Source organism: Aeoliella sp., from assembly GCF_965227375.1.
GTDB lineage: Bacteria > Planctomycetota > Planctomycetia > Pirellulales > Lacipirellulaceae > Aeoliella.
Genome location: NZ_CBDDFX010000002.1, coordinates 803,824 through 919,166 on the forward strand (window position 1 = coordinate 803,824; position 115,343 = coordinate 919,166).

Below are 115,343 nucleotides of genomic sequence, written 5' to 3' on the forward strand. Positions count from 1 at the left end.
TGTGGCCGTTCGCTCCGCCGAACGAGCGCCCGTAGCTACGCTCGCCAGAGCGTGGATTGCCTGCAGCCACTTGTGAAACCTCAAGCTGATTCGAAATGGCGTCCACCGTCTGGCGACGGTAGCTACAGCTAAGCGCGTACACACAGAGCCGCACACCCATTAGATCCCACCAGTGTGCGATTACAACCGCGTTTTTCTTACACGCGGGATTTGCCGCTTCACCGCCAAGGCGGGTCTACTTGCTTCGCGCAAGCGAGTGAGGTATCCAAGGGATAGGCGGCGGCTGGTGCCAGGTGTTCACACGTCTCAAACCAAGGGAGACTTCATGGGCTTTTCCACCATCTACCTACGGCCATTTCAATTCGACCGGCCGCTCGATGTCGAGCACGCCGAAGAGTTGGTCGAGTTCAACGAGACCGATCACGAGGGCGAGAATGGCGAGCCCGGCGGCGATGGGATGCCTCCCAACTACTATTGCCAATGGGTGCCCACGGAAGATCGCCAGGGTCTCGAATGGGACCGTGCAGAGAAGTTCTACCACGGCAAGGAATGGCTGGAGTACTTAATTGCCGAGTTCATCCAACCGTGGGGCTACACGCTCAACGGCGAGAGCCCTTGGTACATCGACGATTTTCAAGAAGCGGGGATTCTAAAGGTCACCGACAACGTCGTGTCGGAGGAACCCGCCGACATCAACGAGATCAATCGCAAATACGGCGAGTTCGATTTGTACTCGATTAAGTGCCAAGACTGCAATGAACTTCGCCTTGCATTGCTGTTAGCCGACGACAAATCGATAGGTCAACCATGCTATCTAGTTAGCGATGCGAAGAGTGCTGTATGAATCAGAATGACGAGCCGCTATCTGACGCGCAAGAGTCTCCCGATGTGTGGTACAAACGGGCAAGAGGAGTCGAGTATCGTGGAGACTATCCAGCAGCGAGAAGCATCTGTTTGCAAGCAATCAAGGAGCTTGAACAGGCTGGTGAGATTGGGAAGTTAGCTGCTGCGCATCACTTCTTTGGAAATATTGCCTATAGGCACTCTCAGCTTGACGAGGCGGAGCGATCGTTTCGTAAGTCCCTGTCAATCGATGAGCAAACAGGCAACCGACTTGGTACTGCTAGAACGCTTAATAACCTGAGTGCCGTAGCTTCTTCTAGAGGCGACTACTCAGCGGCCATTGATTACCTGCACACCTCGATCCGCATCAAAGAAGAGTTCGCGGACAAGCGAGGTTTGGCCGCTAGTTATCACCAACTTGGTGTCACCTATGCCAATCAAGGGGATTACGTATCAGCGAAAAGGTATTACGAAGATTCCCTAGCCATCGACACTGCACTTGGAGATCATGTATCCGCGGCACGGACCTGCCTAGCTTTGTGGATAGACACAAAAGAATTAAGCAATGATGAGGAGGCACAATTGTGGTTGGACAAAGCGATGCAGTCCGTAGATGAGACGAGCAGCGCAAAAGTGGCGTTCGGCATGGCACAAGACGCGAAACGCCGCAACTCCCTCGAAGAAGCCAAGCTGCTTTTCCAGAAAGCGATCACATTTGCCGAACACGACGAAGACAGAAACGCACTTTCCAGTTGTTACTTTTGCCATGGAGCCATGGCGGCGCAGACGAGAGACTTCGACACCGCTACTAGGAGTCTCAAGAAGAGTATGGAGTTGGATACAGAACTAGGTGTTCAAGATCGTATTGCACAGGCGCACCGATGGCTAGATTGAATTGCAGCTGAGCGAGAGGACGATTAAGAGAGATGTTTTGGTCGTTGTGCCGGGTGCCACTGCTGGTTAATCGCCATTTGCCACTTGAAGCGGAATGGCGGTGGGCATCAACTTGGCAACCTCCCGCCACGTTGCCGAGAGCCAGCAGTGTTTTCACCTTTTGCTGGCCACTCCCCCGGTTTCGATATCCGCACTGCTGGCTTGGTTCAAGCGGGCAACAAGTAGTTGCATCCGCTTGCCTTCAACCGCCGACCCATGCGCAAGGCTCGATGAACCAGCAGTGGCACGCTCGAACTTACTCCCTTCGCACAACCTTGGAATTCCCCGCGCAACTCCCTTATGATGGGGACTCTGCGAACTGTCCGGCACACACCAAGGTTCCATCATGCCGATTGTCAATCGTTGCTTCCGCATCATTATCTCTGTGACCGTCTGTTGCTTTTTAGCTGCGAGTCCAGCCCGCGCAGAAGACTTCCCCAACGTCCCCGGCACGGTGATCCATCACTCGCCGGCCAGTAGCGGGCTGTTCATCGGTTCGCCGAGCATCGCCCGGCTGGCGGATGGGACGTTGGTCGCCTCGCATGATGAATTCGGGCCGAAGTCGAACGAGCACGTGTCGGCGACCACGCGGGTGTATGCCTCGAGTGACAACGGGGAGCACTGGGAGCCGATCGCGAAGATTCAGGGGCAGTTCTGGTCGACGCTGTTCGTGCACCGTGGTGTGCTCTACCTGATTGGCACCGACCGGCACCACGGGCATGCGATCATTCGCCGTTCCGACGACGGCGGTGCAACCTGGACCACGCCCAACGACGCGTCAACCGGACTGCTGGCCGAAGGCCAGTACCACTGCGCTCCGCAGCCGGTGATGGTGCACCAGGGGCGCATCTGGCGGGCGTTCGAAGATGCCGCCGGCGGGATGAAGTGGGGCGAGCGTTATCGGCCGCTGATGATCAGCGCGGCGGTGGATGCCGACCTGTTGGATCGCGACAGTTGGACGTTCACCAACTACGTGACGCTCGACAAGTCGCACCTGAATGGCAAAATGCGAGGTTGGCTGGAAGGCAACGCGGTGGTCGATCCAAACGGCAACATCAACAACATCTTGCGCGTCGAAGCCGGCGACATGCCGGGCAAGGCGGCCTTGATGCAGGTCGCGAGCGACGGCAAAACGATCAAATTCGATCCCGAGCAAGGCTATATCGATTTGCCGGGCGGGTCGAAGAAGTTCACCATCCGCCGCGACCCACAGACTGGTCGTTACTGGACGCTGGTGAACTGGGTGATGCCAGAGTACGCCGATGGCCGGCGGGCGAGCCAGGTTCGCAACACGCTGGCGCTCGCCAGTTCCACCGACTTGCGCGATTGGCAGGTGCATCGTGTGCTGATCCACGACCCCGACCTGGGCCATGGTTTTCAGTACGCCGATTGGCTATTCGACGGCGCCGACATGATCGCCGTGGTTCGCACCGCCACGGACGATGGACTCGGCGGCCCACACAATTATCACGACGCCAACTTCCTCACGTTCCATCGGATCGAGGACTACGCTCAAGCCGTGGACGAAATAGCTAAGCCGCAGTAGCTCACGCTACCGCGTGATGACCACCGTGCTCGACGGGTACGGATACCACGCGAACGGGCGACCACCGGGCATCTGGTAGCGGGGGCTCGGCACGCCGGAGAACGGCACCGCGTTGGCCAGCGGGCGCGAGGCACTCATGCCGTACCACTTCATCGACTCCATGCGAGCCATCCGCTGATAAGCCCGCATCTGAGCCTTCTGCTGAATGATCATCCGCGGCGTAATCGCCTGCGGCGACGTTTCGCCGTACCAGCTCGACGACTCTTCGGTCACTTCGGTTTCGGCGGCGACTTCGTTGCCAAACTGCTGGGCGGCGGCGGGGACCGCGGCCAGGCTGACGATCAACAGGGCGAAGGAGCGGGCGAGGATATTCATACTGGTCGGTCTCGCAGTTTAGGGGACTCGGAGGTCATGTTGCCGGACAAATCGGGCAACTACAGCCAGATTCGGCCAAACAGCGGCCCGTTCCTGAGTTTCGTCCACCAGCCGTTACGATCCGCATTCCATCGGGCCGGGCCTTGCCGGTTAGGCAAGATAAGTAGGCAAAAAGCACGCCCTGAGGGCGTTTCCCCCCGGCTTTGCGGCTGCTACTATAGTAGCTGTGTCGAACTGGACTTGAACGTTGTTTCGCCCGATCTGGCCCAGGCGGTCCAAGATTGGATGCACGACGAGCGAACACGATAGTAGGTCAAGCCAGCACTCGACGAAGCTGCCGGATCGGTCGGTGCTTGGCGCTGACCGAACTTGACCATTAGACCCCGATCCCGGGGGCCCCGTATCGGGGATCGATCCTTCTGATAGGAGAACTGAACGATGAAGAAGTTTGGCATGTTTCTGATGATGCTGACATTGGTCGGCTACACCGTCGGCTGCAGCAAGGAAGAGAAGAAGCCTGAAACACCGGCCGATCCTCCGGCCGCCGATACTGGCGAAGGCGATGCCGCCCCTGCTGAGTAATCAACTCAGCAGAATGAGTAATAACGAAAAAGCCCAGGCGGAGTATGCTTCGCCTGGGCTTTTTTTGTAGGTAGATTGCGCAGCGCGTGGCGGTGCGGTGCTACGCGGCTCGACGCATGGTTGCGGGGGCGGTTTGCGTCATTAACTCTCTTGTCAGTCGCAGCGTCACTTGTTCGATGGCACGTCGCACGACGAACTCCATCGCCCGCGATGCATGCAACTCGGTGGCAAACGCCGAGTGCCGCGCCTGCACCGTGACCGCCCGCCGGGCACGCGCCCTGACGTAGCCGCGGGCCTCGCTGAGCTGCATGGCCACCATCTGTTCGCCGACCCGCGCCCGGACCGTGGGCAAACTGGCCTCCGCCAGCCAGCGGACGCGCTGCTCGAGCTCCACGGCCGATAGCGTCGGCCGCAATCCCATTCGCCGTACGAGTTCCCTCATTCCAATCATCGCAAACGCCTCAGGTAGTTTGGCAGGAATCGAAGACCGTAAGCCAAGATCGTGAAGCAGCTCGCTCCAGCTTGACCCACGGCCCCGCGGGGTGTCCTAAATTGCCAAACTGCAAAACGGCCCGCAGCCCGCCCGTCACCCGCAATCGCCCCCTGTGGAAGCGAACCTGTGGGGCTAAGTCGTTGTCCTGCAAGGTGTTTGAGCGAAATTGCGCCTTCGTGCAGGGGTTGACCTGGGCGACTGGATTGCGTAATTTTTGTCAAAGGTGACGGTTACTCCGTCCGATACAATCAAAGTCGCCCTCCGGTTGTAGCCATGGGTGACCGCGAGCGACAGACGTGGCGTCGTAGCCAAGTGGCTAAGGCATCGGATTGCAAATCCGACATCCCCGGTTCGAATCCGGGCGACGCCTCTCCCCAAAACCCCGAGAAACACTGGTTTTCTCGGGGTTTTTTCGTGATTCTTCGCAGTCTTCGCCAATTACCCAATTATCACTGTTTGCCACCGATTTGCACCTTTTGTCAGGCTTGACAGTAAGGTCTGCGGTAAGAGCTGAGTGCGAAGGGGCCTGATCGATGTCAGATTGGGAGGTCTGGGAAGACTCTTCTGCTGGCGGTGCGTCCAATGGCAGCTCGGGCAGCGAGTCCAGAGCAGCAGCCACGTCGAGCGCCCTTGGATCGGTGTAGACGTTCATCGTCAGGTCGATCGTACTGTGCCTCATCGCCGCCTGGGCGGTCCGTGGAGCGACCCCGCCAGCCGACAACAACGTTCCGTACGTATGTCGCAAAGCGTGTACATCGAGTGTCCGCCCCCGGTCGTCGCACTTGTCGATCCCAGCGACGGCCAGGTCGCGGTCGAATAGCTTCGCCTGAAGCGTCGCGGCCTGGGGGAACAGAGCATTGGCAACCCGCTCGCCCGTAGCCGCTTCACCAGCACTTGCTAGTTGCTCTCTGCGTTCAGCAACCCACGCGGTGAGCTCAGAGGCCAGGTCCGATCGCAGTGGCAGCTCAGCCCGCCGCTGATTCTTCGCGTTGCCCGCCTCCAACACGAGGTGAGGCATCTGCGTGTCGAGCACCACCGAGCCAACCGTCAGCGAAGCAAGTTCTCCCCGGCGTAACCCAGTGAGCACTAGCGTCTTGTAGATCAACGCCCGCTCGCGACCCAGCCGGTCTAGATCGGCGATGAACTCGGGATTGTCGCCAAGCTTGACTCGGGCCCTTTCAACCGCCGCGGGAAGATCGTCGACCTCAAGCGGCTTGAGCTTCCAAGTCTTGCGGCCCTTAGGATTGGGCACCTTCGTTGGTTCCCGCCCACGCTCAGCCAGCGGACGCCACCGGGTGACGTACAACAAACGGCCGAGTTCGTCGGCGGTGAGCGAGCGACGCTGCTTCCGTCGATCGGCCGCTTCGTTCAGTTTGCCGATCCGTTTGGTAGGGTCGCTGGTCAGTCGCCCTGAAGCAACACACCAACGGCAGAAGCCACCAACGGCCTGAAGGTAACTGTTGCGCGTGCGCGGCGATAGGTTTTGGTCCGTGAGTTTGGTCAGCCAACGTTCCAGCGCCTCGCCGGCAATGTCTCGGAGTTCGACAAACTTGCACTCCTCAAATGCACGTTTTGTTAGTCGCTGGCAATCGCTAATGTGCTGCGCCGAACGCCCTTTGGCGCGCAAGTGCTCCAGGTAGCTCTGCATCACTTCGGTCAGCTCCGAATGCTGATGCTCCATCGCCATCGCATCGTCGGCGCTAATCAAGTTGCTTTTGACTCGCTCAGCCTGCTTGAGCAAGTCGCTCAGCACCGCATTGGCAGCCACCTTGTCCCGGCATCCGGTCGCCACCTGGCGCTTAATCCCCTGCCCGTCCCGGTACTCGGCCATGTACTTGCTAGATTCGAGCCGAATGCGAGGTTGGCCTTTGGCATCCCGCGTAACGGGTACGGTCTTAGCTCGACCGTTCCTGGGCTTCCACATCACAAACTCTTGTCCGTCGCGAGTGAAGACTTCGGCGTCTTTGGGGAGGGGTTTGGTGTAGGATTGTTTGTAAACTCTTGGCATAGTACCACCTGCTTTATTAAGAACGGTGTTCTGAGATTTTGGTTGGTCCGTCGTTGCTTGCAGGTACCATATCAAGCAAACTCACGGTAGCAAGGAACTGCTGGGGACGGGGACAAAGGTTGAGGCCGTTTGTAGTTCGATTGTGGACGTTCGATAGGCTTCCTTCTGGCTCATACGTTACCCCCTGCGCAAGGTCGGTGCTCCAGCGTCTAGCCAGTCAAGTATGCCGGAGCTTGGATCGCCAGTTCTCAGCTTCCAACGGACGAGCGCCCCAATCCTGATGGGACTCGGCATTCTGCCGGCATCAGCTAGACGGCGAATGGTGGAAGGACTGCAGCTACAGAGTTCGGCTACCCGTTGGACATCTGCCAAAATCGCTGAGGCAGCGGAGGAAACATTGGATTCAGACATAAGTATTTACCAGTTGTTCGTAGACGTTCTGGTCCCATTTCAGCTTCTGGCGACGCAGATTGCAAACACGCTGCGCAGCTTCGAGGCAAGCGGTAATTGGTAGTCCTTCCCCAATAATCCCTGACAGCCAATGCTAGATTGGCTGGATTAGAAGCTTCCACTCCTCTCAATTCCCTGTTCAAGCAGCAGTCGCAAGTCTTATCATGAGTCGACCATCATTGGTCGACGGTGTGGGATCGTTGCCAAAGGTAGGCAACAAGAGTCCACATAGTATTATACCGTTCCCCGCAGCACTTCCCACAAAAGTAACTATGGAACACTGATCTGAGGCGGTTAAGTTAACTGCTCTGCGTTGCTGCTGAGACCGTTAGCTCAGAATACACTGGCCAACATGGCCAAGGCTTATCCCTGGCTCAGCAAGTTGAGCATCACGTGGGTGAGACTCAAACTCAATGTTTGATAAAGCTCCGCTGCGCGCTGTTGGCGCCAAAGTGATTACCTGCGACTTTGTTTAGGTCACTCAGCTTTATCTTCGACATCATCTCACCCAAAGGAGGCCCGGCCGACCGCCGCTCCCAAAAGCGGCAGGTCGGGCCGACAGTCGTTTCGCAATTGTTACGTAGATGTAGATTAGGAATTGACAATTCTACCTTGATTCTGAATCAACAGGCATTAGAATCCCTTGATTTTGTAGGAGTTTTCGCTTCTCGCGATCGAGACATACCTTCCAGCTTACCTCAAACAAAACAGATTCGAGGTTTAACTATATACAGCTGAAGAACTACTGCTACGTAACAGTGCAGCAGCCGCTTCGGTCGTCGATTTCTTCGAACTCCGACACTTGCGGCTGCACAGTTAATCAGTACATAGATAAACGAAGATATATCTATTACCAACTTCTTTCTGTCAGCGCGTACGTGCCCCTAGGACGAGGAAATCCGCAAAAAAAAAGAGAGTATCTCTAGATTGCAAAAATTTCTCATCCTAGAGGACGTACGGCTGCGAAAAGCAGCGATCTTTTGGTGAGTTCTGATTCCTGTGGCTCACCACACCTGCCAGCTCCCGGCATTCCTTATTTTGGGTCTCGTTAACCCTCGGCTGAGTCTCTCCTACTCAGCATGTACTCTTTCGCACGTGTAAAGATGTTGGATATTTGCTTGCTGATTCTCTACTAGACCCCTCAGCAAGGTTCCCCAGCCAGACCAGCAGAGCCGTTTGTGTACAGCGTTGCTCGCTTGCAGAACCAGATCGCTGATGTGTCTCAACCAAGCTTCATGCTCGTAGACATCGCCGCTATCGTCCAATATCTTCCTACGGTACTGCAGAACTCGAAGGGACTGCCAGTCTCGCGTAGTCTCCCAAAGGCCTATTCACGATATCTCAATTTGAGATGCATCTCACTGATTCTCGATGTGACAGTGTGAACGTCGCCGATCACATCTATCTGGTTAGGTGTGCAGCTTCGCCTCGCTCATGCTGCGTTGCCATTCTGAGGCTTTCGAAGGAGCGAGGTAGTGGGAGCATCGCGGCAAACCATGCAGCTGGCTCCAATGTATTGTACGCGCCACGAGTAGCCGTTCCACATTCCAAAACCTTAACCCCCTGCGCCACCTTGAGTTACGAAGCATTAAGTTCCCAGAGCTCAAATCCGCGTCATCGGGCGACAAGTATGCAAGGCGGGCACCGTCCGACTCAGATGCTCCCGGACGTAAGCCAAGGACATCTTGCCGTTCCAGGGCAACCATCAGCGGTGCGTACATCCGGTGGCTCGCAGTGCCCCAAGGAATGGCTTGGTCTTTCAATGGCTCTGGAGGTCGCGGTCACGACTCGATCACCGCGGGTAGCCCTCCTACAAGTGGGGGTCGCGCAAGCTAACACCAAACATCTAGACTTTCTGTAATGATGATCCTTGCGGATACCAGAGTTCCAAAAATACCCGCAGTGTAATTGCGCGCCTGGCAGAGCGCGTGAATCCGAATTTCCCCGGATTCACTTTGGTGGGCCAGGCCTTGCAGATCGATCCACCTAGGTGTGCCAAATAGGATAGGATGTTGATTCGGTCGCAAAAACCTGTCAAAAACTTCCAAAATCGGGTCTGAAAATCCATGCCATAAAGTGTATACTCTTAGTGGCACCGCCATTTCACTCATTGGACGACCTGATGAAGTCGAAGAAACAAGCTAAGGCAGCCTCCAAAATTGCCGTCTACGTACGCGTTTCTACCACCTCGCAGAAGGCTGCGAGTCAGCGGGCTGAGATCGAGCGCTGGATGGCCTCTCACAGGCTCTCAGACGCCGTGTGGTACGTCGACAAGAAGACTGGTGAGAGTCTTAGGCGCCCAGAGTTCGAGCGACTACAGACGGCCGTATTCGCTGGAGATGTGAAGACGGTGATCGTCTACAAGCTCGATCGAATCTCACGTTCGCTGGTCGACGGAATCAACACACTTGTGGATTGGTGTCAGCGAGGAATTCGCGTTGTCAGTGTGACCCAGCAGTTGGATTTCAATGGCGCAGCTGGGCAGCTTATTGCATCTGTGCTCTTTGCTGTTGCGGAGATGGAGCAAGAGATGCGCAGAGAACGGCAATCTGCCGGTATCGCCGCGGCCAAGGCGAGAGGGGTCTACAAAGGTCGTCAAGCAGGCACGACCAAAGCCAAGCCCGTTCGGGCCTTGGAATTGCGGAAAAAAGGCTTGAAAGACGAGGAGGTCGCCACTGCGCTAGGAGTGTCACGACGAACAGTCCAGCGGTACCTGCGCGCTGCAGAAGTAGTGCCATAGGATTAAGCCACGTGACTCGCAGTTGTGTTTCGTAAGATTCTGGATGCTGCTACATAGCTTCAAGCAGGTGGGTAGGCAACAGGTCCTGTGAGCTCACCGTTCGGGGGCGAAACTCTAGCTCAAGGATTTACGGCCCACGATGCAATAGTAGCTGTTTGCCGAATCAGCCATGCGGGAGGCGTTGGCTCGTTAAATCTCTCCGCAAGGTTCCGCGCGAGGTATTCTATAGCGTCTGAAGTCTGCTTCCAGATTCTCAAGGGCATGGGATCAAACTAACCCAGGGTAGTGTCTACCTCCTATCGGTTGCTTGGCTCTACGGGGTACTAGGAAGCAGATACGCTTGCAGAGATCACTGGATGGTGAAGCTTTGTAGGCGTAAGAAGAGAGGAAAAGCGGGTTCTGTCCATATATTTGACCTTGATGACATCACTGATAGTAGATAGCCGGGCTCGCCGAGTAGGAGTGGACCTTATGCCCGATTTCTGGAAAGGGAGACTTACTGCCAATCATCGAATACGGAGTCGAGCAGTGATTTGAGATGTGCGTTGGCGACCTGTGAAGAGGACTCATAGCCCTCACGACTTTGGATCAGTGACGGTGAATCGTCCTTGTTCTTGTCGTGCTCGCTTAGTGATAGAAGTAGCGTTTGTTTGTCATCAAAATCGCCCGTTTCCGTGATTGGCACCACGCTCTCAGAAGGTGGAACTGCCAGGCGAGTTTCCGGTGAGGGATAAGTTCCGAGAGCTGCCTCGATCGCACGAATGGCCGTGCTGCTATTGATGTTGTTACTTGCTTCCGGTTCCGAAGCCACTGCTGCTATTGCTGAAACAGCTGGAGGGATAGCCACTGCGACAGGGAGGGAGTACGTATTGCCAAAATTGTCTTTCCATACCTGATAGTCTCCCGCATCGACACCGTCTACACCGTTTCCGTGATTCGAGATGGGATCTTCCGTGGGGGCGCCTAGGTTGTTCCGCCAGATGGTATAGTCTGCCAAGTTGACAACGCCGTCCGAATTGAAGTCACCACGTGGAGGCGGCATGACAATCGGTGCACCAGGATCGAGGATCTGTCCATTGGCGAGGAGGTCTCCGTCCCCCCTTTGGCCATCGACAAAGTGAAGGACAATTCGGTCGGATAGAATCTCTGCTCCCGTTGTGCCATCGTATATGAACTCGTACCAGTGAGGATTAGTATTCGAAGGCGTTGGTCCATACTTGTAATACGACGAGAAGGATTCTTCACCATGAATCAGTATCTCAACGCTACTGCTTTCCCCAAAGGCGAGGTCCTGAAGTTCAAAATTCAAGAAGCCGATTGGAAAATCAACGGGAGGTGCATCGCCTGGGGAAGGATTATTCGCAGCGGTAACGCTCGTGAGCAGCGTGGTCGGATCGGCAATAAGTGTGATATAGCTGCCATCCACAGAATTGGGAAGTGAAGTAACATGTGCCTGCAAGCTATCGGCTATGCCATCGAAGTTGCCATCACCGTTGTTGGGTGCCTGATCTTCAACTAGGTCGGCGATTCCATCTGTGTCGTCGTCGATTGCGACCAGCGAGTATGCCGTTGCCGAAAGAACGCCAGCGAAGGCCGGTCCGCTGCCTGTTTGAACCCCAGTGATACTGCTGAAATCGCCGTCATAGGTAGCAAAAGTCACTATTAATAATGCTTCGCCTGTCTGTGGCATGTAATCGACTGGCAGCGTCACTGCTAGTTCGCCGCCGAGCTTAATTTGGCCTCCTACAGAGATCTTCTGGAGTTGCTGAGCAGTCGGGTCAGCGATCTCTATCAACACTTTGGAATTTGTGTCGAGCGCTAGGCTACCAGTAAATTGAATGTTCCCATCGATACCTGAGGGCGCGATAACACCTAGTACTTCTACGGGCGCTTGGTTGTCGATCGTCCCTGCCCCCTCTATGCGACCAGTAATGACCGTCGGCGAATCGGCACTGAGGCGAACGGTGGCGCCCGGTTGAAGTGTAATCTCAGAGAACTCAACAGCCGCTTGCCCCGCTGATGAAAGATACGAACCAGCTTCTAGTATTACCGGACCGGCCAGCAACGAGTTGGAGCCGCTTAGCAGGAGACGCCCATAGCTCGTGAGCCCGGTAAGGAATTCGAAGCTTCCATAGCCCGCTATCGTCCCCCCCGCCTCGTTGACAAGCTCATTTGCGATCAGCGAACCACCAACGACATTGATGCGACCGCGATTGAAACTCGAGTCGGCCGTAATCTCGACCTCGGCCGCCGCGGTTACGATCAATTCGCCAGTCTCTTGGTTCTCGAGCCGTGCTGCGATGACCCCATCGGCGATCACAACCCCTGAGTTTATAAGAGCCGCCGCTGTCACAACGGCACCCGACCCGAGCATGAACTCGCCATTGTTTGTGAATGAGTTCGAGTCGAAGGCACCAGCAACTTCAAAGACGTCTCCGTCGAACATCGCGTCCCCGACTATGGATAGACTTTGAGAGTTCGCGATCTGGTAGGTGGCCGACGGTGAATTGCCACCGACAACCACTTGGCTCAATGCTTGAATCTCGATTTCGTCAATGGGAGACAGCCACTCCACAGACCAGCCGATTCCAGCCAGCGAGTTGTCTTGAAGTTGGGCCGTGTCACTCGATTCGATTCCGCCGATAGCAAGCGAGTCGATGCCGTTAACTTGATTTTCGATGAGTAGTGTGAAACCGGGCTGAGGTGAGTGCGCGACGATGGTGTCTGTTCCGCCACCACCTGCTATGCGGGCCTCGTGCGCCCAACCGATGACTTCAAACTGATTGTCGAAATCGCCTCCAGTTAGGTCAGCGCGTTCCACATTATCAAGTGTCACTCTCGGGCCGCCGTCAACGACAACAGAGTCGTCGTGCAGTTGAATCAGACCTCCGCCGCTTACGCTAATGGCATCTTGCCCTCCGCCACCATCAACGAGTGACGGTCCCGTTATTTCACCCAGTAGAATTGTGTCGTTGCCCTCGCCGCCAACAATAGCGACTTGACCAACAAATTGAGTTGTATCGAAGTTGTTGCTGCGATAATTGCCTTCCAGAACAACCGCTTCGATGCTCGCAATGTAGTGTGTTTCGGCGGCTTCGATTTGGGCGGGGGTGACAACTGCATCGAACTCGACTTCGACGATAACACCGTCGGTTCCCGCGCCACCATCGATGGTGTCACCAGTCCCGCGCGAATCGAAGAAATCACTGCCATCTCCCCCCAAAAGCACATTAGTTCCGCCTCCCGATTCGATGGTGTCGTCTCCGGCAAGACCATCGATGTGATCGTCGCCTTCACCACCCACCAGCAGGTCGTTCACCTGTCCACCAAGAATCACATCGTTGCCATCGCCACCAATAATGGTAATGACCGATTCCAGCAAACTAGCATCGATCTGGTCATTTCCATCGCCGCCATCCACGTACATGGATGCAACAATGTTGTCATCGAGCGCTTCGATCGTAATTTCGTTGTCAAATCGTTCACCTCGAATTATAAGCTCCAGTAAAGGTGCGACAAACGAGTAGTCATTAAACTCCGGTCGGGACGCGAGCTGGGAGGAACTGAATGTGAGCCAGCCGTCTGTTGTCGACGCACCCGCGGAGAGTGTTGCTCCGAGACCCGCGTCGAAGTAATCGTCGGAGCCGTCCTGTAGCAGCAGTGTGCGGCGATCAGCATCTAGGCCATCAATTAGGGTGGCTCCGTCGTCGCCGGTCTCAACCTGAATCGGTACCCCGTCCACCACTATCGCAGTCCTGCGCGTGCCGAGCGCGACATCTGGCAGTAGTGCAAACTTTTCGGTCGAGTGTCCAGCGAACACGACCTCGCCGACGGAAGTTGGCGCCAGCGTTACCGTATCGTTGCCATCTTCGCTCGAGTCGATGATCAACCCTCCAGGTGGAAGGGCATCGTAGGCGTCGGGCATGATGGTGATGGTATTGTTGCCGCCGCGCGGAGAGAGCCGCACGCTGCCTGTCGGCTGTTGGTTAACTACTTCAACGCCGTTCAGTTGCACTGCGATACCACCACTGGCGTTCGCGCGGACAATGTAGTTGTCGTTGCCGCTCGTCGCTCCGACGAATAGTTGCGTTCGTCCTCCGTTTTCGCGGTCCGGTTGGAGGCCAGAAGCTGCAATAGATAGCTGTATATCGTCCACATCCGGCTCGAGGTCTTCATTGCGAACGGTCGCTTCCAAATCAAAACTACCTGGAGCCTCATAGGCATGCACGCGCGGTGGTACTCCAGCAAACCAAGGCTGATTGATATAGGACGCCGTGAGATAGTCAATTCTCCCATCGTCAAAATCTACCTTGACCGTGTAGTTGGTTGGCGTTCCGTCATTAAGCCCGGAACCACCTCCGCCATCGTACAGCAGGGTACCACCAGTATCAAAAGTAAATGACAACGGTTGTCCTACCAGTCCGCTGGTCGGTCCAGTGACTGTAATCTCCGGTGGAAATGTTGCAAACGTGATTTGCTCGATGGCTGAATCGATGCTGCGTCCATCGCTCACGGTAACTCGAAACGAATAATTACCAAAACTACCAGCAGTATCTGGAACGCTTATGAGAAAACGCTCTCCACTTTGTACGATTGATGCTTGTCTAGGCGCTCCGGGCAATTGCTCGATTGAGTGGAATAGCTCATCCCCGTCGAGATCGCTACTTCTTGAGAAGTCGATCGCAACAGTTTGTCCGATCAGAGGATTACTCCCTACAGTCCGAGCCCCAAGCGTATCGACGTACGTCTGAATAACTGGCCCTGCAAAATTCACCTCCACATCGATGATGTCCCGCAGACGATTGCGCAGAAACTCATCGTTCGGCAGATTGCCATGCAATGTGCGACGGTTGATCTTTAGGAGCTGCGATAAAGTGCCGCCTTCACGCACCTTGCTGCCGTCGGCACGTTTTGAAAAGTTAGCGGATGATTGATCGTTTACACCTATGTTGGAGCCAACTACATTGGCGGTGAGAAAAAAATTATTGGGAAAGGGTGCATTTTGCTGATATCGATGGTATAGATAATCAATTTCTGCGTCGCCAACCGTGTAGGGGATTCGAACCCCCCCCGCTGCTACCGGATCAAACACTGCTAGAACATCAATTCTTCTGTTTATAGCTCCACCGGCACGGAGTGCATTCAAGATCGTGTCCGCGCCAAAGCTATGGCCAATCAACACCACATCAGAATTCTCCGGCACGCTGTTGATCACGTCTCTGAGTTCTCTGACGGCGGTAGTGTCGGTGCCAAAAAATGGATTGCTGTCCCGGTTTAAATCATTCCAATCCGCAAAATGATAAAGTGCATTCCTCTCCCGAACGAGATCATAGATCTCTGGCACATCAGACGAATTTACTGATCCACCACCAAAGCCGTTCACAAATAGAACGACGGCTTGGCCCTCATCTAAATCATACGGGGCATCACCTGCGTTTGGGTTCTCCAAATGGGGGAGAACGGTAAGCATCTCCCGCGGCTCCAGCAACTCCATACTAAGCCAACGCGAGCGGTCGTTTGTTTGCTTCGTTCGGAAGAACTTCACCGTTGACTCTTGTAGATAAAAGTGCGACGACGGGCTGCGATGCGAAGGAGTTCCTTAGCATTAAATTCGTCGACGTTGGAGAGCAAAACATCCAAGTCCGCCGGATATAAGTACCAAGCACAGAGTGCCAGGCTCCGGCACCGACATCACCGTCAGTGACAAGCCTTGACCGGACCAACTTTGGCGAACCGTGTAGTCGTCCGCGAAACGGACTTCGCGGAATTGACCCTGGCTGGTGCCCAGTCGCAGCACGTCGAATTGGTCACCGACACTTGGGCGGAAGCCATCGAGAAAATCGATAGTCAGCACTCCATCGAGCGTGGCCGTCCCCAAAACCTCCAGGATGTCGAATTCGCCGGCCGCGTTGCCAGTAATCTCAATTACAAGCTCGCTTCCATAGCCGAAAGCGAGGTCTCCTTCAAATGTCATCTTGCCGGGGCTATTACCAGGGGCGACGGTGCCTTCGAAATAAGTTGTGCCAGTGCCACTGAAGGTACCGCTCCCGGTGACATCGCCGAAGAAAACAGCACTTGATCCGCTGCTAACGCGGAACAGGCTGCCGTTGTGAATGACGTCGTCGTAGAACGTTGCAGTAGCACCGCCGGTGACGATGACGCTCCCACTAGCAGCATTATCAACATCGCCAAACACATCGGTGTACTCGCCCGAAATTTGCAGTTGGCCCGAGTTGGTGAGTCCGTCTTGAGTGCGCAACACGCCCCGGCCGCGGATCACTCCGACCGCTTCATTGGTGAGGGTGCCGCGAACGTCGATGGTTCCCCCGAGTAGTTCCACCAACCCTTGGTTGTTGGTCGATGCCCCGGTAAAGACGATCCGTTCGAGCGACTCGGCGTAAATCTCGCCCGATGCTTCATTGGTTACATCGCCACCAATGCGGCCCGAACCTACGATGGTGCCTTGGTTGCTGAACGTGTTAACTTGAAACAGTCCCGTTGATGATGCTAGCTGGATCTCCCCAAAATTGGTGGCCGTGTCGCTAGTAAGCCGCGACGCATTGCCCTCGACTCGCAGTAATCCATCGACGACTAGGTCATTTGATGCGGTAGCCCCACCGAAGAGTGTGAGTTGACCGTCGCTCGCGACAGTCATCTGCCCCAGGGCGACAAGTGTCTGGCCAGCGACGAGATCGACGATTCCCATGGTGTGATCACTCGATGAGCCGACCTCCAGATCTCCGGTCGAGCCATAACGTCCTCCCTGCAGGCTGACCAGATGATTACCGATGACACGATCGGCAAGGAATGAGCCACCGTTGATAACGAGTGAAGTTGTGAGCGTTGCCGTTCCATCGAGGGCAATCGAACGACCGCGTCCCAGAGTGTAGACTTCACCATTCGCAAGTGGGCTGACGGAATCGAAGACGGCATCGGTCGCAATGTAAATATTGCCCGAAATGAAGTTGAGCGATCCTGGCTCACCGGAGAGTGAATTCATGTTGAGCGTTGCTGCTTCCAGTCGTAATCCACTGCCGTCTTCAATCCGCAGGTCGCCGGCGACATCGAGCGTTGCTCCGTTGATAACATCGACCTGGGAAACACCACCAACACCGGCCGACGTTCCTCCAATGGTCATGGCTCCGGCTGCCGTGAGTGAGCTGCCAATACCGTCGATTACCATTAGCGAATTCGTGGCCGCGGCATTGCGGCCGACCTCAACATCGCCGCTGACGTCTACAGCGCCCGCGGACCGGACCGTCAGCTCACCGATGCCATCGTCGCCGAGGTGGAGGTTCCCGTTCACCAATAGTTGTCCACTCGTTTCTACGAAGACAACGCCGTTGTTCCCATTACTAGCTACCCGCATCCCAGCGGCGTCGACCAGTCCGTCTGAGATGACGTCGAGTCTACCGAACCCGTTCTCGCCAACTCGCAGCGCCATCGGTTGGCCGGCAACCGAAAGACTTTTGGTGCTGTCGACAACAAGCGTTTCACCAATCGCCTGGGCACCTACGTAGACGCCACCGGTGGTGTTTGGCGGAACATTGAAGGCATTGATCTCGAGATACCCATTCGTGACTTGCAGCGATCCGGAGTTCCAGCTCAGATCGCCCGGGTTGAACAAAGATAGACGGCCAACTCGGAGAGTGCCACCATTGAGGTGGGCACGCGTCGAATCCGTCGGCAGGACCGTCAGCGTACCGCTGATGTCGACCTCGCCGTCGGTACCGTCGATGATCCCATTGTTAAACCTGCCGATCTGCAAGGAGGATTGCTGGCCAAGTTGGGAAGCTGTACCTCCGAGGTATACGTTGCCCGAGTGAGTCCAACGTGATCCAGCTCCTTCAACTTCGATTGTTTGTGTCGGGTTGGGTTCAAATTGCCCAAGCGAAACAGCTTGTTCCCCAACGATCACCGATCCCGTTGTGTTCAGTAGTCCCTGATTCCGGACAATTGCTTCTCCCAGCCCGTTCTTGCCTACAGTGAGTTGCTCCGAAATCGTTACGATTGCATCGGGTCCTTCGACGATCAGAGTGCCGTCTCCGCGGACCGAGCCGCTTACTCCCAACGCGACACCTCCGGTAGTCAGTCTTCCTCCTGTGGAGACCGTTGTGGTTACCAGCTCCCGAAATCCAATCGTGATGTCATCCAGAGCAATGCCGGTCACCTCGAGAGTCTTGCCACCGGCAAGCGTCAAGTCGGAGGGAAGCACGCCATTTGATGAGCCAACTCGAATGTCCGAGCCGGCAACACGAAGCGTCCCGCTATTCCAAGTGATCTGTGATGGATCGGCAACCGTTAATGCTCCAGTTTCGACAACCGAATTCACACCATCGATTGTGAGTTGTGCATTGTTCGTAGCTTGTAGTTGCAGTGTTCCGGCAATTGAGAGAGTCGCACCGTCTCCGATGGAAACGAGTCCAGAAACATTCGCCGATCCCGCGCTGACGTTTGTGCTGGTCCCAGAGACTGCGAGTGAGCCGTCGGAGTCGGCAATCAAAATCCCTCCGTCAAACCTCGCACGCGCACCACTTTCGATACGCACGCTGCTTCCGGAGTCGAGCGATGCGACGTGAGCAACGACCTCGGCACCATCGGATACCAGGAGTTCAGAATCGCCGTAGCCGATAAAGAGAACCTGCGAAACATACAAACCTGTCGATGGGCCGCTGACCGTGACCTCGGAGGTTTCGAGATCCCAACCAAATATGTGGAAATACTCACCCGAAAAGCTCGTTTGAAAATCGGTGAACGGCGAGAATCCGGGTTCTTCGAATGCGGCAGGCGATGACCCAAAGGCGGCGACGGCGCCGTCGGAAAGATGAAACTTGCCTCCGCCCGTGACTTGAAATTGTCCGCCGCTTCCGGATCTGACGAAAAGGCGTTGATCCGTAGAAAGACTTGTCGTACCAGGTAGTATGCCCGCTTCCAAGCCGTTGATGCGATAAACCTGATTTCCAGTGAGTTCAAGATCGCCAGATTGCCAGTTGAGTCCATTTTGATTGCCGTTTTGGTACTGAATATTGCCGGCTGCTAGTTGGCCTCCGTCGAGCAGCATCTCAGCGTTGGGATGATCACCGAAACTCAATACGTTGGTTTCCACTTTGGAGTCCGATTCGACAATCAACCGAGCTGACGTCGCTGGGGAGGCCCCCGCATCACCAATCGTGATAACGCCCGCATTCAACGAAGCACCTGAGGTGGTGCGAAGAATGCCGGATTGGCTCGTTCCAAGTGCAACGCTGGTCAGATTCGAGTGTCCCGCTTGTAGCACTAGTGTAGGTCCGACGTCATCTGCATCGGAGCCGTCTAGGCCGTCTATCGAAAGAATGCCCGTGGATGTTAGAAACCCACCGCTTCCCACACGGACGACACCATCGTTGAACGAAAACTGTCCTTCATCGATATTGAGTGCTTCGGCGTTCACCTCGCCACCATTGACTTGCAGCGTGCCACCGCTTTCAACGCGAATGCCGATATCGAAATCAAGGACGCCGGTTGGCTCGACGCGAACGGTGCCGCCGGTGCCATCGTCGGAGATCATCATGACGCGTCCCGAGAGCGTGCCATCGGTGACGGTGACGTTGGCAGCCGATTTGACATCGACACTACTGATGCCACGGGCGAGATGATAGTTGTGGCCATCGAGGTCGAGCGTGACGATGCCGTTCCTGAAAGTTGCTCGCTGGTTTGTCGCGTTCTGGTCGAAACTAACGGTGTAGTTGCCCGCACTGTAGAACACGGCGAATTCATCGCTGGTAGGAACGATTGCCGAGCCCCAATTGGGGGTGTCGGCGAAGAGTCCGCCCGTTGGCGAGGTGAAGGAGCGGTCGGTGCCACCGAGGTCGGCGAGCCAACCTTGATCGGTGCCCGATAGAGCTCCTCGTCCGGTAATAATTGAGCCATCAAAGGAAGATGCGGTGACGTATCGCATAGTCCAGTTAGCCGGTACTCCGGCACCCAGCATCGATGCGACGGTTGCGGGGCTGTTTACATCTGTCCAAATTGTCGCAATCGAGTTGCTTTCGCCGAGGAGGATCGCTCCATTGCCAGAAACGCCCCGTACCACCGCCGAGGCATTGGCTGAAATCGGGGTGAGCACCTCCATTCCATTGGCTTCGCTCCAGCGAAACCCTTCAACATCGTAGGTAAATGGGTTGAGGTAATAACCACCTACCACTTCTCCGTCATCCGATACTGCATTTGCTGTAAACTCGACTAGTGGTGGCGAACCGGCGGGAAGTATTGTAACGCCAGTTGTATCATCCCAAACGAATGCTGCATTTTCCCCATTTCCGGCCGTGCTCCCGACAATTGTGGATCCATCGCCCGAAATTGCATTTGCGTAGTTTCCAAGTAGGGAACTGCTAACTTCAGTAACCCCTGTCGCAGCAGTCCACACAACGGGCGCTGTTCCTCCGGATGGGTGTTGCGAATACCCAACGACTTTTGTGCCATCGTTGGAAACGCCGTAGGCCACTGATTGGAACGCGTTACTCCCAGGCAAGGCTCCCAAGAGTTCGTATCCACCAGTGGTGGTCCAGCGGAACATAGTCGTTACTCCGCCTGAGGGTGTCACTTCACCAACGACGACAGATCCATCGCTCGACACCCCGTATGCCCGCCCATAGAGCGAGGTTGTGCTGGCATCGCCTAACGCTCGCATTCCAAGCACTTGATTCCATTGCGTGGGGGTCTGACCACTCACATCATCGATACCCCAGCCGACGACGATCGATCCATCGGCAGAGATGTCGTTGCCTCGAGATTGCGTAATCCCCCCCGGGGCATCGCCTAGTGGTATGAATAGCGTTTGCCCCTGACACAAGCCAGAAGCAAGCGGAGCAATACTAAACGCCGACACGACGCAATAGCGCCGTAACAGAGCTACGGCTCTGTTGCGAAGAAACCAGCCAATCATTGTCAGTGGTGGTAGCTGCAGGTCGACCCAAATGGACGCGGCATACCAAGCCGAGAAGAAGGACCCGTGCAGGTTGCCCAAAGGCAGAGAGTTCTTCAAATGGTAACGCGATCCAACACAAGTCACCCCTTGGATTTCGAATTATGAGGCGACTCGCCCCCCATTAGAACTAGTCGGTAACCTACATAGATGGACTCGCTATGTCAAGAAATTTTGCTCCGATGTTCTCACGTTGCGCCTTGCATTTGGGGCTACGACTCTTGTGGCTCACAGAATTGACGTGAGTATAGCGACTTCGGTTGAGTTGAACCGGCGATCACCATGGTCGACAAGCACGGGTTCGCGAACCGCGCACACCATCTCGATACTAGTGGCAAATTTGTCAGGATTCCCGTGAGTGCGGCCCAGGGCACAGTCAGTATCGGAGCTACCGCAGTCACCGTAAGGCATGTCTAGCCAACAGTGGTGCTACCTGCCCGAACTGCTTCGGGTAGTGTGTCAGATTGGCGTCAGCGGTAGCCGAATCGATGTGCGAGGATCCGGCAAAACAGTCGACAAATGGAGCCATTCTGAGTACCATGGAGGCTTGATCCAGGAACATCCGGGCACCCCCCTCCCCTGCCCTTGAGACGCTGGCCCCGCGGCACGCCGACCACGATTGGCATTCGATGAAATACTACCTCTGTGTCGCCGTTTTGCTCATGTGGGCGCCGCCTGCGACTGCTGCCTATCTGTTGGGGGTTGCTGCGCCCCATGACTCGATGTCGGGCGAGTATCTACCAACCGAACTGTTCCGGTTGGCGGTGGACGGATCGTCCTACCAATCTTTGGGCCAACTTCAGGACGGCGGAGTCGGTGGCGACTACGATGCGATCGCAGCGTCGCCCACCTACGGGATACGGGCTTTCTCTGGAGGGACAGGGGGTGGCTCGCGGCTTGTCCGAGTGGACGAGCAGAGTGCGACTGCTACGGTCCTGTCGCCTCCGCTGTTTGGTCGAGAGATTCGAGGGGCAGCGTTCGACGACAACGAACGTCTTTGGGCGGTGGATGTACTATCAGACGAACTTGTGGAGTTCTCGCCACAAACAGGGATTGAACTTCAATCGGTCGGTCTGTCGCTCGACGGCAGCAACTTCGACATGGTCCGAGCAGTCGACCTCGCGGTGGACTTCTCCGGCCAAGTGCTGTTGGTGCATGGCACGGCAGTGTTCGACGTAGATATCTCCACAGGTGCACTAACCGAGCGATTCAGCGACACGCAGAACGAGGCATCGACGGGCTCACCGCCGCTGCTGGCGGGAGCGGTCATTGGATTCAATGGTGCAGAGTCATTGATCGGGCTCGACGTGGCCGGCGGCGCGGAGGACGACTTCTATGCCTACGACCTCGAGAACAGCTTTCAGCGCACCCTGCTGCTGGGCAGCCAGTCGGCGATCGACTTTGAGGTGGGCGACCTGACGCTCGTGGAAGAGCCGGTCAGCACTGGCGACTACAACTCCGACGGAGTCGTGAACCTGGCCGACTACACCGTTTGGCGGAACTCGCTCGGCTCCACGACGAACCTGGCCGCCAATGGCGACGACTCGGGAACCAGCATGAACGTCATCGACGAGGCTGATTACCTTGTCTGGAAGAACAACTTCGGCGCTGTAGCCGCCATCAAGGCGACATCACTGGCCGTTCCCGAGCCAAACGCGTACTCGCTAGTCCTGCTCGGTTTCGCAGTAATCACGCTTCGACGCATTTGGTGAAGCGTGCTCGTTCGACGCGACCGAGTTTAAGCAGCCGACTTTCCACGTACCTGCTGCCGGTAGACGATCAGGCCGATTCCTCCGAGTACCATCGTCCAAGCAAAAATGCTGGAAGCTTCGGGCACCGGAGACAAGTTGAGGTTCAGGTCCCAGTGCCTTGAATTCGGAAAGGGTGTTCCGTTGCTATACTCCGGGATAATCCATGCCGACGCACCGAAGTCACCATTCTTATCGTTCGCTCCAAGGCCCATCTGGAAGAACGTACCCGGGATCACCGATTGGATGGTCACGGTTCCCTTTCCGTCGTCGAAGGTGATGGTGCCAGAGAGCGTGGAGTAGAAATCTTGGTTGGTAGGGTCGTAGGGCCCACCACCGGCCTTATACTGGCTGGGATTTGCTAATGCAGTTTGGAAACCACCCAGAGTCAAGTCGAGGGTGGCAGTAACTGGTGTATCGGCTAGGTTCTTAGCGGTGCCACTTAGCTTGGCCGTCCCATCCATGTATTGCGTTAGGGTCGTCCCCGGCTGGATATCGAAGTAGTTCAAGTAGCCCGTGCCGCCCATGAAGTCATTGGTCCACAGTCCATGCGGCGCGGGGGTGGGGCCAGGTCCATACGCATTAACCGCAGTACTGGTGACGCTCCAAACCTTTATCGAGGCTTCAGAGGTTTGAACTAGGCAACAGCCGACGACAATCACAGAAAGTAGATAGCGGCAATTCATCAGAATCCCCCCGGACAGACAATAATGCGAACTCAGAGATGGCGATGGGTTACGCGCGCTGATTGAGGGGAGTATAAAATAGGGAAAGCCGCATATCAAGGAAAATTCCTGTATTTCTGAGCGTTTGCGCTCGACGCCCGCAACCAAAGGCTGCGGGGACCACCTTAGGGGATTGAGGGCACGAATCGTGCGCCTACGACCACCGCGACAGCCAGTCGTCTAGGGGGCTAGGACCCAGCAATCCCTCACATTTGCCGCTCCTGAGACGTGCCAAAGCACGCATCGGTACAGCTTTCTCCTCGGGCAACACATATGCATAGAGATCCGTCGCGTGGATCATACCCCGATAGGCGACGGCTTTCGCTGAGCGGGACAACGTACTAAGCCATGACGGTGACGGGTGGCCCTGTAGGCGGTCCATCCCACGATCGATCCACGCGCCCACAAAACCTCGATCATGAGCCCGCTTCAAGAATCTGTGTACATCGACCAAACCCGACTGAATGCGATGTCCACAGTTCACTTCGGGAACAAATACTCCGCGGTGCCCAAGTGTCCGGGCCGCCGAGACAAAACAGGCATCCACGGCCCAGATGTTTGGAAACACAGGCACGCTCTGCAGGACCCGCCGCCGAAACCAATAGTGGTTTCCACTTGGGAACCGCAGGACACCCTGGCCCATCTCCCGGTCGCGTTGGTCCCCCGGATCGAAAACCGAAAAAGCCATACCGGTAGCGTATGGATGATACGTCCAAGCTGGTCTTTCCAGTCCATCCGGCCAGATTAGGTAGGATCGCCCTGAGAAAATATCGAAATTAGGACGCTGATCGACCGCGTCAATCACCGCATCGATCCATCCAGGTGCAGGAGACATATCGTCGTCGAGTACCGCAATCACATCGCCCTGACTGTTTGCCACGGCAAGGTTAAGGGCGTGCCCCTTACCAGGAGTCGGGGCATGCAGCACGCGAATGACCTTCCGTCCATAAGGTGCGATGTCCTCCTCGCGAATCTCAGGCTGCGGCGCATTGTCGATGACAACTATCTCGACATTTCCCTCCGCGGAGCCTGCAGCGAGAAGCTCCAATGTTGTGAGGAGAGATTCTCGACGGTGCAAGGTTGGAATCAGAATGGAGAGCGATGAAGGCAAAACCCACGATCCTCTACTGCGTTGCACGAGCACCCATCCAGGCTTCTCGTGTTAGGGGCCAATCCCACAGGGAAATTGGTTCAAGTTGAGCCTTGCCCATTATAGTTGGATATCTGCCTCCCGAAATCTACACCGGCGCATTGACCACCGGTGAAGAGGGGCAGCCAGCCTATGTCGCACCTTTAGGATAAGAAGTTCGGTGCTTAAGAACCACTGTGATACGGAAAATCGGCTAGGCCGGCGAGCCCAGCAGAATTTAGGCGGAGGTGCGGACTGCTGGAGATAGACCTCACGCGAATTATGCCGATCAGGCCATTGATTTACGCCACACCAGAGCCATGCAGGTGCCAGCCACGGTAAGCCATACAAGAAGGCTGCCAGCTTCGGGCACGGGCAACATGGGATGCCGGATCAACTGATCTTGGGCATTTCTGCCGTTATCGCTTCTCTGGAGGTTCAAGATGTAGACGTCCCCCGTGCCACTCCACAGGCTGTTGTTCACATCGCTCAAGTACGCTGACTCCCAGCCGGCGACTTTTCCATCGTACATGTCGTACCACCCTCCGACCTCGCCGCCGATCTCCGACGGGGTATAGCCCATCGCTACCCAGATTGCGAGTTGCAGTTCATTTGCTTGGAAGTTGGCAGCGCTGTTGCTGGTTTGGCCATACGCATTAGAGAAATCAAAACTCGGAAGCGCCGGTCCCGAACCTTCAACGCCATTCAGATAGCGATCGTACAACCAGGCTGCAAACGAGGTGAGCGGCTTGCTGCCCTTACCCAGCGTGCTCGTGGCGTAAGCATCAACAACCGTGTACTGGCTGTTGAAGTTGATAAACTCTTCCAACTGAACACAGAAAGTGTCAGTGACTTTGGTACCCGAACTATCCTTCAGGTAGAAGATACCACCGGGTGAACCCGGCCCATTCCCAATGCTGACGAGATCGCCAGTTTGAATGGATGCGCTTGCGCTTGTACATACACTCGCAATGAGCAAACAACATGCCCACGATGCACGGCACACCATTGCCGAACTCCAGACTCTTTGGAAGGCCATTTAAATTCCCCGATACTCTGCCTTCCCCCCAACAGCAGCTACATTATGGTCAGAACTTACAAGCTTGCATAGTGGCAAATGTGCCAGGAGGGCTGGATTTTCATGCGGGGGAGCTCTCTGGAATGCGGCGTGCTCACTCGGTTTTCCGCACGCGAGGCCCGAGAACGAGTGCAAAGACCCCAAGAGCCCAGCAGAACCGAGGTTCGGGGACAGTGGCCGGGGCGAAACCTCCCTGGTTTCCGCTCCCCAGGTTGTTTCTCCAAACGGTGTAGTCGGCCAAATTGACCACAAGATCGCCATTGCCGTCAGCGGCTAGATCGGTCACCGAACCGACCGTTTGCTTCCACAGCTGGTAGTCGCTCTCGTCGACTAGCCCATCGCGATCGTAGTCCCCTGGCAGGACGGGGATGATGTAATCGACCTTGAAGCTCCTGCTTGCAATGATCTCTACGGGGGCAGTGTAGGAGTCAAACCCAGCTCCGGTGAATTCCACCGAGTAGAAGCCGTCCTCGCTCATGGGGATGGAGTAAGCGCCAGACTCCGTGCTGATCGCGAAGTAAGGAGATTCAGCAACATCGACTCTCACGCCCGAGCGGCCCTCTCCCAAATCATAGAAGTTGTTCCCATTGATGTCTTCGTAGACAACACCCGTCACGAATGCCACATTGCCAGGGTTTCCAAAATCTTGAGTGACTATTTGAGGACCAACCTCTGCTTCGCCATCAACCATATCTAATACACCAATGCCAATCTCTTTGAATGTATCATTGTGGATGTTGGCTCGATGACCGGCGCCGTTCTGCATGCCTTGCCCAATAAACTCGGGGTTGTAGTAACCCACGTCGGGGTTCACTGCGTCGCCCCAATCAACATCGAATGCTGCATGCCCGTGGGCCACGGATTCGGCATAAGCAAAAACGTTCTCCGCGGCACCGCCCACATACCCAACTGTCGCCAAACGGGTGGAAAGCGTCCCATTAGGCACTAATGGCGCCGGAGGATTCGCTGAGTTCTCGTGCCCTTGAAACTCGTTGAGGTACATGTCCTCGGTGTGCAAGTTGGCAGCTTGTTGCAGCTTCTGATTGAAGGAGAGAGGTTGCGCTATCCGCTGCAGATATCCGTCATTCACTGAAGTTTCAAACTGATCGATGATGTGCTGTGTGTTGATGCCGCCTTGTGCATACGCAGCAACAATGTCATCATCGGCCTCGCTGGCGAGTCGCAGAGCTTCGGCCAGCGCATCCGCACGCGAGCGATTGATGTACTCCAGATAGAGTTGTTCCTCGGCTGAGGGATTGCCGACGGTATACTGCACCTTCTGGAACTGTGATCCAACCTGAATCTCATCGACTCGCCATCCGACCGCCGTCTCCGTGTTCGTGTAAGCACTTCCTCCCGTGTACTCATAGAGGAATCGCAGCTTCACGTCTTGGCCGGAATAGCTACCCAAATCGACTTGTCGCAATCCGAATGAACCCTCGCCTTCTGTCCAATCACCAGCTTGAGAGTAGACGGTCGTCGGCCAAGACGCTCCCCCGTTTGTGGAGACTTGAACTTGCGCAACTTGGCTGTCGGTCGCCCAGCTCAATCTGCTTAAGAAGTACAGTTTAGTATCGGACTGTACGTTCAATTCCTGATCAATCTCGAACCAGTTGGATTCGAACGCCGGATTGGTGAGGTGAAGAGCTTTGAGCCCACTTGCTACGACGTCTGACTGAATCAAGTCGTACGCCGGACTGGTGCCGTCGCGCAAATAATCGGTCCCATTTTCCGCTCCTTCCATCCATAGTGTTTGCGCATGAAGCAATTGGGTGGGCAGCACGAGAATGGCTGCGCATAGAACGAGACATCGCATAGTTGCAGAAAAGTCCAAGGTGATTTGCCTCTTCCAGGGGGTCGAAGGCCCCGCCCGTCGCGCCACATAAAATGCAAGATTTTTGCATTTTTGGCAACCACCCAAGAAAGGGGTTGGGGTTTCCGCAAATCGCTGCAAGAGGACGGTCAGGCTGCTACCGTCTGGAAATAGCAGTGGCGAAGGCGTGAAACTCGCGCACTGGATGCGATTTGTAAGACTCTATCCACGGTTAACCGCGGCCTGCCACCCTACTATTGGGAGTTGAAATCTCGAAACGCCGTCACAAACTCACGCAGCAGGCCCTTCAATTCCTCATCCGGGTCGACACCCCCAAAATCAGTGTTGCTCACTAAGACTTGGAGCTTATACAGGGCTGGTTCGCCGCCGAACGCAATTCTGGGAGACTTGGGAACACTCCACTGCCCATCACTCGACCAGGCGTAGGCAACTAGAAACGGCGACTCCAATGGGCTCTTAGGCGAGTAGCTCAAAACACGAAAAATACTATCATGTTGGTCGTCACCCACCGTGATCGAAACGAGTGATTCATCCTTCAAGCGATTCTCTCTATTACCATAACAAATCTCAGGTGGATGGCGGACGAGTGGACCTGCGTCTCCGACCATCAAGAGTACCGATGCAACTCGGTTCGTACGTTTGTTTTGATACACGCGGCTAATATGGCCCTTCACTCCTAGTTCCTTCTGAACACGCTCATCCAGCGGACTCCCATCTTCAAGGCTTACCCATTCGCCCAGATCTACTGGATATGACTCAAGAGCCACCGCTGCGGCTCGCTTCTCACTTGGCATACCCCAGCGGTCTGAGTACCTGCCGTGCAGAATTGCCGGGCTAACGGTTAATGCCACTATCGACAACACGGCCAACGAGTTGTTGAATGAGTTACGACTCATCGCTACACCCAGTCTTTCTTTCTTGTATTCCTACCCGCAGCGGACTCCCTTCATGGAAGTTGCTGCGATTCTTACAGCGATAGTTGTTGCCGTATCTCACTTAGCCATTTCTGGTCGGCTGGAAGTTTTGGCTGACCTTCGATACCCAGTATCAACGACGTTGCCAAGGCTTCCTTGGCTTCCTGCGTACGATCGAGTTCTCGAAGCGCTAGTGCTTTGTGGAGAAAAGCAGTAGCACTGGCCGGGTCCAGGCGAATAGCTTCATTGAATTCTTCAAGGGCAGACTCAGCCTTACCCTGCAGTAACAAGATTTGACCTCGCGTGTCGCGCAGTAAACCGGCTTCTGGGTAATCGGCTAGAGATCGGTCGACTTGTGCCAGAGCTGCGTCATGCTTGTCATCTAATTCTATCCAAAGGCTCGCCAAGTTGTTGCTGGCGTCCAGATTCGACGGCTGTAGATCTAGTATGACGAGGTAAAGTTGCTCCGCACGTTGATTGTCGCCAACCACGGCTGCAAGGTCCCCAGCGTCGCGCAACAGATCGAGGTTCTTCGGGTCGGCCGAAATCTCGTCTTCCAACAGCGTCTGTGCGAGCGCGACCGCAGCGGAAGATCTATCAGGACTTCGAATTAGCACATTTGCAAGGAGTCGCGTAGCGTAGGCACGCGACAAGAAATCGGTTGGCGGTTCTGTGATGAGGGCACGGATCGCAGGCAATTGCCCTTCGTCAAGTAATACGCCGAATACACCCGCCATTAGGTTCGCTGCAGTCGATGGCTCTTTCAGAGCATCTCGCGCAGGGCGGCTAGAAAGGAACCTCGATACTTCACTCTGGATCTGCTGTGTGGTTACTCCGCTCTGCGATTCATCAGCTCCTGCCGCTTCTGCTTCCGTCAATTCTCCTTGAGGTTTGGCTTGGAGCAACTTCAATCTCCATCTAAGCTGCTCCAGTAGCCCCAGTGGATGGCGCCCAAGCATATCGAGCACTTGGTCTTTTCTGCCAGCGAATCTGTCGTCGGCTTGGAAGTGCTTACTCCAGAAATCCAGGTATCGGATCAGGTCCTTAACGTGACTAGGCCGCATATTGACCAACTGGTTGAAAAGCTCATCGGCAGCTCCAATGCGGCCATCCATCTCGTAGAGTTCGGCGAGTGCTCGTAAGTCATTCGCAGTGGGGTCTGTTATGCTTTCAGCGAGCCGAAGCGCTTGGTTGATGTCGTCTTTGGTACCCCGCTCCCCGAGCAATAGAATGGTTATGCGAGTCTTCTCAATACCTATTGCCACTGGCTTTTCGGGCAGTTTCTCGACCACTTCTAGCGCCGCTGCAGTATCCTGGGTCGACCCTGGAGCCCCTAGAAGTTTGGCAACAAGTATCCGAGTGTCTATTAAGTCCGGATTAGTAGCCAATGCACCTTCCCCGAGTTGTATCGCAAGTGGTCTAGCACGCTCAGCAAAAAACTGAGCAGCCTGCCCTTGGACATTACTCTTCACACTGTCTTCAGCTTTTTCCGCAAGCTGTATCGCGGTCCACCAGTAGTGCACCGCCTGAGAAGCGTCGCCGGCTAGCGAATTCAATCGGGCGAGCAGCATTTGCTTCATCGCCGCATCAAGTTCGACCTCTTGCTCGATTCTTTCCAGCAGATTCTTCGCTTGGCCCACCTTACTGGTCTGCAGGTAATGTGCGTAGAGAATTAGCCAGCTGTCGAGACTTGTGGGATCTAATTCAACAGCCTTCTTGAATGCCGACTCTGCCTCTTCCTGGCGTCGAGAACGCGCATCGGAATCGTTCGTCTGAGCACCGCTCAGTGCTAGCACCTGCCCCAAACGAATAAGTGCCTTGGGATCATCCGGATTCTCGGCGACCCACTTTCGAGCCTGATTTTCAGCCGCCTCGGCTTGCCCCGACTTTATCAACGAGGGCATTACTTGATCGAAGATACCTGGATTAGATAGCGGCAGATCTCCCAAGTCGGCGACGAAGCGATCAAATTCTTCGGTTCGTCCCTCTGCTGCGAGAAGTGAAAGCAACTGCTCGGCAGTGCTGGAGCTTTGCATCCCGAGCTGCCATGACTTTTCGAGCTGATCAGTTGCCGCTTGGATGTGCCCCTGCCGGACAGCGGCCTGGGCCTCCAGGAAAGGACCAAGTGCCCAGCGAGGATGAGCCTTCGAAACATCGCGCGCTAGTTGTTTGACTTCAGCGATGCTGCGATCTGTTAATGGCTGCCCGGACATTAGTATCCACATTCCGCGGTACGCCTTCCATCGTGTACCGTCTTCACCTTCCACGTTTTTCAACGTCAGAATCCAATTGGAGAGTTCATCCCATTCACGGCGAATGACAGACAACTGGGCAAGGTTCTCGAGCAACCTTATGTCGAGTGGATTCTTTTTTTGTACGTCTTCGAGTATCGCGGCTGCTCGATCCATCTCCCCAACCTGACGGTGCAATGCCGCCGAAAGGACCGCCAATTCGATTTGCTCGATTCCCTGAGCGCTCATGCGGCTAGCTTCAAGTTGCTCAAGGGCGCCCTTGGGATCTCCGGCCGCTACGGACACGTTAGCTCGAAGTGCCGCGACCGTAACCGGGGAACCAGAGTTTGCAGCCAACCGTTCTACGGCTTCCTTTGCCGCGTCAACGTTATTTGTCTCGAGATAAAGTAATGTCAGAAGCCGCCATACGGTCGGAGAACTGGAGTCCTCTGACAGCTCCTTCTCTAGCAATGTAACTGCTTCGCTACGCCGGTCTTGGGCCCTTCTTAAGTCGACCAAGGTCGATAAGAATTGGTCGCGTGGCGCCTTGGTCTTCGAAGCTTCGAGAAGCGCAGCTTCGACAATTGCAAAGTTGCGGCGATTAGCTGGGAGAAGCAGTTGCATCCCCAACTGAATCTGAGCAAGTTGAACCCAGGCATCGCCGGAATCTGGCGCTAACTGGACACGTTGCTCACACGTCTTCAGCGCCAAGTCATAGTCGCCGGCTTCCAGCGCCGCGGCAGCTAGACCTCTGCAAACCTCCGAGTTACTCGGAGCGATTCTTTGAACACGCTTCCAAGCACTAACGGCTTCGTCGTGTCTATCGAGCTCCGAAAGCCACAAGCCCAGCCGCTGCCAACCAGCAGCAAAATCATCCGGGAACCTCTCTGCCGCATTTGCCGATTCTTGAGTTGAGAGTGAGTTACCTAGTATAGCGACCGCTCGACTAGGACTCCCCTTGACTCTTGTAATCATCGACTCGGCCCTCGCTATACCAAGCTGAGCGTAGCCTAGATACCACGAATCCGATATGTTTGGTAAGGAATCTCGTACCGGCTGAAGTAATTCATCCATCCCTGCACGATCGCCTTGCCGGGCGAGCAACTCGGCAAGGGCAACAACGAGGGGCAACGGTCTAGTTTCATTCTCCGCAAGGCCCTTACGCAAGACTGCCGACGCTGACTGCAAACCATCACCAGAATCATCGGCGAGCATTTGGAGCAATTCCGACTGCAGCAAATATGCTCGAATTGACGTTGGATCTGCGGCAATTGCTTGATCCAAGTAGGCGACGGCCTTTTCAGGTTCAGTTTGCCTTAGGTCCCCAGCGGCCGTGAGAAGCACTTCGGCTTTTGCCTTGGGAGAAGCGGAACTGAGGTTGCTGAGTGCTGCCGTTAAGTCCGCATCGGGATCAAAACTGTTTTCGGTGGTGCCATATACAGTGCTATATCGATAGCGAGCTAACAACGCTTCCGCACTCTGTTGATGGTGTGACACCATGTCATTCATGATGGCGTCTGCATCTGCTTCTCGCTCCTCTTCACTTGGGGTCGAAGAATGCTCGCGAGTAACTACAGCCAATGCCAAAGCGTGCGAAGGTGGGTAGTTCGGCGACTCGAGTGATTGGCCCAACGATCTTGCAACATCCTCCCACGTGTACTTTGCCTGTCGCAAGCCGGCTGGTGACCTCATGTAAGACAGCAACGCATCGGCGCGTTTTCTCACCAACTCGATTGCTTTGATGTTATCCGTTTCCTTGAACGTGCCGTCGGATTGTTGCAACTGGCCCAACAAATCCAAGGCCCCTTCAAAGTCTTGCAATTGCAGTGCGATATCGATCGCCTGTACCGCAAGGTCTTGCCGGGTGGGGTCTGCCTCGTAGGCGTCACGCAACAACTCAACGGCTCGAATTCTGTCAAACTCCGTATCCGCAGCTTCTGCAAACAACTCTGCCAGTTGAACTCGACTCGCAGCGTCGTCCGGTCGCGCACGGATATAACGATCAAGATATCCCAACGCCTGAGTCAGTTTGCCTTCGTCTTTCAGTCGCTGCGCCGTCTTCCAAAGAGTTGTGGTTGATTCCTGAAACTGCGCACGATATCGCCATGTACCCAGGAGCAGGAACATACAACACACGGCCACGCCGCCAATAAGCCATGGTGCCGTTCGTCGGGCGTCCTGTTTCCAGGCTGTGACTATGCGATTCATCAGAGCAATTAGCCCGAGAAAGACTAACATCGCAACTGGCAGTACCAAAACTCCTGCCCAGTCATGGATAGCGGCTTCCACCTTTGCGTCTGGAAACATCTCAGTAAGAACACCGGTAGCTGTGATTCGCAGGACGTTCATCAAGACCGCAACTGGCGCGATTGCAAGTCCAATGACAATTGCTTTCCAGATCCCAGGACGCATGATCACAATGCTGGCGAATGCAAGCGCTGTGATCCCATAAAACATTCGAAGACCGCTGCAGGCGCGTTCGACCTCGAGGGTGTTCTCCCCTAGCAATATTGTGGTGCCTTCCACGATTGCGGGCTGTCCGCAAATCTGAAGCGCGATACCGCTCAGCACGGCCGCTAGTCTCTGAAGATCGGAGCTTATAGCACTAGCGATCGTACCCGGGAGCGGTGTGGCAAACCAAAGAAACACTAGAGATGGCCATGCCCAGCGAAGGGCTGCCCAACCCCATAGGCAACCTACAACTCCCGCGAGCCAAATCGGCATGCTCCAAGCGTCGACTTCCGGGAGATAAAATCGCCCTGCGATGAACCTGAAGGCGGCGGCGACCACCAACAGTGCTAACCATCGCGGATAGAATCCAAGCTTCAGCGATGGTTTCATCTCGCGACGAGACCATAGAAAGAGTATTGCGAGCGGAACGACTAGATAGCCATGTGAGTAGTCAGGATCAGAATTCCAACTTCCCGCAACGCGCACAATTGTTGGCCAGTACGCCCACACCCCTGCCAAGAGGGAGAGAACTACTACGAGCTGCGCCCCACCCAATGATCCACTCTTAGAAGGCTCAAGCCCCGCCTTTGATCCCTTCGACACGTCAACTTCCCCAAAATGTGTCACGCTCTTCAACAACTAGCCCCGAGGTCCCTCCCCAGATCACACTTCAGTTTGGGCAATGTATCGAATTCATGCAAGTTGGCGGCAGTAGGAATTTCAGAATAGCGCAAAAAAAGGATCCCCGCCACCGTTGCGACGGGGATCCATAGTTTTTTCACGTGACTGCTACAATTACAGCCCCATCGATTATTTGCGGCGACGGTACATGACCAAACCGATCGCACCAGCAACCGAGGCGAACGCCAACAGCGACGAAGCCTCTGGGACTGAAACGACGATGAGCTGCTCCTGGTGATTGTTGTGAGTCAAAGCAACAGTCATCTTCCCCGCAACATCCGAAACGTCGTCACCGTTAAGGCCGTCGACTTTTGAAAGCAACCAATCGGCTCCAGCTTTTATTGCTGTGTTACCGAGGTGACCATTCGCATTTGCGCCAACGACAGGATTCCAGGCAGTGGTGGAAAGCGAGATATCGGAATCACCCCCAACGGAGCGGTCCAAAGCGAGTTCCCAAACAGCCAACTGAAACGCGGCGGCTGCTGTGGCAGCACTGTAGCCTTTTCCAGTTGCCACATTCAGAATCCCAGCCAAGCTGCCGTCCTTAGCACTCTCGAAGAAATTGACAGCCATCAGGTTGAGAGCCGCCGCTGAGTTGGCGCTGATCGTGCCACTAGTGGGTGGTACCTGGGCACTTGTCAGTGGGTCAATCATGTATGTCCTGCTCGCACTAGTGATGGTCTGAGCAAGTTCCAAGCAGAACGTGTAGAGCTGCCCATTCTTAATTGAGGGCGACAAAACCCATCCCTGAGTCTCTGCGACTCCATCAAAATCCAAATTCGAGTAGTCGAAATCAAATCCGCCACCGTTGCCAAACCTTGCGGACTGTTGGTTCCAGGCAATATCAATTGTCCCAAACTGCCCAGCAAAGCTCGTTGATGCAGCAAGGGTTGCCACTACAGCGATTGTGTACTTAATCGATCTCATAGTTCAGTAAACTCCACAAATGACTCTTAAAAACAAACATGAGTAACTCAAAGGATGCACACTGACTGAGGCGGCCTCAATAGTTCATTGCATGGTGGAGCTGGTAGACTGAGTAAATAGTGGCTGTGAACCCAACTGACGAGATTGTCATCAGCAAGGAAGCCAACCAAACCATAGGCACAGAAAGCTAACGTTCCACCCTGGCCACCGCCCGCAGAAGTCGAAGTGCTGCTGCTGGAGGAATTGGTGTCAGGATGGATAAGACCCAGCAATGACTCGTGCTTTTCGGGAACATTATCCCTCTCAACTCTGCTGGGGGTAGTTCCTTTGCCGTCCGTTTGAGTTTGCCCACCCATGGAGCAGTCAGGGGAAGGGAATGCAGACACAACGATGCTTGCTCTGGCACCAACGGCAGACCACAACGCAATAACCGCAGCAATTGCTACTGTACGCGCAGTGCTAAGCCAACTCATGTTGGAGCTACCGATCCCCAAGCTAAAATCCCCCTAGATTACAATCCCCCAGAAAACTCGCAACTCGTCAGTCAGAATAGCGGCGGCGTGAACCCCAGTCAAGCAATAAGCGTCAAACTAGGCCTATTCAGACAAGATCACACGGATTTATCAATGTGATAAACACCGCGGTGCGATGGGCGTTTCAACAACTCCAGTATTATCTAGCGTTGAACCCACCTGGGCGTACCGAGCCAATAATCCTCAAAGTGGATAGGTCGCACTCGATTGCAGCGACCTTTCCTTAGTATCAGAGCACCTTCTTGCGACACTGATTTTAGTTCCATTGCACCATTCATTTTCCCCGATTACTGTGTACATCTTCTAGTAGACACGCCGGGGACCAAGCTTCGCCAACGATGATTCACTACATCACCGATATTGGAGTTGGCAACGCTTGGGTAGCCAATGAATTGCGTGAGGTCCATGATGCGCAGATTCCATTTGCCCTGCACTCAATGCGCCGTCCACAGGCAACACATCATAAGTCCCAATGGGTAAAGGACTTCGAATCTAACACACATGTCATCTACCCAATGCCGCTTGCCGCTTCGCTGTGGGCATTTGTCTTAGCCCCCGTCCTATTTGGCAAACGTTTTTTTGGCGCAGCCTGGAACTCACTTACCGGTGATCGCGAGAATTGGCGGGCCCGCCTTGCAGGGATTGCCCACTTCTACACTGCGTGCTACTGGGCGCGCGGCTTACGCAACATGGAAGTAGATCACGTCCATGCGCAGTGGGCCCACTCTGCCGCCACGATAGGGATGTACGGATCTTGGTTACTAAACAAACCATTTAGTTTCACCGGACACGCATGCGATCTATTCCGCGACCGAGTCGCCTTGCGAGACAAGATTGAACGCGCAGAGTTCATTGTTTGCATATCGACGTTCCACAGAGAACTGTATCTGGAAAATGGAGCGCGACCAGAGCAACTCATCATTGTCTATTGTGGTATTGACCCGACACATTTCCAGTCGAGCACCGAAGTGCTATCCACTAGACCAGGTTTTGAGATCCGCGTTGTTTGTCGCTTGGTTGAAAAGAAGGGAATTCCCTACTTGATCGACGCATGCCGAATGCTGATCGACAGGGGGATAAACGACATGCACTGCACCGTGGGCGGATCTGGGCCGCTTGAAAACTCACTCCGCGAGGAGGTCAAGAATGCCGGGCTGGAGCACCATTTCACGCTTACAGGGACAGGTGTCAGCCAAGAAGAGCTGCCTAGTTTCATGAGTGCTGGTGATGTCTTCTGTCTACCATGTGTTTGGTCCTCGGATCAGGATGTAGATGGTCTGCCACAGACCCTCATGGAAGCGATGGCTTGCGGAGTACCAGTAGTATCGACAAGGTTGGTTGGCATTCCCGACCTTGTGGTCCATGAGGAAACAGGTCTTCTTGTGGAGCCCAACAACTCCTGTCAGCTTGCAGATGCGTTGCAACGTCTGCACGACGATATAGAGCTCCGCGACAAACTGGCTGAAGCTGGTCGCCAATGCGTGGTTGAACACTTCGATATTCACAACTGCCTGGCCCCCCTGTTAAGCCGTTTTCGTGAGAAATGTCACTCTACCGCCGCTGAGAGTCGAGAGCTTACCACCGTTTAGCGGTCCTCCGTCCGTCCAATATTCCCCAGCAGAAGTTTCGTGATTATCTCGCAAACCCCATACCGTGTGAGCTTCGCTGGAGGTGGTACTGATCTGCCTGCTTTCTACGAACATGAAGAAGGCGCTGTGCTTTCAATGGCCCTTGATAAGCACATGTATGTTACAGTCAGCCCTCGATTCGATGCTTCTACCCGAGTGGCATATACTCGTACCGAGATCGTGGAAAACGCCTCCACCTTGTCGCACACCATAGTTCGTGAGGCACTGAAACTAGTTGGGCTTGGTCCGCACCTGGAGATTACTACCGTAGGAGACGTACCTGCAGGTACTGGTCTCGGTTCTAGTAGCAGCCTAACCGTGGGCTTACTAAATGCGCTTTACGCATACGTCGGTCGAATCACGAGTCACGACAAGCTGGCAGAGGAGGCGTGCCACATCGAGATGGACCTACTGAGCAAGCCCATTGGTCGACAGGATCAGTATGCTGCAGCCTTCGGGGGTGTGAATTATATCCGTTTTCACCCTGGAGGCATCGTCGATGTCGAGCCCGTACCGTGCACGGGAGACACACTGGGAGAGCTGACAAGATGGACCCTGCTGGCTTACACCGGCAAGCAACGTGAGGCGGACGACATACTGGTTCAGCAGAGCTCGGGAACTAGCGAAAAGATGGCCACGCTTCGCGCCATGCGAGACCTAGCACACGAACTCCGAGCCACACTTACAGGCACTCCAGACTTGGAGCAATTTGGACAGTTGTTGCATACAGGCTGGGAGCTAAAACGATCGCTCGGCTTCGGAATCACGACCAGCCAGGTAGACGAAATGTATGCCGCTGCGCGAAGTGCCGGTGCAATTGGCGGAAAACTCCTTGGAGCCGGGGGTGGCGGTTTCATATTATTGTTGGCACCGCCCGAAAAACACTCAGCGATACGAGAGGCTTTGGGACATCCGGTCGAGTTGGACTTTGGGGTCGACCGGCGTGGCAGTCGTCTCGTATTTGTCAGCGACCACCAGCGACTTGTGCGATCAGAATAGGGGGAAATTAAGTGACCAGCTCCAGCTGCAGCACGGCTTCGGCCTACTTGACTGAAATGTCGCAGACTCTTGGCGACTTGGACCACCAGGCAATCGATTCCTTGGCCGGCGTAGTATACGCTGCTTGGCGGAAGGACCAGCTTGTATCGACTCTTGGCAATGGTGGCAGCGCATCGACCGCCAGCCATTTCGTTGCAGACTTAGTCAAGACTGCTGCGGTGGACGGCCAGAAGCGACTGCGCGCTATTTGTCTTAGTGACAATATCGGCCTGCTCACAGCTATTGGAAACGACATTCACTACGGTGACACGTTTCAATATCCGCTAGAAGCATTTGCCCGGCCCGGAGACACTCTCATCGCCATTAGTGCATCGGGAAACTCGCCTAATGTTGTACGAGCTTGCGAGTTCGCTCTGACTAATGGTGTTCAAACCGTTGCTCTAACCGGCTTCACTGGTGGGGCGATCGGTGACATGGCAGATTTGCATGTCAACGTACCGTCCTGCAATTACGGTATCATTGAGGACTTGCATCTGGCCATCGGACACATGATCACACAATCACTGAAGGCGCGCATTCTCAGCGATTGCGATTCCTCAAACCCAGCGACATGAGTAGTTGACATGCGAGCATTGATCACAGGAGGTGCAGGTTTCATCGGCTCCCACACTGCTGATGCGTTACTGGCACGCGGATACGATGTCAGGATCCTGGATAGCCTGGAAGAGCCTGTGCACCCCCAGCATAAGCCGCCCCAGTATCTGGATTCGCGAGTAGAACTGATCCGTGGAGATGTTCGTGACGAAGATATGCTCCTGGCCTCGATGCAGGGCTGCGAGGTGATCTATCACCTTGCCGCCTTTCAAGACTACCTACCGATTTTCAGTCGCTTCTTCGACGTCAACGTGACCTCGACTGCACGGATTTTTGAGTTGATAGTTCGCGAAAAACTACCTGTAAACAAGGTGATTGTCGCCAGCAGCCAAGCAACACTGGGTGAAGGGCTATACCGCGACGAAAAAGGTCGCGACTGCCTTCCAGATATTCGGCCGACGGAGCAACTGGAGAAGGGCCTGTGGGATATTGAGTCTCCAGATGGCTATGTTGGCAAGCTGAGTTGGCAGCCAACCACGGAAGAATTCGCAAACGCACAGAACCAATATGGGTTGAGTAAGATTGCAGAAGAAAGTGTTGCGCTTCACTTGGGGAAGCGATACCAGATTCCTACTGTGGCGATGCGATACTCAATCGTCCAAGGGCCAAGGCAGAGTTTCTACAACGCATACAGCGGCGCATGTCGCGTGTTCTGCCTTAGTTTCCACCAAGGGTTGGAGCCGGACATCTTCGAAGACGGAGAGCAGATTCGCGATTTCGTCAACATCCACGACGTGGTTGACGCGAACATGCTGGTGCTGGAGGATTCGCGTGCAGATTATCGGAAATTCCATGTTGGTGGAGATCGCGCTTACACCGTATCGGAGTTTGCGAAAGTCGTTGCTTCCGTTTACGAAGTGTCGGACTACGAGCCGCGACCTAGTGGAAAGTATCGGTACGGTGACACTAGGCACATCTATTCCGACGTCAGCAACTTAAAGAGTCTCGGATGGACCCCACAGCGATCTGTGGAGCAAAGCGTCTTGGCCTACAAAGAGTGGCTAGATCAAGCTGATAGCGCTGCGAGCATTCTTGAATACTGCAATCAGCAGATGCAGAAGCTCGGAGTTGTCCGTGAGGTCCAAAAATGAAGCAGAGCTCTGGCGTAGCCACGAAGGCATTGATACTTGCTGCTGGAAAGGGAACTCGCTTACGGCCGATCACCGATCGCACGCCCAAGTGCCTTGTACCCGTTCACGATCGCCCTTTGCTTGAGTATTGGATAGAGAAACTAGAGGCAGCGGGTATTCAAGATGCCTTGATCAACACCCACCATTTACGGGATCAAGTGGTCGAATTTATACATTCGATGAACGCCCGTGGAAGTGTCCAAATTCGAGAGCTATATGAACCAGAGTTGCTTGGTTCGGCAGGGACTGTTAGCGCTACCCGGTCCTGGTTCGAAGGTGCACAGCACTGCCTAATTATCTATGCGGACAATCTGTCGAGTATAGATTTGGGTGAGTTTCTTCAATTCCACCAATCGCATTCAGATCCTTTCTCAATGGCCCTGTTTCATTCTGCGTCGCCACGGTCATGTGGTATTGCTGAATGCGATGAGGTTGGGCGGATCATTGCCTTTGAAGAGAAACCGGAGCACCCGACTAGTGATCTAGCGAACGCCGGGGTGTACGTTCTCAATGCGGACGCATTTCAGGAGATTGCTGAAAGCAACGCTTTTGATCTGGGACATGACGTCTTGCCAAAGTTCGTCGGTCGAATGCGAGGTTGGACCATCGACGGCTACCATCGCGACATTGGTACTCTCGACTCGCTAGCCGCAGCACATGCGGAAAGTACCAGGCAGAACATTTTGGCAGCCAACCCTGGCGCAAAGGCGCCCAGTGCAGCTGTCTTCCTCGACCGCGATGGCACGCTAATCCGCCATGTCCATCACTTAACAAGCCCGGACGATGTCGAGCTGCTTCCAGGCGCCGCCGAAGCTATTGCGGCGTTTCAACAAGCAGGATTCAAATGCATCGTTGTAACTAACCAGTCAGTAATTGGTCGCGGACTCATCGATGCGTCCGGGCTCACGAAGGTCCACGATGAAATCAACCGCCAGTTAGCAATGCATGAGCTTAAAATCGACGGTTGGTATCATTGCCCGTTTGCACCGCAAGTAACGGACCCCAGAGTGATTGAGCATTTTGACCGCAAGCCCGGCCCCGGAATGCTGTTTCGGGCTGCACGACAACTCAATCTGGAAATATCGTCATCTTGGATGATTGGAGATACCGTCAGTGACGTTCTGGCGGGCCAGAACGCTGGATGCTACGGCTCGATTCTCCTCGGCGGACCCGAACTGGACACTGAAGAACTTCTAGCAGATGGCACCTTTGAAGTCTCGGCTGACTTGCGTGCAGCTGCCCAACTGATACTCGACTCAATGCATAAAGAACCTGCCGCAAAGTCGAACCAACAAGAGCAACAATCATGAACATTCTCGTTACCGGAGGCGCTGGCTACGTTGGAAGCGCATGTCTTCGTCATTTGCTGCAGTTAGGTCACAAAGCAATCGCTTACGACAACTTGGCGCAAGGGCACCCCGAAGCAGTCCCCGCGGGCAGTTTTATTGAGGGTGACATTGCGGACACGACGCGCCTTACCCAGGTTCTGCAGGAGATGGACGCCGATGCCGTTATGCACTTTGCGGCTGCTACGTGTGTAGGCGAATCCGTTGAGCATCCGGAGTATCATTACGCGAATAATGTCGCGGGCACACTCAGCCTCCTCAATGCAATGCGTGCAGCCAATGTAGAGCGAATGCTGTTCTCTAGTACCTGCGCAACTTATGGAGACAATCCTAAGCCACCAATGAACGAAAAAACGCGGCAAGTTCCCTGCAGCCCTTACGCCCGCACGAAACTCGCCGTGGAGTGGATGATCTCGGATTTTGCGAGCGCATACGGACTGGGCTATACACTTCTCCGCTACTTCAACGCCGCCGGTGCATCCCCAGATGGAATGTATGGTGAAGACCACAACCCAGAAAATCATCTCATTCCTTTGGTGCTCCAGGTGCCCCTGGGACAACGCCCATTGATCAAAATATTCGGCGACGACTATCCAACACCGGATGGAACCTGCATTCGCGATTACGTGCACGTTGACGACTTGGCAAGAGCACATTCACTAGCTATCGAAGCCACCACACCGAGGACTCACGAGGTGTTCAATGTTGGAACTGGCAACGGCCAATCCGTTAAGCAGATTCTCAGGGCTTGTGAAGAAGTTGTAGGATCCGAAATTGCCTACGAAGTCACTGCAAGGCGTCCGGGAGATCCACCGGCATTGGTGGCTGATCCGTCCAAGCTCAAGAAGGAACTCGGTTGGAAGCCGAGATATGAACAAATAGAAGACACCATCGAGACGGCTTGGAAATGGCACAAGTCCCATCCCGCAGGTTATGGTACCACTTGAACTGCTAAGTCCCGCAACTGATTGGACACCAAGGAACGTCAGACGGACTATTGACTCGCTTCTCCATTGCGCCCTCGTAGTGGAAAGTCTCGCTCGATCCGACGATTATGCCCTGCAAGCGTCCGGGCCTTGCCATAGATAAGGCTTTGTCGCTCAAAACGCCTGAGCGCGGCTCGAACATCTTCTTGCTCAAATCGGCGATGACGACGCCACACTGCCTCTGCATAACCAAGTAGTATGCCTACTCCACTTACGACGTAAGGCTTTTCGAACATGCGGTAGGCACTTGCAGCCAGCACATAATACCAGGCGGATCCAATGAAATACTTGCCGCGCCCCCATCGAAGCCGGCCCTCCCAGAAGCTATTCTGGCTCGAACCAATCCGTCGCAAATGGTGAATTCTCACATCGATGTCGCGGATCGACCTTGCTTTCCAGCCGCTGAGCCTGCACATGTGGCCATCGATCGCATCCCAGCCGACGTAGGGCACAAATCCTCCAATCTCCTCGAAGCATTCACGGCGATACAGTTTGGCCGCGCCAACTGAATTCTCGTCGCCAATATGTTCTTCTCGCTCGCCATGCTCGTCCTTCAAATAGGTCTTTCCGGAGATTGTCCCAAGCCAAGGGTCACTCGCAAACTCGTGTAGCAGTCGCTCAAAATAGACTGGCGAGAACTCCAAGTCCGCGTCAAGCTTGCAGAGAAAGTCGTATTCAGCGAGTTCGACCTGCTCGAGGCCAGCCCTAAAAGTCTCAATGACTCCCGGTCCTACGTTTCGCTTACGGCTTGGGTCACATCGCATCACCTCAATGAAACTATACTGGGCAGCAGCTTCTTGCAGGATCTCAGGTGTGCTGTCCGTTGATCCGTCGTCGACGATTATCCACTTCTTAGGCTGGATAGTTTGCGCTGCCACAGAAGCGATAGTACGCGGCAAAAACTCCGCTTCGTCACGGCACGGAGTGACAATTAGATATCGAGGTTGCATTGTCAAACTGTTCGCTCCTCAGCGAGGTAACCTACGAATGAAAACCTAAACTTAGCCAGGGGTTGAATTTCACCCGCTGGACAGCTTCATTTCCTGGACAATTAGCTCAAAACTAGATCATAGACCAAACTTGGGAGGCCACAATAACAATGGCCTCCTAGGGATCCTTGCACTCGGACAAGACGGGTGATGCTTATTAGGCTTGGGCCGATTATTCCTAAAGTGATAAACTCAGTTGGCGAGCAACGCCCCCAGCCGCAACGGTGTCGATTCAGGGCTGCAAATTGCCAAGCCTGCAAGTTGGCGGTAGATACTGGATCAACTAAATTAGTAAGCTGAATGTTGATTGTAGAGTCCCGCCGGACACCTGTGGGATTGATGAAATCAAAGTTGGTGCTTGAGGCTTCTCATGCCCTTAAGTGTTTCTGAGTCACATAATAATTGAAGATGCAATGAAATCACTCGAAGACAAGATACGCAATCGATCAGCTTTGGTATCCGTAATTGGCTTAGGGTACGTAGGCTTACCACTGGTGAGAGAGTTCGTGCGAGGGGGATTCTCCGTACTCGGTTTCGACTGCGATCAAGAGAAGGTCGATCAATTGCAGTCTGGCCGAAGCTACATCGGTCACATTCCCTCCGAGTGGATTCGAGAGTGCATGGAGAATCAGTCCTTCCAGGCCACCGCCGATATGGATCGATTGAGCGAACCCGATGCAATCATCGTCTGCGTCCCGACTCCGTTAACTGAAAGTCGCGAACCTGACCTGAGTTATGTAACGAACACGGCAGCGCACATTGCATCGCGACTGCGAGAGAACCAGCTAATCGTCTTAGAAAGCACAACTTACCCTGGCACAACTAGAGACGTACTTCGGCCGATTCTGCAGGAGTCAGGAAAGCTGGCCGGCGAAGACTTCTTCTTGGCATACAGCCCCGAACGTGAAGATCCGGGCAATTCAGAGTTCACTTCCAGGAGCATTCCGAAGCTCGTTGCTGGATGCGACGAGTCAAGCCTTGAGCTCGCTTGCCAACTCTACGCAAACGCGTTTAGCACCATTGTTCCTGTTTCTTCGTGTGAGATAGCCGAGGCAAGCAAGATACTCGAGAATACATATCGTGCAGTGAACATCGCTCTGGTGAATGAGTTAAAAAAAGTCTTCCTGAAACTGGACATTAGTATCTGGGAGGTAATTGAAGCAGCCAAAACAAAGCCCTTCGGATACCAGGCGTTCTACCCAGGTCCTGGACTTGGCGGGCACTGCATTCCCATCGACCCATTTTATCTCGGCTGGTTGGCCCGGCGACACGATGCATCCACGCATTTCATCGAACTGGCGGGGGAAATCAACACAAGCATGCCTGAATTCGTAGTACAGCGTGTATCGGAGGCACTAAACTCGGTGGCGAAGCCAATTAAAGGTAGTTCGATATGCGTGCTGGGGGTCGCATACAAGCGGGACGTCGATGATACGCGTGAAAGCCCCGCATTCAAAGTCATCGAGTTGCTTGCGCACCACGGTGCACAGGTTACATTCAGCGACCCTTACGTCGACCAGATACCAAAGACACGACATCGCCAAATCGGAGACCTCCGTCATTCACCATTGACGCCTGAATACCTGCGGAAGCAAGATTGTGTCGTGGTCGTCACCGATCACTCCAATGTAGACTATGATCTGGTTGCAGCGCACAGTTCTATTATCGTTGACACCCGCAACGTGTACAAAACGCGTGCTGCGAAGTCAGCAACGATCGTACCCGCTTAAGCAACCACAGCTTGGTTGTCCTCGAACTGGGGTGATGCGACGTCGAAACAGTCCTTCTATTTATCGGCAATGAACTTCCGAATTGCATTGATAAGTTGAGCGGACGCTGACCCGCCGCGGTTGTTTTTGGCGTTGTCCAGAAATGCCGCCACTTCGGGATTGTGTTCGAGATCCGAGAGTGCTTTGTTGATTTGAGTTGCGAGGGAGTTTTCGTTGTGGGCTACATAGATGCCCGGATAGTTTTGAAACCGGGCCGCCATTGCTATCTGATGGTCGTTGCGTGTCTCACGGAGAATCGAATGCCTGGGCATCATCACCAGCGGTTTAGCATTCTGCAATGATGTCAGCAAAGTGCCCGTTCCAGCATGCCCCACAACCAGTGATGCAGAACGGAGTTGGAAACCGTACTCTTCCGGAGACAAGAATTGCTGATATCGAATGAACCGTGGATGCGTCTGAGTATCGCCAATTTGCGCAAATACATCACTCCGGTTCTCGAGACTTGCCCACTCATCCACTGCCCGGATAAGCCGGTCGAATGGCGTATGGGTTCCGACTGTGACAAAAATCATAGATGTCTCTTCAGTCAACGTTCCAGATCTAGGACATAGAAACGGTACAACCCCCGTAGTTGGTACATCCAGCTCTGTCGAAGGAAAGTCCTACAGGAGCTGAAGCTTAAGCATACGGCCAGAACAAGCAACATGAGCCGAAGCAGTCTGGTATTATAGTCCATTCAATAGAATGTAAGCTTCCCCTGCATTCCTGTAGTTTTTCTAGTTTCGAGAAACGACTTCGATCCCAAGAGTGCTGCAGTGCCCTTACGAACGCGCTTTCCTTGTTTCATAAAGCCTTGCTGATTACGATAAAGCACTGCACTGCCTGCCCCTCGCGTAGCCTCCATTAGATATCAGGAACAACTCGTGGCAAATGTCCTTGTAACAGGCCATCTCGGCTATATTGGAGTTCATCTCGTAGATGTCCTGATGTCAGCAGGGCATCGGGTTGTAGGGTGCGATCTTGGCTTGTTTCAAGGGTGCAACTGGCAGCCCATTCCAAAACCCGACCGCGAGATTGTAGGCGACGTTGCCAAGCTGAGTGAGACGGACCTAGATGGCATCGATGCGATTTGTCACCTGGCAGCTATAAGCAACGATCCCATGGGAGATCTCGATCCCCAGCTAACCTTACAAGTCAATCGTGACTCTTCGGTCGAGTTAGCACGCTTGGCCAAATCGGTTGGCGTAGAACGCTTTTTGTTCTCTGGCTCATGTTCAGTGTATGGTGCAGGTGAAAAACTGGATCTTGACGAAAAGGATCCGCTGAATCCTTTGACAGCCTATGCCCAAAGCAAGATTGAAAGTGAAGCGCGGATTTCAGAGTTAGCCGGTGATGGGTTCAGTCCAGCCTTTTTGCGCAATGCTACGGCGTATGGGGACTCACCGATGCTGCGTATCGACCTAGTCGTTAATAACTTGCTTGCGTCTGCATTGTCTTACGGTGAGATACGCATCAAGTCTGATGGATCACCTTGGCGCCCACTCATACACTGCCGTGACATCGCTAGAGCATTCTTGGCTTTTGTCGAAGCGCCCGTCGAGGTCATACACAATCAAGCTGTCAACATTGGTGGGAACCGCGAGAATTATCAGGTTCGAGATGTTGGAGATCTGGTGAAAGAACTGATTCCTTCTGCTGGCATCGCCTATACCGGAGAAGTGGGTGAAGATCCTCGGAACTACAGGGTTTGCTTTGACAAACTCAATAGACTGTTGCCTGACTTCGAACTGGAGTACGATCTTCCGCGTGGTATGAGAGCTTTGCATCGACAAATGGTCGACTTTGACTTCTCCAAAGATGACTTCGAAGGAGATCGATTCGTTCGTTTGCGGACGCTAAAGCACCGGTTGGATAAGCTGAACCGTGTCGCCTAGCCCGCCTGCTTTCTAATCTCGAGCATCATTGGCCTCTGCCACATTGCCATCCCTTTCCTGGAACTTCAGCATATGCTATTTCACCCGACTGGTCTTGAAGGAGCCCACCTTATCGAGCCCGAAAAACGGGGAGACGACAGAGGTTTTTTTGCGCGAATATTCTGCAAAGACGAGTTTGGCAAACACGGCTTGAAGACCGACTACGTACAAGCCAATAACTCGTTGACGGGCAAATGCGGAACCCTACGGGGCATGCACTATCAGCTTGGGCAGCACTCAGAGACCAAGCTGGTGCGGTGCATCCGTGGTGCATTGTGGGACTGCATTCTCGATCTTCGCCCCGAGTCAGCGAACTTTGGACAGTGGTTCGGTGCAGAGTTGTCGGCTGAGAATCGTATGATGATGTATGTTCCAAAGGGATTTGCTCATGGATTTCTTACGCTCACAGATAATGTTGAAGCCATCTATTTGGTCGATGCTTTTTACGAACCAAACGCGGAACGTATTGTCCGCTGGAGCGACTCAAGATTCCATATAGAATGGCCATCACAGCCAATTTCGCTTTCCGAGAAAGATGCAAATGCACCCGATTTCGACCCGAGGCATCATCTAGAGAATCCATCCAGTTAGGGACATTCCGCATCCAGGGACCATCAATTGCCGCGACCAGGGCCAACAATTGCGAAATATGCGGCGATGTGGAGATTGTCTTCTGATCTCCCCATATTAAAATGGATACCGGCGGCGAGTCGGCAACCTCTTGTACCGCGATTTGCTTGAGGACGCCCCCTAGTGGTTATCCGTACACATACCCCTGTCTGAACCATGCGTGTCTTGCTGACTGGCGCCAGCTCGTTCACTGGCTATTGGTTCGTTCGCGAGCTCACTGAAGCTGGGCACACTGTGTTCGCTACGTACACGCGAGCCTCGGTCGACGAATACGAAGGCGTCCGTGGGAAGCGTGTGAGCAGGCTTTCCGGGGTATGCCAGCAAGAATTCGCCTGCCGATTCGGAGACGATCGATTTCTGGATCTAGTCGGCGAAGTCAACCCTGACGTGTTGTGTCATCACGCTGCGGAGGTGACAGAATATAAGAGTCCTGATTTTGACTACGCGGCGGCACTGCAGGCCAATACGCTTCGTTTGCCTGAGGTGCTGAGACAGCTGAATGCCGTGGATTGCAGGCGGGTGGTATTAACAGGGACTGTCTTTGAAGAGTACGAAGGAGCAGGCAACGAGCCGTCTGTTAGCTTTTCACCTTATGGACTTTCGAAGGCCCTAACCGATAGGGTCTATCGGCACTTTGTGTGTGCAGCCGAGATGTCTCTCGGCAAGTTTGTAATTCCCAATCCATTCGGACCGTTGGAGGAGCCTCGTTTTACGGCCTACCTGGCACGCTGTTGGAATGCAGGGGACGTTGCCCAAGTACGCACTCCTGCATATGTGAGGGATAATATTCACGCTTCGCTATTGGCTAAAGCCTACCGGTTGTTTGTAGAGTCTCTGCCAGAAACAGGTTTCACAAAGATCAATCCAAGCGGATACGTTGAGACGCAAGGGGCCTTTGCCACGCGTTTCGCCAACGAGTTGCGGAAACGCCTACCGTGGGCTTGTGAGCTAGAGTTTGGTGACCAGTTTCAATTCGACGAGCCACCAGTCCGGATCAATACAACTCCAATTGACGTTGTGGGGTTGAATTGGGATGAGTCGCGTGCCTGGGACGCCATTGCAGAATACTACGAAACAGAACTTGCTTCGGGGGGAGCGAGGAGCGATGCCTGAGACTGAGATTCTGATCGTAATTGTATGCTACCGATCCGCTGATTTGGCGATTGATTGCTTGCGCTCGCTCGCGCCGCAAATCTCGGATGTGCCCCGCACGCGAGTCGAGATTTGCGAGAATGGAACAGGCGCGGACTCGCTGGCCGAACTCAACGCCGCGATTGAAGCCAACAACTGGGGTGATTGGGCGAGTGTGGTGCCTGTTTCACCAAATCGCGGATTTGCTGGTGGGAACAACGTAGTATTGCGGGCTGCACTTGAATCATCGCGTCCTCCTCGGTACTTTCTGCTGCTGAATGCAGATACCATTGTCCGCCCAGGCGCAATTCGCTCGCTTTACGATGCAATCGAGTGCCACTCGGATATTGGTATTATCGGCCCCCGTCTTGAGTGGCCTGATGGGACGGCCCAAGGCAGTGCTTTCCTGGACTTCACACCACTCTATGAGTTCATTAAGGCTGCGGCAACTGGCCCAGTCACCCGGTTCTTTCGTCGAGGACATTGTGGCCTCCCGCCCGGCGATCAGCCATATACAGCCGAGTGGATAAGCTTCGCGTGCGCCCTCGTGCGGCGGGAAGTATTCCAGAAATGCGGGCTACTCGATGAAGGGTACTACCTCTACTACGATGATGCGGACTTCTGCCTTCATGCTCGGCGCGAGGGCTGGAACGTGCTTTACTTCCCCCTTGCCCGTGTAGTGCATTTGCGCGGCCGGAGCAATCCACTGAAGACGCTGGCCTCGGAGCGGAAACGCCGCCCCAGATACTGGTATATATCCCGCTCGCGTTACTACGCCAAGCACTATGGTCGCAGCCGATTGTGGCTCGCTAATTTTCTGTGGTGCGGAGGGCGGGCTATTTCACTCGCTCGCGAACTTGTCGGGAATCGCACGAAAAGCGTCTGCGACAGTGAGTGGCGCGATATCTGGACAAACGCCTGGACACCTCTAAAGCACCACGAACCTGCGGACCGTCAGAGTTGAAAGTGCCATGAATCCTGCAAATTCATCGAGTCGAGGCCCGGACTTTATAGTAATCGGTGCTATGAAATGCATGACGTCTACATTGCATGAGCAGTTGGCGGCGCAGCCGGGTGTTTTTATGACCACACCTAAGGAACCGAACTACTTCTCCAATGACGATGTTTACGCTCGTGGCGAAGGATGGTACCGCAGCCTTTTTTCCGAATCCCAGGAACACGACCTGTGCGGTGAGTCCAGCACTCACTACAGCAAACTACCCACCTATCCAGAGACGGTCGAACGAATGCGGACTGCGTTTCCGCAAGTCAAACTCGTCTATGTCATGCGACACCCAGTGGATCGCCTTGTGTCGCAATATGTGCACGAGTGGACAGAACGCCGAGTGTCATGTTCGATTAACGAAGCAGTAGATGATCTACCAGAAATGGTTGACTACAGTAGGTATGCTTATCAACTAGCTCCCTACCTGCGCACGTTCGGCCCAGAAAATGTATTACCAGTGTTCTTTGAACGTCTGCGCGCAACACCACAGTCGGAGATGGAAAGAATAGCCGATTTCCTGGGCTGCGGACTCAAATTCGTTTGGAATTCAGACTGTGAGGTGCAGAACCAATCAGATCAACGATTGCGCACCAGCTGGCTTCGAGATGCTATTGTCTATGCGCCGGGCGTTTCCTGGTTGCGTAGAACCTTAGTCCCCAAGAACATCCGCAATCGCGTCAAGTCGTTTTGGAAGCTTCCCACCGAGCCAACATTGAGCAAGCAGGTAGAAGCTCAGCTTGTCGACGTCTTTAACCGCGATCTCCAAGTGCTTGGCGATTGGCTTGATGTAGATCTCACATGTGATCGATTCCGGGAAGTAACGAGCCAGTTCCTCCCACGATGGCGATGCGATCTAAGCGAAAAACTCGCCGAGGAAGTGACACGACAGGAGGCATTGGCTTGATCACCGAGTGCACGAGTCGATCTGCGGTTGGCGCGGTGGCCATCGGTCGCAACGAAGGGCAGCGTCTGCGCGCATGCCTGGAGTCACTCGTGCGGGACCTGGACCAAGTTGTCTACGTGGACTCTGGCTCGGATGATGATAGTCTCTCGATTGCTCAGGCGCTGGGCGTCGAAATAGTACAGCTTGATACACGCAATGGATTTACGGCCGCACGTGCCCGAAACGCTGGCATACAACGTTTGCTGGAAGTCGCTCCGGGGCTTGAATTCGTCCAGTTCGTCGATGGCGACTGCGAAGTGGTTGAGAACTGGATCGACAGCGGTCTATCGCTGTTGCGTGAGAACCCTCAAGTCGCCATTGCCTGCGGTAGACGACGTGAGATCGAACCAACTCGCAATATCTATCATCAACTCGCCGATATGGAGTGGAATGCCACGCCAGGCGAGACGCATTCATGCGGCGGCGATGCCCTTGTTCGACTTGAGGCGTTTCAGCAAGTCGGTGGGTATCGGGAGTCCCTGATCGCTGGTGAAGAGCCAGAGCTTTGTACACGGTTGCGAAAGAACGGCTGGAAAGTGTGGCGGTTGGACCGAGAGATGACGCTGCACGACATTCGCATGACACGATTTCGTCAATGGTGGCGGCGCACTGTCCGCGCTGGCCATGCTTACGCTGAAGTTGCGGCTCTACACGGCTCGCTTCGCGAGCGCTACCGCTGGCGAATGCTGGTCGGTATGTGGTTCTGGGTCCTGCTACCAGTAGCTGCAATCGCGCTGCTGCCAACGTTGGGAGTCACCACATTACTGGCAGTTGCAATCGCTTACGCGTTGCTGATTTTGAAGGGCACTATACAACGCCAACGTCACCATAGCGAATCCATGTCCAATTCCATTCTGTACGCATTTTCGTGCGCTCTAGCTAAATGGCCGCAGGCGCTGGGCACCCTCAAATACCTACGGAATCGCATCTCTGGCTCCCGCTCGCAGTTGATGGAATACAGTCAACATGCCATGCAAACATGCGATCACCAGCAATCGCAGCAAGTTTAGATCAAAGTCACCACCATTATTTGATTGAATAGGCTCTGAAAATGGTCTCTTTGAATGAGTGTCCGGTCTGTAGAAGCTCGCAACTGCTACCAAGCTTTGATACATCAATAGACGCACTAGGCAACGTGTGGCACTTGGATACCTGTGGCAACTGTACGCTGACTTTCGTCAATCCTCGACCCGATTGGAGTGAGTTGGCCCCCTACTACTCCGACGCCTATGCACCGTACTCGAAAACTCACAGTGCAAGTAGCATCGACAGTGAATCCACAGTCTTGGCCGAGGCCCGCCAGTCTGGTGCATTGCGGCATGCTCCCGTGACACAGGGAACCCGCTTGTTGGATATTGGCTGCGGCGGAGGATATTTCATGAGACTGGCTACCAAACTAGGGGCATTAGTAGAAGGAATTGAGCCGAATGAATTCGCCGCGCAGCAAGCCCGATCCGATGGCACTGCTGTGTTTACCGGTACACTTCAAGACTATGTTAAACAGAGCAACGGCAAGCGATTCGACGTCGTGACAATGAACCACGTATTAGAACACACTCCCGACCCGGTAGAAGAGCTGCGCGCAGTATCCGACCTGCTGGAAAAAAATGGCGCATGCGTCATCGCTGTCCCGAACTCCGAGCATTGGGCAAGCAAGTATCTCAAAGACCGCTGGCACAGCGCCGACATTCCGAGACACTTGGTGCACTTCACACGGCGTAGCCTAGAGACCACTGTAAAGAACGCTGGTTTGCAAATCCAGGAGGTCAAATCGGCCAGTTTGCTTAGAGGTGCTGTTAACTCACATATTGCGTGGTTTCGACACAGCTACAAAGTACCTCGGACTGTTTCGAAGAAAATCATTCCGCTGTTCTACAATCTCATCAACAATCAGATGCAGCGTGTGGACCGTGAAGGTTTGGGGGAGGCACTGATTGTGAAGATAGGCCACCGATAGACGCGGATCGATGAGTGTCCACAGCCTAACCCCAAATTCGGAAAGTGTTACTGCAGATCTTCCAAAATGAGAGTGGCGTTTGTACAACACGGCGACTACAGGGAAACTCACCTGCGCCTCACGGCTGGCGGTGAAGAGACCTACTACGCCCAGCGCTACAGTGACAACGCCATTCAGCAACTAACTGACCGAGCAGATGAAGTCTCAGTTATTTGCGTGAAGTCCGCTGAGTACGATGAGGTTCTTAGTAACGCTGTTCGAGCGATAGGTGTACCGCTGAAGTCTAAAGGGAGACGTGCTTTAGCTCCGCTAGTCAAGAAACTCGCGTCGCTCTCACCGACGCACGTAGTGCTCCGAACTCCAATTGTTCCAATTCTACGCTGGGCCATCGCAGCAAACGTGCAGTTGCTTCCCCTTTTCGCGGACAGCTTTCCACGACGATGGCAACGGCTTCCGGCCTACTGGCAACTGGCGCACTGTTTGAACAACAAGGGCATACAATGGGTAGGTAATCACAACTTGCCCGCCAGTCGTGACCTTCAGAGAATTGGCGTGCACGCGGAGAAGATTATCCCCTGGGACTGGCCCCCAGTATGCCGGCCCGAAGATTCGCCTGTAAGAAGTCTTCGATGTGGTGGGACGGGACATACTGTACTGTTCGTCGGAGTGCAAAGCGAAGACAAAGGGCTGGGCGACCTTATGCTGGCCGTTGCGGAAGTGCGCAAGAACGGACACGAATTGAGGTGTCTGAGCATTGGTGGAGGAGATAGTAGACCATTTCGAGAGATGGCAGACAATGCAGGCATTGGAGAGTACGTGCGGTTTGCCGGACGACTACCTCACCGCGAGGTGCTTCAGCAGATGAGAGAGCACGATGTGGTCGTCGTTCCAAGCCGACATGGTTATCCAGAGGGCTTGCCTTTTACCATCTACGACGCATTGAGTGTCAGGACTCCGATTATCGCTTCGGATCACCCGATGTTTGTCGAGGCTCTTAAGGATAGGTCGGCGGCCTTGCTCTACCAAGCTGGAAACGTCTCGGAACTTACCCAACGTATTTGTGAACTCGTAAACGACGCGGAGCTTTATCAGAGCTTATCCACTCATAGCATAGAGGCATTCAACCGCATTGAATGCCCAGCAAAATGGGACAGGATTGTCGATCACTGGCTAAGCGATACCAAGGAGGACCACTCTTGGCTCGCACAACACTCACTGGCATTTTCTGATCGGTATGGCACTTCCTGATGCACTGCGGCGCATCAGTTTGCACTAGGATTTTTTCAACCATGGTCGCCATCCCTACTTTCATGGTGATTGGAGCAAGCAAGTGTGGTACGTCTACCGTATGCGGCCATCTCCGGCGTCACCCCGATATCTTTATGGTAACGCCCAAAGAGCCCCACTTTTTTTCGATGGACGAGCGATTCGCAAAGGGCATCGAATGGTATGAGGCACTTTATGATGGTGCGACGGATGAGAAACAACTTGGTGAGGGAAGCAACACTTATACGATTAAGGAAGTGTACCCACAGGCCGCAAATCGCATATTCAAATACAAGAAAGACCTCCGCCTGGTCTATTGCGTACGCAATCCGCTCCCACGCATCGAATCGTGCTGGCTGGAGTATCGTGCTCACCTAGGAGAAACGGTGCATTATGATTTCAACCAAGCGTTAAAAGTGAATAAGGATCGATTGATCGATTCGACCAATTACTGGAGACAGCTAGAAGTCTACCGTGAGCTTTTCGGCGAAGAGAATATACACGTCATTTTCTTCGAAGACCTCCTTCAGAATCCAGACGCCGTCATGCAGTCATGCTTTGCATTTTTGGGCGTCGACACATCTGTTCCCCTCAACAATCCAGACTTGCATGTTGGTACTACCAAAGGGCGATTTGCGGCCTCGAACACACTTTCAAGGCTACGAGAAAATGCGATGTTTCGCTTTGCAGTTCGACTGGCACCTGCCCAAATGCGGTATGCGATCCGGAACAGATTGTTCCTGAAAAGAATAGATACCCGCCCAACGTGGAGCGCAAGTCGGCGAGAGTGGGTTGCCTCACAACTTAGGGAGGATACCCTTCGGTTCTTGGAGTTTTACGGAAAGCCCGTTGACTACTGGGAGCTCGATTGATCGTTCAAGGGTTGGGCAAAGCCACAGAATGGGTCTTTGCACCCAGAGAAGTGGCCGACGGTGAGGAGCAACCCGCCGTGACCCACGAGCATAGGCGCGCAAGTGTTATTCAAGGAGTGTGTGCTGGTCCTGTTGACAACGTTTAACCGGCATCATTGCAATCCCCGCATAAGCGTACGATATCGAGGCAACCGGTGGAAATCAGAAAACTCAACACTTTGCGAGGCATTGCAGCGCTAATTGTAGTTTTTAGCCACTACAGCAACGACACGGGATTTCTAAGAGGAGTTCTTGGTTCCGGAGCAGGCCAACTGGGGGTAATGCTCTTCTTTATTCTTAGTGGATTCCTCATGTCGTATCTGTACCTGAATCGCCCTTTTGGTCGGCATCATGTCTATCAGTATGCTGTTGCCCGCGCAGCGAGAGTGATGCCACTGTTTTTGATCGTGGTGCTAAGTTCCTACTTCTTGCACATCTCCGGGAACGATGGCATCCTCTATGAAATCGACAACAAGGAAGATCTTATCTCCCACATTGCGTTGCTATCGGGAACATCTGTGTTGTGGACAATCCCCGCTGAAGTACATTTCTACTTGGTGTTCGTTTTCTTGTGGTGGTTTTGGAGTAAATGGAAGTCACAGTTGTTCATTCTACTCTCGTTCCTCACAGTCATACTTCTGTATTTTGACTTTCCCGTCTTTCAGGGGAGAATACTCGGCGTCAGATACGACACAGCTGTGATACCCTCTTTACCTTATTTCTTCATAGGAGTAGTCCTTGGGGAGCTGTATGTGAAAGGTAAGATCCCGACCGGCTTGGTAAGTCGTTGGTATGTTGCATCACTATTACTCCTGCCCCTGCTCTATCCTCGAATTCACTACTACCTGACTGGGAATACTCATGAGATGTGGGGCGCTTTCGAAATACTATTCCCATTGTCCTTTATGTTCTTCCTGATTGCATTTCTGGTTCCAGATGACAACTGGGTACTCTCCAATCGAATCGGGGACTTCTTGGGAAAGATCTCGTACTCCCTGTACTTATTGCATCTGCCCGTGCTATGGCAGATACAAAACGATGCAACTAGAAACCCGACGTTAGTTCTACCAATCTACCTGTTGTTGGTAATTGCGGTTTCATACATTTCGTACCTGCTGGTGGAGTGCCCAGCGCGTCGAGCCATTAGGTCATTTGCCACGAAGAATCCAATGAGTAGGCTTGCTCGACTTTTTTCTGTTGGCGACGCCTAACCCTTGGGAGATCGCAGGTTCCGTATCGCATGAATCAAGTGTGTTTGTAGCTTCGCGAGGTCAAAACCACCAATTACGCTTCTGATTGATAAACCGACAGCCTTACCTGAAATCGCCAGGGATTCCCCGAATAAAAGCAAAAAATGGCATAAAAGGCACCTGCGGTGATGCGCATTACCTCAATTCAATAATTCCCGGAAAGAAGACCACAAAGAGGTGAACTATGCTTTTACTAGTGCCGAACCTTGGTAATATTGCACTATTTGCGCTAATCTTCGCCACTTCACCATTTCTTGCAGATCTGCTAGAAGTCGGCAACTCTGTTACCAATCGGGATTTAGGACCACCTACATCGCAGTTCATTGAGAATGTCAGCTCCGGAAACGCAACTATGCGAGTACAAGAACTTGTCCAATCTGGTGTGCAATTGATCGGTAATCTCGTCGCGCCGTGCTCTCGAAATAAGTCAATCCCAAGTCGGGCGCCATTTTCGTTTGAAACCTTGGAATGTCGTCAGCTGATGGCCGTCACTACGGATGCAGGTGGTTGGACTGTCGTCACCCCCTCCTCAGACTCTCGCGTAATCTACGTCAGCAGCAGTGAAGGCAACGACCAGAATGATGGCCTGAGTGAGAGTGCTCCCAAGAAAACGTTGGCCGCCGGCCTTGCGCTGATGCGCAATGGTTTCCCGGATCAACTGTTGCTCAAGAGTGGCGACGTATGGACCAACGAGCAGATTGTTGGAGGGAATGGCAGTTTCGGACAAGGCGGAAGATCTGCTGACGAACCGATGTTGTTCTCTTCGTATGGCGAGGGGGCACGACCAAAGCTCGTGAATTCAGACTTGGAACCAGTGCGATTGGTGGGAACTCGCTCGAATATCTATGTCATCGGCCTCCATCTCGACGGTTCGATACGTGACAGTACCGACAACCCAGGTGGTATCAACGTTATCGGCCGTGGCGAGAATCTGCATTTTGAAGATAACCTGATCGATGGCTTTGGAACCAACCTGATTGTTAACCGAGCTACTTCATCGGACACGTGGGACGATGTGTCGATTCGGCGCAATGTGATCGTCAATTCATGGAATACTTCTGCCCATTCGCAGGGGATTTACGCTAACGCCGTGCATGGCCTGTTGATTGAGGAGAATACTTTAGACCACAACGGCTGGAACGACGCTATCGGCGATGAGCCCTCCGGCTTCAATCACAATATGTATCTATCGCATTCGAATCTTGATGTTGTCATCCGGGACAACTTCTCCTCGAGAGGATCTAGTGCCGGTCTGAAATTTCAGCCTACGGCAGGAGTACATTATGTCAGCGGAAACGTGTTCACTCAGAACGACTTCGGAATGACCGTTGGTGGAGGGGTACCACAAGAAGTGCCGCCAATTACAGGGGCAGAGTACCATGTCACCAATAATGTTGTCGTTGAGAATACGACCAAGGTGACCCCGTCGGGTGCGTACGGCGTGCTCGTTACCAATGTGAATGGGGGAGAGTTCTCGAACAACATCATCGCGAACAAGCAGGCGGACAACCCTGGATGGGCATTAAGCATTATGGATGGTCGTAATTCATGGGAAACGCGCGGCTATGGCGTTCGTGATTTTGAAGTAAGCGATAACGTTATTTATAACTGGCGCGGTCAGGTCCAGGTTAAGGAGCCGACCACGACCGACCCATACACAGGTGAGATCTCCAACGTGCGTTTTGAGAACAACGCAATTCAAGAGCCTTCACTAACCAACGACCAACCGTTGATCCAACTTGATGCGTTCGCAGCTGACAATGGAGTCATATCCTTCACCGGAAACAAGTACTACTCGAAACAAGCTGCCAATGAGTGGTTTAAACTTGACACGACTTCGGTGGACCTGGCAACATGGCAAGCCACCAAAGGCGATGCAGGCGCGACGAACTCCCGAGTCGACTACGTGGACCCGACGCGCACTGTGACGACGTATGCTGCATCGCTGGGCTACACCACTTACGAAGCATTTATCAGTGCTGCAAAGTTTCAGTCTAAGGCAAATTGGGATGTTCGGTTCACCGCCCAGACAATCGGTGACTATATTCGCGATGGATACCAATTGGATACGGTTGGTGTGACCCCCTTGCCGTCACCAAGTGCTCCAACTTCGTCCGCATTCGCACCACTTCCTGCGTTCGCATTCACTGCACCGATGCAATCTCTCATGGTTGCAGGAGACTCAACCCGGGTTGAGTCGTCAATTGTGCAACAGGATTCCCAACCAATGATGGTTAGCCACCAAACTGCATTTTCCCAGCTTCAGCAGCGAGTGCGTCTTTCCTCTTTGATGGGCGGCTCAACAACTAATTCCGATTGTGCTGAAACAAAAACAGACGAATCAGCCTCGGATGCATGGAATGCGGCCTTCGACAATTGGGATGGCGGCTTGGCTGGCGATTACTCGCCAGGCGGATGATATCCAATCTAACTGCGCCGCCCAATTTGGCGTGGCAGCACTCGAGCACCATCGTTCATGGTGGAGTTGCGGCTTGACGACTCCTCTACACCTGTTGCCTCGTTGGATTTCGCCCACGGGACCATCCCCGTCACTGCTCCGGCGGCCACTAGGTAAACTGGTGTCGGCATGCAATTTGGCAAACAGTCAATGGCGTAGAGCACTACACAGATCCCAAGTACCAGCGGGGCCGCTAAATCTCCCGAAAGCAGACGCCTTGCCGGATAGTTGGCTACGAGTCGCGCCAGAGGCATTAGCAACACCGCAAATATCGCCACCAAGCCAACGAAGCCACGTTTGCCGAGTTCAATAATCCAGAGGCCATCCGTAATCGTCTGATCTTCGTCATACTCATCGTACACACGGTTTCGCCCCCAGCCCCCCCAACCGAAGATGGGGCGTTGCAGGGCCTTCTCCATCAACAAGTCTTCGTTTACGAAGCGTCCCCGCAACGACATCGCCCGATCTTCCTCAATCAATCGGGCAACATCAACAGCGACTTGCCAGTCAACGGCTCCTGTGGTGCGGATCGCTACGAATGCCGGCGGCACGAGAATCAGGGCGATAATCGGCAATCGCGAACCCGTGACTTTTGCGGCGACTAGTACTGCAAGGCCCACGACGAATAGTAGCAGGGCCCCCATAGAGCGCGTGAGAAATGTCGTAACAAGCAAAGCGGTGAGGGCGAGACCAGGCGCTAGATGAGCAATTCGCCGCAACTGCCCATGCCACCACAACCAGCATCCGGTTAGCGAGGCGACCATCATCCACACTGACAATTGGAGCCCATCTCTCATGAACACCACCGGCCGGTAGCCGCCGAATCTCCAGAGGTTGGTGTGGGTACCCGGGTGAAAGCCATAGACCTTGTAGTGTAGATATGGACTCATCCGCATCTCAAAGAGACAGAATGGAATGTAGACTACACCGGCGACAAAAATGGCCCATGCCAGCTCACGCAAGTCTTCGGCCGTTCGAAAGTAAAGTCGTCCTACCAGATAAGGCATTCCGGTGCCAATGGCATGTCCAACGACACCAGATACTCCATCGTACAGCCCGAGACCATTGGTTAGGCTGGATGGTAGCGGCGCCAGACAGTAGACAACAACTGGCACATCGTACCAGTGAAACTTCAGATTACGTAGTCGAACAGGATCAAAGAACAAGGTGCCCGCGAATACACCGAAACAAGTCGCCGACATTTTCGAATAGTCTGGAATGAACGGCAGTTCGATCTCGTACATCGGCAGGAAGAGCCATCCACCGATCATTGTCACTAGTACAGCTTTGCGCGGAGGCATTCGCGCGAACGCCAATACAACCACCATTGGCCAAGCATAGAGCGCAATATCCGCGAGCAACTTCATGCCGTAGTACCAAATGAAAGCCGCTAAGGAAGTGGCATTGAGCTGGTTGAATTGGCGGAAGACGTTTCCAAGCGACTGAAGAGGGCAGCTTCAAGGAGTTCAGCAGAGTGATCCCAATCGAACTTGAGAGCGAGGTTTTGGCTGGCGTCACTCATGGCCTTCCATTCTCTGTCGCTCAAGGCAAGTGCACGAAGGATTGCGTTTGCCATTTCCTCACTGTCATCGACAGGTACAAGGTACCCCGTCTCACCGTCGATGACATAGTCTTCTGGCCCCCCACACCGAGTAGCGACAACCGGACATCGACATGCGGCTGCTTCGATTCCAGGCATTCCAAACCCCTCCGATGTGGAGGGAAGTAGCCAGCAGTCTGTTTGCGAGTAGAGCAAGGGTATAGTGCTTTGCGAAGGCTGAAAATGAACTTCGCAGAAGCTTGGGAATTTCTTGTTTCTGTCGCTTTTACTCCGCGTCATAACGATCACCCGCAATTGAGGAACTTGGCGTTTTACCTTCTCCAACGCGCGCATCGCCGTATCCCCCCCCTTCCATCCCTTGGCATACATAAATCCGACTGTTGGGACAGGTTGCTTACCCCTTGGAGGTGCATGGAACTGCCCTCTATCTACGCCATTTGGGATGACAATGCTTGTTGAATCGCCGTACTCCTCTGCCATTAGCCGCTGCAACCATCGGGCAATAACAAACTTCTGTCCCGGAAGCCTGTAGGTTGCCCGCACCCGTTCGGGATCTCCACCATGAAGTTCGTGGTGCCGTACAAAGTACAACTTCTCCCCTTTCCTCGCTGGCCACGACTCGATCCATTCTCGCGTTTCCCACCAGGTAGCGAATACAAAGTCTGCATCAGGGACTTGATGTGCAGAAATGGGACGTTCCCGGATTGGAACTAACTTTGCTGAAGAACTTTGCAGGTGATGACACGGCCCATCTATGCGATTTCTGACTTCGTTGAAACACCGCTTTGTAAACCGCCTAAACCTCCAGGGAGCTGGCCACTTGCGGAAGGTCGAGTAGGCTATATTCACTTGATGTCCTCGACGCACCATCGCTTCTGCGATTAGACGGTTCGACTTGGTACCACCAGAAAGGTTGGCCGCAGACAGTACCCAAGTTAGACGAAGTGTATGACGCATGATGATTTAGCGAACCTCAAGTTGATCCTGCTGCGGCCGGGATTGAATTGCGCTGTCCGCCCAGTCGTGATTGGAATCGTAGCCTAGGGCAATCAGCAACTCTCCCGCAATATTTATGAATCCTTGCATTTCATCGCTAGTTAGATCCTTGCGCCAGCGTCCAACACTCGTAGCGCTTATCGGCGCCGTTGCTCTCTTGTTGTTGACGAGTCGCCCCGGTTTGGAGTTCTCTTGGTTGCCGGAGGCAATTAACATTGATGATTCGAAATCCACACCAATGACACTACATACACTTCGAATGGTTCCCTCAAAATCGCCAACCAGATCTTCATAACGTACTTCGTAGTATCTTGGATGCGTATTAAACGCTAATCCCTTCATTGTATCATCTAGCCAGCGGGTCGCGCATTCAACAATTGGGCGATTCGTGACGACTGGTTGAATCTTGCCCCCGACAATTCGTTCTTTGGGGTGATTGCGAAGAGAACATACGACGTCTCTGCCGTCGCGGATCAGATGGATAAAGACAGCGTTGGGAAACCATGTTAGTATCTTTGATATCGCACGAACGTTGTTGGGAGTCTTATCTGCCCACCGAGCCTTATTGTTGAGCGCCGCTTGAGAACGATAAAAACGCTCCGCAAACGCAATAAGATTGCATGCATCTTCGACCTGCGATATCGTTTCTGCGCGATTTAGACTCCACGGCTCAATTAAGTTCTCTGGATTGAACGGCAAGCCAAACATCGAAGTTTCTGGTCCACAGAACACTTGCGAATGTCTGTTCAATACCTCTCGGAACAACGTGGTTCCACTCCTGCCGCAACCACCGATGAAAATCGCGGCGTCTTCACATCTTGCGGTGGGGTCATACCAGTTGCGAATCGACAGTCTGTGCTGATAGCGCCTGGTACGCCACAATCGCAACCGATGTGCCTCTCTGCGCCATCTATGTGTTAGCACTTGTTGCAGTGACGTTCGTGTATGAAATGGCATATGGTTGCTCCGTTCAGGCATGCGAGCGTGCTTGTGCGCCCAAACTTCCCTTGGTGTGCTATTGATGTAACAGTCGGTCCATCTGCATTGCCAGTTGGATATACATTTGGTTCATAGAGCCTGGCAATTCTTCGTCATACTCTTGGACCAGTGCTTTGGGAGAACGTCTTAGAATTTCGGCAAAGACATCGAGGACTGGTGAGGAAGCTAGTCTTTGACGCACGTCTTGCCACGCCGGGTCAAGCTTCTGCATCAACACATTGTCAACCCAGCTATGTTGAACACGATTCCACGGCCTGACACCTGCACCCTCGATGCTGCGGTCTTGAACTGAGGATCGTGCTGGGCGTCGAGCCTGGTAAGAGCGGGCAGGTCTTCCCGTATTTGCATTCACAATAGTTCCCAAGCGACCGAAGACCTGTGAATACGCTTGATTTGCGAGCCAGCCATTCAGTCGCTGACTTGGTGTGTAGTCCATGGCTGTCCGGATTAAGCTCCGATGCAAGAACAGGGATTCAAACGGAAATAGCTTGGCGTTTCCCAGCACGTGCGCAATATCGTCCTGTCTACTGATAGGCCAGAAACGTGCCCACTCCTCAGCAGTTGTCGGTCGTAGCTTTTGGACTTCCAATACCCGCTGGCGTCGCCGGTTTCGAACCTCTGCCCGAACGTGGGGCAGTAACTCGCGTTCCAGCTGAAATCGGCCAATGGTACTTGTTGCACTAGGAGGATGGTGACGGGTTGAACGACCGAGCACGCACTTTGCTAGGTTCTTTCCACGTTGCAGTGGTCCGTTGGATTGCAGACGTATCTGTTGTTTCCACGGTTGGTAGTGCCCCTTAAACAACGTGTCGCTGAGTTGGCCTCCAAGGACGACATCAAAACGCTCGTCAAGTTGATTGTCGATGATACACATCCCATGAGTTGCTGCCCTGCGTTCCATTCCAAGAAGCCGTGGTCCTCGATTCAGCAAGAGGTCCGAGAAGTAGTCTTCCGAACGCCAAGCAAACATGTGTGTAGCACCTGCGGCTTGCGCGACAAGTTGAGCGGTTTCAGTTTCAAGGTTTTCATGTGTTGCATAGGTAACAGCCGTCCTTTCTAAACTCGCCGGCAACGCCGCAAGAACGACTCTCGAGTCCAATCCGCCGCTGAGAGTCACTGCAACGGTGTCAACCCCTTTTGTTATGTCCGCTGCAGCACTCTGAATCGCTTCCACAGTCGACTGCATCAACTGTCGGTTTGGCACCTCTGTTGCTGGCTCACTCGGAGAAAAATAAACACTCTCCGTGTAGCTCGGCGCACCGTCGAGGGAACCGATTTGGATGTGAGCACCTGGCGAAACCTCCTGGATTCCATGGCGAGTCGAGAAAGGAAAGGTGACGTTATTGTATACTAGCAACTCTGCGACTGAGACTTGATCGAAATCAGTTCCTCGTTCGGAGAGGACTGCCAGGGACTCTACGTCGGTCCCCATCCCAACCAGCTTTCCGGATGGGGCGTGCGCGGTATAGACGGGTTGAGCACCCAGTGGATCCGTGATGATCTCGATGATCTTGTCGTTGCAGGCAAGTAACGCAAACAGCCCGGTCAACTCATCAAGCAGCCTCGATGGATCACTATTTGGCCACTTTAAAGCGAGGCGACTCAAGTACTGCTCGTCGTGCAGAATGTTATCACCAATTAATCGCGGTCGACCGACACATGCCAATAGACGTGTGTTATCCCGCCATGGAATTAGTTCTTTCGACCGTGGCAACTGCAGTATGACTCGCCCCCAGGCGAACTGTTCCACCTGCACGCATCGAGACTCCAATCCGGGTCGATCCCGCAATTGTTTGACGATGTGCTCCACTCGCTGCGGATGTCCAAACTGAATAACAAAATCGCTCAATGCATGTCCTATTGGAGATTCTAGGCAGAAACAGCTACAGCAGATTTCGGGAGCAAAGGATAATGACGCAAGTAGATAATGCGATCGCGAGATCTAAAGCTGGAAACCACACTTCATATCGGCGTATCGCCCAAGCGAGAATTGGGTAATCCAAGTAGCGGGAGACAGCGATACCGAGAATCATGCCACTGACGCCATCCAATTGATAGCCGATTGTCATCCCTATGATGAGTGCTATGGCACTTGAAATCTGCAATAGCATGAATCGGAACGAATCGCCCACTGCTAGTAGTACACCGCCACTGCTGGCTCGGACCACTGAAGCGATCGCTCCAAAAGCCAGAAGTTCGAGCATCCACCCGGCGTCAACGTACCTTGCGTCATAGAGGACGGATATCAAATACTTTCCACCTATCATTAGCCCCCAGCATAGAGGGATAAAAGCCACCGCGAGGCGCCAACGTACCCGGAATACATTTGATCGAAGCCCTATCCCCTTTCTTCGCGAGAATTCCGAATAGAGAGGAAACAGAACTCTGGAATTCAGTTGCAAAAGCAATTGAACGGGTAGACGTGCCCAGATTGAGGCAATAGCGAATAGCCCCAATGTCTCAGTGGGTACTAGCACTCCAAGAATAGCCTGATCCCCTTTCTGAAGGAGGAACGTCAGTGCGGAGCCAATCGCGATCCAGCGTCCGAAGCGGAGCATTTGCCTCGCGTGCGTTGAGCACCATCGTAAGCCAATTCGATCTTCGGCAACACTATGCGACAATACACACAACAAGCTCTTCTGAACTAGACTACCGCAAGCCAACGCCCAAATCGAACGAAACCACCACGCCAAGCAAATCACGACCAGAGTGCTGACGACTTGTGTCGACAGTTCCAAAGCAACAAGTTTCGATACTTGCAGACGTCTCCGCATCAACAGCAGGCTGGGCGATGATGCTCCCGCGAATATCGCACTGAGACCTACAAAAGGCAGTAGCCACGAAAGCTCAGGTTCTCCATACAATTGAGCTGCTGGATAGGCAGCAAGACATATCAATGCGAAAAACACAAGCCCCCGAATGAAGCGTATAATCCAGGCTGTGTTTAAAAAATCAGCGTCTTCGGCAAACTGGTGCTGCACTACACTGGCCTCAACCCCCAGGTCGGAGAACATCGCCATGCCCTCAATCACTACTTGTATTAGGGCCATCACCCCAAAATACTCGGGGGCGAGCAAGCGAGTGAGTATCAGGTTGGATCCAAGCCGGAGGAGTAAGCTCGCAGCGTGTGCAGCTACCGTCCACGCCGCCCCCGAGGTTGCCATTCGTCGCAACGAGCGGCTCTCGTTTCTAGCAGGCAACGGCTCTTGCGAAGAATCGCCCGCGCTGGGGTTATCCAGAGTAGTAGTACCAGCGGACATGCGAGAGAATCCCCAAGCGACGTGGTCGGAATTCACAGACCATCAAGACAAATCTAATCTACGTTACCGCTGTCCCACATGGATTCGGCGCAAACACATTGCGTCATCCTACGACACCTAGCATTGGTGCCTGCAGTTCGATTAGGTCTTGGACGGCCTCGCGGTTCGCCGGTTCCCTCACTGACGCTCGACTGGCGGCGAGCAAAATTCCATCAGCTCGAGACGCGAGTAGCTGGAAATCAGCCCTAGCAGTGACTGGAGGTCCGGCTACCAATATCACTGAATATGTCTTTCGGCAATGTGCGAATAGTTCAGTAATACAGCTACTGGCCATAGCTTCATGGGGAAAATCTACTTTTCCGGCCGAAATCTGGTCGACTCCGGCACAAGTTGTAGGCTGAATTAACTCAGTCACCTCTTCGCACTCTCGCGAAAGAAAATCAGCTAGCCCAAATTGTCGCTTTGCTTGTGCATCCGCTGCTTCAGAAGCGATATTGGATACAGGTCCCGACGGTTCCAGGCTTCTACCGTCCGTAGAAGCGAGTTTCTTGGGACTAGCTGATTCTGTGCGGGACTTTCGAATACCTAAATGCGAAGGACACATTGCATCAACAATCAGTACCCGTTCTTCACGGTGAGCCAAACATTCGGCAATTGCTGACATGAGTCGAGCCGGCGGTTGAGTCTTTGCCAAGTTACTAAACAGTACGACAAACCCGGACTTATTGGCACATTGTTGAATTCGCAAGGTCGTCATTCTCACAGCTTCGTCGAATCGCCAATCGGGAACGTCGCCTTGTCCGAGGGTGTAGCTTGACAGCAACCTCTCAGCTACCAACGGTAGTCCCCAACGGCTTGCAAACTTTGCAACCGGGCTATCACGTGCCGCAAGCCACTCAACCCCAAGGATAGGCAATGCTAGTATCGACATGGCAGCTACGAGGTACATAGCGAAGAGTTTCTTCTTATTCGAATCGATGGTCGTAGTACCCATACTTGCTTCCATGTGAATTGCGAATTCCGGAGTCGGACATTCTGCAAGTTGACGCATGTTTTCTAATTGCTGAGTCAGTCCCAGAAGTCGAGTTTCAGCTGCCTGTAAATCGTCCGTCTCCTGGAAATAGACATCCTCTGGCAGGCTGGTCAGATTTCGCATCGACCCTCCGGCGTCGTTCGAAATGCTCTCAAGGGACGCGAGTCGCCTCTCGTATAGTTCAATCCGGTTGGCAAGCGGAATCATTTCGAGTTGGAGTTGCTCGCGAGACCTTGCCATTGAATCAATGCGGCTGCGATCGCCAAGTATCTGACTAGTATCAGCAATTGTCTCGGGCGGCAACAACTCGCCTCCCAGATTGTTCAGGTTCCTACGCCACTCGTAGTACTCTTGCGAAGTCGATAACTCTGTTTCCTTCATTGGCATGATTCGTTGACCCAATTCACGCAGAGCATTCCATTCTTCGTGACCTTTGCGATACCTCTCAGACTGCTTTTGTAACGCACGCAACCGGAGGTTGACCTCCTCTTCCTGAATAGTCTTTATTATGGAAGCAATCTGAGCATCAAGCTGATCAATCCGTTGCTGGTAACTAGCCTGACTGACCTTAAGCTCTTCAACAGTCGCGCGAGTCTCCAATGCTCGTTGAGCAATTTGGGCGTGGTCCACTTCCGTCGTCGCCTCCGGTCGTGGCATCTCGCTTTGGCGACGCTTTGCACTCTGCAGGTTCTTGGCTGCGCGTTCGACGTCGTTACGAGCGCTCAACCGAACGGCTTCCACGTGTACTATATACTCGAGCAATTGTTTTCTGCGTTGTTCGGCCGCACCTACAATCAAATGTTGCATTGCACTGTTGACCATCAAGATGCCATCTTCGGCATCGGCCCACTTGAGTTCAAGTTCCATGATACTTGAACCTCGCGAAATGTTGCACTTGAACATCTGCGCCAATTTCGCCGGAGGCATGTTTAACCTGCGCTCCGTGCACAGCTTCTCCATACTGGGTGTCGAGAACAGTATCTCGCGGTATGTTGTCAGACTCGGGGGTTCGTAGACAACTGAACCAGGCGGCATAGGTAAACCCCTATACATGACGCTTCCCCGAACTGTCGCACTCTCCTTGGCGTACTCTGTTGCCATGAAGAACGCGATGGCTCCGCTTGCCAATAAACAGAGTGCAAAAGCCCACCACCGCCTGCGAATGACATCAAAGACAAAAGAGTCTTCAGGGCGTTCATCACTCGAACGTTGAGGGACTCGATACGCTTCTGTCTCGGAGGTCGACAGTTGGGAATGTCGGGATTGATAAGGAGTAAGCATGCGAAGTCTAGCGTGGTGCGTCGGTAAGTGGCCCAACGTTGGGGATAACAGGAGAGTTGGCTACTACTTCAGACTGGGTTTTCGCCGCTTGCGTTCACGGACGATTTGATACTCTTTGATCTTTCGGTACATGGTTGCCTGACTCAGGCCTAGTAGATTAGCCGCGTCTACCACATGCCCTCCGGTCTGCTGCAGTGACTCTACAATAGCGGCTCGTTCTTTTTGTTGGATGGGCTTCAGGACCAGGGTTCTCGAAGTCGAATCGGCTGTGCGAGGTTCACCACGGAGTCCAACATTGATACCAGCCATGAAAGCACTTGACTCATCAAATCCCCTGGGTAAATCATGCGACCCAACAATGGGCGCTTTGGCGAATATGACAATTCGCTCAACTACGTTCTCCAACTGGCGAACATTCCCCGGCCATGGATAGCTTTGGAGACAATCGAGAGCCTCGCGTGAGAAACTCTCCACCGCTCGGTCATGGCGGACAGCAAAACGCTCAAGGAAGAACTGGGCGAGTTGACCAATGTCCTCGACACGCTGCCTAAGCGGCGGCACGTGAATGGGGACCACATTCAGCCGAAAACAAAGATCCTCACGAAGCTTACCGTCATCCACGAGGGTGGCTGGATGGCGTTCGGTGGCTGTTATGATCCGTGTATCGACTTTACGAGTGCGATGTTCACCGTTCGAGGAGATGGTGCCCGTTTGCACAAATCGAAGTAGTTGGGGTTGGATCTGCAATCCCATCTCTGAGATTTCGTCCAAGAAGAGGGTGCCGCTATCCGCTAACCCGCAGTAGCCGATGTGTTTCTCCACTCCGTTCAAAGCCCCACTCTCATGACCGAAAAGTAGAGCCTCTGCAATTGCTTCAGGGAGCGATGCCATGTTTACCGGCACAAACGGCCCCTGTGCCACTGCACTGACAGAGTGAATGGTCTGTGCTATAAGCTTCTTGCCTGTCCCGCGCTCACCATACAGCAACACAGCGGCCTTCGTGCCTGCAACGTCTTCAATCGTTGCGCGAATCCGCCGCATCTCCTGACTATCGCCGATGATGATCCTATCCAATTCCTGGTTCTTGGCACCTCCCACATCAGGAGCATTGGCAAACGGTTCATTCGCCGAGGCGGCAGTTCCTTGTAGATGAGCGACGAAGCTCTTCAGTCTTTCGTCGTCATCGTCACGACTCAACAAGATGTCATGAACTCCTGCCTTCGCTAGGCGGAGTAATTCGTCAATCTTGCTCCGTTCCTTGTTGACTCGGCAGACAACTCGATCGGGAGCCAAGATCCCTCGTGCACTTCGGGACTTGGTTAGCCAATCAACTGAGGACTGATAATCGATATCTAGGATGGCCCCATCCAGACGTCGAGAAGCGAGTAGGTCTTGAAGTTCGATTGGTCCAGGAACGTCATGGCAGTGGCACCCAAGGCGCTCCAATGCTGATCGTGTCGCCCCAGATGTTTCGTATTGACAACCCACTATTGCAACGTGAAGTGCCCCAACTCCCGAGCCATTGAGCGCGGGCGCGGCTTTTTGCGTGTCCATAAGACTATCCCCCATCGAACTCGAAACGCAGCCCAGAGGCGGCGATACCTGTAAGGTGGGAGCGGAATTACCGCCTATCTGTCGCAGGTATCTGGATGTACCGCAGTCCCAAGACGACTCTCCAGGGATCTGTTTGAAGGGGAACTTTTCCCCTTTTGGGCTCCATCAAACCTTGAGTTTAGTCAGATCACGGATGTCCACAAGAGTTTGACATAATTATCCGCACCAAAATTCTCAAAATAACCAAAACTGTTGCTGCCGCTACAGAAAATGGAGTTGAACTCCACAAATCAGACTCCATGGCATTTATGCGAGTGTGGTAGGGTACAATGCAGCCATGACTTTCGGTGGGATTCCGAACGGGCATTGGATCAATCGAGGGAAAGTGATGCGGGCAAAGATCTACCACAACCCCAAGTGCTCTAAGAGTTGCGATGCACTGGAGCTTCTACAGTCGCGCGATCTTGACCTTGAGATTGTGGAGTATTTGGAAACTCCGTTGAACAAAGAGGAGCTTTGTCACCTCATTAAGTTGCTTGGTGTTGCTCCCAGTAGTCTGGTCCGGGCTAGAGATCTTCAGAGGCTAGGTCTGCCCGGTGCAGAAGATGCCGATGGGTGGATGCAACTGCTGCTTGAAAACCCTGCCTTGCTGGAACGTCCCATAGTTGTTGTTGGCAGCTTAGCAAGGATCGGACGACCAATAGACCAAGTGGAGAAACTCCTCAGCGAAGCTTCCGAGTGATAGCTCACTTGACACATCGCGCCCTACAGAGAGGCAGGGGCCGCTAGCTGGCGGTGTCCATCGCGACGTGAGACTTTTCAGCGACAACATTGGCAAGTTTAGGTACGGCAGAAGTCTCCGCTGGGTCAATTCTATTGCTCTCAGCAATACTAAGCGGGCCATCAAAATCGAAGACAGCGCCCTTAAACTGAAGTCCGCGAACGTGCGCTAATTCAGGCCATTGGGTCAACCACAAGTCAGCACACTTTCCGGCTAGTTTTCCTGCTAGGGAAAGTTCTTCTGCATTTGCGAAGCTATCTAGCCAAACAGTACGTGCTCCCAACAACTTGCCCAGACGTACCGCAAAGTAACCAGGCAATGCGCCAGTGGAAACAACCACATCAGGCCGTACGCGAATCAGCAAAACCAGCACTTGCAATGCGGTGCGAACGGCGCCTAGCTTGTTCCATCGCGTTGCATCGCCCACAGTTAGAAACCGGCTGCCTTTCACATCTGGTTTGTACTTAGAGTCGACTGTCACATACGTGACGTCGCATCCCTCGAATGACGGCACAATTCGAAGAAGTTCCAGCCAGTGCCCGCCTCCGCTAGCAATCGCTATTACTTTCTTTGGCCTTTCGTTCTGCTGATGGTGTAAGCGCATAACTTCCTAATAGGCACCATCGCGAGAAATCATTGCCGGGAAGGTCTTGGCAATTAGCTTCAGATCAAGCCAAAGACTTTGATTCTCGATGTAGTCGAGATCAAGTGCCAGTTGTTCGGGAAAGGATAGCCGGCTTCGCCCCGAGACCTGCCAAGTACAGGTTAATCCTGGCTTGACTTCCAGCCGGAGCAGATCTTGCCAGCTGTACTTCTCGACCTCTCGTGGCAAAGGGGGCCGAGGTCCAACCAAGCTCATCTCTCCCTTCAAAACGTTGAAGAGTTGAGGCAACTCGTCAATACTACTAGTTCTCAAGAAGCGACCGATCCACGTTACGCGGGGGTCGTCGGGAATCTTGAAGGTCCTGTGGTCATGATGAGAATTGTGCAGATCGAGATGAACCTGAACCTTGTCTGCATCTACAACCATTGAGCGGAACTTGTAGATCGTAAACTGTCGACCCTTCAGACCTACACGCGTTTGCTTATAGAGAATTGGACCGCCGTCATTCAATTTGACTATGGCAGCTGCCAAAATCATGAACGGCCCAAAAATTACAATCGCCAAGAGGGAGCCGAAGACATCCATCAACCTCTTTACACAGAGATATATGGCTCGTTCCTCTGGAATTGCCTGACTTGGCAATAAGGTGGCTGCACCTTCTCCTTGAAGCTCAACCAGTTGTGAATCAGGATCGGTATGGTCCATGATCGAATCAAGTCGAATGTGCCTTTGTGAGATTGCAGAGTACTCCCACAAAGTGCTGGTGGGGGAGTCGGACCCCACCATCTTCTCTTCCGCGAGCATAGTGCTCCCCCCAATCATGTCGCTCGAGTTCACAGATATCTTGGTGTCTATCTTTTGGGCTGATGCCCCCCGAGAGTGAGACTGGCCCCAATTGCTAAAAAGGGTCCTGGAATGGCCGCGTGGAAGCGGCGTCTCACTCCACATGTCCGCAGTATACACAGGCTGTATCTACTAGGAACCATTTTTTTCTATTTTTTTCGTACCCCCCCCCCCCCCCCCCGCGGTTTATCAAAACGATAAACCGTCTTGATCCCCAACTTGGGAGATTGCGGAATCGGCCAGTAGAACTCGACTCCCGGCTGCAAGAATCTCACATAACTGAAAGATGTCAAAAGCAGGACCCATGCCCTTGCATTTCTTATCACCTCTGTGGACCCTAGCTTTGGGAGATGACTGGTGTTCACGTTTCAAACCACCCCGGCTCTCCGCTAGTACAGTTCTGTTGTTTGCAGAGCTAACCATTGTTGGCAGAGACCCGATTTTGTGGGGGAACGTATGCGAAATGTGGAACCGATCGATATTCCTGTCTTGGTCTTATGTGGGGGCCTAGGAACCCGCTTTAGGGAGCAAACCGAGTTTCGCCCCAAGCCGATGATCGAAATCGGCGGACGGCCCATTTTGTGGCACATAATGCGAACTTATGCCAAGCATGGATTCAAACGCTTCATTCTCTGCTTAGGATACCGCGGTGATGTAATCCGACAGTATTTCTTGCACTACGCGTCGATGAACAGTGATTTCACTGTTGAGTTAGCAAAAAACGATCTGAGAATGCACACGATTGACCACACGGATGATTGGTCAGTCACGTTGGCTGAAACAGGTCAGTACACTATGACCGGAGGACGGGTGGCCCGTGCAGCCGCTAAATTCTTGGGAAAAGCCGAGCACTTCGCTGTGACGTACGGAGATGGTGTAACGGATGCCAACCTCAGCGAAGAATTCAGCTTCCATTTGAATCATGGACGTATCGGAACAGTGCTAGGCGTGAATCCTCCTTCTCGGTTCGGTGAGATTCAACTTAGCGGTGATGAAGTTCTGAAGTTCCAAGAGAAACCAGAATTCAGTGAAAAGTGGATCAATGGCGGCTTCTTCTTCTTTCGTCGAGAGTTTCTGCAGTACCTGAGCGACGACCCAGGATGCGTACTGGAGCAGACACCACTTGTTCAACTCGCCGACGACAGCGGGCTCTCCCTGTTCAGGCACCACGGATTCTGGCACTGCATGGATACTCAACGAGATTATGATGATTTGAATCGAATGTGGACAGATGGGACGGCACCCTGGAAAGTATGATAAGTGTTCACTTCGGTGATTTGCGCAACCAACGTTGTCGATGAGCGGCTCAATTGGGTTTCTCTATGTCAAGATTGGACACGGCTCTGACTCATGTCGGCGACTAATCATTGCGCCACAGAGCAATCGAAATGGCATGTGTGAAGCTGCTGGTGATATGACACTATCTAGTGCAAACTCGAGAGCGAAGTTACATGGGTGAATGGTGGAGGTCTCCGTTCCAAGATGACTGGACGCTCGCGGAACTTGTCAGCCGCTCCGCGGAGTTGAACGCGCAACGTCCAGCGTTGCTCGCAGGGGATGGCGTGATCTACACACATGGTGATATTGCCAATTATGCGAGCAAGTTGACCGGCAACATCCTCACCACCTCGAGCCCTGGAACGGTCGTCGCGACGCTTACCACGCTTGATCTTCCCTGTTTTGCCTCGGTTCAGGCGGTTGTCACGTCCGGCTGCATCTTAGCACCACTCGACGCTGAAGCGCCGGATGATCGAAACCAACGCAACTTACAGCACGTTGGTGCACGGATTCTAATCACCAATCAAGAACGCCGGGAGCAAGCATATCGACTTGCAGGGACAGATTGCCGTATCATTGTCTTTGAAGATGCAATAGGTGCTAACGGGATCGCTGAACACAGACCGGCACCGACAGACATCGTTGCGTACATTTTTACGTCAGGGAGGTCTGGAGCAGCGAAGGCAGTAATCCGATCACAGCGAGATTATGCACATGCTGTCTATTGCTTTTCGAAGAATCTGTACCGCTACACTGCAAACGATCGTATGCTGATTCCGGGATCACCTGGCCATGTTGGAAGCCTAAACGATGTCTTGAGCTGTCTAGCGGGAGGCTTTATGGCAGTACCCGTTGACACTTCCCATATTTCCTTGCAAGGACTGTTGGAACTGATTAAGAACTGCCAGATCAATATTCTACAACTTCCACCTTCGCTTCTCAGAGCCATCACACCGATTCTCCAGCAGAATATGGATAGGTTGTGCTTGAGAATCGTTGTGACTAGCGGTGAAGCACTACTGAGGCGCGATGTACGATGTTTCTTTGATGCGTTTCCCACCGGCATAGAATTGTGGCAAAACTACGGCTCAACCGAGACGGGCCCCATTTGCGCTTCTCAGTACTCGGGAGAGGATGCTCACGGCAAAGATCCCTTGCCCTTGAGATCACTGCATGACCATTGTGCCGTGGAGATACTCGACTCCGAGGGCTTGGATGTGCCAACTGGCACTCAAGGGCAAATTCGAGTTTGCTCGCCCTATCTAGCCAGGGGGTATTTAGACGCCGATGAAGTCGACACGCGCCGGTTCACGACTGTAAACGGGAACGCCGCTTTCCTGGCTGGGGACCTCGGGATGTACTCCGATGCGGGAGAGCTGTATGTCGCTGGGCGTTCCGACAGGCAGTTTAGTCAACACGGACGACGATTCGAAGCAAGCGAGGTCGAAGCTGCCGCTTTAACTCATCCAGGTGTTCAAGAGGCTATTCTGGTTCCTGTAGAAGCTGACGGGTCCACCTCATTCGTTCTGGCTGTGTCCGCAGCACCAGGGCAAACTATTGACTTTGGCGAGTTGCGGACAACGATGAGCATGGTGGTTGCCAAGGCAATTCTCCCTCAACGCATGGTCGCTCTTGAATCCGTTCCAAGGACCGCAGGTGGGAAGGTCGATTACCGAGCTGTGCAATTGCTAGTTGCTCCTTCACTGCAGACTCCCAATGGCACAGGTGGCCCACCAAAGGGCTCAATGGAAAACTGGATCGCGGATTGCTGGCAGGAGGTACTCAAGATTTCCCGCCCCGGGCGAGACGAGCCATTCGAAAGCCTTGGTGGAACGTCGCTACATACCATTGAACTCTCTTGGATTCTGGAGTCGCGTTTCGGCCTGCGGTTTCACCCAGAGTTGCTTGTGGAGGCTAGCACCATTGCTAAACAGGCGCAGCAAGGGATTGAGCATAAGCACGAACTGCATAACCCACTCATCACGCTTCGCGACGATCGCAAAGGTCCGTACGTATTGATGTTGCCTGGAATTGGCGGGCACGCCTGGGTATTCGCCGAATTGTGCCGCCAGCTCAGTACGCAGGCAACCTATGTTGCAGTTAACTACGCTGCGATGTTCAGGGCCATGGGAGCGGGAAGGTCTCGGGAGCATATTGCGGAGTATCTGGCGGATACTCTTATCAAAGAGGGACGAGGTCGCCCCATCATAGCAATCGGCTATTCCATTGGAGGAGTTGCAGCGGCCGACCTAAAGGTAACACTGCGTGCCATGGGGCAGCCATTGACGGGATGTGTACTTGTTGACCCTGCACGCTTGGCGAAGAACCGAAGCCGTTCCTCCCTTCGCGCGGAGGTCAAACGCATGCGAGATTTCTTTGCAGGCCGAAATCGAGATAAGTCCACAAGCGTGCGACTGAACTCCTTTGAAGACGAGCTAATGGCCACATCACAACAATTGAGGGAGGCCTACAAAAACGCCGAACCCATCGAAAGTTCCTCCGATTCCACAGTAATCTGCAGCGAGGAAACCATGAAGTCAGACTTTGACGATCCCATCCGCGCATCCGTTCGAGCTCACGATGGCGTGGTGGTGCCGTGCAAGCACCTTGACTTGCTGAGGATTCCACACGTAACGCAAACTGCTCAGCTCGTGGATGCAGTGATTGAACGCGACGGCCAAGCCTAGTTTACTTCGTCCGAGAGGCCTCTCTGCAGGCACTCTAGCTCGTGGAGCGTCCCGAGTGATGTTTCCGCTCTACCGCCGATTGACTGTCCGCGGCTGAGGCCACTGCCCATAGAAGTGCGATCGCTGGTTAAACTGGTTCCGCGTTCCATAGTTGTAAAACCACGCGCCTTTTCCAGTAGCTTGGACTTCGAGTTGGTTAAACTCTTCTTGCGCTCTTTCAATCTCTACCGCCTGTCGTTGTAGTTCAACAGCGGCACGCTGGTTGATTTGCTGCTGGCGCTCTATCGGGCGTACGAACGCAAAGTAATTCGGTAGTGCCCCACGGTTATTGCGCAACAGTCCTAAGTATGGACTCAATGTCGGCGTAGCGGGTGTGTAGCGAGGGATGTTCTGCGCCTGGCCCCAAGTCCTGTCGCCCACGAACAGTGTTAGTCCTATCACCAGTACTCCACCAAGTAGGCGGCTCGCTACTAGCAATGCTTGCGTTCGTCGGAATTGGCGCATTTGGTTGGGGCTCCCGTAGTTGTTCGTGTATTACGGCTATCTAACTTATCGGAATGGGGCTGGAGCTAGGTTACAGAAAGGTGGTGAATGGTACCGGATTGAAGAAATGTAACGATTATGCCGATCATGACTGAAAGGGGGAGGCCTCGCATCGGACTTGTGGTCCTAGTTGCATCTCCCATTACTGGATTGGGAAATCGATTCTGTGCCCATGCAGGCCTGAAACTAGGACACATCGATCATGTCTCGGATTGCTCGGACACTAACGCATACCGCCATTGTCAGTCTAATCCTGATTGGCTTGGTTGGTTGCCATGCCATAGAACATCCGTACTCCCATGCTCCCGGCCCTTGTGGTCCAGTTTACCCTAGCCAGCCGAAAGAGCAGCAGAAGCTCTCGCTCCCGGATTATACCATTGAACCGCCCGATGTGCTTACGATCGAGGCGATCAACCTAATTCCGCGGCCTCCTTATCGCTTGCGGCCACTCGACTCTTTGCTAGTCGAAACTAGTGGTCTGCCTGATGAGTCGCCTCCTGCGCGGGAGATTCCCGTTGGAATTGACGGGACGCTGGTTCTCGGGTTCGGCTACGATGTAGTCGACGGGAACTACTCTCCAATCACCGTCGTTGGGCTAACTCTTCCCGAAGCGCAAGCGCGAATTAAAGATCGCTTGGCGACCGTCGCTGCCAATCCCGAAGTATGGATCTCCTTAATCAGCATTGCGACGCAGCAAAACGTGGCTGGCGAACACCTCGTGGCTCCAGACGGAACGGTGAACCTTGGCACCTACGGACGCGTGCGTGTGGTTGGGATGACAATTGACGAAGCCAAAATCGCCATTCAGGCACACCTGTCTTCGCGATTTTTGGACCCTGAAGTTGCCGTTGATGTGTTTGGGTACAACAGCAAGAGCTACTACATCGTTACACAGGGGGCGGGATTGGGCGATCAAGTGGTTCACCTGCCCGTTACCGGCAATGAGACAGCCCTCGATGCCATCAGCCAGATTCAAGGTTTATCGGGAACGTCATCTACACGAATGTGGATCGCTCGGCCAGGGGCAAACGATGACGGAGGTGATCAGATCTTGCCGATCGACTGGTTGGGGATCACGCAACGAGGTGACGTCACTACCAACTATCAAATGCTGCCAGGCGACCGCCTTTACATTTCCGAAGACAAGCTGATCGCGCTGGACACCGCGCTTGCTAAAGTCATATCGCCTGTCGAGAGAATCTTCGGCGTGACCTTGCTAGGTACACAAACAGCGAAGGAAATCAAGTTTTTCAATCAGTTCCAGGGTAACGGAGGTGGCGGAATCGGCCCCTAACGAATCCCCAAAAGTCGCTGCCCAAATCAACAGCGTGACCATCATTGGCCTGATCGGCAAAACACGCATTGGCATCGCTTTCCCGCTGCGATGCCTGCGCATGCCGAAAACTGGCCCTGACCCAGTATCAAGTGAGATATCACGTGACCAAGAAATCAACTGCCCATGTCGTGCTCCTGGTGACACTCTTGAGCTCATCGGGATGTCTTTGTTGGAATCCGCACAGTTGCCCCACGGATGCACGGGCCATCATGTGCGCTCCGGGACAAGAAGCTGTTCGCCAATGCCCGTGTGGGCCCGATGCTCACTTCTACGGTCACAAGCCTACTTGCTGGGGGACGTGGCCCGCGGGCTGGGATGTTTACCATTCGGATCGGTGTCCGCCCTGCTGTCCTGCTTGTGAAGGGACTTCGGTTGATCAAGTTCCCTTGGATCAGGACCTTTTAGAGCATCCAACGGTTGCGCCGCCGCCGATGGAACAACCACCGATGGAGGAAATGAGTCCGCCGACAATGCCGGATCCACCATTGCAACAGGAGTTAATTCCATCTCCGCAGGACGAAGCCCCAGTCGGACCACTATCCCAACGGCCTCCAATCTTCAAGGAGAGTCCTGCAAACCCATTCCGATCGGGCCAGCCATTGGAAGGTGATTGGCTACGCTGAACGTGGGAAGACTGCAGGCATAGGCTCTGAACTGGTCAGCTGCATTCGGAGAGCAATGCCAGCCCGGTTGGTGCAGGTGTGCGGATTCGCGCAACTTTAGGGGCTGGGGTAAAAATCTGTTGCAAGGAGGCTCGGCTATCCGTATCCTGAAAGGCAGAGAGTCTGGTTCCGCGGCGCGCGGGTATTCAATGAGCGGCTCTTAAGCTTTCTATGTTGGGGGTTTGCGATGAGAATCACTTCGGCATTGGCCGCACTTCTCACGGTCATTACGTTGACCGCATCGAGCAAGGCAAGCATTACTCTCAGTTTTTACGACGCCAACTATCTCGGGCATATTTATGATGCCCAACCTGCGTCTCCGACAGACGAAGTGTCGTATATCAAGGATCTCATCACGCTTGGTGCTGGTGACGGGGTGACTGACGTCAACGGCGCGGACTACGACCGACTGAATAGCACACTCGCTGGCCCATTTGATATGCCGTCGACCACCGATGATTTCAGAGGAGCGGATAGCGTCTACCAGATTACTTTGACGGAAAGCTACCAGTACATCTATGGCAAGTACGATGGTCCCAACTATGGCGCCGAGGTGTGGTACTTTCCAAACGGAATAACGGGAATGGTGACCCTTCCTCAGTATCCCAAGGATTACCCAAACCAATATGCACTTTCCCACGCGTCAGCTTACAACCAAGTTGCGCCCGTTCCTGAAGCTGGGAGTTTCATCGTATGGGGCACCTTGGCTATAACTGGACTCAGCCTCTGCCGACGCAAGCTGTTTGGGTGATTCACTGGTTACCAATCAATTCGTCATTGAAGTCGATGGGGTTAACACGCCATCGACTTTTTTGATTCTGTTGCACCCTCGCCGATTTGTGTCAGCGCATCCTTGTCGGGAGATTATGGCCGAACAGTGCCAGAGACGACTTTAAGACGGGCTGACCAATTCCCAGGTAACTCAGATCCTGAAAAGGCGCGGTTCAGGATTGGCCGGTTTTGGCACGCATTGGCGCTCCTGCGATGCGGTGTGCCGCATGACCGCGATCCCAGCTCTGTTCAAGGGCGCTTTGTTCTTGCAATGGTGTAGCTGACAAATAGAATGACTGGGCAATGCGGGCGATTCGTAACAGACAGACCCAGATTGTTGATTCCGAAAGATCCATTTTATGAATGCACTACTGCGTTTGCGATATCTTCTAGTTGTTGGATCACTGGTGGTGGGGGCTTTGCTGCTGATTGGAAACAGCGCAAATGCATCGCTTGTGACCTCATTGAACTTTGTAACCGACTTCTCCAACTCGGAAGTTAATAATCCCAACAGCGGTAGTACTGGAACGAACCAGTCTACGGTATCTGCGAACACAATTGTGGCAAAGAAAGGCAATGGTGGCGGTACATTTGGCCTGCGATTGGCTTACATCGGCGCGCCGATTGACACCACAGGTTTCAAGGACCTGCAGCTTAGCTTCTCTTACGTAGAGGTGGGCACTCTCGAGCACAACATCACTGATGGGAGCAGTGTTAGCGGGGATGGACTAATCTTGGGCGGTGATCTTATCTTCAACTCCAACTTGAATAGCGGTGCCCCCAGCCCTCCACTCAGCTATTCCTCAAGCTTCGACAATGGTAGCGTAGCTATCAGTAGTCTCGAGATCCTCCTGGCGGTGAACGCAAATACTGAGGAGATCGAAATCTCCGATATGAAGATACTAGGGACTCCAATTGTGAGCGTACCGGAGGCCGGTTCTCTGGTCGTCTGGACAGTTTTGGCGACCGTGGGATTGGCATTTCTCCGCGGCTGGCGTTAAGCCTCAAGATTGCCTGGCTCAACGGTGATTCACGCAATCAGTTTGCGCCGGCAAAAGGCTTTGGATAGCAAAAGCAGTTTGCCCGTATTGGTGGCATTATCAGAGCCACCAGGTTTATTGCTTGGATTCAACCTTCCGTAACGTCGAAGGCTGCGAAAGTCCTCAGCCGTTGCGTTAATCGCGATGGAGTCTTCACAGCCGTATAGAAAATGGTCGAACAGTGCCAGAGACGACTTTCAGACGGGCTGACCAATTCTCAGGAGGATCGGCGTCCTGAGTGCATGATTGCACTGGGGTTGTCGCCGCCCTATACGCGAGAGGATGTGAAGGCGGCGTACTTTGCGAAGGCTCAGCTCCTCCACCCCGATCACGGCGGGACGGTCGAGGATTTTCGACAGCTGCACAGTGCTTTTGAACAAGCCCAGGAGTTTGTTGAATACCATGGTGATCGCCGTCGCTGGATTGCGAGCAAGCTGGAGCGTTATCTCTCGATGAGGCAGGCCGTTGAGCGTCTTGAAGCCCTGGGAGCCTCCATAACTTCGGTGACCGCAGAATGGCTGCGAGACTCGGTGGGCGAATTCGCTCAACTTGCCGAGGTCGTGATCGGCGTTCGGCTGGTTGATGCTTCGGCTGGAGACCAGTTTATCCAAGTGCTCCTTGAGGAGTTGCCTGTCCTCAAGAATTTGGTCAAGATCGAGATGCCCGGCTGCAGAGTTTCGGATGATGCTGTGCTCCGACTCGGAGCCTACTCCTGGGTGCGGCACTTGGATCTGAGCCGAACCCCAATCACACCGAAAGCACTAAAGGTCGTCGACGCCCTGCCCGACCTTCAGACTTTGACTCTGGATGGTACTCGCCTTGGATGGTGGCCCCGCAGCCGTGTCGAGCGTCGCGTACGAAGACGTGCTAGCGGAACCGACCAGGCGTTTGGGAAGCTGCCCGACGCGGATTTGCGATAGCGGAACGATGCGAACGAGATACCAATTCACAGTCTTCCAATTGCTGGTTTTGACGGCAATCGTTTCCATCACTCTCGTCTTGCTGTCCAAAGCACCCTTTCTTGCGATGACACTTTGCGCCGCCTCGCTATTCTGGGTTTTTGGCTTTGGCAGGTCGAAGCAAGGTCGACTATTGCTAGTGCTGTTTGCGGTGCTGATACCAATGGAGTTTGCCTGCGGCTTACTGGCTTATCACACGCTGAGTGAGATCGACTCCTCGCTGGTTCGTTTGCTTTTGTTACTGAATGTGGTCTTTCTAGCGCTCTTTATCCATGGATCTCGCAGGACGGCGTTCTGCGGAACTCTACTACTGGCCACATGGATCGTGCCGCATCAATGCGTGCTAGGGTTTCGCTGGTGGCTAGTCCATCAGGAAGCGGCTGAAATAGTTGCGTACGCCGAGCAAGTGGAGGACGAAACTGGGGACTATCCTAGAGATCTGAGTGGATACACCTACCGCCATACTAGCATCAAACCCTTTGTGCATTACTCCTACAATCGTGTGCCGGATACGTTTAGCGTAAATTACTACGTCGGAACGCCGGGCACGTCTCACTGGTATGATGGGGGACTCTGGAAGTATCACCCGGACTGAAACTACGTCGTCTTACGAGTTAGCCGTCGATTGCTCCTTATACGCCTTTCTGTTCGCTCTTGACGAATTCGATACGCGCATACTACGCTTTTCGCGATTCCGCTCCCAATCAGCTGCTAGCTTCTCCCCACCCGGTACAAGCAGGGATTTACGATGCAAAGGTACTACAGGTTGCTGCTCGGATTGGGCCTAGTGTGCTTGTCGGGGTGCCTCTCCTTCACCGTTGGCGGACGAAGCCATCAGGCGCCGACAATGGCTCAAGAGATAACGGAGCTACGCAAATTGCGAGACCGGGGCACCATCACGGCGAAGGAGTATGAAATGGGCAAACTGACGCTGCTTCAACAGTTTCGCCCCGAGTCGCTAGAGCTCGTGAATCCCGCCGATACCCAGCTGGCGACCTACCCCGCGCCAGTGGACGAGTCCACGAAATAAGGCGCCCTACAGATTTGCAGGATGCAGCTAGCTAGCATTTGCCTGCCACGGTGCCCAAGACCACCTGTAGCGGTTGTATCGGACCTGCACCGGTGACGCTTGTTCAACGTTCTTGTGCACGAGTGTCGCGCATTCTCACGCCGTAAGCTAGCTTTTAAGTAGTGCTCTTGCGGTTTTCACCGGATCTGCTAAATGGCGATACTCTACTTGAGATCTTGCCACTGAAGCCTGCCTTGGAGGTAACCGCACAGACAGACCAGACGCAGCATTTTGCGAGCATTCCCATGCGTTTCAATCGCCGGCATACAAAATCGCGCTTCTTCGAAGCTCTTGAGGATAGGCTGACGATGTCAGCCGAGTCGCACGTCCTCTCAGGGCTCGATCAGGTCATCAGCGAATATGGCTTCACCGGTGAGGGCCAGACAGTGGCCATGATTGGATCGGGCGTTGCCTACGATCATGTCGCGCTGGGTGGTGGGCTGGGAAGTCAGTATCGAGTTGTTGGGGGTTGGGATTTCGCCGAGAACGATGCCGACCCCTACGACGACTCAAGCCCACTGAATGGTTCTGGCACCCATGAGGCGGGAGTCGTCGCCGGCGGTGTCGGCTACGGCGATTCTGGCGTGGCGCCGGGCGTCGACCTCGTTGCACTGCGAGTATTCGACGACACCGGCTACAGCGACTATGCATGGATCGAGTCGGCCCTGCAGTGGGTGCACGACAATCGCAACAGCTTCGAGGATCCAATTACGACCGTTAGCATATCGCTTGGAGCCGACTATAACGATTCGAGTATTCCGGGATGGGCGACACTCGAGGATGAGTTCGCTCAGCTGGAAGCGGATGGTATCTTTGTCGCTGTAGCAGCCGGTAATGGTTTTCAGGACTATGAGGAGGCGGGACTCAGCTATCCGGCGGTAAGCCCGTATGTCGTTCCTGTGATGAGTGTCGACGATGGTGGCGCGCTGAGCTTCTTCAGCCAGCGGCACACTTCTGCCATTGCGGCACCTGGTCGATTTATCGCGAGCGCCGTGCCGGACTGGGCAGGCAACAACGACTCGACCGTTGACGACGTAGTCGAGCGGTCGGGTACGAATGCTGCTGCACCTTATCTCGCGGGTGCAAGCGTCCTTGTTCGAGAGGCCATGGAGTCTCTGGGTTCCACAGGGATCACCCAGGACGATATTTACAATCAGATCATGGCAACTGCCGACTCGATCTACGATTCGGCAACACAAACCTGGTATCAGCGACTCGATCTCTACGAGGCCATCAGCGACCTGATGCCCGACGACGACTATGGCTCGGATCCGGGTTCCGCCCATGACCTCGGGACGCTGAGCAGCAATACACAGATCAACGGAACCATTGGTACTTCTGTTGATGTTGACTACTTCAAGTTCACCCCTTCGACGTCGGGCCAGGTGAAGTTCACGGTGACGCCTGCCGCTGGGCTCACCCACACATGGATAGGTGGGGGGTATGTGAGTGGATCGAACAGCGAGAATTATACCCTGAATGTCGTCGCGGGGCAGACTTATACGTTTGGTCTCGGCGCTAGTAGCGGTACAGGCGACTACACCATCGATGCAACCGTGGCCTATGCGTCCGATTGGGGAACCGTGCAAGGTCAGCTCACGAATGCCGACGTATCAAGCACGAGTCAACGCTGGTTTCGCTTCGTTGCTGGGCAAGCCGGGTATGTAACCGTGGAGGCATCATTCAGCCACGCGGCCGGGAACGTAAACCTGTACCTCAAGAATGCGAATCAGCAGAATGTCGGGCAAAGCACTGGCACTGGTAACACCGAACGCATCGACTACGTGGCCACTGCGGGACAGGAACTGCTGCTTCAGGTTGTAGGCACCAACGCCGATATCGACTTTGTGCTATCCAACATGGTGGCTGTGAATGGCTCCACGCTGAACGTCACCGGCACAAGTGGTGACGATGTATTCACGATGATTGCTGGGACGACGCACCAAGTGGTGGCAAACGGAGTCAGCTACCAATTCGATTCTGCGTCGGTCAGTAACATTGTATTTAGCGGCCAGGCTGGAACCGACACGGCGACGATCACAGGAACTACGGGCGCCGACAATGCGACCTATAGTGTTGGCTTAGTCACGCTGGCGGGCACGGGCTACTCGGCGTCGGCGCAAGCGGTAGAAAACGTCACCATCAACGGAGGTGGTGGGAGCAACTACGCTACGATGTACGACACGACTGGTGACGAGACTCTCACCGGCTATGACTATCAGACGACGTTCGTTGGTGCCAACCGCCAGCATGTCGCTGCCGGATTCAGCAGCGTGACCGTGCATACATCAGGCGGAACCGATCGGGCGTACCTCCATGGCACGACGGGCGACGACACATTTTCGGCGTGGTCGGATCGAGCTGTTCTGTCGGGAAGTGGGTACTTCAACGACGCCCGTGGATTCGATAGTGTCACCGCCTACGGCTACGGAGGTACGGACCGCGCCTACCTCAACGGAACCACGAGCAACGATACCTTCACTGGCTGGACCGACCGGGTTGTCCTTGCGGGTACCGGCTACTTCAACGATGCCCGCGGTTTTGAATCTGCTACGGCCTACGGCAACGGAGGTACAGACCGAGCCTACTTGCATGGTGCGACCGGCGACGACACGTTCTCGTCCTGGTCCGACCGAGCCGTCCTGTCTGGTACCGGATACTTTAACGACGCGCGCAATTTCGTTAGCGCTACTGCCTATGGCTACGATGGAAATGACCGAGCGATCTTCCATGGCTCGACTGGGAACGACGTCTTTTCGGGATGGACAGACCGCGCGGTATTGACTGGCACCGGCTACTTCAACGACGGCCGCGACTTCGAGAATGCCGTTGCCTATTCCAATGGCGGGAGCGACCGAGCCATCTTCCACGGCACAACCGGAGACGAAACCTTCGCCGCTTGGGGAAATCGTGGCGTGATGTATGGCACTGGGTACTGGAACGACGCCCAAGGGTTTTCCAACTCCACAGCTTACGGAAATGGTGGCAATGATCGGGCAATTCTGCACGGCTCCGCGGCGGACGATACCTTCTCCGCCTGGAGTGATCGTGCCGTACTACAGGCGACCGGCTATTGGAACGACGCTCACGATTTCTCGAACGTCACCGCGTATGGCGACGGTGGTACTGACCGCGGATACTTCCACGGTACCGCAGGGGACGACACGTTTGCCGCTTGGGACAACCGTGGCGTGATGTTTGGTGCCGGCTACTGGAACGATGCCAATGGCTTCGGCTATTCCACCGCCTACGGTAACGGCGGCAACGACATCGCCCATCTACACGGTACGGCTGGCAACGATACGTACGCGGCTTGGAGTGACCGCGCCGTGATGCTGGGCACTGGATTCTTCAATGAAGCGGTGGGCTTCCAGAAGACCACGGCCTATGCTTACGGGGGAACGACCGATCGAGCGATTTTGCACGATTCGGCGGACGACGACACCGTTGTGGCCAACCAGACGAAGGCATACATTTACAACTCCGCATTCCACAACGAAGCACAGGACTTCGACCGAGTCGAAGCGTGGGATGACAACACCGGGGACGACGACACGGTGGTCAATTCCGGTACTCTCGACTACGTTTTTGCGCTGATTGGCGACTGGAGTTGAGCCCGCTCTTCAGCACGAAGTGCCTATACGGCTTCTCTGGGCGTCGGGCACATCGATCTGGCTGGTTTGCCGGTCCCTACTCGTGACTGTTAGCTGTGAGTGCCTGACGCCTTCTCAAAGCTCCAGCTCTCCACAGGGAAGTTCCTGGATTTGCTGGAGCTGCCCGCAGAAACACCTAATTAATAGCAGGAAATCCTTGACTGCGACTCGTCCCGCCACTAGATTCGGGCCAGTGGAAACAACTTGAGGTTTATCAACTAGCGGGCGTAATGGTGTTTGCTGTGGCTATGAAACGTTTGGTGCAGTTCTTGAGCTTGGCCGTTGCGGTGGGAGTATGGGCGTCTCCGGCCCAGGCCTCCATTTCACTGACATTGGACAGTTACAACGTCCAAGGTTTGAATTCCGATCCAGGCTTGGTTGTTGAAACCTCCAACCTACTTCCTCAGCCGTACACGTTTGATCTATCGGTTGGACAGTCCATCACGGTACCGCTATTCCGCATCTGGACCGACGAGACGGCCCACAACCCGGATGACTCGGTCGAACGGCCGATATCGGTCGACTTCTCCTTCACCAAGCCGGAGCCTGCATTCGGCGGCAGCGTCGATGGTGGCACCTCGGCTGTGACGGGATTCGTTTGGATTTTTCCGTACTCCGCCGGTCACGTTGACTGGGATGGTTCGTCCTTTCTGAGCTTTGGTCCCAACGGCGACGGACTACTACGAGTGTCGCTGTCCGAGGAGTACTTCAACGGCTCGCTAGTCGGCGGATTCAAGCCTGGCGAGAAACATGGTTCTACGGTGAAGGCCAAATTCAAACTCCTTGCCGAGCCCACGGTCGTGCCCGAAACCTCCTCCATTCTGGTCTGGAGCGTTATTGGCCTGGGAGTGGGCTTGGTCGCCTACCGACACCAACGCTCAGCGGCCTAAGTCGATTGAGGTCCTCGTTTTTATGGCGCCCCTGCCCTTCTCTCCGGGCGGGAAAGTTGTCCATTGGGCTGCAATATCTGCGGGTTCCAGCTGCCCGCTTGCCTTTAGAAGTGCTGGATCACCGCGATCCCACCAATTACAATTCGGTGAAGTAGATTCCTACTGCGAACTCTCCTCGCTGGCGTTTGCCAAAAGAGAGCAACAGATCAGATTTGTCAGGGGGACCGGCATGCGCGATCTAGGGGGAACGATTCTGATCGTTGACGTTCAGGGTGAAGCCAACGGTCACCTCTTTACGAAAGGGAGCATTCCAGAGGCTGGGTTATGCTTCGCGCACGATGCCAACGAAGCGATACGCCTAGCACGCTCGCGACCCTTTGCCCACTTCATCGTGAATTCGGAGCTGCCCGACTTCAACGGACTCGAACTCTTCCAGTTACTCAAAGAGATGCTACCAGCAACTCCTGGCACGATCTTCTCCGACCACTACTCTCGCGAAGTAGAGGTCGCAGCGCGTAACTGCGGTGTGGCTTCTTATCTTTGTAAGCCACTATCGAGGGAAATGCTGGAGGCGTTGCTTTCCTAATGGCAACGCTGTGGCGGCGGTACTTAAATGCTCTCTACGAACGACAAACAATCGCTAACAGAGCTTTCGACAGGTGTTAAATCGGGCTATCCAAGGCGCAGTGCAATTCAAGAGGTCTTCGAGGAAGTCGTCGATGACCAGCCCAGCAACATTGCCTTGATCTGTGGGCAAGAGCGGATCACCTATCAAGAGCTTGACCAGCGGGCCAATCACGTTGCTCAGAAGCTTGATGACCTGGGAGTCCGTCGCGGAACAATCGTGGCATTCTGCCTTCCGCGCTCCGTCGAAGCGATAGCAGTGCAATTGGGCGTCTTGAAGGCCGGCGGGGCCTACATGCCTCTTCCGTCAGAATACCCGCCAGATCGATTGCGAGTGATGCTGGAGCAATCGAGCCCGCTCGTACTCGTGACGTCGCAAGAGTTTGTTGATCGATTCCCAGATCCTGGCGTGCAACTTCTTTTGTGGGACGACATCACAGGCGAAGGGACTGAATCAGGCATTGAAAGGTTGGATTCCGGTAACAGCGCGGAGGACTCCGCCTATGTGATGTTTACCTCGGGCACGACCGGTGTGCCCAAAGGTGTGGTGGTGCCGCATCGCGCCGTGACGCGTCTAGTCTGCAATCCGGACTATGTGCAGATTGAAAAGGACGACCGGTTCTTGCAGTACGCGCCGCTTGCATTCGATGCTGCAACGTTCGAAATCTGGGGCCCGCTGCTGAACGGTGCTACTCTGGTCTTGGCACCGGCAGGCATTCTGACGCTACGAGAGTTGTCCGATTGCATTTTCGAGCACGGTGTTACCACACTTTGGCTCACCGCTGGGCTGTTCCACGAAATGGCGACTCACAACATCGAAGGCTTCAAAGGTCTGCGAAACCTCCTAGCCGGTGGTGATGTTCTCTCGGTGGAGGCGGTCAGCAAAGTAAAGCAAGCCTACCCTTCGCTTCGGCTTGTCAATGGTTATGGGCCGACGGAGAACACCACTTTCAGTTGCTGCTATACGGTCGACAATCTCGATCGGATTGCAGGCGGTGTTCCGATTGGAAAGCCTATTGCAAACTCCGATGCGTTCGTGCTGGATGATGGTCAGCAACTCGTGCCAATCGGCGAGGAAGGAGAACTCTACGTTGGCGGCGATGGTCTGGCGCTTGGGTATCTTGGAGATTCCCAGCTAACCAGCGCGCGGTTTGCAGAGGTAGAACTCGGACCAGATGTTTCCCGAAGGCTCTACCGAACGGGAGATCGCGTTCGTTGGAATATTCACGGCGATCTAGAGTTCCTCGGGAGAGTCGATTCGCAGTTCAAGCTGCTTGGATTTCGGATCGAGCCGGGCGATATCGAAGCAGTGCTACGTCGCCATGAGAGTATTCACGATGCCTCGGTCGGGGTCACAACGGATGCCGTGGTCGGAAAACGGTTGCTGGCATTCGTCGTTTCTGAGCAATCAGCGTCCCTGGAGGTTGAGGACCTCCAGGCCTTCGCAAGTGAAAATCTTCCACACTACATGGTGCCTAGTGAGTTCAGGACTCTGGAACGGTTGCCCCTGAATGCGAATGGAAAGGTCGATCGTGCAAAGCTCTTTGAGCAAGCGGCCGCTCCCGAAACGCCTCCAGTAGAAGCTCCTCAGCAAACAGAATGTCAAAATCGGGTTGCTCAACTTTGGGCTGATGTATTGCCAATAGCCCGATTGGATTCGAGGATGACTTTTCTAGAGTCCGGCGGAGATTCCCTGCGCGCCATCCAATTGGCCGCCCGATTCCAGGCGGAATTCAACGTGGAACTCACGATCGATGACAGATTCTTGAACGGCACCACCAATTCGCACGCGCTGGAGCTTGAGCGGAGAGCCAGCGAGAAGGACGCTGACAAGCTTATCGGGCCGGTCTATGGAGAATCCGCCGATGACGATGCCCTTTCGCCCGCTCAGGCGAGGCTCTGGTTTCTGCAACAATTCGACCCGAGCTGCCAGGCCTACAACATCGCTCTTTGCTACAAGGTGGCGGGCGATGTAAATCCCCGGCAGCTAGAACGGTGTTTGGCTGAAGTCGTGCGTCGCCACGACTCGTTGCGAACACGGTTCATCGATCAAGACGGAAGACCGTTGCGGCACGTACAGGAATCATCCGAGTTCCCGTTCGACTATACGGACTTACTAGGCAGTGGTACGTCTCTAGAAGACTGGAAACTGGAACACTCTCGACAGTCATTGAATTGCGACAACGGTCCCCTGCTCCGCGTCTCGCTAGCAAGAACAGCGAAGTCAGAATATTTCCTCCTTCTGTTGGTTCATCATCTTGTTTTTGATGGTTGGTCGGAGAAGGTCCTATTTCGGGAGCTGGCCGCATTAATTGCCCCCAGGCCGAGTTCGGCGGATGTTCTCCCCAGCCTGCCTGCTACCTATTCAGACTTCGTGCGTTCGCAGCGTCTATCATCAGCTTCTGCTCGCTATGAATCGGACCGGACCTACTGGTGCGAGCATCTACAGGGTGTGCCAGAAGTGCTTCAGCTTCCCACAGATCATCCACGGCCTCCACAGCCTACTTGGAACGGACGGACGCTGTTTTACAAGCTGCCGGAGGGCGTTGCAGCAGCCGTTGATGTGTTAGCCAAAACGCAACGGTCGACTCCGTTTGTGGTCCTTCTTGCAGCGTTCAAGGCGTGGTTGTACCGACAGAGCGGTCAGGACGACTTTGTCGTTGGAACAGCGATTGCGCAACGTCAACGGCCAGAGTTTGAGCCACTCATCGGATTCTTCGCCAATACGGTTGCCTTACGCACCAATTTGTCAGGGAATCCTCCGTTTGAGCAGTTCGTCAGCCGTGTAGGGCAGACGGTACAACAGGCCATCCAGCACCAAGGCTTTCCTTTCGACCAAGTTGTCAGTGAATTGCAGATTGAACGCAACCCAAGCATTCCTCCGCTGGTACAGGTTGCCTTTGTAATGCACGAGGGAGCCCTGGATTTGCCGGGTCTGCATGTCGTACGCGAACCCGTCGATCCTGGCACGGCCAAGTTCGATTTGACGTTCTATGCCGTGAAAGACGAGGGCGGGTATCAACTTTGGGTAGAGTACAACAGCGACCTGTTCGACGAATCGACTGTGCGAAGCTGGATGGGCAGTTATGAGATTTTGCTAGCCGAGATTGCTCGTGATCCAGCGCAAAGCATTGAACGCGACCTGCATCCGCCACAACAGAGCGCGCGCAGTGTGCCTTCGAACGGTGAAGGGACTCAACCACCAACCAGAGCGCTTTCCTTGGAGAGTGTCGAGAGCGAGCTCGCCAAGATATGGGAGAACTTGACGGGCGAACGCGGCATCCGTGGCAAAGACAACTTCTTTCAGGTAGGCGGGCATAGCCTGATGGCTGTGCAGCTTGCGGCCCAGATCGAGTCGACTTTTGGAAAGTCCGTGAGCATTAAAGAGTTGTTCCAACACCCTACCCTCCTGGAGCAAACCATGCTCATTGCGGGCCGGAACACGAAAGATGGTGATGCCTTGATTCGCTATCGAGAGGGAGCCGATGGTGGTCTCATACTGTTGCCAAACATTGCTGGGCGTGCGTACGCAGGTGAGTGGGTGCTGCGTCACTTGCCCCAGGACCTGGGACTCTTTGCCATCGATTTAGACACTGACGATTTGGATGTCAAACGGACTACGGTCGATCAGTTGGCCGCAAGATGCGTTCAGTTGCTGGAGCACGAGGGGGTTCAGGCACCCTTCCGGCTGCTTGGCTACTCCTTTGGCGGCCTGCTTGCCTACGAGACAGCCATCCAATTGCAGCGACGTGGACACGAAGTCAGCTTTGTAGGGATTATCGACACGGGGCCAGCTCATTCGGGTCGAATGGGCGTTCGTGCACGCCTGGGAGTGTGTGCCGACTTCTGCTCGAATGCCACGCGGTGGTTTGCCCATCGAAGTAAGCAGCGAGTGCTGTGGTCCACCATCGGGCGTGCCTGGTCCGACTATCGCGCAAGAAGGACCAGAATCAAGGCCTCGAAGTCGCGTGCCGCGAATACGCAGCTTGAATCGGAACAGAATAGCGACAGCGACAGCGTGCAAGATGTTCCTTTTTGGCTGGGTCGCAAGCCCAAGGATCCTGACGACAATAGACGCAATTTTGTGCGGGCCTATCTCAACTATCACCCCGCTCCATACGAGGGCCGGGTGACGCTGTTCCGCGCACAGTTGCGCAGTTTGATTCACCACTTCGCAACAGATGCCGGATGGCGCAGTGTGCCGGTCTCTGACCTCGATGTTCGTCTGATACCCGGCTCTCACGTGACTATGCTCGAGCACCCACATTGTCTGGTTTTGGCGAAGGAAGTTCAAAACGCACTGGAGAGTAGCGGTTTGACCTTTTCGCGATAACGCCTAGTAGTCTTTGTACATAGCGTTCTGTCTCACTCGGCGTTCTGAGCAGCCTGCACCATCGCTACGATGCCTGCTCGTACCGCCTCGGGTAACTGTGGCCAGCAATCGATGATCGTGAGCAATTCCTTGTGTTCCAGCAGGAATGTGGTATGATGAAAGAGTCTCTCGGATGCTTCATGTATTGATTTGATCGCACAGCTGTAAGCATCACAGTAAGTGAATTCGCCCGCATCCGTTTCATTCGGCAAAACTAGTGTTTCTGTACTAGTGTGTTTGGGATTGCAAATCCGACATCCCCGGTTCGAATTCGGGCGACGCTGCTCTCACAAAACCCTGGGAGATGCTGTGTTCGTAGGGGCCCTTCTTGGATCTTCGCGATCGCCGAGGCTAAGCGCATTCTGGGCCTCCCCAGCTAACTTAGCGCTGCTCGCATTCCTGCCGAAGAAGATCAGCTTTCTTATTGACTTCAGCGAGCCCAAGCGGCGTATTCAGCCGCCTCGAGGAGCAATGCTGGAGTTTGTGGCGGCTAGCAGTTTTTGGTGAGCCGTTGCCACGTTGGAGATGCTTGAACCAATCGTTCGACTGGTCGCCTTGCGCTGTTGGCCAATTCCGCGGCTTTCGTACTTGCGGGGCGCGCCGCGCTGTCGGATAATCAAGGGGATCACACTAGAATTCAGACCAAGGGGGTTGAATTGTGAGTAGGGGTTTTCTATCCGCCTTCATTCTTACAACGGTACTCCTCTTCCCCGTGGGCTGCTCGCAGCCCGAATCGTCCGGGCTTGCGGCGCCAGACTCGCCAGCGCCGATTAGCGACGTGCCCATCACCAAGGTGGCTACGGACGCAGAGGTTACCCCTCTGGTTGAGCGCTACTTAGAGGCCATCGGCTCGTCGGCGGACGATGGCGATGCCAACGAAGCTACCGTTCGACTGTTTCGCTCAGCAGCAGAAGAGGAGAGTTTGAGAGAGATTCGCCGTGTCGAACCCGATGCGCGTGTGGCAGTATTGACGCAATTGGTCGAATCCGCGGAGCAACACCCGGAGGTCATCCGTCGGGTGGAAGACGCCGCACACGCGGCCGTCGGTTTAGACCTGGCGATGCGTGCACAAGTCATTGAGCAGGTTGTACAACCCGGCTGTCAGAAGGAAGCAGATTCGAAGCCGTACCAAGCGGCAGTTCGGATTGGCATGTTCCTGCGAGCGGACGAGGAGGTGGTTCCTGGCTTCGGTGAGAAGGCACTTCGCGTGTTGCTCGACACGCCGGAGGCCGATCGCCCGGACAGTGTCTATTCGACGCTCTACCGACTCGACATCTATTCGGAGGGGCTTGCAACGGTCGATCCCGTGGAGCGATGCCGCTTGTGGGCAGCGGTGTTGGAGCTGCAGCAACTCGAACGCACTTACCTGCGTCCGATTGACCTTCGCTTGCTCGAACAGCTGTCTCAGGTCGAAGCGAAGCAAGTAGGCACGGACTATGGAGTACTGCTACGCTGGTTTCTCCGCCGGCCTCACAAGATTGTAAGAGCCCGGAACAACCTTAGTTATGGCATGGCTGTCGACGCAGAGATGGAACAAGAGCTTCAATGCGCCAAACTCTTCGCAGCTCTACTGAAGGCGGACCCGCAACCGGCGGTTCAGTGTCTATCCAATGACGACATGGGGAGAGAATTGGGCCGCATGAAGCGCTCGTTCCCCGAACTGTTCGCCGAATTGCCGGAAGCGGAGCTTCGCGTGCTTGCCCAGCAGGAGAAAGAGGCATTCCTTGCAGCATTGCAGGCACGACGCTTGTACAAGGCAAATTCGGAGGCCAGCTCCAAAGGCCCACAACCGTCCGGCCCGGAAGCTGATGGGCCTCCGGACCTTCCTGACCTCTTTCTTGCCGGTGACTACTGCTCGCCGAAGGATCGCCGGGAACTCGCCACCGCGATTGCGATGGAGATGAAGACTTGCGAGAAGGAAAGACTGCTGGGATGGGTAATGCATTTGACGGCCGTGGCGTCGGCGTTGAAACCCGAGGAGTGCGTAGCGGCGCTAGAGTTCCTCGAGCCTTCGCCATTTGGTGGCGAGCAGGAGGGACTGACCGTCGACCCTAGTGTATATCGCGACTTCGTAGCCGCGATGCCGACCGAAGCGGGTGATAAGGTGACTCGTTGGCTGTTCGAGCGTATTCGAACGTCGGACAGGCCTGCGGTGCAATACCCCTTTGCGTTGCCGGAGTGCGGGGGAGATTGTAGCGGCAAGACGGCGACCATCATCGTCGATTATGTATCGAAGAACCATGGCATGGTGGCTTCAGGACAGCTTTGGGCTTCGTTGGCTGCCATCGCCGACGCGGTACCGAAAGCAGACGCGGACCCAATGGCGGCGAAGCTGATGGCAGAGGCCCAAGAACATCCGGATGCAATCACAGCGGTAGTGTTGGCACGACTGGCGGGACTGCTGACCAACGCCAATTCGGAGGATCGCTATCGCGCTTTCGAACTGGTGCTGGATAAGACGGACTATCATCCCGAGAAATCGGGTGGTTCGCGTCGAACAGCCTTGGTCGACAATCAGTGCCTTCCGGCCATGGCGGCAATCGCGGCAGGTCTGGACCCTGAAGACAAGCAAAAGGCCTTCGGCAAACTCATGGCCACCCTGACCGGCACCAGCGCAACGCCAGAAGCTCAGGTGCTGGCTGGCGGCCTGGCGGCCGTAGCGTCCGATCTTTCCACCGCCGACGCGGAGCGAGCTTTTGGGCTGCTCGTGCGCTTGAGTGTGGCTGATCGACAATCTCACCCAAAGATGCCAGGCCATGTGCTCGCATTCCTGGAAGCCCGCGATCGTGAGGAGTGGCCTGGGCTGATCAGGCAGTTGTTGCCACGGATCGTTACTGGCGAGGTTCGTGACAGCGGTTCTTCGATGTCGAGTCCCAGCGCACTAATGAGGTTAGTAGCCAGCGAACTGCCTTCGTCCGAAGTCCACGAATTGCTTCGCGTGATGTACGATTCGCTGCCGGACATTGAGCGGGTGTCATTGATGGAGTTGGTCGCTCCGTTGCTGGATAGTATCCCCTCCGACAATCGCGACCTGATTGCTCAGGAACTTCTCGGCAGAATGCAGGAAACGGATAATCCACTGCATCTCGCGACTTTTACCCAAAGCGTGGCGCGATTGGGTCGTGACGTCAGCAGCGAGACCCGCATGGCAATGGCCAACAAGTTGCTGGACGACTTCCAGGCTGCGGTGAAAGAAGCGCAGGCGGGCAACTGGCGAGGCCCTCGGCCTGTTGGCGGGAGATTTTTCTGCGATCCCCTAAGCGAGCTACTTCCCACCCTCGATCCCGAAGACGCCGCTCCGCTACGAGATCGGCTGGTGAAGGTGCTTTGCCAGATTGTCTATCAATCGGACGCCCTGCCTGCGGACCCCGAGGTAGTCCGTGTTTACCCCAATCCACAAAGCCTGGCGTCGGAAGTGGCTCAGGTACTGGGCAAGACACAAGCCACAATGTCGCCGGAGGTGATGGACACGGTCCTGTATTGTCTGGTTTCTTTTGGCAGAGAGAGCCACCCGGTTGGCCTGAAGAAAACCTGCAGTTCCATCCAGATGTGCCAAGGGACCGCCTCGCCCGGAGTGGGGATTGCGCTCCTCGAGGAAATCTCTCAAGATCCCCTGCCGCGCATCATGGAGGGATGGGATCAGATCATCATGGTCACAGCGCCGAAGATTCCAGAGCAGGACCTGCCAGCGTTCTACGCCGCCTGCTGGGACGCCTATGCTCGATATACTGACCCGAAGCAGCGTCGGCGCAGTACGGAGTTTAGCGGATGTCTGATTGGTATGGGGCGTCTGCTTCCTGCTGATGCTGCGTGGTCCGCCACGCAGATGGTTCTAAAGCGTTGGCCGGACGAGACAAACCGCGAGCAACGCAAGCTCTTGCAGCGATTATATAGGGCGTTACATCCACAGTTGTCAGATTCCAAGCAACAAGAAGCCGACACTCAAGCCGAGTCGCTAGGTCTCGAGCTGCCGCCGAATCCGGCCACTTCGCGACGACCACCGAGAGCGAACACGCCGGAGGTGTCGATAGATGATTTGGACGAACTGCAGACTCGCAGGCAAAACCTGCAACTGTTTCTGAGGAGCCATCGTGGGCTGCCGCTCGAGGAGAGCCTGGCTTTGGTAGAAAAATTGGATGCGAAGGGCATACTGACCACACGGCCGCAAGATCGCTACCAAGAAGCAGTGTTGCAGTGGTTTGTTGGCGGTATGTCTCCCGAAGCCACTGAGTCCATCTTGCCTTTGCTGGCCCAGCCCGACTGCGTTGGTTTTAAGCAGAGCTTGCTGGCGACTGCGCTGGCGGCCCATCGGGCGAAGCGCTTTAGTGGAGGAGATTTGTGGGATCTGGCGGATTTGTTGGAAGTCGAGAAGTAGGTTCCGCTTGCCATGCCAACGAACGGAGAACGAGTGTCGCGATGAGAATAGCTCTTGATGTCCCGCAGCGTTTAGTGCCAGCGATAGACTCTCGTTGTGGCCAAAGGCGTGCGTTTATCTTGCTGGCCGCCTTCTCTTTGTTGGTCGCGTTGTGGTGCCCCAGCCGAGTCCAGTCGGCCGAGGCCATGCGCACTTGGACCGATTCGTCGGGCCGCCACAAGTCGGAAGCCGCCTTCGTGCGCACGGATGCCGATGCGGTGCAACTGAAGCTGCCCAACGGCCGGCTGGTTTCCATTCCCTTGTCGCGGCTCAGCAAAGCAGACCAAGAGTACGTCGCCAAGTTGTCAGAGAACCAGGAGCCAGTTCCGCCGCAAGTTGGAGAGTCGCTCGCGAAACTAGAGGCCGCTGCTGTTGCGGTTTGGCGGCAGCAAGGCGAGCAAGGCCGCGTTGCACCTGGAATTGTCGTGCGCAAGGAGGGCGATCATGCGTTCGTCGTCTTCAGAACGACCGCCATGAACCAGGCGATGGATTCTACCACGTCGTTCTTTGTATCGCTTGGCAAGGATGCGACTTCTAAGGTGCCGGCCACGTGGCTCAGTTCGTGCTGCCACGGCCAAATGGTCCTGCTCACCGCACCCGCCGACCAAATGCCTGATCCAGTGCCAATGGAAGCTGGTGAGCTACCAACCCGTGGCCAGCCTGTCTCGCTGCTGGGCTACCAGATAGAGCGCGGGCGATTCCCTTCGGCGACTCGCGTTCAGCAAGCTGCCAAGGTCCACCGCATCTTTCGCGCCTACGACGGCACCATCACCAGTTTCCGTCTAGAAGCACTTCCGCCGGTACCGACTTTTGGACTCGTGGTCAACGAGCAAGGTCAGTTCATTGGCGTGGTGACGGATCACGTTCAGCCAATCCGGAGGCGGAAATCGAATGGCGTATCCGATCCGCCTCGCTTTCATACAATGCAGCTGCCCTCCATCCTCTTTGCCGATCTGGATTTGCCGTACCAGGTCAACATAGCGTTTGCGTTCAAGCCTACGGACGGGGACAACCGCGCGCTGCAGTTTGTTGTGTTCGTTGCGGACCCTTTCGAGCAGATGCGCAATCCTCGGCTGCGGTTCAATCCAAGAAGGGCCAATGATAAGTTTCGCATTCATTTGGATGAAGACGACCCACGCTTGATAAAGACGGAATCGGATGCGCTGATTCTCGAACGCCGGGCGCCGGATGAACATTTGAAGAAGGTATTGTCGAGCTACAGAGCCCTCGATAGCCACATTACCTTGGTGGCCGACATGGATTGGCCTCTCGAAGGAGATTTGAGTCGAGAAGGACTCGCGTTGCAGCTCGTGTTTGAAACGCCGGATGGGACGACCTGCGCAGAGCCACCCGTCATAAGAAAGCCAGGTCGGTGACGATGTTGCCTTGCTGAAAGCAGAGATACGATGAGTTCCACAAAATATGCTCGCAGTTGTTCGTTGGTTGCGGCGGTGCTTGCCGTAGCATTGGCTGCGGGGTGTTCGACTCGTAGCCTGGCGCAGTCGCCTGCGGTAGGCGATTCGGAGTCTGGCAATGCGGACAAGCCGTCGCCAGCGGTAGCTGCTAAGCTGCAGACGATCAACGACGCCATGGTTCTGGTGGCGGTCCGAATCGACGGGGAAGTCGGTGTCGTGCCTGGTGTGGTGTTTCACCGCACTGGCGACGAGGCCTTGATCGCTGCCCCCATCGACCGTGCCATCGGGAAGGCTTACTACGAGTTTGGTACGAACGTCAATGATCCCCAGTATCGTGTGATACTTGGCAAGGGGCGCCAGCGCAAGGCCGTTGCTTGTCGTCGGACTTCCGCTTTTGATCAGTATCGGTTCAGCGTGTTCTCCGCTCCGGCGGATCAGCTTCCGCCGCCGATTCCCTTGGATGTGGTGAAGCAACCTGCGCCCAATATGCGAGTTCACGTGATTGGATATGAATCGGACAAGGTGAACCGGCCTACTGCGTATTCCGGTGTTTCCGAGATGGCAACACTCGGTCAGGTCAACCTCGACCGAAAGGGACAAGTCGATTCGTTCGACATGGTGTGTCGCGAGACGCCCACGCTATCGCTAGCGGTGGTTGCCACGACCTCCGGCGAGGTAGTCGGCTTCGCGCCAGGGTTTCGTCCAAGCAACGCTACCGACGGCTCGCAGTACGCTGTTAAGCTGCCCAGTTTTCTAACCGACTTGCTCGAACCAACGATTTCATTTCTGCAATTTGGCTTCGAGTCGGGAAACACCAAGGAGGTGGTGTACGAGTTTGCCGCCGTGATCAACGACCCTTGCCACAGAGTACGAGAGCCTCGGCTGAGCATTCAGTGGATAGCAGACGCAAGGCGTGCGCGAGCGCGTATTGGCCTCGCTCGGGTTGAACAGCAGCCCGTCGAAACGCTGCCGGACGCGAGGACGATGGAACTGACAAATCAGGCGCCCTCCGATGCCTTTGCAGTTCAGTATCCGGCAGTCAGCAGAATCGGAGAGGTTGAAGTATTGGGTGCACGCATGCCCGCAGAGAACCCAGGACCTCTTGGCGAGTATGCTTTCAATAGTCAGCTATCCTACACGGACGAGTCGGGCGCGAAAGTTCACCTGCCCCCGCGAGTACTCCACTGGAGCACGCGGTTCGCGCGCGATGGAGATCGTTTACCCGCTATCCCGGGTGTTGACGGAAAACCCCTCGACTGCGCCCGACCAGTCCAACTTGCGGATGGCACCTACCGAATTACCTCGGAGTGCACCCGCGTTTCGGCGGACAACAGTGATCTGAAGGTGGACGTTCCGCAGCCAGAGAACAGTCGCGAGATTTGGGGAAACAGAGTACCTGGTGCGGGGGGCCGGCGTACGGTACGGCTCGACATTGAGCCCGTGTCGCAGGGGCCGAGGCAAAGTATTCCCACCATGCCGGCTGTGTTCTCGCCCGATGGCGCTTGGCTTTACCTGGCCGACGCCAAGAACACCGTCCGCAAGATCAGTACCACTGACTTCAGAGAGCAGGTCTACCTGGAGTTCAAGACGCCCTGCACTTCGCTCGCGTACTCCAAGGCGGGAGTGGTTGCCGCCGTATCGGAGACCATCTTCGTTCTTGATCCAGAGACTCTGGTCGTAAAGCAGACGATTCCAACTGGTGGTGTCCGCTGGGTGGCGGCCTCACCATCATCGGACATTGGCTTCGCCGAAGGAAGAGCGACATGGTCGGAAGATCCATCCCAGCCACGAACCTTCACCCAATTGCTGATGGTGGACTACGAGCACGGCCGTCAGATTCACCGGATCAAGAACGGTTTAGGCTGCAACCTCCGCGTGGGAAGGACCACGTTCGATTACGGCTTCGGACCGCCATACCTGTCCAACGATGGCAAGCAATTATATCTGGGTGGTCAACAGCATGAAGAGGAGCTGCACCGGTTCCGCGTCGATGGCGAAGACCTGGTCTACGAAAAATTGTTCGATTTAGAGACTCGATTCATTGGAAACGGCACGCTGGTCTCTCTCAAACCCCGTTCTCGAACGTGCATCGTTGGCGACCTGCAAGCGGACATGCAGCCGAAGTTCGAGTTCATGATGAATTCGCAAGGGCCTGTAGTCGTCGATCCGCAGTCGGGAGTGACTTGCTTGCTTAGCCGGCAAGGCAGCTTGTACGCCTTCGATTCGAGGGGAGAGCAAGTCGGCGAGTTCGTCGTGCCTCGCAACGAAGTAAGCAGTCTGCTCCCTCACCCACAAGGTCAGCGGTTTCTAGGGTGGGGAGACAAAGAGGTCTTCTACTATGATCTCCAAATCGATCGGTTGGCGGAGTCGGGTGACGGTCATGAGCAGGACGAGGCGTCGGCTGCCGGAACTGTTGAGCGGATTCCATTCACTGGCCAACTGAAGCCATTCACTCCTGGCAATCTGCTTTCTTTGTTTAGGTTGTCGATGTTCGAGGTCACTTCGCAATGCGAAGTCGTGCAATCCATCGATCTGCCCAAGCCACCAGGGTTTGAACATACGCCAAATGTAACAGATCTGGCTGTCGCCGCTGATGGAACGCTGTACATTCTGTATGCGGCTGAGCAAGCAGCGTCAGGCAAACACATGGCCTGCGTAGCGCAGTTGGGCCGTGACAGGAAGGAATGGAGCTATTGGTCGTTCCCTGTTTCGCACAGTGGGTTCAATGGAAATATTGCATTACGCAACAGTGGCGAAGTCGCTGCACTTGTGACGTATAAAGTTGCGTACTTGCTCGACCCTCAAGCCACAGCCCACACGCCTATCGCGATACCGTCGGGCAAGTGCATGACGTTCGGCCCAGACGGAACCTACTACACTACTGGGCAACTGGATGTGCAACGATTCGATGCGGGGAAGCTCTTTCGCTATGCCGTGCGTGCGTACGACTTGGAATCCCTCAACAAGACCAAAGAAGTCGGAACGAGTGGAGAGCCGGTAGCGATGGCGGTCGACACAGACGGAAACATCTATATCGCCCAGTCAGCAACAGTCACCAGGATCGCACCCGATGAAAGTACGACCAAGCTGGATATCAGCAAGGATTGGCGTCGCGATGCAATTCTTGATATGGCTCTGTCGGACAGCGGGAAGCTGGCGATGGGAACGCGAAGCGGAAATCTATTTATCGTCGACAAGGACCTCCGTGAAGAAAGCTTGTTCACCAAGGAAGGTAAGAGGTTGGCGGTTGGGGTCACCTGGGTTCCTGACAAGGCCGAGTAGACTATCGACGAGTCTGCATTAGAGAACGACGCGAGCTGCCGGGATCTTCGAAAACGCCTTAGGCCAAGACCTCTTTGACCACGCGACACGGTTCGACGCCGGTTAGTTTGTAGTCGAGGCCTTGGAAGCGGTAGGTGAAACGCTCGTGGTCGATGCCCAGCAGGTGCAGCACCGTGGCGTGGAGGTCGCGGACGTGCACGGGTTTCTCGGCCACGTTGAAGCTGAAGTCGTCAGTGGCACCGTAGCTCATGCCGGGTTGGACGCCGCCGCCGGCCATCCAGATGGTGAAACATCGCGGGTGGTGGTCGCGTCCAGCGTCGACACTTTTCCAATCGCCCTGCCCTGCTACGCCGCGTCCGAACTCGCCGCCCCAAATCACGAGCGTCTCGTCCAGCAGCCCGCGCTGCTTCAAGTCGGTCACCAGCGCGGCGCTCGCCTGGTCGGTGTCGCGGCAGCGGGCGACGCACCAACTGTTGAGCTGCGAGTGGTGGTCCCAATCGGGGTGGAACAGTTGCACGAACCGCACGCCGCGCTCGATCATCCGCCGCGCCATGATGCAGTTGGCCGCGTAGCTGCCTGGCCGGCGCGCGTCGGGTCCGTAGAGTTCGAAGGTCGACTCGGGCTCGGTGCTCAAGTCGGCTAGCTCCGGCACACTGGTTTGCATCCGCCACGCCATTTCGTACTGGCGGATGCGCGTGTCGATCTCCGGGTCGCTCGTTTCGTCGAGCCGCATCTTGTTCAGTTCCGAAAGACCGTCGAGCATCGACCGGCGAACACTGCGCGGCATGCCGTCGGGGTCCTGCAGGTAGAGCACCGGGTCGCGCTCGGCGCGGAGCTGCACGCCTTGGTACTGCGACGGCAGGAACCCGCTGCCCCAGTAGTAGTCGTACAGCGGCTGATCGCTGGGGCGGTTCATTTTCGAGATCAGCACCAGGTAGTCGGGCAGGTTGCGATTCGCGCTACCGAGTCCATAGCTGGTCCAAGCGCCCATCGAGGGCCGCCCGACGAGTTGGTGGCCGGTGAGGAACTTCGTCATCGCCGGGGCGTGGTTGATCTGGTCGGTGACCATCGATTTGATGAAGCACACGTCGTCGGCAATCGTCCGATGGTACGGCAGCCACTCGCCCAGCGTTGCGCCGCTCTGGCCGTAACGGCCGAATCGCGTCCGCGGCGGCATGATCAACTGCTTCTGGTTGGCGGTCATCGTGGTGACGCGTTGCCCCTGGCGCACGCTGTCGGGCAGCTCGACGCCGGCCCAATCGTGAAGGCCCGGCTTGTGATCGAACAGTTCGATTTGCGACGGGCCGCCACTCTGGGTGAGGAAGATCACGTTCTTCGCCCGCGGCGTGAAGTGCGGCAGATCGCCACGCCCAATCGAACCCGACGGGCTGCTGGCTGCGGCGACGTCTTCCAACAAGCCGAGCGACAGCGCGCCGAGGCTCAACCCGGCCGAACGACGCAGGAACGAGCGGCGAGCCAGTTGGCGTGCACCTTCGTTGGTGGTGATCGAGTGCCCCTGGTTATTCATGCGTGATCGCCTCATCTAGGTTGAGTACCAAACTGGCAAGCACCGTGTAGGCGGCCGTTTCGGGGAATTGCTCGTCGACCTTTCGCTCCGGTTGGCCAAAGTCGAGCAGCGCCCGGGCGTCCTGCGGAGACTTTTCGTACTCTGCGAGCCACGCTTCGAGCTGCGGCCGAAGTGCTGCCAGTTCGGCATCCGTTGCTTCCCGCGACAGGACACGGGCGAACAGCCACTGGATGCGCTGGTCTAACGAGCCCTGCTGCGAAACGATCTGCACGGCCAATGCCCTGGCGGCTTCGAGTTGGCTGAGGTCGTTCATCAGCGTCAAGGCGTGTAGTGGAGTGTTGGTCCTCCGCGGGCGGACTTCGCAGGTGCGCCGCGGCGCGACATCGAACAAATAGGTCGGCGTCGACGAGCGTCGCCAGAACGCGTACAGCGTGCGGCGGAACTGGATATCGCCCTGACTGGGCTCATAGACGAACCGCCCCTTGAACAACGCTTCCCACACACCGCGCGGCTGGTAGGGCATCATCGGCGGGCCGCCGAAGGTGTCGTCCAAGAGGCCGCTCGAAGCCAGCGCCGCGTCGCGGATCATCCAGCTCGGCAGACGGAACCGCGCGCCGCGGGCCAGTAGCTTGTTCTCTGGATCCTTCTCCAATAGTTCCGGCGTGAACTTGCTCGATTGCTGGTAAGTATCACTGGTGACGATCAGCTTGAGCACGTGTTTCACGTCCCAACCGCTCTCGACCAGTTCCACTGCCAGCCAATCCAGCAACTCCGGATGCATGGGCACCTCGCCCTGCAGACCAAAGTCCTCCGGCGTGCGAACCAGCCCCGTCCCGAAGCAAGTCTGCCACAGTTGATTGGCCACCACGCGGGCGGTGAGCGGGTTCTCGCGAGCGACGATCCAATTGGCCAGGTCGAGTCGCGACTTGGTCTGCTCGGCTGGCCACTCGAGCACCGCCGCTGGCACGCCGGCCTGGACCTTTTCACCATGCTGGTCCCACACGCCGCGCTCCAGGACGAAGGTGTCGCGTGGCTTCTTCAGCTCGCGCATCACCATCACTCTCAATTCGCCCGCTTGCGACTGGTACTGCTTGTGCTGCTTGCGAGCAGCGTCGGCCGCGCGCATCGCTTGTTGGTACGGTTCGTAGGTGGCCAGGAACTGCTGTCGGAGTTCGTTTCGCAACGCCTCCGGGACCTCGGCGGTCGATGCGGCGTTTAGCTCAGCAAGTTGTTCGAGCGGTGCGGGCTTGTCGACCGAAATGAACTGGGCTGGTAGATCGGTAACCGACAACCGAAAACGCCCGAGGTTGGCGCCGTACCTGTCGGAGCCGTGGCTGATGAGGATCACCAAGTGCTCGTCGTCCGCCAGTTGAATGGGCGCCGCCAGCCGCACGACCGCGGTGTGCGGCTGGTCGAGTTGTTTTTTTGGCACGGTCCAGCCGTTGCGTGGATCGTCGAAGAGCAGGTCGGCGACCCGCCCGTACGTTCGGCTCCCACTCTTTCCTTTTGGTAACGGAGCCTCGCTGTCGGCCATGGCCGTGGCGAATTCCGTGTCGCGGAACTGCACCTGCCCGTCGCGACCGACTTGCATTTTGAATGTAGTGACGACGAACTCGCCCGACTTGCCTCGTCCAACCCAATTCTTTGAACCGGCGGGATCGGGCAGCACTTCGAGTCGCACTCCGGTCACCGATCGAAGCGGCGAACGAACGACCACACGATAGTTGTCTTGATCGGGGTTCCGGCCGCTGGCCACGATGCTCATGTCGTCCGCCTGCGTGAGCTTGGCACCTCCATCGGAGTCCAATTCCACGGCTTCCAGCAGTGTCCAAGGCTCGAAGCCTGATTGCACGGCGATGAGTTGGTCTTCGAGCCACCGCTCGAAATGTGGCTCGGCCTGCTCGCGAACCGCGTGCTCAATGGCTGCGCGCCGCTTGGCGAGTTCTTCGGCCTTCGCCACAACATCTCCAGCGTAGGGCGAGTGGAGTTTCAGGTAGGGCCTCGCCTTGCCGCCGGCCTCACCGGTTTCGTTGATGGAGTTAAAGAATGCAGTAAGCTGGTAGTATTCCTGCTGCGAGATGGGATCGAACTTGTGCGAGTGGCATTGGCAGCAGCCGAGCGTCAGCCCCAGCCACACGGTGCCGGTGGTGTTGACGCGGTCGATCACGTAGTCGACGCGCGACTCTTCGGGATGGCGGCCGCCTTCGCCGTTCGTGGGGTGATTGCGATGAAAGCACGTGGCCAGCTTTTGCTCCTCGGTAGCGTTGGGCAACAGGTCGCCGGCAAGTTGTTCGATGGTGAATTGGTCGAACGGCTTGTTGGCATTGAACGAGTTCACCACCCAGTCGCGCCAGGGCCAGTTGGTGCGCACCGCGTCCTGTTGAAATCCATCGGTGTCGGAATAGCGCGCGGCGTCGAGCCACCACATGGCCATCCGCTCGCCGTAGCGGGGCGAAGCTAGCAGCTCGTCGACTAGTTGCGTGTAGGCAGCGCTCGCATCATCGGCAACAACCGACGCGACTTGCTCGGGCGTCGGGGGCAGTCCGGTAAGGTCGAACGACACGCGCCGCGCCAGCGTATGCGGCTCCGCCCGGGGCGATGGAGCAAGGCCAAGCTGCTGAAGCCTGCGGCGCACGAGTACGTCGATGGGATGCTCGTCGGTATCCCCAGTAGGTGGTCGCACCGGCGGCTCGAACGCCCAATGCTTACCCCACTTTGCTCCGCTGGCGATCCACTTTCGCAGGATCTCTCGCTCGTGCTTTTCTAGTGGCTTGCGATGCGAGTCGGCGGGCGGCATCACCAGCGACTCGTCGTCCGCCTCGATGCGCTGGATGATCTCGCTGGCGTCGGGGTCGCCAGGCACGATGGCTGCGTAGCCGCCCAGGTCTTCGGTGGCCGCCTCGCGCATGTCGAGACGCAGTCCGGCTTCCCGGTTCGCTTCGTCGGGGCCATGGCAGTGGAAGCAGCGGTCGGACAGGATCGGCAGCACGTCGCGACCAAAGCGAAGCGGCGGCTCTTCGGCAGCGGCGAGCGTGATCGTGGCCAGCACGGCCAGCAGCCAGGACCAGCTGCGGAGGGGGGTGGGATGGAGCATATGCATATCTTACTACCCGACTGGGGCAGATGTCTTGGACATCGAAATCGCAAAATGTTACATTTTGACCATGTCACGTCGTAGCCCCAAGTCGTTGCAGCAACAGTTCTTCGAGCGATATCCGCTCGCCGAATCGGTCATTGGCCTATTCGATCACCTGCCACAAGCGTACTTTTACGCCAAGGATCGCCAGGGTCGATTCATGAGAGTGAATCATCTGTTCCTGGAGAACCATGGACTGGACGACGAGTCGCAGGCGATCGGCAAAACCGATCTCGATTTCCATCCTCCGCTCATGGCCAAGGCCTACATGGACGAGGATCAGCGCGTGATGAAGAGCGGCAAGACACTGCCCGGCCAGGTGTGGCCCGTGCTGCATCGCCGGCGGTGGCCGCGGTGGTACGTGTCGACAAAGACCCCGCTGTTCGACACGTCGGGCAAGGTGATTGGCATCGCGGGCGCGATGTACCGCATCGAAGCGCCCGACGACCAAGCCGAATTCTTCCAGGAACTGGCGCCGGTCGTCCGCCACATCGACGAGCACTACGCCGACACCATCTCGATGGCCGACATGGCCGAGTTGGCCAATCTGAGTTCCACGCACTTCAACCGGCGGTTCAAGCAGTTGCTGCGAATGACACCCATGCAGTACCTGCGCACCGTGCGCGTGCAGGCAGTCCAGCGACTGCTGACCACCACGCAGCGAAGCATGGCCGACGTGGCCGCCCTCACGGGGTTTGCGGATCAGAGCCACTTGATACGCGTCTTTCGGCAAGTCACGGGGATGACTCCAGCAGCGTTTCGGAAGCGATTCCGAGAGTAAGGGTGAAACGAACGACCCTGGACATCGAGCGGCGATCGGGCGAAGATCGCTTGAGCTGTGAGTCCCCTCTCCCGGGCTCTCACACAGGGTGAGGGTCCGGGAGAGGGACGGTAGTTCCTCTAGCCTTACCTATACCGTCATGCCCTCCTTCTTTGATCGTCTCGCCACCGCGGTAAAGCAAAAACGAACTCCACTCGTTGTGGGGCTCGACCCGCGCTACGCATCGCTGCCCAAGAGTCTCCAACGCGGCGACGCGCTCGATGCCAGGGCGGCTGCGTTTCGTGAGTTTTCCATCGGATTGCTCGATGTGGTCGCGCCGCTCGTGCCGGCGGTGAAGCCGCAGGTGGCGTTCTTTGAGCAGCTGGGGTGGCGTGGCATGCAGGCGCTGGCCGATGTGGTGGAGCACGCCAAGAAGTTGGGCGTGTTGGTGATCGCCGACGCCAAACGGAACGACATCGGCTCCACGGCCGAAGGTTACGCCGACGGCTGGCTGGGCGAGCAATCGCCGTGGCGGGGCGACGCGCTGACGATCAGCCCCTACCTGGGCGACGACAGCCTCGAGCCGTTCGTCCGCACGGCCAAAGAGCGCAACGCCGGGCTGTTTGTGTTGGTCAAGACTTCCAACCCTGGTGGCAAGTTCCTGCAGGACCTGACCGCGGGCGAAAGAACGATCTATGGCACGGTCGGCGACCTGGTCGAGTCGCTCAGTCGCGATTTGGCCGGCGAGTGTGGCTACGGTGTCGCCGGCGCGGTGGTGGGGGCAACCTACCCCGAGCAACTCGCCGAGCTTCGCGCCCGGATGCCGCACACGTGGTTCCTGGTGCCCGGCTACGGCAGCCAAGGTGGCACCGCGGCCGATGTGGCCGGTGCGTTCGACTCTAGTGGTTTGGGAGCGGTAGTGAACAGCTCGCGGGCCATCATCTTCGCGCACGCGCGAGACGAGTTCGCAGGACTCGATTGGCAACAAGCAGTCGAAGCAGCCACCCAGCAGGCAATCGCCGACCTGGGCACGGCTTGCCCACTCGCGTGAAGGTAGCACGCTGGAATGGAAGTTCGCCCCATCCAATACGACACGCCGGAGTACCGCCAGGAACTCGAGCTGCGCAATCAGCTGCTTCGGTTGCCGCTGGGGTTGGACGTGTACACTGAAGACCTGCCGGCGGAGCGCGACCAGTTGCACTTTGGGCTGTTCGACGGCCAGTGGCTCGTGGCGTGTGCGATTGCCATTCTGAAAGACGACCAGCGTGCGAAGATTCGCCAGATGGCGGTCGACACGACGTTTCAGTCGCAAGGTCTAGGGCGAAAACTCCTCACCGCGGTGGAAGACGACCTGCGAGGTCGCGGCGTCGAGTCGCTGGAACTCGCTGCACGGGTCGAAGCAGTGGGCTTTTACGAAAGGCTCGGCTACCGCACGGTTGGCGAGCAGTTCGTCGAAGTCGGAATCCCGCACCGCCACATGGAAAAGTCGCTGTAAAGCGAACGCCGCGTGACTTGTGGGGCCGGGTGAATTAAACTCGGCAGCATCCTGCCGTTCCTCCGAACCACGACTCTGCCCTCCGGGACCCGCCTCCAATGCCAGCTTGCATCCTCCGCGTGACGTTCGTTGCCTGCTCTATCTGTCTTCCTGCTCTGGCTTTCGCCAGCGATATACCAGACGGATTCACTCCGCTATTTAACGGCGAGAACCTGGAGGGCTGGCATGGGATGCCTCACTTCGATCCCAAGCAGTGGGACGAGATGGACCAGGCCGAGCGCGAGAAGAAGCTGGCCGAGTGGAATGCCGATGCCGAGAAGCATTGGACCGTCGAAGACGGCGAACTGGTGAACGATGGGCATGGCGTGTTTCTGACGACCGACAAGCAGTATGGTGACATTGAACTAGTCGTCGACTACCAGACCGTGCCCCGCGCCGACAGCGGCATCTACCTGCGGGCAACGCCGCAGGTGCAGATTTGGGACTACACCGAACCAGCGAAGTTCAACCTCGGCAGCGATCTGGGCAGCGGCGGACTGTGGAACAACTCGCCAGGCGCTCGTGGTAAGGATCCCTTCGTGCTAGCCGACCGCCCGTTCGGCGAGTGGAACCGCTTCCGCATCCGACAGGTCGGCGCGCGGACCACGGTGTGGCTCAACGACATGCTGGTAGTCGACAACGCCACGATGGAGAACTTCTGGCGACGCGGCGAGCCGCTTCGCCGCTCGGGGCCCATTCAACTACAGACGCATGGCGGCGAAATTCGCTGGCGGAACATCGCGATGCGGGAGATTCCCGCCGACGAAGCCAACCAAGTCTTGAGCGACTACCACGCCCAGGCGTTCGAGCCGCTGTTCAATGGCCAGGATCTCAAAGGTTGGCACGGAGCGGTGGACCACTACGAAGTGACCGACGGCGTCATCCGCTGCAAGGAGGGACATGGCGGGCTGCTATTGGCCGAGCCCGAGCTACGCAACTTTGTCGCCCGGTTGGAATTCCGCCTGCCGCCCGGCGGCAACAACGGCCTGGCCATTCGCTCGCCCGGCAGCGGCAACGTAGCCTACAATGGCATGTGCGAACTGCAGGTGCTCGATAGCGAGCATCCCAAGTACGCCAACCTCGACGACCGCCAATACCACGGCTCCGCCTACGGAATGGTGGCTGCCAAGCGCGGCTATCTGCGTCCCACCGGCGAGTGGAACTTCCAAGAGGTCACCGTGGATGGCAGCCGCCTGAAGGTCGAACTCAACGGAACCGTGATCCTCGACGCTGACCTGAGCGAGGTGAAGGAGTTCATGGATAACAGCGAACATCCAGGCTTGTCGCGCGAAAGCGGCTTCTTCGGCTTCGCCGGGCATAACGATCCGGTCGAGTTCCGTAACGTCTCAGTGAAGCGGCTGGCCGACTAACTCAGTAATTCGCCACCCGAGCGTGCTCGGGGGCTGCTGCTTCGCTGATCGGCTTACCGCGCAGGTTCCGCAACAGGCGCTTGGTTCGGAGCAGCGCCTGCAGCTTCATGATGTGGGCGGGTAGCGCGATCGACCAGAGCGGCACGCGCGCCAGTTCCTTGCCGAACCGCGCCAGGCCAGCGGCTGTGGTGACGTTCTCGGTGAGCTTGTCGACCGCCGGTTTGCCCACGCCCGCGTAGGTGTGCAGCGTCTGCTTCGCACCGGCGGGAAGCATCGGGTCGAGCCGCGACTTCAGCCACATCATCTCCGCCTCGCGCGTCGCGGTGGGCGTTGGTACCGCATGGACGATTGGCATTAGCACCCAATTGACGTTGATGTTCATCTGGCCGTGCGACTCGACGTAGTGGTACCAGTACCGCGGTAGGAACAGCATGTCGCCCTCGTCGAGGTCGAACTCGTACACTCGCTTGCCGTCGAGTGAAGGTTGCTTCTTGATCACCGTGTGCGAAAACGGCGTGCAGGAGAACGGGGTCTCCGGCGCCACGATGGTCCACCGCTTCAGGCCCTTGAGCTGCAGATTGAATACGTGCAGCGAGTGCCCATCGTAATGCCATGGCGTGATGTGCCCGCCGGGGTTGAACCAGATGCGGACGCAATTCTCGCGCAGGAACGCCTCATCGGGATTCATCATCTCGTCGACGATCGCCGGTGTCGAGCAGATCGTATCCAACAGGTCGCGCCGCACGTCGTACCACAGCAGGCGTTGCGACGCCGTCTCGTCCTCCACGATGCGAGTGTTGAGCTTTTCGCAAACCTCCTCGGCCGTCGCCGGGGTCTGCACGGCGCCGGTAAGAACCACCGGCTGCTCGGCGTGATAAAACTCCTCCAGGAACCGTTCGCGATCCGTGGCAGCGATGCGTGGAATCATCATGCGCGACACCCCATTAAAGTGGAGCACTTAGTTAAGATTGGCCGATTAGGCTGGTTTTATTATAGTTGGTTCCGCGTTTGCGCCTTCTCCAAAATCAAGCGGCGGGCGGGGACCCGTTTTTTCCGCCTAAAAAGGCATGTAAACGCACCGCGTCGACGGTCGATACTCGGTACATCCACACACAGCGCGGTGTGCTGGTAAACATCGGCAAGCTACGGCGGATGGCTCCGCCCGGATAACTCAAATTCCCCAGTTTTCGCATTCCACAGCTTGAAGGTACTTGGATGTCCGACAAAAGGATGCTCGTCACTGGTTCAACTGGCATGGTTGGACGCCATGTTGTTCGTCGTGCGGTGGAGTGCGGTTACCGAATCAGAGCACTGGTGCAGCCAGGGCACGACACGACACCCATCGAGAACCTGGACTGCGAATTCATCACCGCCGACTTGACCAAGGCCGACACCGTGCCGCCGCTGGTCGAAGGGGTCGACGTCATCGTCCACACCGCCGGCATGGTGGGCGACTGGGGAGCGTTCGAAGAGTACAAGGCCATCAACCAGGATGCCGTGGAGACCCTGCTGAAGGCCGTGCACGAGCGCAATCCCTCGCTCGATCGCTTCGTGCACATCAGCTCGCTGGGCGTCTACCGCTGGGGCGATCACTTCGGTGAGGACGAAACCGTGCCGCCCGATTACGTGGGCTACGATGGCTACACGACGACCAAGGCTCAGGCCGAGTTGATTTGCCAGCGGTACATCGACGAACATAAACTGCCAGTGGTGATGATTCGCCCAGGTTTCATGTACGGCGAGGGCGATCGTCACGTGCTGCCGCGCGTGGTCGAGACATTGCAGGCGGGAACCATGATGATGATCGGCGATGGCTGTAAGGTGCTCGACAACCTGTACGTGGGCAACCTGGCCGATGCCGTGATGCTGGCGGTCGAGAAGCCCGAAGCGATTGGTCAGATTTACAACATCCGCGACGAGCGACTGGTGGATCGCAACGAGTACATCGGCACCGTGTGCGATGCGATCGGAGCTAGTATGCCTCGCCGAGTGCCCTGCTGGCTGGCGAAGAGAGCCATCAAACCGATGGCCGCCATCGCCCGCATGATTGGCAAGACCACTCCGCCGCGAGTGACCAAGCCGCGTTACAAGTTCATGGCGCTGAACCTCGAGTACTCGATCGAAAAAGCCAAACGCGAACTCGGCTACGTGCCGAAGGTCGACTTCAAGCAAGGAATACCCATCGCCTTGGAGCCGTACGCCAAGAAGTAAGCACGTGTTAACCAGACCGCGACCTCCCGCGACCTGTCGCCGGTAGAAGACGGAATTAGAATCTCTTATGCAATCGTTTCTCGACTTCTACCGCGAGCACTCGCAGTCGTTCTACAACGCGCAATTGGTGCTCGCGATGCTCGGCATGGGGGCCAATACCACCGTCGGCCAGTTTCGTGCGGTCTTTCGGCGGCCGGGCGATATTGCGATGGTGCTCGCGCTGCAATTTTTGCTCATGCCGATCTTTGCCGTGCTGCTGGCGCGGGTCATGCCGATCGATCCGACGATCGGCATAGGCCTGGTGCTGTTAGCGGCCCTGCCCAGCGGGACGCTGTCGAACATCATCACGTTTCTTGGGCGTGGCAACGTTCCGCTCTCTGTTACCGCCACCTGCGCGTCGACCTTGATCTGTCTGGTCGTCACGCCGATCGTGCTGGATCTGTTCGCCTCCAAAGCGCTGCCCGAGCACTTCACCATGCCGCGCGACAAAACGGTCTACAGCATCTTGGTGCTGCTGCTCATGCCACTGGCGGCCGGCATGGCGATTGGCCACTTTTGGCATCAGCAGCGGCATCACTTTGCCAAGCTGGCTGTGTGGGGAAGCACGATCGCCCTGGTGGGCGTGTGGGTGGGAGCGTTGGGTGGAGGGCAGATACAGATACTGCAGTACGGCTGGCGCACCCCCGGCGTGATCCTGCTATTCGTGGTCTCCGCACACATGATCACTTATGGGCTCTCGCAGTGGCTCCGCTACCCGCGGGCGGATGGCTTCACGCTAGGCGTCGAAGTCTCCATGCGCAACGGCAACCTCGGCCTCGCCTTGCTAGTCCCTCTGTTCGACGTGCTGACCCCCGAGAATGTGCACCACCAGGGGGCCCTCTACACCATGCTGTTCGGCGGCGGCGCTATGACTGTCTGGGGGCTTATCTGCGTCTCCCGTCGCCAACTCCGCTTCGCCCGCCAACGTCGCGCCGGCGAGGAAGAGATCTGATCCTGCGGATCGCCCCGCTTTTTTCTCGCACGTGGTTGCCACTATCGACCACGGTGCCTAAAGAACTACAGACGCAAGCAACGAACGCTTGTCGCAGAGTTCCGTCTGGCCAGACGTTTTGTACTGCCACTGCACAATTGCAGTCCCTCCGCACAGTATCCCTCGATCCAAGGAGTCTTGGTCATGTTCCCGAAGATGAAGTCCCATTTCGCGCTAGCCGCGCTCACAGGAGTGCTGCTGTTGCCCGCCGCAACGGTTCCTGCAGCCGATATTGTCGAAACCGCCGTAAGCGCCGGTCAATTCAATACGCTGGTAACCGCCGTGAAGGCGGCCGACCTTGTTGAAACCTTGCAGGGCGAAGGTCCCTTCACCGTGTTCGCTCCCACTGACGAAGCTTTCGCTGCTATTCCGAAAGAGACACTCGAAGCACTGCTGAAGCCAGAAGCGAAAAAGCAGCTGGCTGGCGTGTTGCTGTACCATGTGGTTCCTGGCAAGGTGACCAGCGACCAAGTAACCAAAGTCACCGGCGCCACGACCGCTAACGGTCAGCGTGTGGATGTGGCTGTGAAAGACGGCAAGGTGATGATCGACGGGGCGACCGTCGTGAAAACCGACATCCAGTGCGATAATGGAGTGATCCACGTCATCGACGCGGTCATCCTCCCGGAGTCGCGTTCACTTCCCGAAGTAGCCTCTGATGCCGAGGCCTTCTCGACGCTGCTGGCTGCTGCGAAAGCTGCTGGGTTGGTAGAAGCTCTTTCTGGCGACGACGAGTTGACCGTATTTGCTCCCACCGACGATGCCTTCGCCGCCCTGCCCGCCGACACCGTCAAAAGCCTGCTGAAGCCCGAAAACAAGGATAAGCTGAAGGCCATCCTCACCTACCACGTGGTGCCCGGACGGGTATACAGCACCGACGCTTTGAAGGCTGGCGATGCGAAGACGCTCCAAGGCGGCGAGGTGACCATCGCTGTCGAGGGTGAGTCGGCCATGGTTAACGACGCCAAGCTGCTCAAGACCGACATCGATGCGTCGAACGGCGTAATCCATGTGATTGACAAGGTGTTGCTCCCCTCGGACAACAACCAGCAGTCTTCCAGCAGCCATGCGTCCGACACTAAGCACGTCTCCGCGACCGCCTCGCCCTGCCCTGTGGCGGCCGCCCGTGCGAAGGCCGCAGCGTTGGCTCGCCATGGTGAATAGCACGCAGCGATAGACCGTTTGCTTCCCCCTGCGGGTCGGGCTGACGCAAGTGCGTCGGCCCGGCCTGTTTTTTGTTGCCGAATCCTTTAGGCTGCAAGTGTTGAGTGGCTCTTCTTTCCCCGCCCTGTAAAACGATGCCCAAGTACCCCGACTCGGCTTTCGAAGACCGCACTGTACCAGAGCTGCGCGTTCGCACTCTGAACGACAAACAGGTCCGCGAAGATGGCGACTTTGTCCTGTATTGGATGGTGGCGTTTCGGCGGACGCATTGGAACTACTCGCTGCAGCGAGCGGCCGAGTGGGCAGCCGATTTGAACAAGCCGCTGGTGGTGCTCGAAGCGCTGCGGTGCGATTACAAATGGGCCAGCGACCGCCTGCACTGGTTCGTCGTCTCCGGCATGCGGGATAACGCCGAGGCCCTCGAAGATCGCCCCGCGTTGTACTACCCGTACCTCGAACGCTCGCCTGGCGACGGTAGCGGGCTGCTCGCTGCCCTGGCGTCGCAAGCCTGCCTGGTGGTGAGCGACGACTTCCCCTGCTTCTTCCTGCCGCGGATGCAGCAGATCGCCGCCCGGAAGGTCGATGTTCGTTTCGAGATGGTCGATTCCAACGGCCTGCTGCCGATGCGAGCGACCGACAAGGTGTTCGCCCGCGCATACGACCTGCGTCGCTACCTGCAGAAGGAGTTGCCCAACCACTTCGGTCATCTACCGCAGCCAGACCCATTCACGGATCTGAAGCTACCCCAGCTCGACAAGGTGCCCAAGAAGATCACCGATAAGTGGCCGATCGCCGATGTGCAATCGCTTGCCGACGATCCCACGGGACTTGCCGAGCTGCCCATCGACCATCGAGTGCCGGTTGTCCGTTCGACCATTGGCGGCGAGCGTGCTGCGCAAGCGTGCTTGCAGGAGTTCCTCGCCGACAAGCTCGAACAGTATGGCGACGATCGAAACCAGCCGGAGAAGGACGCCACGAGCGGCTTCTCGCCCTATCTGCACTTTGGGCATCTGTCGGTGCACCAGGTGTTTGCGGAGTTGGCTGCGAAGCTGAAGTGGAAGCCGGACGACGTGGCGACGAAGGCCAAAGGGGCTCGCTCTGGATGGTGGAACCTGAGCGAATCGGCCGAGGGATTCCTCGACGAGCTGATCACCTGGCGGGAGTTGGGCTACAACATGTGCGCCCACCAAGCGGACTACACGCGATACAGCAGCCTGCCCGACTGGGCCAGGGAAACACTGGCCGACCACGCCAGCGACGCCCGTGAGCACGTTTACTCGCTGGAAGAATTCGAACGTGCCGAGACGCACGACCAACTGTGGAACGCCGCCCAGCGTCAGTTGCTGGTCGAGGGACGAATTCACAACTACCTGCGGATGTTGTGGGGCAAGAAGATCCTCGAATGGACCGCTACGCCCGAAGTCGCATTGCAGGTGATGATCGAGCTGAACAACAAGTACGCCCTCGATGGTCGAAATCCGAACAGTTACAGCGGCATCTTCTGGGTGCTAGGTCGTTACGATCGGGCGTGGGGACCTGAACGAGACATTTTCGGCAAGATACGGTACATGAGTAGCGACAATACCGCCCGCAAGCTGAAGGTGAAGGGGTACTTGGAACGCTATTCACAGCAATCGGTTACCCAGCAATCGCTATTTTAGCTAAACGCTTGCAACTGCTCGAACGCTTCATGCTCGCGGAGTTTATCCATGGCACGGTTGGCCAACTGTCGAACTCGTTCTTTGGAGATGCCCATTCGCTTGCCGAGTTGGCTGAACGACGTCTTGCCTTCGACTTCGTCGAATCCGAATCGGGCGCGGATGATGCGCTTCTCGCGATCGTCGAGACCTTCCATCATGTGGCCCAGCACCTGGCTGAGCTTTTGCCACCGCTGAACGGCTTGGCCCGGATGTTGAAACTCTTCTTCGACCACACTCTCCAACACCTCGCTCGGTGTGGCGGCGAAGCGTTGGGAGTCGCGGCGGCGATTGTTCACCAGCCGACTTAAGTCGCGTCGCACCGCGCACGTGGCGTAGGTGCTGAACCGGAAGCCGCGGTCGCAGTCGAACTTCTCCACCGCACGCACCAGCGATGTCAGCCCCGCGCTCAGGAGGTCGTCGAACGAGTTCTTGGTGTCCGTGAACTTGCGGGCGATCGACACCACCAGCCGAGTGTTAGCTTTCAGCAAGTAGTTGCGCAAGCGGTTGGCTCGCTCAAGGTACTCTTCCGCCTCGTCGAGCTTCGCTCTCGAGGGGCGATTGGAGTTGGCGCTCGCCAGGATGGCCGCGGCGTGGTACTTGCAGTAGTTCATGCGGAGGAAGAACTCTTGCTCTTGTTGGTTCGACAAGAGCGGGGTCGAGCACATCCGCCGCAGGTGAGGTGGTAGGCCTTCTCCTCCTTCGGACGTGATGCGTTCGCGACCTTGCTCTACCTCCGTGACGAGGGGCTCCTCGAGGGCGAGGTCCTCATCGTTGAATCGCTGGCTGGCGATGAACGAGATCGGGTGTTGCCGGAGACTTTCCAACCGCTGCT

At 55.3% G+C, this 115,343-nt stretch carries 75 protein-coding genes, 1 tRNA gene and 1 pseudogene (1 of these 77 running past the window's edge); 48 read left to right on the forward strand and 29 right to left on the reverse strand.

Features of this window, described 5'->3' with window-relative positions:
- The first annotated feature begins 325 nt into the window (after positions 1-325).
- The 3 genes from ACQK2L_RS16395 to ACQK2L_RS16405 all read left to right on the forward strand — a co-directional run bounded on the left by ACQK2L_RS16395 (position 326) and on the right by ACQK2L_RS16405 (position 3,322).
- Positions 326-844 (forward strand): hypothetical protein, encoded by a 519-nt coding sequence (locus tag ACQK2L_RS16395; RefSeq protein ID WP_425398108.1) that lies wholly within the window; start codon positions 326-328, stop codon positions 842-844.
- Positions 841-1,737 carry a tetratricopeptide repeat protein gene (locus ACQK2L_RS16400; RefSeq protein WP_425398109.1) on the forward strand — a complete coding sequence of 299 codons (897 nt, stop codon included), beginning with the start codon at positions 841-843 and terminating at the stop codon, positions 1,735-1,737. The genes ACQK2L_RS16395 and ACQK2L_RS16400 overlap by 4 nt, the downstream gene beginning before the upstream one ends.
- 385 nt (positions 1,738-2,122) lie before the next feature.
- Positions 2,123-3,322, forward strand: a complete 1,200-nt coding sequence (locus tag ACQK2L_RS16405; RefSeq protein ID WP_425398110.1) for a sialidase family protein — start codon at positions 2,123-2,125, stop codon at positions 3,320-3,322.
- A gap of 6 nt (positions 3,323-3,328) precedes the next feature.
- Here the strand turns inward: ACQK2L_RS16405 and ACQK2L_RS16410 are convergent, their stop codons facing one another.
- Positions 3,329-3,697 carry a hypothetical protein gene (locus ACQK2L_RS16410; protein WP_425398111.1) on the reverse strand — a complete coding sequence of 123 codons (369 nt, stop codon included), beginning with the start codon at positions 3,695-3,697 and terminating at the stop codon, positions 3,329-3,331.
- Between the two features lie 438 nt (positions 3,698-4,135).
- On the opposite strand from ACQK2L_RS16410, the gene ACQK2L_RS16415 reads away from it, so the two are divergent.
- Positions 4,136-4,279 (forward strand): hypothetical protein, encoded by a 144-nt coding sequence (locus tag ACQK2L_RS16415; RefSeq protein ID WP_425398112.1) that lies wholly within the window; start codon positions 4,136-4,138, stop codon positions 4,277-4,279.
- 100 nt (positions 4,280-4,379) lie between these two features.
- Here the strand turns inward: ACQK2L_RS16415 and ACQK2L_RS16420 are convergent, their stop codons facing one another.
- Complete coding sequence (locus tag ACQK2L_RS16420; RefSeq protein WP_425398113.1) at positions 4,380-4,730, reverse strand: hypothetical protein; 351 nt, start codon at positions 4,728-4,730, stop codon at positions 4,380-4,382.
- Positions 4,731-5,070: 340 nt separating this feature from the next.
- On the opposite strand from ACQK2L_RS16420, the gene ACQK2L_RS16425 reads away from it, so the two are divergent.
- Positions 5,071-5,142, forward strand: a tRNA-Cys gene (locus tag ACQK2L_RS16425).
- Positions 5,143-5,415: 273 nt separating this feature from the next.
- Here the strand turns inward: ACQK2L_RS16425 and ACQK2L_RS16430 are convergent.
- Positions 5,416-6,780, reverse strand: a pseudogene (locus ACQK2L_RS16430) (tyrosine-type recombinase/integrase); the annotation flags it as partial.
- Between the two features lie 2,560 nt (positions 6,781-9,340).
- Between ACQK2L_RS16430 and ACQK2L_RS16435 the strand changes: the two are divergent.
- Positions 9,341-9,970: a recombinase family protein gene (locus ACQK2L_RS16435; protein WP_425398114.1), complete on the forward strand. Its 630-nt coding sequence runs from the start codon at positions 9,341-9,343 to the stop codon at positions 9,968-9,970.
- 496 nt (positions 9,971-10,466) lie between these two features.
- Here ACQK2L_RS16435 and ACQK2L_RS16440 read toward each other — a convergent pair whose 3' ends face one another.
- Both ACQK2L_RS16440 and ACQK2L_RS16445 read right to left on the reverse strand, forming a co-directional pair.
- Positions 10,467-15,515: a choice-of-anchor U domain-containing protein gene (locus tag ACQK2L_RS16440; protein ID WP_425398115.1), complete on the reverse strand. Its 5,049-nt coding sequence runs from the start codon at positions 15,513-15,515 to the stop codon at positions 10,467-10,469.
- Between the two features lie 60 nt (positions 15,516-15,575).
- On the reverse strand, positions 15,576-20,153 hold the full coding sequence (locus ACQK2L_RS16445; RefSeq protein ID WP_425398116.1) for a beta strand repeat-containing protein: 4,578 nt from the start codon (positions 20,151-20,153) through the stop codon (positions 15,576-15,578).
- A gap of 1,409 nt (positions 20,154-21,562) precedes the next feature.
- Here ACQK2L_RS16445 and ACQK2L_RS16450 point away from each other — a divergent pair.
- Positions 21,563-22,645, forward strand: a complete 1,083-nt coding sequence (locus ACQK2L_RS16450; protein WP_425398117.1) for a hypothetical protein — start codon at positions 21,563-21,565, stop codon at positions 22,643-22,645.
- Between the two features lie 26 nt (positions 22,646-22,671).
- Here the strand turns inward: ACQK2L_RS16450 and ACQK2L_RS16455 are convergent, their stop codons facing one another.
- The 7 genes from ACQK2L_RS16455 to ACQK2L_RS16485 all read right to left on the reverse strand — a co-directional run bounded on the left by ACQK2L_RS16455 (position 22,672) and on the right by ACQK2L_RS16485 (position 34,651).
- The gene (locus tag ACQK2L_RS16455; RefSeq protein WP_425398118.1) at positions 22,672-23,367 is read right to left on the reverse strand and encodes a hypothetical protein; all 696 of its coding nucleotides are present in this window, start codon (positions 23,365-23,367) and stop codon (positions 22,672-22,674) included.
- A 193-nt stretch (positions 23,368-23,560) separates the two neighbouring features.
- Positions 23,561-24,517: a glycosyltransferase family A protein gene (locus ACQK2L_RS16460; RefSeq protein ID WP_425398119.1), complete on the reverse strand. Its 957-nt coding sequence runs from the start codon at positions 24,515-24,517 to the stop codon at positions 23,561-23,563.
- A gap of 307 nt (positions 24,518-24,824) precedes the next feature.
- Positions 24,825-25,364, reverse strand: a complete 540-nt coding sequence (locus ACQK2L_RS16465; RefSeq protein WP_425398120.1) for a hypothetical protein — start codon at positions 25,362-25,364, stop codon at positions 24,825-24,827.
- 343 nt (positions 25,365-25,707) lie between these two features.
- Positions 25,708-27,429, reverse strand: a complete 1,722-nt coding sequence (locus ACQK2L_RS16470) for a CAP domain-containing protein (RefSeq protein ID WP_425398121.1) — start codon at positions 27,427-27,429, stop codon at positions 25,708-25,710.
- Between the two features lie 251 nt (positions 27,430-27,680).
- Positions 27,681-28,343, reverse strand: a complete 663-nt coding sequence (locus ACQK2L_RS16475; RefSeq protein WP_425398122.1) for a hypothetical protein — start codon at positions 28,341-28,343, stop codon at positions 27,681-27,683.
- 71 nt (positions 28,344-28,414) lie between these two features.
- A complete protein-coding gene (xrt, locus tag ACQK2L_RS16480) occupies positions 28,415-33,670 on the reverse strand; it encodes an exosortase (RefSeq protein WP_425401100.1) in 5,256 nt (1,751 codons plus the stop codon).
- Between the two features lie 183 nt (positions 33,671-33,853).
- The gene (locus tag ACQK2L_RS16485; protein WP_425398123.1) at positions 33,854-34,651 is read right to left on the reverse strand and encodes a hypothetical protein; all 798 of its coding nucleotides are present in this window, start codon (positions 34,649-34,651) and stop codon (positions 33,854-33,856) included.
- 871 nt (positions 34,652-35,522) lie between these two features.
- Between ACQK2L_RS16485 and ACQK2L_RS16490 the strand changes: the two genes are divergently transcribed.
- Genes ACQK2L_RS16490 through galE form a run of 6 tightly spaced genes read left to right on the forward strand, consistent with a single transcriptional unit; the run spans position 35,523 to position 41,888 of the window.
- Positions 35,523-36,773 (forward strand): glycosyltransferase family 4 protein, encoded by a 1,251-nt coding sequence (locus ACQK2L_RS16490; protein ID WP_425398124.1) that lies wholly within the window; start codon positions 35,523-35,525, stop codon positions 36,771-36,773.
- A 39-nt stretch (positions 36,774-36,812) separates the two neighbouring features.
- Positions 36,813-37,811 (forward strand): GHMP kinase, encoded by a 999-nt coding sequence (locus ACQK2L_RS16495; protein WP_425398125.1) that lies wholly within the window; start codon positions 36,813-36,815, stop codon positions 37,809-37,811.
- Positions 37,812-37,867: 56 nt separating this feature from the next.
- Positions 37,868-38,425 carry an SIS domain-containing protein gene (locus ACQK2L_RS16500; protein ID WP_425398126.1) on the forward strand — a complete coding sequence of 186 codons (558 nt, stop codon included), beginning with the start codon at positions 37,868-37,870 and terminating at the stop codon, positions 38,423-38,425.
- A 9-nt stretch (positions 38,426-38,434) separates the two neighbouring features.
- Positions 38,435-39,556: an NAD-dependent epimerase/dehydratase family protein gene (locus ACQK2L_RS16505; RefSeq protein WP_425398127.1), complete on the forward strand. Its 1,122-nt coding sequence runs from the start codon at positions 38,435-38,437 to the stop codon at positions 39,554-39,556.
- A complete protein-coding gene (locus ACQK2L_RS16510) occupies positions 39,553-40,905 on the forward strand; it encodes an HAD-IIIA family hydrolase (RefSeq protein WP_425398128.1) in 1,353 nt (450 codons plus the stop codon). The genes ACQK2L_RS16505 and ACQK2L_RS16510 overlap by 4 nt, the downstream gene beginning before the upstream one ends.
- Entirely contained in the window at positions 40,902-41,888 is a 987-nt protein-coding gene (gene galE, locus ACQK2L_RS16515; RefSeq protein WP_425398129.1) for a UDP-glucose 4-epimerase GalE, read from the forward strand. Before ACQK2L_RS16510 ends, galE begins: the two co-directional genes overlap by 4 nt.
- Positions 41,889-41,935: 47 nt before the next feature.
- Here the strand turns inward: galE and ACQK2L_RS16520 are convergent, their stop codons facing one another.
- Positions 41,936-42,877 (reverse strand): glycosyltransferase, encoded by a 942-nt coding sequence (locus ACQK2L_RS16520; protein WP_425401101.1) that lies wholly within the window; start codon positions 42,875-42,877, stop codon positions 41,936-41,938.
- Positions 42,878-43,329: 452 nt separating this feature from the next.
- Here ACQK2L_RS16520 and ACQK2L_RS16525 point away from each other — a divergent pair, with 452 nt between their 5' ends.
- The gene (locus tag ACQK2L_RS16525) at positions 43,330-44,646 is read left to right on the forward strand and encodes a nucleotide sugar dehydrogenase (protein WP_425398130.1); all 1,317 of its coding nucleotides are present in this window, start codon (positions 43,330-43,332) and stop codon (positions 44,644-44,646) included.
- A gap of 56 nt (positions 44,647-44,702) precedes the next feature.
- On the opposite strand, the gene ACQK2L_RS16530 is transcribed toward ACQK2L_RS16525, so the two are convergent.
- On the reverse strand, positions 44,703-45,218 hold the full coding sequence (locus ACQK2L_RS16530; protein ID WP_425398131.1) for a glycosyltransferase: 516 nt from the start codon (positions 45,216-45,218) through the stop codon (positions 44,703-44,705).
- A 351-nt stretch (positions 45,219-45,569) separates the two neighbouring features.
- On the opposite strand from ACQK2L_RS16530, the gene ACQK2L_RS16535 reads away from it, so the two are divergent.
- From ACQK2L_RS16535 to ACQK2L_RS16585, 11 genes are all read left to right on the forward strand, one after another.
- Entirely contained in the window at positions 45,570-46,580 is a 1,011-nt protein-coding gene (locus ACQK2L_RS16535) for an NAD-dependent epimerase/dehydratase family protein (RefSeq protein WP_425398132.1), read from the forward strand.
- Positions 46,581-46,652: 72 nt separating this feature from the next.
- Positions 46,653-47,210, forward strand: a complete 558-nt coding sequence (rfbC, locus tag ACQK2L_RS16540) for a dTDP-4-dehydrorhamnose 3,5-epimerase (protein WP_425398133.1) — start codon at positions 46,653-46,655, stop codon at positions 47,208-47,210.
- Between the two features lie 195 nt (positions 47,211-47,405).
- Positions 47,406-48,362, forward strand: a complete 957-nt coding sequence (locus ACQK2L_RS16545; protein ID WP_425398134.1) for an NAD-dependent epimerase/dehydratase family protein — start codon at positions 47,406-47,408, stop codon at positions 48,360-48,362.
- Positions 48,355-49,344, forward strand: a complete 990-nt coding sequence (locus tag ACQK2L_RS16550; RefSeq protein ID WP_425398135.1) for a glycosyltransferase family 2 protein — start codon at positions 48,355-48,357, stop codon at positions 49,342-49,344. The genes ACQK2L_RS16545 and ACQK2L_RS16550 overlap by 8 nt, the downstream gene beginning before the upstream one ends.
- Positions 49,345-49,351: 7 nt before the next feature.
- Complete coding sequence (locus ACQK2L_RS16555; RefSeq protein ID WP_425398136.1) at positions 49,352-50,290, forward strand: sulfotransferase family protein; 939 nt, start codon at positions 49,352-49,354, stop codon at positions 50,288-50,290.
- A complete protein-coding gene (locus tag ACQK2L_RS16560) occupies positions 50,227-51,339 on the forward strand; it encodes a glycosyltransferase (RefSeq protein WP_425398137.1) in 1,113 nt (370 codons plus the stop codon). The genes ACQK2L_RS16555 and ACQK2L_RS16560 overlap by 64 nt, the downstream gene beginning before the upstream one ends.
- A 41-nt stretch (positions 51,340-51,380) precedes the next feature.
- Positions 51,381-52,286 (forward strand): methyltransferase domain-containing protein, encoded by a 906-nt coding sequence (locus ACQK2L_RS16565; protein ID WP_425398138.1) that lies wholly within the window; start codon positions 51,381-51,383, stop codon positions 52,284-52,286.
- Between the two features lie 66 nt (positions 52,287-52,352).
- Positions 52,353-53,534 carry a glycosyltransferase family 4 protein gene (locus ACQK2L_RS16570; RefSeq protein WP_425398139.1) on the forward strand — a complete coding sequence of 394 codons (1,182 nt, stop codon included), beginning with the start codon at positions 52,353-52,355 and terminating at the stop codon, positions 53,532-53,534.
- A gap of 41 nt (positions 53,535-53,575) precedes the next feature.
- Positions 53,576-54,424: a sulfotransferase domain-containing protein gene (locus ACQK2L_RS16575; protein WP_425398140.1), complete on the forward strand. Its 849-nt coding sequence runs from the start codon at positions 53,576-53,578 to the stop codon at positions 54,422-54,424.
- Positions 54,425-54,618: 194 nt separating this feature from the next.
- A complete protein-coding gene (locus tag ACQK2L_RS16580; protein WP_425398141.1) occupies positions 54,619-55,674 on the forward strand; it encodes an acyltransferase family protein in 1,056 nt (351 codons plus the stop codon).
- A gap of 223 nt (positions 55,675-55,897) precedes the next feature.
- Positions 55,898-58,132 (forward strand): hypothetical protein, encoded by a 2,235-nt coding sequence (locus ACQK2L_RS16585; RefSeq protein ID WP_425398142.1) that lies wholly within the window; start codon positions 55,898-55,900, stop codon positions 58,130-58,132.
- Between the two features lie 8 nt (positions 58,133-58,140).
- On the opposite strand, the gene ACQK2L_RS16590 is transcribed toward ACQK2L_RS16585, so the two are convergent.
- The 7 genes from ACQK2L_RS16590 to ACQK2L_RS16620 form a co-directional block, all read right to left on the reverse strand.
- Complete coding sequence (locus ACQK2L_RS16590) at positions 58,141-59,415, reverse strand: O-antigen ligase family protein (RefSeq protein ID WP_425398143.1); 1,275 nt, start codon at positions 59,413-59,415, stop codon at positions 58,141-58,143.
- Positions 59,416-59,561: 146 nt separating this feature from the next.
- Positions 59,562-60,689 (reverse strand): glycosyltransferase family 4 protein, encoded by a 1,128-nt coding sequence (locus ACQK2L_RS16595; protein ID WP_425398144.1) that lies wholly within the window; start codon positions 60,687-60,689, stop codon positions 59,562-59,564.
- A 6-nt stretch (positions 60,690-60,695) separates the two neighbouring features.
- Entirely contained in the window at positions 60,696-61,706 is a 1,011-nt protein-coding gene (locus ACQK2L_RS16600; RefSeq protein WP_425398145.1) for a sulfotransferase family protein, read from the reverse strand.
- 37 nt (positions 61,707-61,743) lie between these two features.
- A complete protein-coding gene (locus tag ACQK2L_RS16605; protein ID WP_425398146.1) occupies positions 61,744-63,576 on the reverse strand; it encodes an asparagine synthase-related protein in 1,833 nt (610 codons plus the stop codon).
- A 34-nt stretch (positions 63,577-63,610) separates the two neighbouring features.
- Positions 63,611-64,987, reverse strand: coding sequence for an oligosaccharide flippase family protein (locus ACQK2L_RS16610; protein WP_425398147.1), 1,377 nt, complete (start codon positions 64,985-64,987; stop codon positions 63,611-63,613).
- 103 nt (positions 64,988-65,090) lie between these two features.
- Positions 65,091-66,887, reverse strand: coding sequence for a hypothetical protein (locus ACQK2L_RS16615; protein ID WP_425398148.1), 1,797 nt, complete (start codon positions 66,885-66,887; stop codon positions 65,091-65,093).
- A 477-nt stretch (positions 66,888-67,364) separates the two neighbouring features.
- The gene (locus ACQK2L_RS16620) at positions 67,365-68,594 is read right to left on the reverse strand and encodes a sigma 54-interacting transcriptional regulator (protein ID WP_425398149.1); all 1,230 of its coding nucleotides are present in this window, start codon (positions 68,592-68,594) and stop codon (positions 67,365-67,367) included.
- 649 nt (positions 68,595-69,243) lie between these two features.
- On the opposite strand from ACQK2L_RS16620, the gene ACQK2L_RS16625 reads away from it, so the two are divergent.
- Positions 69,244-69,597: an ArsC/Spx/MgsR family protein gene (locus ACQK2L_RS16625; protein ID WP_425398150.1), complete on the forward strand. Its 354-nt coding sequence runs from the start codon at positions 69,244-69,246 to the stop codon at positions 69,595-69,597.
- 43 nt (positions 69,598-69,640) lie between these two features.
- Here ACQK2L_RS16625 and ACQK2L_RS16630 read toward each other — a convergent pair whose 3' ends face one another.
- On the reverse strand, positions 69,641-70,240 hold the full coding sequence (locus ACQK2L_RS16630; protein ID WP_425398151.1) for a hypothetical protein: 600 nt from the start codon (positions 70,238-70,240) through the stop codon (positions 69,641-69,643).
- Positions 70,241-70,246: 6 nt separating this feature from the next.
- Positions 70,247-70,945 carry a sugar transferase gene (locus tag ACQK2L_RS16635; RefSeq protein ID WP_425398152.1) on the reverse strand — a complete coding sequence of 233 codons (699 nt, stop codon included), beginning with the start codon at positions 70,943-70,945 and terminating at the stop codon, positions 70,247-70,249.
- Between the two features lie 594 nt (positions 70,946-71,539).
- Here ACQK2L_RS16635 and rfbF point away from each other — a divergent pair.
- The 5 genes from rfbF (at position 71,540) to ACQK2L_RS16660 (ending at position 79,361) form a co-directional block, all read left to right on the forward strand.
- The gene (gene rfbF, locus ACQK2L_RS16640) at positions 71,540-72,340 is read left to right on the forward strand and encodes a glucose-1-phosphate cytidylyltransferase (RefSeq protein WP_425398153.1); all 801 of its coding nucleotides are present in this window, start codon (positions 71,540-71,542) and stop codon (positions 72,338-72,340) included.
- Between the two features lie 194 nt (positions 72,341-72,534).
- Positions 72,535-75,048 (forward strand): alpha/beta fold hydrolase, encoded by a 2,514-nt coding sequence (locus ACQK2L_RS16645; RefSeq protein WP_425398154.1) that lies wholly within the window; start codon positions 72,535-72,537, stop codon positions 75,046-75,048.
- A 1,177-nt stretch (positions 75,049-76,225) separates the two neighbouring features.
- Entirely contained in the window at positions 76,226-76,885 is a 660-nt protein-coding gene (locus ACQK2L_RS16650) for a polysaccharide biosynthesis/export family protein (protein WP_425398155.1), read from the forward strand.
- Between the two features lie 891 nt (positions 76,886-77,776).
- Positions 77,777-78,340 carry a hypothetical protein gene (locus tag ACQK2L_RS16655; protein WP_425398156.1) on the forward strand — a complete coding sequence of 188 codons (564 nt, stop codon included), beginning with the start codon at positions 77,777-77,779 and terminating at the stop codon, positions 78,338-78,340.
- Positions 78,341-78,719: 379 nt separating this feature from the next.
- Positions 78,720-79,361, forward strand: coding sequence for a hypothetical protein (locus ACQK2L_RS16660; RefSeq protein WP_425398157.1), 642 nt, complete (start codon positions 78,720-78,722; stop codon positions 79,359-79,361).
- Positions 79,362-79,597: 236 nt separating this feature from the next.
- Here the strand turns inward: ACQK2L_RS16660 and ACQK2L_RS16665 are convergent, their stop codons facing one another.
- Together ACQK2L_RS16665 and ACQK2L_RS16670 are read right to left on the reverse strand one after the other, a co-directional pair.
- On the reverse strand, positions 79,598-80,011 hold the full coding sequence (locus tag ACQK2L_RS16665; protein ID WP_425398158.1) for a hypothetical protein: 414 nt from the start codon (positions 80,009-80,011) through the stop codon (positions 79,598-79,600).
- 150 nt (positions 80,012-80,161) lie between these two features.
- On the reverse strand, positions 80,162-80,389 hold the full coding sequence (locus ACQK2L_RS16670; protein WP_425398159.1) for a hypothetical protein: 228 nt from the start codon (positions 80,387-80,389) through the stop codon (positions 80,162-80,164).
- A 37-nt stretch (positions 80,390-80,426) separates the two neighbouring features.
- Here ACQK2L_RS16670 and ACQK2L_RS16675 point away from each other — a divergent pair, with 37 nt between their 5' ends.
- From ACQK2L_RS16675 to ACQK2L_RS16715, 9 genes are all read left to right on the forward strand, one after another.
- Positions 80,427-80,954, forward strand: a complete 528-nt coding sequence (locus ACQK2L_RS16675; protein WP_425398160.1) for a hypothetical protein — start codon at positions 80,427-80,429, stop codon at positions 80,952-80,954.
- Between the two features lie 252 nt (positions 80,955-81,206).
- Entirely contained in the window at positions 81,207-81,389 is a 183-nt protein-coding gene (locus ACQK2L_RS16680; RefSeq protein ID WP_425398161.1) for a hypothetical protein, read from the forward strand.
- A gap of 347 nt (positions 81,390-81,736) precedes the next feature.
- Entirely contained in the window at positions 81,737-85,042 is a 3,306-nt protein-coding gene (locus ACQK2L_RS16685; protein ID WP_425398162.1) for a hypothetical protein, read from the forward strand.
- Between the two features lie 281 nt (positions 85,043-85,323).
- On the forward strand, positions 85,324-85,971 hold the full coding sequence (locus tag ACQK2L_RS16690; RefSeq protein ID WP_425398163.1) for a hypothetical protein: 648 nt from the start codon (positions 85,324-85,326) through the stop codon (positions 85,969-85,971).
- A 22-nt stretch (positions 85,972-85,993) separates the two neighbouring features.
- Complete coding sequence (locus ACQK2L_RS16695) at positions 85,994-86,557, forward strand: response regulator (RefSeq protein WP_425398164.1); 564 nt, start codon at positions 85,994-85,996, stop codon at positions 86,555-86,557.
- A 27-nt stretch (positions 86,558-86,584) separates the two neighbouring features.
- The gene (locus ACQK2L_RS16700; RefSeq protein WP_425398165.1) at positions 86,585-90,928 is read left to right on the forward strand and encodes an amino acid adenylation domain-containing protein; all 4,344 of its coding nucleotides are present in this window, start codon (positions 86,585-86,587) and stop codon (positions 90,926-90,928) included.
- A 697-nt stretch (positions 90,929-91,625) separates the two neighbouring features.
- Positions 91,626-95,342, forward strand: coding sequence for a hypothetical protein (locus ACQK2L_RS16705; RefSeq protein WP_425398166.1), 3,717 nt, complete (start codon positions 91,626-91,628; stop codon positions 95,340-95,342).
- Between the two features lie 41 nt (positions 95,343-95,383).
- On the forward strand, positions 95,384-96,757 hold the full coding sequence (locus tag ACQK2L_RS16710; protein WP_425398167.1) for an SHD1 domain-containing protein: 1,374 nt from the start codon (positions 95,384-95,386) through the stop codon (positions 96,755-96,757).
- Positions 96,758-96,787: 30 nt separating this feature from the next.
- Positions 96,788-100,078: a hypothetical protein gene (locus ACQK2L_RS16715; RefSeq protein ID WP_425398168.1), complete on the forward strand. Its 3,291-nt coding sequence runs from the start codon at positions 96,788-96,790 to the stop codon at positions 100,076-100,078.
- 58 nt (positions 100,079-100,136) lie between these two features.
- On the opposite strand, the gene ACQK2L_RS16720 is transcribed toward ACQK2L_RS16715, so the two are convergent.
- Positions 100,137-101,606 carry a DUF1501 domain-containing protein gene (locus ACQK2L_RS16720; protein WP_425398169.1) on the reverse strand — a complete coding sequence of 490 codons (1,470 nt, stop codon included), beginning with the start codon at positions 101,604-101,606 and terminating at the stop codon, positions 100,137-100,139.
- Entirely contained in the window at positions 101,599-104,700 is a 3,102-nt protein-coding gene (locus ACQK2L_RS16725) for a PSD1 and planctomycete cytochrome C domain-containing protein (protein WP_425398170.1), read from the reverse strand. The genes ACQK2L_RS16720 and ACQK2L_RS16725 overlap by 8 nt, the downstream gene beginning before the upstream one ends.
- Before the next feature lie 70 nt (positions 104,701-104,770).
- On the opposite strand from ACQK2L_RS16725, the gene ACQK2L_RS16730 reads away from it, so the two are divergent.
- From ACQK2L_RS16730 to ACQK2L_RS16745, 4 genes are all read left to right on the forward strand, one after another.
- Complete coding sequence (locus ACQK2L_RS16730) at positions 104,771-105,523, forward strand: helix-turn-helix domain-containing protein (protein ID WP_425398171.1); 753 nt, start codon at positions 104,771-104,773, stop codon at positions 105,521-105,523.
- Positions 105,524-105,662: 139 nt separating this feature from the next.
- Positions 105,663-106,553, forward strand: a complete 891-nt coding sequence (pyrF, locus tag ACQK2L_RS16735) for an orotidine-5'-phosphate decarboxylase (RefSeq protein ID WP_425398172.1) — start codon at positions 105,663-105,665, stop codon at positions 106,551-106,553.
- 15 nt (positions 106,554-106,568) lie between these two features.
- The gene (locus ACQK2L_RS16740) at positions 106,569-106,997 is read left to right on the forward strand and encodes a GNAT family N-acetyltransferase (protein ID WP_425398173.1); all 429 of its coding nucleotides are present in this window, start codon (positions 106,569-106,571) and stop codon (positions 106,995-106,997) included.
- Between the two features lie 98 nt (positions 106,998-107,095).
- A complete protein-coding gene (locus ACQK2L_RS16745) occupies positions 107,096-108,406 on the forward strand; it encodes a 3-keto-disaccharide hydrolase (RefSeq protein WP_425398174.1) in 1,311 nt (436 codons plus the stop codon).
- Position 108,407: 1 nt separating this feature from the next.
- Here ACQK2L_RS16745 and ACQK2L_RS16750 read toward each other — a convergent pair whose 3' ends face one another.
- Positions 108,408-109,337 carry a cupin-like domain-containing protein gene (locus tag ACQK2L_RS16750; RefSeq protein ID WP_425398175.1) on the reverse strand — a complete coding sequence of 310 codons (930 nt, stop codon included), beginning with the start codon at positions 109,335-109,337 and terminating at the stop codon, positions 108,408-108,410.
- A gap of 284 nt (positions 109,338-109,621) precedes the next feature.
- Between ACQK2L_RS16750 and ACQK2L_RS16755 the strand changes: the two genes are divergently transcribed.
- The 4 genes from ACQK2L_RS16755 to ACQK2L_RS16770 all read left to right on the forward strand — a co-directional run bounded on the left by ACQK2L_RS16755 (position 109,622) and on the right by ACQK2L_RS16770 (position 114,472).
- Positions 109,622-110,617 carry an NAD-dependent epimerase/dehydratase family protein gene (locus ACQK2L_RS16755; RefSeq protein ID WP_425398176.1) on the forward strand — a complete coding sequence of 332 codons (996 nt, stop codon included), beginning with the start codon at positions 109,622-109,624 and terminating at the stop codon, positions 110,615-110,617.
- Between the two features lie 67 nt (positions 110,618-110,684).
- A complete protein-coding gene (locus ACQK2L_RS16760) occupies positions 110,685-111,608 on the forward strand; it encodes a bile acid:sodium symporter family protein (protein ID WP_425398177.1) in 924 nt (307 codons plus the stop codon).
- Between the two features lie 183 nt (positions 111,609-111,791).
- On the forward strand, positions 111,792-112,811 hold the full coding sequence (locus ACQK2L_RS16765; RefSeq protein WP_425398178.1) for a fasciclin domain-containing protein: 1,020 nt from the start codon (positions 111,792-111,794) through the stop codon (positions 112,809-112,811).
- 134 nt (positions 112,812-112,945) lie between these two features.
- Positions 112,946-114,472, forward strand: coding sequence for a deoxyribodipyrimidine photolyase (locus tag ACQK2L_RS16770; RefSeq protein ID WP_425398179.1), 1,527 nt, complete (start codon positions 112,946-112,948; stop codon positions 114,470-114,472).
- Here the strand turns inward: ACQK2L_RS16770 and ACQK2L_RS16775 are convergent.
- Positions 114,469-115,343 carry the 3' portion of a sigma-70 family RNA polymerase sigma factor gene (locus tag ACQK2L_RS16775; RefSeq protein ID WP_425398180.1) on the reverse strand. 13 nt of this gene lie beyond the right edge of the window, so the window shows 875 of its 888 coding nt (coding positions 14-888); its start codon lies off the right edge, out of view; the stop codon is at positions 114,469-114,471. The two genes, ACQK2L_RS16770 and ACQK2L_RS16775, sit on opposite strands and share 4 nt — an antisense overlap.

What these genes read in the sequence shown, in the direction of transcription:
- ACQK2L_RS16395 (WP_425398108.1), top strand. Translation starts at nt 326, where the DNA reads ATGGGCTTTTCCACCATCTACCTACGGCCATTTCAATTCGACCGGCCG.
- ACQK2L_RS16525 (WP_425398130.1), top strand. Translation starts at nt 43,330, where the DNA reads ATGAAATCACTCGAAGACAAGATACGCAATCGATCAGCTTTGGTATCC.
- ACQK2L_RS16720 (WP_425398169.1), bottom strand. Translation starts at nt 101,606, where the DNA reads ATGAATAACCAGGGGCACTCGATCACCACCAACGAAGGTGCACGCCAA.
- ACQK2L_RS16590 (WP_425398143.1), bottom strand. Translation starts at nt 59,415, where the DNA reads ATGTACGAGATCGAACTGCCGTTCATTCCAGACTATTCGAAAATGTCG.
- ACQK2L_RS16570 (WP_425398139.1), top strand. Translation starts at nt 52,353, where the DNA reads ATGAGAGTGGCGTTTGTACAACACGGCGACTACAGGGAAACTCACCTG.
- ACQK2L_RS16600 (WP_425398145.1), bottom strand. Translation starts at nt 61,706, where the DNA reads ATGCCTGAACGGAGCAACCATATGCCATTTCATACACGAACGTCACTG.
- ACQK2L_RS16485 (WP_425398123.1), bottom strand. Translation starts at nt 34,651, where the DNA reads ATGAGATCGATTAAGTACACAATCGCTGTAGTGGCAACCCTTGCTGCA.
- ACQK2L_RS16450 (WP_425398117.1), top strand. Translation starts at nt 21,563, where the DNA reads ATGAAATACTACCTCTGTGTCGCCGTTTTGCTCATGTGGGCGCCGCCT.
- ACQK2L_RS16655 (WP_425398156.1), top strand. Translation starts at nt 77,777, where the DNA reads ATGAGAATCACTTCGGCATTGGCCGCACTTCTCACGGTCATTACGTTG.
- ACQK2L_RS16680 (WP_425398161.1), top strand. Translation starts at nt 81,207, where the DNA reads ATGGCTCAAGAGATAACGGAGCTACGCAAATTGCGAGACCGGGGCACC.
- ACQK2L_RS16550 (WP_425398135.1), top strand. Translation starts at nt 48,355, where the DNA reads ATGCCTGAGACTGAGATTCTGATCGTAATTGTATGCTACCGATCCGCT.
- ACQK2L_RS16470 (WP_425398121.1), bottom strand. Translation starts at nt 27,429, where the DNA reads ATGCGATGTCTCGTTCTATGCGCAGCCATTCTCGTGCTGCCCACCCAA.
- ACQK2L_RS16415 (WP_425398112.1), top strand. Translation starts at nt 4,136, where the DNA reads ATGAAGAAGTTTGGCATGTTTCTGATGATGCTGACATTGGTCGGCTAC.
- ACQK2L_RS16530 (WP_425398131.1), bottom strand. Translation starts at nt 45,218, where the DNA reads ATGATTTTTGTCACAGTCGGAACCCATACGCCATTCGACCGGCTTATC.
- ACQK2L_RS16710 (WP_425398167.1), top strand. Translation starts at nt 95,384, where the DNA reads ATGAGAATAGCTCTTGATGTCCCGCAGCGTTTAGTGCCAGCGATAGAC.
- ACQK2L_RS16585 (WP_425398142.1), top strand. Translation starts at nt 55,898, where the DNA reads ATGCTTTTACTAGTGCCGAACCTTGGTAATATTGCACTATTTGCGCTA.
- ACQK2L_RS16555 (WP_425398136.1), top strand. Translation starts at nt 49,352, where the DNA reads ATGAATCCTGCAAATTCATCGAGTCGAGGCCCGGACTTTATAGTAATC.
- ACQK2L_RS16730 (WP_425398171.1), top strand. Translation starts at nt 104,771, where the DNA reads ATGTCACGTCGTAGCCCCAAGTCGTTGCAGCAACAGTTCTTCGAGCGA.
- ACQK2L_RS16400 (WP_425398109.1), top strand. Translation starts at nt 841, where the DNA reads ATGAATCAGAATGACGAGCCGCTATCTGACGCGCAAGAGTCTCCCGAT.
- ACQK2L_RS16455 (WP_425398118.1), bottom strand. Translation starts at nt 23,367, where the DNA reads ATGAATTGCCGCTATCTACTTTCTGTGATTGTCGTCGGCTGTTGCCTA.
- ACQK2L_RS16405 (WP_425398110.1), top strand. Translation starts at nt 2,123, where the DNA reads ATGCCGATTGTCAATCGTTGCTTCCGCATCATTATCTCTGTGACCGTC.
- ACQK2L_RS16505 (WP_425398127.1), top strand. Translation starts at nt 38,435, where the DNA reads ATGCGAGCATTGATCACAGGAGGTGCAGGTTTCATCGGCTCCCACACT.
- ACQK2L_RS16500 (WP_425398126.1), top strand. Translation starts at nt 37,868, where the DNA reads ATGTCGCAGACTCTTGGCGACTTGGACCACCAGGCAATCGATTCCTTG.
- ACQK2L_RS16615 (WP_425398148.1), bottom strand. Translation starts at nt 66,887, where the DNA reads ATGGAACTTGAACTCAAGTGGGCCGATGCCGAAGATGGCATCTTGATG.
- ACQK2L_RS16770 (WP_425398179.1), top strand. Translation starts at nt 112,946, where the DNA reads ATGCCCAAGTACCCCGACTCGGCTTTCGAAGACCGCACTGTACCAGAG.
- rfbC (WP_425398133.1), top strand. Translation starts at nt 46,653, where the DNA reads ATGCTATTTCACCCGACTGGTCTTGAAGGAGCCCACCTTATCGAGCCC.
- ACQK2L_RS16610 (WP_425398147.1), bottom strand. Translation starts at nt 64,987, where the DNA reads ATGTCCGCTGGTACTACTACTCTGGATAACCCCAGCGCGGGCGATTCT.
- ACQK2L_RS16565 (WP_425398138.1), top strand. Translation starts at nt 51,381, where the DNA reads ATGGTCTCTTTGAATGAGTGTCCGGTCTGTAGAAGCTCGCAACTGCTA.
- ACQK2L_RS16675 (WP_425398160.1), top strand. Translation starts at nt 80,427, where the DNA reads ATGACACTTTGCGCCGCCTCGCTATTCTGGGTTTTTGGCTTTGGCAGG.
- ACQK2L_RS16410 (WP_425398111.1), bottom strand. Translation starts at nt 3,697, where the DNA reads ATGAATATCCTCGCCCGCTCCTTCGCCCTGTTGATCGTCAGCCTGGCC.
- ACQK2L_RS16420 (WP_425398113.1), bottom strand. Translation starts at nt 4,730, where the DNA reads ATGATTGGAATGAGGGAACTCGTACGGCGAATGGGATTGCGGCCGACG.
- ACQK2L_RS16560 (WP_425398137.1), top strand. Translation starts at nt 50,227, where the DNA reads ATGGCGATGCGATCTAAGCGAAAAACTCGCCGAGGAAGTGACACGACA.
- ACQK2L_RS16755 (WP_425398176.1), top strand. Translation starts at nt 109,622, where the DNA reads ATGTCCGACAAAAGGATGCTCGTCACTGGTTCAACTGGCATGGTTGGA.
- ACQK2L_RS16490 (WP_425398124.1), top strand. Translation starts at nt 35,523, where the DNA reads ATGATTCACTACATCACCGATATTGGAGTTGGCAACGCTTGGGTAGCC.
- ACQK2L_RS16660 (WP_425398157.1), top strand. Translation starts at nt 78,720, where the DNA reads ATGAATGCACTACTGCGTTTGCGATATCTTCTAGTTGTTGGATCACTG.
- ACQK2L_RS16575 (WP_425398140.1), top strand. Translation starts at nt 53,576, where the DNA reads ATGGTCGCCATCCCTACTTTCATGGTGATTGGAGCAAGCAAGTGTGGT.
- rfbF (WP_425398153.1), top strand. Translation starts at nt 71,540, where the DNA reads ATGCGAAATGTGGAACCGATCGATATTCCTGTCTTGGTCTTATGTGGG.
- ACQK2L_RS16645 (WP_425398154.1), top strand. Translation starts at nt 72,535, where the DNA reads ATGGGTGAATGGTGGAGGTCTCCGTTCCAAGATGACTGGACGCTCGCG.
- ACQK2L_RS16745 (WP_425398174.1), top strand. Translation starts at nt 107,096, where the DNA reads ATGCCAGCTTGCATCCTCCGCGTGACGTTCGTTGCCTGCTCTATCTGT.
- ACQK2L_RS16625 (WP_425398150.1), top strand. Translation starts at nt 69,244, where the DNA reads ATGCGGGCAAAGATCTACCACAACCCCAAGTGCTCTAAGAGTTGCGAT.
- ACQK2L_RS16630 (WP_425398151.1), bottom strand. Translation starts at nt 70,240, where the DNA reads ATGCGCTTACACCATCAGCAGAACGAAAGGCCAAAGAAAGTAATAGCG.
- ACQK2L_RS16545 (WP_425398134.1), top strand. Translation starts at nt 47,406, where the DNA reads ATGCGTGTCTTGCTGACTGGCGCCAGCTCGTTCACTGGCTATTGGTTC.
- ACQK2L_RS16695 (WP_425398164.1), top strand. Translation starts at nt 85,994, where the DNA reads ATGGCGCCCCTGCCCTTCTCTCCGGGCGGGAAAGTTGTCCATTGGGCT.
- ACQK2L_RS16750 (WP_425398175.1), bottom strand. Translation starts at nt 109,337, where the DNA reads ATGATGATTCCACGCATCGCTGCCACGGATCGCGAACGGTTCCTGGAG.
- ACQK2L_RS16475 (WP_425398122.1), bottom strand. Translation starts at nt 28,343, where the DNA reads ATGAGTCGTAACTCATTCAACAACTCGTTGGCCGTGTTGTCGATAGTG.
- ACQK2L_RS16740 (WP_425398173.1), top strand. Translation starts at nt 106,569, where the DNA reads ATGGAAGTTCGCCCCATCCAATACGACACGCCGGAGTACCGCCAGGAA.
- pyrF (WP_425398172.1), top strand. Translation starts at nt 105,663, where the DNA reads ATGCCCTCCTTCTTTGATCGTCTCGCCACCGCGGTAAAGCAAAAACGA.
- ACQK2L_RS16595 (WP_425398144.1), bottom strand. Translation starts at nt 60,689, where the DNA reads ATGCGTCATACACTTCGTCTAACTTGGGTACTGTCTGCGGCCAACCTT.
- ACQK2L_RS16715 (WP_425398168.1), top strand. Translation starts at nt 96,788, where the DNA reads ATGAGTTCCACAAAATATGCTCGCAGTTGTTCGTTGGTTGCGGCGGTG.
- ACQK2L_RS16725 (WP_425398170.1), bottom strand. Translation starts at nt 104,700, where the DNA reads ATGCTCCATCCCACCCCCCTCCGCAGCTGGTCCTGGCTGCTGGCCGTG.
- ACQK2L_RS16510 (WP_425398128.1), top strand. Translation starts at nt 39,553, where the DNA reads ATGAAGCAGAGCTCTGGCGTAGCCACGAAGGCATTGATACTTGCTGCT.
- ACQK2L_RS16685 (WP_425398162.1), top strand. Translation starts at nt 81,737, where the DNA reads ATGTCAGCCGAGTCGCACGTCCTCTCAGGGCTCGATCAGGTCATCAGC.
- galE (WP_425398129.1), top strand. Translation starts at nt 40,902, where the DNA reads ATGAACATTCTCGTTACCGGAGGCGCTGGCTACGTTGGAAGCGCATGT.
- ACQK2L_RS16700 (WP_425398165.1), top strand. Translation starts at nt 86,585, where the DNA reads ATGCTCTCTACGAACGACAAACAATCGCTAACAGAGCTTTCGACAGGT.
- ACQK2L_RS16635 (WP_425398152.1), bottom strand. Translation starts at nt 70,945, where the DNA reads ATGGACCATACCGATCCTGATTCACAACTGGTTGAGCTTCAAGGAGAA.
- ACQK2L_RS16670 (WP_425398159.1), bottom strand. Translation starts at nt 80,389, where the DNA reads ATGGAAACGATTGCCGTCAAAACCAGCAATTGGAAGACTGTGAATTGG.
- ACQK2L_RS16520 (WP_425401101.1), bottom strand. Translation starts at nt 42,877, where the DNA reads ATGCAACCTCGATATCTAATTGTCACTCCGTGCCGTGACGAAGCGGAG.
- ACQK2L_RS16760 (WP_425398177.1), top strand. Translation starts at nt 110,685, where the DNA reads ATGCAATCGTTTCTCGACTTCTACCGCGAGCACTCGCAGTCGTTCTAC.
- ACQK2L_RS16765 (WP_425398178.1), top strand. Translation starts at nt 111,792, where the DNA reads ATGTTCCCGAAGATGAAGTCCCATTTCGCGCTAGCCGCGCTCACAGGA.